This window comes from Morganella sp. HSTU-ASny43 (assembly GCF_022819185.1).
In the GTDB taxonomy this organism is placed as follows: Bacteria; Pseudomonadota; Gammaproteobacteria; order Enterobacterales; family Enterobacteriaceae; genus Morganella; species Morganella morganii.
The window spans coordinates 57,672-166,766 of the sequence record NZ_WSPG01000005.1; the positions used below are offsets into that span (position 1 = coordinate 57,672).

90 protein-coding genes, 2 tRNA genes, 1 pseudogene and 1 other annotated feature (1 of these 94 cut by a window edge) are annotated in these 109,095 nt (G+C 52.7%); of the genes and pseudogenes, 26 read left to right on the forward strand and 67 right to left on the reverse strand.

Going from position 1 to position 109,095, the window contains the following annotated elements:
* From hldE to GN208_RS04035, 3 genes are all read right to left on the reverse strand, one after another.
* On the reverse strand, nt 1-988 hold the 5' portion of the coding sequence (hldE, locus tag GN208_RS04025; protein WP_004237151.1) for a bifunctional D-glycero-beta-D-manno-heptose-7-phosphate kinase/D-glycero-beta-D-manno-heptose 1-phosphate adenylyltransferase HldE. The gene continues 440 nt to the left of window position 1, outside the view; 988 of the gene's 1,428 nt are visible here — the first part of the coding sequence; its start codon is at nt 986-988; its stop codon lies off the left edge, out of view.
* Between the two features lie 90 nt (nt 989-1,078).
* Entirely contained in the window at nt 1,079-3,907 is a 2,829-nt protein-coding gene (glnE, locus tag GN208_RS04030) for a bifunctional [glutamate--ammonia ligase]-adenylyl-L-tyrosine phosphorylase/[glutamate--ammonia-ligase] adenylyltransferase (RefSeq protein ID WP_243828297.1), read from the reverse strand.
* A gap of 46 nt (nt 3,908-3,953) precedes the next feature.
* A complete protein-coding gene (locus tag GN208_RS04035) occupies nt 3,954-4,922 on the reverse strand; it encodes a CYTH domain-containing protein (RefSeq protein ID WP_015422446.1) in 969 nt (322 codons plus the stop codon).
* A gap of 228 nt (nt 4,923-5,150) precedes the next feature.
* Between GN208_RS04035 and GN208_RS04040 the strand changes: the two genes are divergently transcribed.
* Together GN208_RS04040 and GN208_RS04045 are read left to right on the forward strand one after the other, a co-directional pair.
* Nucleotides 5,151-5,768, forward strand: a complete 618-nt coding sequence (locus tag GN208_RS04040) for a TIGR04211 family SH3 domain-containing protein (RefSeq protein ID WP_024474998.1) — start codon at nt 5,151-5,153, stop codon at nt 5,766-5,768.
* A 31-nt stretch (nt 5,769-5,799) separates the two neighbouring features.
* Nucleotides 5,800-6,981: a multifunctional CCA addition/repair protein gene (locus GN208_RS04045; RefSeq protein WP_015422445.1), complete on the forward strand. Its 1,182-nt coding sequence runs from the start codon at nt 5,800-5,802 to the stop codon at nt 6,979-6,981.
* A gap of 30 nt (nt 6,982-7,011) precedes the next feature.
* Here the strand turns inward: GN208_RS04045 and exbD are convergent, their stop codons facing one another.
* A complete protein-coding gene (exbD, locus tag GN208_RS04050) occupies nt 7,012-7,434 on the reverse strand; it encodes a TonB system transport protein ExbD (protein ID WP_004237145.1) in 423 nt (140 codons plus the stop codon).
* A 6-nt stretch (nt 7,435-7,440) separates the two neighbouring features.
* On the reverse strand, nt 7,441-8,349 hold the full coding sequence (gene exbB, locus GN208_RS04055; protein ID WP_015422444.1) for a tonB-system energizer ExbB: 909 nt from the start codon (nt 8,347-8,349) through the stop codon (nt 7,441-7,443).
* 377 nt (nt 8,350-8,726) lie between these two features.
* Here exbB and GN208_RS04060 point away from each other — a divergent pair, with 377 nt between their 5' ends.
* The 3 genes from GN208_RS04060 to dkgA all read left to right on the forward strand — a co-directional run bounded on the left by GN208_RS04060 (nt 8,727) and on the right by dkgA (nt 11,573).
* Complete coding sequence (locus tag GN208_RS04060) at nt 8,727-9,425, forward strand: DedA family protein (RefSeq protein ID WP_004237143.1); 699 nt, start codon at nt 8,727-8,729, stop codon at nt 9,423-9,425.
* A 137-nt stretch (nt 9,426-9,562) separates the two neighbouring features.
* Entirely contained in the window at nt 9,563-10,720 is a 1,158-nt protein-coding gene (gene yqhD / locus GN208_RS04065; protein WP_004237142.1) for an alcohol dehydrogenase, read from the forward strand.
* Between the two features lie 28 nt (nt 10,721-10,748).
* Complete coding sequence (gene dkgA, locus GN208_RS04070; RefSeq protein WP_004237141.1) at nt 10,749-11,573, forward strand: 2,5-didehydrogluconate reductase DkgA; 825 nt, start codon at nt 10,749-10,751, stop codon at nt 11,571-11,573.
* A gap of 295 nt (nt 11,574-11,868) precedes the next feature.
* On the opposite strand, the gene GN208_RS04075 is transcribed toward dkgA, so the two are convergent.
* The 9 genes from GN208_RS04075 to ribF all read right to left on the reverse strand — a co-directional run bounded on the left by GN208_RS04075 (nt 11,869) and on the right by ribF (nt 25,017).
* The gene (locus GN208_RS04075; RefSeq protein ID WP_004237140.1) at nt 11,869-13,143 is read right to left on the reverse strand and encodes a YadA C-terminal domain-containing protein; all 1,275 of its coding nucleotides are present in this window, start codon (nt 13,141-13,143) and stop codon (nt 11,869-11,871) included.
* A 198-nt stretch (nt 13,144-13,341) separates the two neighbouring features.
* A complete protein-coding gene (carB, locus tag GN208_RS04080; RefSeq protein ID WP_004237139.1) occupies nt 13,342-16,569 on the reverse strand; it encodes a carbamoyl-phosphate synthase large subunit in 3,228 nt (1,075 codons plus the stop codon).
* A 14-nt stretch (nt 16,570-16,583) separates the two neighbouring features.
* Nucleotides 16,584-17,723, reverse strand: coding sequence for a glutamine-hydrolyzing carbamoyl-phosphate synthase small subunit (gene carA, locus GN208_RS04085; RefSeq protein ID WP_004237138.1), 1,140 nt, complete (start codon nt 17,721-17,723; stop codon nt 16,584-16,586).
* 435 nt (nt 17,724-18,158) lie between these two features.
* Nucleotides 18,159-18,974: a 4-hydroxy-tetrahydrodipicolinate reductase gene (gene dapB, locus GN208_RS04090; RefSeq protein ID WP_004237137.1), complete on the reverse strand. Its 816-nt coding sequence runs from the start codon at nt 18,972-18,974 to the stop codon at nt 18,159-18,161.
* Nucleotides 18,975-19,151: 177 nt separating this feature from the next.
* On the reverse strand, nt 19,152-20,102 hold the full coding sequence (gene ispH / locus GN208_RS04095; RefSeq protein ID WP_015422443.1) for a 4-hydroxy-3-methylbut-2-enyl diphosphate reductase: 951 nt from the start codon (nt 20,100-20,102) through the stop codon (nt 19,152-19,154).
* A 112-nt stretch (nt 20,103-20,214) separates the two neighbouring features.
* Entirely contained in the window at nt 20,215-20,646 is a 432-nt protein-coding gene (gene fkpB / locus GN208_RS04100) for an FKBP-type peptidyl-prolyl cis-trans isomerase (RefSeq protein ID WP_004237134.1), read from the reverse strand.
* A 60-nt stretch (nt 20,647-20,706) separates the two neighbouring features.
* Nucleotides 20,707-21,228: a signal peptidase II gene (lspA, locus tag GN208_RS04105; protein ID WP_004237133.1), complete on the reverse strand. Its 522-nt coding sequence runs from the start codon at nt 21,226-21,228 to the stop codon at nt 20,707-20,709.
* A 3-nt stretch (nt 21,229-21,231) separates the two neighbouring features.
* Nucleotides 21,232-24,045, reverse strand: a complete 2,814-nt coding sequence (ileS, locus tag GN208_RS04110) for an isoleucine--tRNA ligase (protein WP_015422442.1) — start codon at nt 24,043-24,045, stop codon at nt 21,232-21,234.
* A gap of 27 nt (nt 24,046-24,072) precedes the next feature.
* Nucleotides 24,073-25,017 (reverse strand): bifunctional riboflavin kinase/FAD synthetase, encoded by a 945-nt coding sequence (gene ribF, locus GN208_RS04115; RefSeq protein ID WP_004237131.1) that lies wholly within the window; start codon nt 25,015-25,017, stop codon nt 24,073-24,075.
* 351 nt (nt 25,018-25,368) lie between these two features.
* Between ribF and rpsT the strand changes: the two genes are divergently transcribed.
* Complete coding sequence (gene rpsT / locus GN208_RS04120; RefSeq protein WP_015422441.1) at nt 25,369-25,629, forward strand: 30S ribosomal protein S20; 261 nt, start codon at nt 25,369-25,371, stop codon at nt 25,627-25,629.
* Between the two features lie 61 nt (nt 25,630-25,690).
* Here rpsT and nhaR read toward each other — a convergent pair whose 3' ends face one another.
* Together nhaR and nhaA are read right to left on the reverse strand one after the other, a co-directional pair.
* Complete coding sequence (gene nhaR, locus GN208_RS04125) at nt 25,691-26,620, reverse strand: transcriptional activator NhaR (protein ID WP_004237129.1); 930 nt, start codon at nt 26,618-26,620, stop codon at nt 25,691-25,693.
* A gap of 91 nt (nt 26,621-26,711) precedes the next feature.
* Nucleotides 26,712-27,890, reverse strand: a complete 1,179-nt coding sequence (gene nhaA / locus GN208_RS04130; RefSeq protein ID WP_004237128.1) for a Na+/H+ antiporter NhaA — start codon at nt 27,888-27,890, stop codon at nt 26,712-26,714.
* A 252-nt stretch (nt 27,891-28,142) separates the two neighbouring features.
* On the opposite strand from nhaA, the gene GN208_RS04135 reads away from it, so the two are divergent.
* Nucleotides 28,143-28,985, forward strand: coding sequence for a DMT family transporter (locus GN208_RS04135; protein ID WP_004237125.1), 843 nt, complete (start codon nt 28,143-28,145; stop codon nt 28,983-28,985).
* A 364-nt stretch (nt 28,986-29,349) separates the two neighbouring features.
* Here the strand turns inward: GN208_RS04135 and dnaJ are convergent, their stop codons facing one another.
* From dnaJ to tal, 5 genes are all read right to left on the reverse strand, one after another.
* Nucleotides 29,350-30,495, reverse strand: coding sequence for a molecular chaperone DnaJ (dnaJ, locus tag GN208_RS04140; RefSeq protein ID WP_004237124.1), 1,146 nt, complete (start codon nt 30,493-30,495; stop codon nt 29,350-29,352).
* Between the two features lie 102 nt (nt 30,496-30,597).
* The gene (gene dnaK, locus GN208_RS04145) at nt 30,598-32,520 is read right to left on the reverse strand and encodes a molecular chaperone DnaK (protein ID WP_004237123.1); all 1,923 of its coding nucleotides are present in this window, start codon (nt 32,518-32,520) and stop codon (nt 30,598-30,600) included.
* A gap of 314 nt (nt 32,521-32,834) precedes the next feature.
* The gene (locus GN208_RS04150; RefSeq protein ID WP_004237120.1) at nt 32,835-34,133 is read right to left on the reverse strand and encodes an MFS transporter; all 1,299 of its coding nucleotides are present in this window, start codon (nt 34,131-34,133) and stop codon (nt 32,835-32,837) included.
* Between the two features lie 121 nt (nt 34,134-34,254).
* Nucleotides 34,255-34,839: a molybdopterin adenylyltransferase gene (gene mog, locus GN208_RS04155; RefSeq protein ID WP_004237119.1), complete on the reverse strand. Its 585-nt coding sequence runs from the start codon at nt 34,837-34,839 to the stop codon at nt 34,255-34,257.
* A 106-nt stretch (nt 34,840-34,945) separates the two neighbouring features.
* Nucleotides 34,946-35,899: a transaldolase gene (tal, locus tag GN208_RS04160; RefSeq protein ID WP_004237118.1), complete on the reverse strand. Its 954-nt coding sequence runs from the start codon at nt 35,897-35,899 to the stop codon at nt 34,946-34,948.
* A 321-nt stretch (nt 35,900-36,220) separates the two neighbouring features.
* Here tal and yaaA point away from each other — a divergent pair, with 321 nt between their 5' ends.
* A complete protein-coding gene (gene yaaA / locus GN208_RS04165; protein ID WP_004237116.1) occupies nt 36,221-37,003 on the forward strand; it encodes a peroxide stress protein YaaA in 783 nt (260 codons plus the stop codon).
* 91 nt (nt 37,004-37,094) lie between these two features.
* Here yaaA and thrC read toward each other — a convergent pair whose 3' ends face one another.
* The 3 genes from thrC to thrA are packed head-to-tail and all read right to left on the reverse strand — an operon-like array spanning nt 37,095 to nt 41,792.
* Nucleotides 37,095-38,387, reverse strand: a complete 1,293-nt coding sequence (gene thrC, locus GN208_RS04170; RefSeq protein WP_004237115.1) for a threonine synthase — start codon at nt 38,385-38,387, stop codon at nt 37,095-37,097.
* A 9-nt stretch (nt 38,388-38,396) separates the two neighbouring features.
* Nucleotides 38,397-39,329 (reverse strand): homoserine kinase, encoded by a 933-nt coding sequence (gene thrB, locus GN208_RS04175; RefSeq protein WP_004242121.1) that lies wholly within the window; start codon nt 39,327-39,329, stop codon nt 38,397-38,399.
* A gap of 3 nt (nt 39,330-39,332) precedes the next feature.
* Entirely contained in the window at nt 39,333-41,792 is a 2,460-nt protein-coding gene (thrA, locus tag GN208_RS04180) for a bifunctional aspartate kinase/homoserine dehydrogenase I (protein ID WP_004237113.1), read from the reverse strand.
* A 29-nt stretch (nt 41,793-41,821) separates the two neighbouring features.
* Nucleotides 41,822-41,939 (reverse strand) — a sequence feature (Thr leader region).
* Between the two features lie 640 nt (nt 41,940-42,579).
* Between thrA and arcA the strand changes: the two genes are divergently transcribed.
* The gene (arcA, locus tag GN208_RS04185; protein ID WP_004237112.1) at nt 42,580-43,296 is read left to right on the forward strand and encodes a two-component system response regulator ArcA; all 717 of its coding nucleotides are present in this window, start codon (nt 42,580-42,582) and stop codon (nt 43,294-43,296) included.
* 79 nt (nt 43,297-43,375) lie between these two features.
* Here arcA and creA read toward each other — a convergent pair whose 3' ends face one another.
* Nucleotides 43,376-43,867, reverse strand: a complete 492-nt coding sequence (gene creA, locus GN208_RS04190; RefSeq protein WP_015422440.1) for a protein CreA — start codon at nt 43,865-43,867, stop codon at nt 43,376-43,378.
* Nucleotides 43,868-44,078: 211 nt separating this feature from the next.
* Between creA and robA the strand changes: the two genes are divergently transcribed.
* Entirely contained in the window at nt 44,079-44,999 is a 921-nt protein-coding gene (robA, locus tag GN208_RS04195) for an MDR efflux pump AcrAB transcriptional activator RobA (protein WP_004242113.1), read from the forward strand.
* 75 nt (nt 45,000-45,074) lie between these two features.
* On the opposite strand, the gene gpmB is transcribed toward robA, so the two are convergent.
* Nucleotides 45,075-45,722, reverse strand: coding sequence for a 2,3-diphosphoglycerate-dependent phosphoglycerate mutase GpmB (gpmB, locus tag GN208_RS04200; RefSeq protein WP_004237109.1), 648 nt, complete (start codon nt 45,720-45,722; stop codon nt 45,075-45,077).
* 189 nt (nt 45,723-45,911) lie between these two features.
* On the opposite strand from gpmB, the gene yjjX reads away from it, so the two are divergent.
* Complete coding sequence (gene yjjX / locus GN208_RS04205; protein ID WP_004237108.1) at nt 45,912-46,448, forward strand: inosine/xanthosine triphosphatase; 537 nt, start codon at nt 45,912-45,914, stop codon at nt 46,446-46,448.
* 50 nt (nt 46,449-46,498) lie between these two features.
* On the opposite strand, the gene GN208_RS04210 is transcribed toward yjjX, so the two are convergent.
* Nucleotides 46,499-47,041: a GNAT family N-acetyltransferase gene (locus GN208_RS04210; RefSeq protein WP_004237107.1), complete on the reverse strand. Its 543-nt coding sequence runs from the start codon at nt 47,039-47,041 to the stop codon at nt 46,499-46,501.
* Between the two features lie 169 nt (nt 47,042-47,210).
* On the opposite strand from GN208_RS04210, the gene GN208_RS04215 reads away from it, so the two are divergent.
* On the forward strand, nt 47,211-48,074 hold the full coding sequence (locus GN208_RS04215) for a helix-turn-helix domain-containing protein (protein ID WP_004237106.1): 864 nt from the start codon (nt 47,211-47,213) through the stop codon (nt 48,072-48,074).
* 1 nt (nt 48,075) lies between these two features.
* Here GN208_RS04215 and trpR read toward each other — a convergent pair whose 3' ends face one another.
* Nucleotides 48,076-48,381: a trp operon repressor gene (trpR, locus tag GN208_RS04220; RefSeq protein WP_004237105.1), complete on the reverse strand. Its 306-nt coding sequence runs from the start codon at nt 48,379-48,381 to the stop codon at nt 48,076-48,078.
* A 110-nt stretch (nt 48,382-48,491) separates the two neighbouring features.
* The gene (gene sltY, locus GN208_RS04225) at nt 48,492-50,417 is read right to left on the reverse strand and encodes a murein transglycosylase (RefSeq protein ID WP_015422439.1); all 1,926 of its coding nucleotides are present in this window, start codon (nt 50,415-50,417) and stop codon (nt 48,492-48,494) included.
* A 579-nt stretch (nt 50,418-50,996) separates the two neighbouring features.
* Between sltY and GN208_RS04230 the strand changes: the two genes are divergently transcribed.
* Complete coding sequence (locus GN208_RS04230; RefSeq protein ID WP_004237103.1) at nt 50,997-51,422, forward strand: Exc2 family lipoprotein; 426 nt, start codon at nt 50,997-50,999, stop codon at nt 51,420-51,422.
* A gap of 213 nt (nt 51,423-51,635) precedes the next feature.
* Nucleotides 51,636-53,303 (forward strand): energy-dependent translational throttle protein EttA, encoded by a 1,668-nt coding sequence (ettA, locus tag GN208_RS04235; protein WP_032099035.1) that lies wholly within the window; start codon nt 51,636-51,638, stop codon nt 53,301-53,303.
* 350 nt (nt 53,304-53,653) lie between these two features.
* On the opposite strand, the gene nadR is transcribed toward ettA, so the two are convergent.
* Genes nadR through serB form a run of 3 tightly spaced genes read right to left on the reverse strand, consistent with a single transcriptional unit; the run spans nt 53,654 to nt 57,320 of the window.
* On the reverse strand, nt 53,654-54,916 hold the full coding sequence (nadR, locus tag GN208_RS04240; RefSeq protein WP_004237101.1) for a multifunctional transcriptional regulator/nicotinamide-nucleotide adenylyltransferase/ribosylnicotinamide kinase NadR: 1,263 nt from the start codon (nt 54,914-54,916) through the stop codon (nt 53,654-53,656).
* Nucleotides 54,917-54,928: 12 nt separating this feature from the next.
* Nucleotides 54,929-56,317 carry a DNA repair protein RadA gene (radA, locus tag GN208_RS04245; RefSeq protein ID WP_015422438.1) on the reverse strand — a complete coding sequence of 463 codons (1,389 nt, stop codon included), beginning with the start codon at nt 56,315-56,317 and terminating at the stop codon, nt 54,929-54,931.
* A 25-nt stretch (nt 56,318-56,342) separates the two neighbouring features.
* Nucleotides 56,343-57,320 (reverse strand): phosphoserine phosphatase, encoded by a 978-nt coding sequence (serB, locus tag GN208_RS04250; RefSeq protein WP_004242106.1) that lies wholly within the window; start codon nt 57,318-57,320, stop codon nt 56,343-56,345.
* 101 nt (nt 57,321-57,421) lie between these two features.
* On the opposite strand from serB, the gene GN208_RS04255 reads away from it, so the two are divergent.
* Nucleotides 57,422-58,090 (forward strand): YtjB family periplasmic protein, encoded by a 669-nt coding sequence (locus GN208_RS04255; protein ID WP_004237098.1) that lies wholly within the window; start codon nt 57,422-57,424, stop codon nt 58,088-58,090.
* A 12-nt stretch (nt 58,091-58,102) separates the two neighbouring features.
* Here the strand turns inward: GN208_RS04255 and crcB are convergent, their stop codons facing one another.
* The 16 genes from crcB to GN208_RS04335 all read right to left on the reverse strand — a co-directional run bounded on the left by crcB (nt 58,103) and on the right by GN208_RS04335 (nt 73,535).
* The gene (gene crcB / locus GN208_RS04260) at nt 58,103-58,486 is read right to left on the reverse strand and encodes a fluoride efflux transporter CrcB (protein WP_004237097.1); all 384 of its coding nucleotides are present in this window, start codon (nt 58,484-58,486) and stop codon (nt 58,103-58,105) included.
* Nucleotides 58,487-58,526: 40 nt separating this feature from the next.
* The gene (locus GN208_RS04265) at nt 58,527-59,609 is read right to left on the reverse strand and encodes an FUSC family protein (protein ID WP_004242105.1); all 1,083 of its coding nucleotides are present in this window, start codon (nt 59,607-59,609) and stop codon (nt 58,527-58,529) included.
* A 12-nt stretch (nt 59,610-59,621) separates the two neighbouring features.
* Complete coding sequence (locus tag GN208_RS04270; RefSeq protein WP_004237093.1) at nt 59,622-60,788, reverse strand: NAD-binding protein; 1,167 nt, start codon at nt 60,786-60,788, stop codon at nt 59,622-59,624.
* Between the two features lie 12 nt (nt 60,789-60,800).
* Complete coding sequence (yut, locus tag GN208_RS04275; RefSeq protein WP_004237091.1) at nt 60,801-61,793, reverse strand: urea transporter; 993 nt, start codon at nt 61,791-61,793, stop codon at nt 60,801-60,803.
* 93 nt (nt 61,794-61,886) lie between these two features.
* On the reverse strand, nt 61,887-62,852 hold the full coding sequence (locus tag GN208_RS04280; protein WP_015422437.1) for an urease accessory protein UreD: 966 nt from the start codon (nt 62,850-62,852) through the stop codon (nt 61,887-61,889).
* Entirely contained in the window at nt 62,849-63,484 is a 636-nt protein-coding gene (gene ureG, locus GN208_RS04285) for an urease accessory protein UreG (protein WP_004237089.1), read from the reverse strand. Before ureG ends, GN208_RS04280 begins: the two co-directional genes overlap by 4 nt.
* 33 nt (nt 63,485-63,517) lie before the next feature.
* Complete coding sequence (locus tag GN208_RS04290; RefSeq protein ID WP_004237086.1) at nt 63,518-64,204, reverse strand: urease accessory protein UreF; 687 nt, start codon at nt 64,202-64,204, stop codon at nt 63,518-63,520.
* A gap of 24 nt (nt 64,205-64,228) precedes the next feature.
* Nucleotides 64,229-64,906, reverse strand: coding sequence for an urease accessory protein UreE (ureE, locus tag GN208_RS04295; RefSeq protein WP_004242099.1), 678 nt, complete (start codon nt 64,904-64,906; stop codon nt 64,229-64,231).
* A 56-nt stretch (nt 64,907-64,962) separates the two neighbouring features.
* Nucleotides 64,963-66,681: an urease subunit alpha gene (locus GN208_RS04300; RefSeq protein ID WP_004237084.1), complete on the reverse strand. Its 1,719-nt coding sequence runs from the start codon at nt 66,679-66,681 to the stop codon at nt 64,963-64,965.
* Nucleotides 66,682-66,748: 67 nt separating this feature from the next.
* Nucleotides 66,749-67,171 (reverse strand): urease subunit beta, encoded by a 423-nt coding sequence (locus tag GN208_RS04305; protein WP_004237083.1) that lies wholly within the window; start codon nt 67,169-67,171, stop codon nt 66,749-66,751.
* A gap of 29 nt (nt 67,172-67,200) precedes the next feature.
* Nucleotides 67,201-67,503, reverse strand: coding sequence for an urease subunit gamma (locus tag GN208_RS04310; protein ID WP_004242097.1), 303 nt, complete (start codon nt 67,501-67,503; stop codon nt 67,201-67,203).
* Nucleotides 67,504-67,925: 422 nt separating this feature from the next.
* Complete coding sequence (locus tag GN208_RS04315) at nt 67,926-68,723, reverse strand: ATP-binding cassette domain-containing protein (protein WP_004237080.1); 798 nt, start codon at nt 68,721-68,723, stop codon at nt 67,926-67,928.
* Nucleotides 68,723-69,529 carry an ABC transporter permease gene (locus GN208_RS04320; protein ID WP_004237079.1) on the reverse strand — a complete coding sequence of 269 codons (807 nt, stop codon included), beginning with the start codon at nt 69,527-69,529 and terminating at the stop codon, nt 68,723-68,725. The genes GN208_RS04315 and GN208_RS04320 overlap by 1 nt, the downstream gene beginning before the upstream one ends.
* Nucleotides 69,526-70,494 carry an ABC transporter permease gene (locus tag GN208_RS04325; protein WP_004237078.1) on the reverse strand — a complete coding sequence of 323 codons (969 nt, stop codon included), beginning with the start codon at nt 70,492-70,494 and terminating at the stop codon, nt 69,526-69,528. The genes GN208_RS04320 and GN208_RS04325 overlap by 4 nt, the downstream gene beginning before the upstream one ends.
* Entirely contained in the window at nt 70,494-72,089 is a 1,596-nt protein-coding gene (locus tag GN208_RS04330) for an ABC transporter substrate-binding protein (RefSeq protein ID WP_004237077.1), read from the reverse strand. Before GN208_RS04330 ends, GN208_RS04325 begins: the two co-directional genes overlap by 1 nt.
* 669 nt (nt 72,090-72,758) lie before the next feature.
* On the reverse strand, nt 72,759-73,535 hold the full coding sequence (locus tag GN208_RS04335) for an energy transducer TonB (RefSeq protein ID WP_243828298.1): 777 nt from the start codon (nt 73,533-73,535) through the stop codon (nt 72,759-72,761).
* 192 nt (nt 73,536-73,727) lie between these two features.
* Between GN208_RS04335 and GN208_RS04340 the strand changes: the two genes are divergently transcribed.
* The 5 genes from GN208_RS04340 (at nt 73,728) to GN208_RS04360 (ending at nt 82,600) form a co-directional block, all read left to right on the forward strand.
* Complete coding sequence (locus GN208_RS04340; RefSeq protein WP_004237075.1) at nt 73,728-74,270, forward strand: sigma-70 family RNA polymerase sigma factor; 543 nt, start codon at nt 73,728-73,730, stop codon at nt 74,268-74,270.
* The gene (locus GN208_RS04345; RefSeq protein ID WP_004237073.1) at nt 74,267-75,229 is read left to right on the forward strand and encodes a FecR domain-containing protein; all 963 of its coding nucleotides are present in this window, start codon (nt 74,267-74,269) and stop codon (nt 75,227-75,229) included. The genes GN208_RS04340 and GN208_RS04345 overlap by 4 nt, the downstream gene beginning before the upstream one ends.
* A 65-nt stretch (nt 75,230-75,294) precedes the next feature.
* On the forward strand, nt 75,295-78,081 hold the full coding sequence (locus tag GN208_RS04350) for a secretin and TonB N-terminal domain-containing protein (RefSeq protein WP_004237072.1): 2,787 nt from the start codon (nt 75,295-75,297) through the stop codon (nt 78,079-78,081).
* Nucleotides 78,082-78,123: 42 nt separating this feature from the next.
* Nucleotides 78,124-79,824: an ABC transporter ATP-binding protein/permease gene (locus GN208_RS04355; protein WP_004237071.1), complete on the forward strand. Its 1,701-nt coding sequence runs from the start codon at nt 78,124-78,126 to the stop codon at nt 79,822-79,824.
* Nucleotides 79,814-82,600 carry an insulinase family protein gene (locus GN208_RS04360; RefSeq protein ID WP_004237068.1) on the forward strand — a complete coding sequence of 929 codons (2,787 nt, stop codon included), beginning with the start codon at nt 79,814-79,816 and terminating at the stop codon, nt 82,598-82,600. The genes GN208_RS04355 and GN208_RS04360 overlap by 11 nt, the downstream gene beginning before the upstream one ends.
* 737 nt (nt 82,601-83,337) lie before the next feature.
* On the opposite strand, the gene deoD is transcribed toward GN208_RS04360, so the two are convergent.
* The 12 genes from deoD to GN208_RS04420 all read right to left on the reverse strand — a co-directional run bounded on the left by deoD (nt 83,338) and on the right by GN208_RS04420 (nt 95,973).
* Nucleotides 83,338-84,057, reverse strand: coding sequence for a purine-nucleoside phosphorylase (gene deoD / locus GN208_RS04365; RefSeq protein WP_004237065.1), 720 nt, complete (start codon nt 84,055-84,057; stop codon nt 83,338-83,340).
* Nucleotides 84,058-84,125: 68 nt separating this feature from the next.
* On the reverse strand, nt 84,126-85,349 hold the full coding sequence (deoB, locus tag GN208_RS04370) for a phosphopentomutase (protein WP_004237064.1): 1,224 nt from the start codon (nt 85,347-85,349) through the stop codon (nt 84,126-84,128).
* Between the two features lie 62 nt (nt 85,350-85,411).
* Nucleotides 85,412-86,734 carry a thymidine phosphorylase gene (deoA, locus tag GN208_RS04375; RefSeq protein ID WP_004242083.1) on the reverse strand — a complete coding sequence of 441 codons (1,323 nt, stop codon included), beginning with the start codon at nt 86,732-86,734 and terminating at the stop codon, nt 85,412-85,414.
* 92 nt (nt 86,735-86,826) lie between these two features.
* Nucleotides 86,827-87,606, reverse strand: coding sequence for a deoxyribose-phosphate aldolase (gene deoC, locus GN208_RS04380; protein WP_004237062.1), 780 nt, complete (start codon nt 87,604-87,606; stop codon nt 86,827-86,829).
* 446 nt (nt 87,607-88,052) lie between these two features.
* Complete coding sequence (locus tag GN208_RS04385; protein WP_004237061.1) at nt 88,053-89,318, reverse strand: NupC/NupG family nucleoside CNT transporter; 1,266 nt, start codon at nt 89,316-89,318, stop codon at nt 88,053-88,055.
* A 360-nt stretch (nt 89,319-89,678) separates the two neighbouring features.
* Nucleotides 89,679-90,473, reverse strand: coding sequence for a metal-dependent hydrolase (locus GN208_RS04390; protein WP_004237060.1), 795 nt, complete (start codon nt 90,471-90,473; stop codon nt 89,679-89,681).
* A 4-nt stretch (nt 90,474-90,477) separates the two neighbouring features.
* Entirely contained in the window at nt 90,478-91,542 is a 1,065-nt protein-coding gene (locus GN208_RS04395) for a patatin-like phospholipase family protein (RefSeq protein WP_004237059.1), read from the reverse strand.
* A 33-nt stretch (nt 91,543-91,575) separates the two neighbouring features.
* The gene (locus GN208_RS04400) at nt 91,576-91,980 is read right to left on the reverse strand and encodes a BON domain-containing protein (RefSeq protein ID WP_004242077.1); all 405 of its coding nucleotides are present in this window, start codon (nt 91,978-91,980) and stop codon (nt 91,576-91,578) included.
* A 100-nt stretch (nt 91,981-92,080) separates the two neighbouring features.
* A complete protein-coding gene (gene prfC, locus GN208_RS04405; RefSeq protein WP_004237057.1) occupies nt 92,081-93,670 on the reverse strand; it encodes a peptide chain release factor 3 in 1,590 nt (529 codons plus the stop codon).
* Nucleotides 93,671-93,794: 124 nt separating this feature from the next.
* Nucleotides 93,795-95,027, reverse strand: coding sequence for a flagellin lysine-N-methylase (gene fliB, locus GN208_RS04410; protein ID WP_243828299.1), 1,233 nt, complete (start codon nt 95,025-95,027; stop codon nt 93,795-93,797).
* A 111-nt stretch (nt 95,028-95,138) separates the two neighbouring features.
* Complete coding sequence (gene rimI / locus GN208_RS04415) at nt 95,139-95,594, reverse strand: ribosomal protein S18-alanine N-acetyltransferase (RefSeq protein ID WP_004237054.1); 456 nt, start codon at nt 95,592-95,594, stop codon at nt 95,139-95,141.
* On the reverse strand, nt 95,563-95,973 hold the full coding sequence (locus GN208_RS04420; protein ID WP_046024722.1) for a DNA polymerase III subunit psi: 411 nt from the start codon (nt 95,971-95,973) through the stop codon (nt 95,563-95,565). The genes rimI and GN208_RS04420 overlap by 32 nt, the downstream gene beginning before the upstream one ends.
* Nucleotides 95,974-96,064: 91 nt before the next feature.
* On the opposite strand from GN208_RS04420, the gene rsmC reads away from it, so the two are divergent.
* The 3 genes from rsmC (at nt 96,065) to GN208_RS04435 (ending at nt 97,402) form a co-directional block, all read left to right on the forward strand.
* On the forward strand, nt 96,065-97,078 hold the full coding sequence (gene rsmC / locus GN208_RS04425) for a 16S rRNA (guanine(1207)-N(2))-methyltransferase RsmC (RefSeq protein WP_004237052.1): 1,014 nt from the start codon (nt 96,065-96,067) through the stop codon (nt 97,076-97,078).
* Nucleotides 97,079-97,180: 102 nt separating this feature from the next.
* Nucleotides 97,181-97,267, forward strand: a tRNA-Leu gene (locus tag GN208_RS04430).
* Between the two features lie 48 nt (nt 97,268-97,315).
* Nucleotides 97,316-97,402: transfer RNA gene (locus tag GN208_RS04435), tRNA-Leu, on the forward strand.
* Nucleotides 97,403-97,438: 36 nt separating this feature from the next.
* Here GN208_RS04435 and GN208_RS04440 read toward each other — a convergent pair.
* The 7 genes and pseudogenes from GN208_RS04440 to GN208_RS04470 all read right to left on the reverse strand — a co-directional run bounded on the left by GN208_RS04440 (nt 97,439) and on the right by GN208_RS04470 (nt 104,743).
* A complete protein-coding gene (locus tag GN208_RS04440; protein ID WP_004237051.1) occupies nt 97,439-97,699 on the reverse strand; it encodes a DUF1435 family protein in 261 nt (86 codons plus the stop codon).
* 179 nt (nt 97,700-97,878) lie between these two features.
* A pseudogene (locus GN208_RS04445) lies at nt 97,879-97,992 on the reverse strand (GNAT family N-acetyltransferase); the annotation flags it as partial.
* 9 nt (nt 97,993-98,001) lie between these two features.
* Complete coding sequence (locus GN208_RS04450; RefSeq protein ID WP_004237049.1) at nt 98,002-99,657, reverse strand: Na/Pi cotransporter family protein; 1,656 nt, start codon at nt 99,655-99,657, stop codon at nt 98,002-98,004.
* A gap of 343 nt (nt 99,658-100,000) precedes the next feature.
* Nucleotides 100,001-101,437, reverse strand: coding sequence for an alkaline phosphatase (gene phoA / locus GN208_RS04455; RefSeq protein WP_015422431.1), 1,437 nt, complete (start codon nt 101,435-101,437; stop codon nt 100,001-100,003).
* An 81-nt stretch (nt 101,438-101,518) separates the two neighbouring features.
* Nucleotides 101,519-103,099, reverse strand: coding sequence for an alpha/beta hydrolase-fold protein (locus GN208_RS04460; RefSeq protein ID WP_061057624.1), 1,581 nt, complete (start codon nt 103,097-103,099; stop codon nt 101,519-101,521).
* Nucleotides 103,100-103,178: 79 nt separating this feature from the next.
* On the reverse strand, nt 103,179-103,805 hold the full coding sequence (locus GN208_RS04465; RefSeq protein ID WP_243828300.1) for an ATP-binding cassette domain-containing protein: 627 nt from the start codon (nt 103,803-103,805) through the stop codon (nt 103,179-103,181).
* Between the two features lie 41 nt (nt 103,806-103,846).
* A complete protein-coding gene (locus GN208_RS04470) occupies nt 103,847-104,743 on the reverse strand; it encodes a LysR family transcriptional regulator (protein WP_004237043.1) in 897 nt (298 codons plus the stop codon).
* Nucleotides 104,744-104,850: 107 nt separating this feature from the next.
* Between GN208_RS04470 and GN208_RS04475 the strand changes: the two genes are divergently transcribed.
* From GN208_RS04475 to GN208_RS04485, 3 genes are all read left to right on the forward strand, one after another.
* Nucleotides 104,851-105,294: a PACE efflux transporter gene (locus tag GN208_RS04475; protein WP_004242064.1), complete on the forward strand. Its 444-nt coding sequence runs from the start codon at nt 104,851-104,853 to the stop codon at nt 105,292-105,294.
* A 538-nt stretch (nt 105,295-105,832) separates the two neighbouring features.
* Nucleotides 105,833-107,710: a glycoside hydrolase family 3 protein gene (locus GN208_RS04480; RefSeq protein WP_004237037.1), complete on the forward strand. Its 1,878-nt coding sequence runs from the start codon at nt 105,833-105,835 to the stop codon at nt 107,708-107,710.
* Nucleotides 107,711-107,779: 69 nt separating this feature from the next.
* Complete coding sequence (locus tag GN208_RS04485) at nt 107,780-108,199, forward strand: lysozyme inhibitor LprI family protein (protein ID WP_004237036.1); 420 nt, start codon at nt 107,780-107,782, stop codon at nt 108,197-108,199.
* Nucleotides 108,200-109,095: the final 896 nt, after the last annotated feature.

Below are 109,095 nucleotides of genomic sequence, written 5' to 3' on the forward strand. Positions count from 1 at the left end.
GATGCAGCTCTGCTTCGGTCATCACACCAAAGCCGTTATCGCTGCGGCCGCGTACGGCATTTTCCAGTTCAACCGGCGATACGGTGGATGTCCCCAGCTTACCGACCACCACACCTGCAGCGGCATTGGCCAGCGCACAGGATTCGTCCAGGGTTTTCCCGGCGGCCAGCGAGGTTGCCAGCACACCGATTACCGTGTCCCCGGCACCGGTCACATCAAACACTTCCTGCGCCTGTGTCGGCAGATGCAGGGCAGGCTGTCCCGGACGCAGCAGGCTCATGCCCTGCTCGGAGCGGGTCACCAGCAGTGCCTGCAAATCGAAATCACGGATAACTTTCAGGCCTTTTTCTTCGATATCAGCATTATCGGTGCATTTCCCAGCCACAGCCTCAAACTCTGACATATTCGGCGTCAGCAGGGTCGCGCCGCGATAACGGGCAAAATCGGTGCCTTTCGGGTCGATCAGGATCGGTACACCGGATTTGCGGGCCAGCGCGATCATCTCTTCCACATGCGCCAGTGCGCCTTTGGCGTAATCCGACAGCACCAGCGCACCGATATGCGGCAGTGCCTGTGCGATACGCTCAAGCATCGGCTGCGGATCTACATCCGAAAAACCTTCTTCAAAATCCAGGCGGATCAGCTGCTGGCTGCGGGATAACACGCGCAGCTTGGTGATCGTCGGGTGTGTCGGCAGGCCGACAAAATCACAGCGGACTTTCACATCATTCAGGCGTTCGGTCAGTGCACGGGCGGCGTCATCAATACCGGTCAGCCCCACGAGGCGGGAATTTGCCCCCAGAGACGCGATATTCATGGCCACGTTTGCCGCGCCGCCGGGACGCTCTTCAATTTCAGTGACTTTCACCACCGGTACCGGGGCTTCCGGGGAGATCCGGCTGGTCGGCCCGTGCCAGTAACGGTCTAACATCACATCACCGACGACTAAAACTGCGGCATTCTGAAAATCCGGGAGTGTTACTTTCATTCCCTGCTCCACCTTATGAATAACGAAATTATTGCTGATAATATCACAAACCGGCCGCCGGACAGAAAATCCGCGTGCGGCAACCGGTGCTTATTCCCCGAGCCAGTGCTGCCAGCGGGCGCGGACAAATTCGCGCTCAGCGGCAAATTCAGTCAGCGGCACCACGCCGGATTTATCCTGCAAAGAAAGATGATGCAGCCTGTCGCGCATCATAATGTAGGCCGCAGTCAGCCGCAGTGACTCCTCTTCCGGCATCACATCATAATTAGCCATCAGCTCAAAAATCCGGACATTATCAGACCAGCGGATCAGCGCTTTATTCTCCGGTGCAAAACGCAGTACCAGATACTGAGCGATAAATTCAATGTCCGTGATCCCGCCCGGATCAGTTTTGATGTTAAACACGCTGTCATCACGGCTGCCGAGATGCTGATACATTTTTTCGCGCATCTCACGGACATCCAGTTTCAACTGTGCGTTATCACGCTGACGGCACAGAATATCGCGGCGGATGCTGTCAAAACGGGCAGCAATCGCCTCATCTCCGTACACCTGACGGGCACGGATCAGCGCCTGATGCTCCCAGGTCCAGGCGCTGTTCTGCTGGTAATCCGCAAATGCCTCCAGCGTGCTGACCAGCATCCCGGCTTCCCCGGATGGCCGCAGACGGGCATCCACCTCATACAGCACGCCGGATGATGTGCGGGTGCTGAACAGATGCATAATGCACTGCGCCAGCCGCAGATAGAACTGCCGCGCGTCGATTTCACGCGGGCCGGTGGTTTGTGTGCCTTCCGGGCAATCCAGCAAAAACACCAGGTCGAGATCAGAACTATAGCCCAGCTCCCAGCCGCCCAGCTTGCCGTAGCCGATCACCGCAAAGCCTTTGTCCCCGTCGCGGGTCAGATGTGCAGGTTCACCATAACGTCTGACCATCTGCCCCCACGCCTGCTGCACCACAGCACCGATCATCGCTTCTGCCAGCCAGGTAAGGTGATCACTCACTTTCATTACCGGCAGCACGCCGGTGATATCTTCCGCCGCGATCCGCAGTAACTGCGCCTGCTTAAACTGGCGCAGTGCTTCAAGCTGCTGCTCTTCATCGTCTTCCGGAACCCGCATCAGATACTGACGCAGCTCATCGCGGTACGCATTCAGTGGCAGCGGCTGGTAGAGTGAGGCCGGATCCAGCAGCTCATCAAGCAGCAGCGGATGGCGTGCCAGTTGCACGGCAATCATCGGGGATGCCGCACACAACCGCACCACATGGGTCAGTACCACATCGGATTCCAGCAGCAGCTCCAGATAGGTGGTCCGGCTGACAATGCTGAGCAGCAGCGGTGTCAGGCGCTGCAACACCCGCTGTGCATCCGGTTGTGATACCAGTTTCGCCAGCAGTTTGGGCAGCAGGTGGTCCAGCACATCCCGTCCGCGCGGCCCGATGGTCCGTTTGCCGAGATCCTGCCGGAACCCCTGTAAACCGGTAAGAAACTGTGCGGCATCTTCTTCATTCAGGGAAAACAGAGAGGTGATATCAGTCAGTTCCGGCTCACTCTCCCACAGCGAGATAAACGGCTGTAAGGCGGTTTCATCCTCACTTTCCTCATCATCCTCACCGATAAGATCGGTAAAAATCTGATGCACTGCCGCCATTTTATTGTTCAGCACCGTTTCCAGATCCGCCCACGAAGCGGTATCCATCCCCTGCGCCAGCCGCGCCTGATCCAGCGGTGAGTCCGGCAGCGTCTGTGTCTGACTGTCATTAATGGCCTGCAGCAGATTTTCCAGCCGCCGCAGATACGCGTAAGCATCCAGCAACTGCGCGACCTGCTCCTCACCGAGCAGCCCCAGACGGGCGATTTCCGCCAGCGCCGCATGCAGGGACTGGGTCTGTAATCCCGGCTCACGTCCGCCGCGGATCAACTGAAAGACCTGAGTGATAAATTCCACTTCCCGGATGCCACCGGCACCGAGTTTAATATTGTTGGTCAGCCCGCGCCGCCGGACTTCACGGCCAATCATACCTTTCATATTACGCAGAGACTGGATCACACTGAAATCAATATAGCGGCGGTAAACAAACGGGCGCAGCATCCGGCGCAGCGTCTCACTGTAAGCAGAATCATCACGACCGAGGATACGCGCTTTGACCATCGCATAACGCTCCCAGTCGCGTCCCTGCTCCTGATAATAATCTTCCAGGGCGGAGAAGCTGAACACCAGCGGCCCGCTGTCGCCGAACGGCCGCAGGCGCATATCCACGCGGTAGACGAAACCGTCCGCCGTGGCGTGATCCAGCATTCTGATAATTTTTTGTCCCAGGCGGGTAAAGAACTGCGCGTTTTCCAGCTCGCGGCGGCCACCTTGTGTGACACCGTTTTCCGGATAAGCAAAAATAAGATCGATATCGGAGGAGAAATTCAGCTCGCCGCCGCCCAGTTTCCCCATCCCGAGGATCAGAAGCGGCATTGCGCTGCCGTCTGCCGAGCAGGGTGTGCCCCAGTCCGCACAACAGCGCTGATAGAGCCAGTCACGGGCGGCGATAATCAGCACTTCCGCCAGTTCACTGAGCTGGCGCAGCGTCTCTTCTGTCGTGCTCCGGCGCAGGATCTGCATGACGGCAATGCGCATCAGCATCTGATAACGGAACAGGCGCAGCACCCGCATCACATCCTCTTCCTGTGCGGCATCCGCCATCATCTCCGTCAGGCGGGCGGCATAATCCTGCCATTCATCCGGCTGCGGTGGTGTATTGCGGAGGGCGGAGAGCCAGTCCGGGTGGCGGATACACTGCTCTGCCACAAAATCACTGCCGGCAAAAATCAGCGCTTCCTGTTCAGAGTAAGGCACCAGTCCGGTATCAAGCCGGGCGGTTACCCGCTCAGCAGCTTGCCGGAGTATCGGGGTCAGCGGCAGCATCAATGTTCCTTTTGTTATCAGATTCACATAACAGCTCAACACCCGGTTACGGCATGGCAGGCGCCGCCATCCACAGTGCGAAAACCCATTGCGTGAAAGCCAGTTTACACTGCAACCATACCGGACTGAAACAGACATCCGCAGATTTTGCATCCGCTTCCGCCAGTGACGATGCCACCTCCGGCAGCGGACAGTCACGGACGAAATCAGGCACCGCGCCGGGATAGTGGTCTGCCAGTGTCAGCAGCAGAGAAAGGGTTTGCTGCAATGCCGGTAATGCACCGTCCGCATCCAGCAGCCAGGCTTCTTCCAGGCTCTGCCACTGTTTGATCAGACGGACAACCACATCGGTCAGCGGGGTCTGCGGATCCCACGCTGTGAACAGTTCAGGCAGTTTCGGTACCGGTGCGCCCTGTGCCAGCCAGTAGCCGCGTGCCGCTTTGCTGCGCCCGGCAAGGCGCAGCCCCGGCAATTCCGCCAGAGCTTTGGCAGCTGTCAGCAAATCAGCGGCTGTACCTTCTTTCAGTTCCATCTCAAATTCGCAAATCGGACATTCTGCCTCACCGGCAACCACACTGCCCTGATCCAGCACCGCTTCCACCACACTGTGATTGACTGTCAGCAGCCACTTTTCACGGGCGAAATCCGTGGTAAAACGAGCCTGCAGTGATGATTGCAGCGCCGCGACATCCGTTTCCGGCGGCCAGACATCAGCAGGCAGTGCCGCTAAATCCAGTTCCGGGCGGGAGAGCGGAATATTATATTCAGGACGCTGATGTAAACCGCCGATATCATTTCCGGCCGTTTTCAGGGTCATTTCATATTCGGTATCACATCCCCGGATCCGCAACCCCATATCCCACTGCCGCAGTGTGTCGTCAGCTGTTTCAAAATAGCTGTTGGTCAGGCGGACAGCACGGAAATGCTGATGAGGAAAGGCGGTCAGCGCGGCGATCACCGCCGTGATGGCTTCCGGTTTTACCGCAAATTTCAGTTCTGTTTCGTAATCGCTCATAGACATTCCCGTAATCTTATACCGTTATTTATCGTCAGTCTGACCCTGCATTCGTGATAAAGATGACACTAATTTGTTATAAACAGCCGGATTTTTCGCTGTTTATCCACTTTATCCCGTCATTTATTCCGTTGTTAAGAGTAATCTCATGGCTGTTTAACGTTTGCACCCGCACACTTAACTCATTAGTATGCTATTCATAACCAACGATTGATAAAGCTTATGACGATGAAAAAACTCGCCTTACTCCCTTTGCTGTTTGCAGCAACCGTCAGCATTACCGCCCATGCTGAAGAAATCCGTTATGTCTCTGATGACCTCTCCACCTATGTTCACAGCGGCCCGAGCAACCGCTATCGCATTGCCGGTTCACTCAATTCCGGAGAAAAAGTCACCGTTCTTGATGTGAATAATGAGAGCGGTTTTGTCCGTGTCCGTGACAGCAAAAACCGTGATGTCTGGTTACCGAAAGAGCTGCTGAGCACCACGCCGAGCCTGAAAGAACGCGTACCGGCCATGGAAGAAGAAATTAAAACCCTGCGCGGCAAACTCGCCAATATCGACGGCACCTGGAACGACAAAACGGCGGACATGCAAAACCGTGTGGCCGCCAGTGATGATATCATCAATAACCTGAAAAAAGAGAATGACAGCCTGCGTAATCAGGTTGTGGTCGCAAAGAAAAAACTGGATGCCATCAGTGTGCAGCTGGATGACAAACAACGCGATATTATCCTGCAATGGTTTATGTACGGCGGCGGTGTAGCCGGTGCCGGTCTGCTGCTGGGTCTGCTGCTCCCGCATATGATCCCGCGCCGCAAGAAAAAAGATCGCTGGATGAACTGAGCCTCACAGTAACCGCAGTACGGAGAAAAGCGTGGATATTTATCTGGTCGGCGGCGCAGTCCGCGATGCCCTGCTGGGTCTGCCTGTCTCGGACAGAGACTGGGTGGTTGTCGGTGCCACCCCGGAAATGATGCTGGCGCGCGGCTATCAGCAGGTCGGGCGTGATTTCCCGGTATTTCTCCATCCGGATACCCGGGAGGAGTATGCGCTGGCCCGGACAGAGCGGAAAACCGGGGCCGGATATACCGGGTTTGCCTGTTACAGTGCGCCGGATGTCACGCTGGAAGATGATTTACAGCGCCGGGATCTGACCATCAATGCCATTGCCCAATCAGTTGATGGCACACTGCATGACCCGTATCACGGGGCGGATGACCTGAAAAACCGGGTGCTCCGCCATGTTTCTGCGGCGTTTACGGAAGATCCGCTGCGCGTGCTGCGCGTGGCACGCTTTGCTGCCCGTTTCGCCCCGCAGGGATTTGTTATTGCACCGGAAACCCTGGCGCTGATGTCTGCTATCACGCAGCAGGGAGAGCTTGCCCATCTGACGGCGGAGCGGGTCTGGAAAGAGACAGAAAAAGCCCTGAACAGCCCGTGCCCGGATATCTATTTTGCGGTACTGCGTGATTGCGGTGCGCTGGCAGTGCTGTTTCCGGAGCTGGAAGCCCTGTTCAGCGCCACTGACGGGCAGACAGGCTATGACATCCTGACCGCCGCACTCCTGCGCCGGACAGTGCTTCTGACTGACAGTACAGATATCCGCTTTGCTGCGCTGTGTCTTTACCTGAGCTGTCACAGTACCGCAGAGGAAACCGCCGCAATTCAGAAGATGTCTGAGCGCCTGCGGGTGCCGAACCCGGCACGGGATCTGGCTCTGCTTGCCACCCGTGATTACCGGACTGTTCATGACATCAGCCATCTGGCCGCAGACGATATCATTGCCCTGTTTGATTCACTGGATGCCTGGCGCAAGCCGGAGCGCATCACTCAGTTGGCTATCCTTTGTGAAGCGGATTACCGCAGCCGGATAGCACCGGATGCAGCAGATTATCCGCAGGGGCAGTTACTGGCTGAGGCCTTCTCGCTTGCACAGCTGGTTGCCGTCAAACCGGTGATTGAGGCCGGTTTTAAAGGCGCGGACATCAAAGCGGAACTCACCCGCCGCCGCGCTGAGGCCATCAGAGTGTGGCAACAAAAAAGCCGTTCATCATGAACGGCTTTTTTCATTTCAGGCTGCGGATGATTATTTCTCCGCCGACTCCATACCCACTAACCCGACTTTCAGATATCCCGCTTTGCGCAGAGCATCCATAATGCCCATCAGCGTTTCATAATCGACCGTTTTATCTGCCTGGAAGAAGATCGTGGTTTCCTTATTGGATTCCGTGGTCTGATCCAGGATCTGAGCCAGTGTTTCTTTTGTGACTTCCTGCTCGCCCACCAGCAGCTGGTTATCTGCTTTCACCGTCAGGAAGACCGGTTTTTCCGGACGCGGCTGTGGTTTTGCCGTTGAGGCCGGCAGATTCACTTTAATATCAACGGTCGCCAGCGGTGCGGCCACCATAAAGATGATCAGCAGAACCAACATCACATCAATAAAAGGTGTGACGTTAATTTCATGCAATTCGCCGCTGTCATCCGACTCTTCGTTAAGACGCATTGCCATCAGATATTACCCTGCTTTGCTGTCTGCCAGGTCGAGATCACGGCCCAGCCATAAAATAGTGTGTGCTGCGGTATCACCCAGGTCACCACGGTAAGCGGAAATCATACGGGCAAAGATGTTGTAGATAACGACCGCAGGAATTGCCGCGACCAGACCCAGTGCCGTTGCCAGCAGTGCTTCTGCAATCCCGGGCGCCACAACAGCGAGGTTGGTGGTCTGTGAGTGGGCGATGCCGATAAAGCTGTTCATGATACCCCATACCGTACCAAACAGACCGACAAACGGTGAGATAGCCCCGATAGTGGCCAGATAGCCGTTACCACGTCCCATATGACGGGCAACACCGGCAACGATACGCTCCTGACGGAATGTCACACGGTCTTTGATGCCGCTCAGATCACGGCTTTTTTCTGATGCAGTCCGCTCATTGACGGCATCAAGCACCAACATCCGGGTGACGCTCTTTTTCCCGAATTTATCGGCAATCGCAGCCGCTTCATCCAGCGAGCGGGCATCTTTGATTGCTGCCGCTTCACGGCGGATACGGCGGCGGGAAGCGATAAGATCCGCACCCTTGGCAAAGAAAATGGACCAGGTAATCACTGAGGCTATAATAAGGCCGATCATAACCGATTTAACGATAACATCCGCGCCCTGATACATGGAAATCACGGACAATTCCGCCGCAAAGCCACGGTTACCGTCTGCCGGTGCTGCGCTGATTTCCTGAACAGGAACCTCTGTCGCGGATACCGGGGCCGCCGGTTGTTCAGGCGTCTGAGCAGGCTGACCGGCGGTTGCTGCCGGCGCGGTGACAGGTGTTGTTGTCGCTGGTGTGACAGCTGCAGTGTTATCTGCGAATGCACTGCCGGTTAAACATAATGCCAATAGCACAGAAACGGTCAAATTACGCATCAGTTGGCCTTCAACTCTCTTTTGTTATGAACTCTTTCTCAGCAAAAAATAAATCGTGTTATTCATCGCTACCCAAAAAACGAAACCCGCTGATCATACCAAACCCTGAGCAATTTGATAGTAATTATCATTACCGTTTACCAAAAAAATGCGATTCCGGCGGAAAATTTCACACGGAATGCTAAGGGTTTTCAGTCATCCGTCCGGGATCACCACAGATAAAACGCACAAAAAATGCCCACAGAGACATGATTCACCAACCTCCCTTTATACCGTCAGTGAATCGGAAGAAAAACCCGATCAAATCAAACGGGTGAGCAATTTTTGCGATACACTGTCTGTACCGTTGTTCCGGATCTCGTTTTACAGGAAATCTAATGTCTAGTTTATCAGAGATTGTGAGTGCGCTCTGGTCTCACGATTTTGCCACACTCTCTAATCCCGAAGTCCTCTGGCTGGTTTACGCTATCCTCTTCACCGTTATTGTGCTGGAGAACGGCATTCTGCCCACCGCGTTTCTGCCCGGGGATACCCTGCTTATTTTGTCAGGCGCACTGATTGCGAAGGGCGTGATGGATTTCCTGCCGACACTGGCTATTCTGACCGCCGCCGCCGGTATCGGCAGCTGGCTGGGTTTTGTTCAGGGGCGCTGGCTGAGTGATACCAAAACCGTCAGGCGCTGGATGACGCAGATCCCGAAAAATTACCATCAGAAAGCCGAAGTGCTGTTTAACCGCCACGGCCTGTATGCCCTGCTGATCGGTCGTTTTCTCGGTTTTGTCCGTACTCTGCTGCCGATGCTGGCAGGTCTCTCCTCGCTGCCGAACCGCCGTTTCCAGTTCTTTAACTGGCTGAGCGGATTCCTCTGGGTGGCGATTATTACCACCTTCGGTTATGTGCTCAATCAGATCCCGTTTGTCAAAGCACACGAAAAAACGGTAATGACCGCACTGCTGCTGATCCCGGTCTTTTTCCTGATTGTCGGTATCGTGGCATCCCTGTATCTGCTCATCCGACACTACCGCAGACGCCGCGCCCTGCTTAACCGCAGACGCCACCGCGTCCATAAGAAATAAGATAAGGGCTCCTGCGGGAGCCTTTTTGCTGCCGGTGTGCCGGAAAGCACAATCCGGTTCGCCACCACGCCTGCCCTGATTTACACTACACTTAATGGTTATCCGCTTCATTTTTCCTAATCTTACCCGGAGAAATAATGAACAACTTCACTCTTTTCACCCCGACAAAAATTCGTTTCGGCAAAGGCCAAATCGCCAAACTCAGCAGTGAAATCCCGAAAGATGCCAAAGTACTGATGCTGTACGGCGGCGGCAGTATTAAGCGTAACGGTGTTTACGAGCAGGTACTGGCTGCCCTGGACGGTTATGATGTTCATGAATTTTCAGGTATCGAGCCGAACCCGGCCTATGAAACGCTGGTAAAAGCGATTGCGTATATCCGTGAGCATGACATCAGCTATCTGCTGGCGGTCGGCGGCGGGTCTGTTATCGACGGTACCAAGTTTATTGCCGCTGCGGTGGATTATCCGGGCGATCCGTGGGATATCATCACCACCGGAGGCCGCAATATCCGCAGTGCACTGCCGATTGCCTGTGTGCTGACACTTCCGGCCACCGGTTCTGAAACCAACTGTTTTTCTGTGGTCAGCCGCCGTGAAACCGGAGATAAGCAATCATTCGGTCACCCGCTGGTGCATCCGAAGTGTGCCATTCTTGATCCGCAGACCACTTACACCCTGCCGCCGCGCCAGACAGCCAACGGTGTGGTCGATGCCTTTATTCACACCCTCGAGCAGTATCTGACGTATCCGGTGAATGCCAAAATTCAGGACCGGTTTGCAGAAGGTATTCTGCTGACACTGATTGAGGAAGGCCCGAAAGTACTGGCAAACCCGGAGGATTATGACAGCCGTGCCAATGTGATGTGGGCCGCCACCCAGGCGCTGAGCGGGCTGATTGGTGCCGGTGTGCCGCAGGACTGGGCAACCCACGCACTGGGCCATGAAATTACTGCGCTGTACGGACTGGATCACGCGCAGACACTGGCGATTGTGTTACCGGCACTGCTGCGGGAAAAACGCAAAACCAAGCGCGAAAAATTATTACAGTACGCTGAGCGTGTCTGGCATCTGACAGACGGTTCTGAAGAGAGCCGGATTGAGTGCGCCATTGAAGCAACCCGCGTTTTCTTTGAAGAGCTGGGCATAAAAACCCGTTTCTCTGATTATCAGATTGATGACAGCGGCATTCCCAAACTGGTTGCCAAGCTTACTGAACACGGCCAGACTGCCCTGGGTGAACACCAGGACATCACACCGGAAGTCAGTGAACGGATCTACCGAGCTGCCGTCTGATACACCATAAACACTGATTGGAGGCCACATGAACAAACCTGCATTAGTTACCTTATCTGACGGACACTTAATGCCGCAACTGGGGCTGGGTGTCTGGAAAGCCGGGAACGACGTGGTCGGCTCTGCTGTGCAGACCGCACTCGAAACCGGTTACCGGCTGATTGATACTGCCGCGATTTATCAGAACGAGGAAGGTGTCGGTGAAGGACTGAAAGCGACCACCGTTCCCCGAGACGAGTTGTTTATCACCACCAAACTGTGGAACAGCGATCAGCAACATGCCGGTAAGGCGCTGGAAGCGAGCCTGAAAAAGTTACAGCTCGATTATGTGGATTTGTATCTGATCCACTGGCCCGCACCGGCAGAAGACCATTATGTCTCCGCCTGGGAGCAGTTGATTGAATTACAGAAATCCGGACTGACCCGCAGTATCGGTGTCTGTAATTTTGATATCGGCCATTTGCAGCGCATTATCCACAAAACCGGCGTGGCACCGGTACTCAATCAGATAGAACTGCATCCTCTGCTGCAACAGCGCGAGCTTCAGGCCTGGAATGCGACCCATTCCATTCACACTGAATCCTGGAGTCCGCTGGCACAGGGCGGCGAAGGCGTTTTTGATACTGATATCATTCAGGCATTAGCGGCGAAATACCAGAAAACACCAGCACAGATAGTGATTCGCTGGCATCTGGATCGCGGGCTGATTGTGATACCGAAATCAGTCACCCCTTCGCGGATTCATGAAAACTTTGATGTCTTTGATTTCCGTCTGGAGAAAGAAGAACTCTCACAGATTCAGTCTCTCGATTCAGGTACCCGCTTAGGGCCGGATCCAAAAGAATTTAATTAAGTTAGTTACTGTCTGAAAGCCATCTGTATAAATTATACAGGTGGTTTTTATTTATTTTATAACTGCTTTTCAAATGACCATTCAATAAACAAATAATTCATAAATAAAAAAGGGGAAATACACGAACGCAATATGTATTTCCCAAAGCATGGCAAATATAGCAGGATTAATTATCCAAATTTCAGCCTTGCTGTCATCAATATAATTAATTCACTATTTATTAAAAATAAATTCAAACGCCAATATGAAAGGAGGAGTATATGAAACATGACCTTTCAGTCACCATAACACAGCATTACCATTCAAGGTTAAAAGCCATGTTGTACATCACATCGTTCGAACCGGTGTATGCGACACCTGTCTTCACAGCGATGTTCTCGTTGAACCGGTAACCGGTTCCCACTGCTACTGCCTGAGTGGACTGGTATCCGCCCATCGCCGCAGTGATATTCAGTTTACCGACACCGTACGGCTGGAACAGACCGTTCAGTGCGGCACTGGCCGCCAGACCGTTATCAAGGCGCTCGTTGGTTTCACGTAAATCATTTTCCAGTGAACGCAGATCCTGGCGGTTCTTCAGGATATCGAGGGTATTTTTATCAATTTTGGTCGCATGTTTATCAATATCTCTTCTGTTAGCATTAGCCACATTGGTTGTCGTATTACTCTTTTTGCGAACATCTTTTAAATCTGTTGTCAGCTTGTCTGAATCGGCTTTCAGTTCAGAGATCATTTTTCCCTGTTGCTGAATTTCGTTACCCTGTGAAAAATTCACTTCATCTGTCAGTTCGATAGCTGATTCCAGATTATTAATTTCCTGCTCATTCTTCTTACTATCTTGTTTTAACTGATAAATTGCATTATCGGCAGGGATCGCTCGTTCAATCAGAGAATTGATATTATTTCTTATGTTTTTATTTTGCGAATGAAGTTCTTCGAGTTGATCATCCTGTTCTTTATTCACAGTCTGAACGGCTGAGATATCCGTATGCAGTTCACCCACAGATAAAATGACAGATTCACTCTGTATTTTGATACTGTCTGCATCCTGTTTTAACTGAGATATCTCATTGAATACCGGTGATATTGTCTCATTTATCTCATTAATTTTAACTTCAGCAGACAGGGCTGCCGCCCCCAGTTTCTCCAGCTTAGCACCCTGTTTTTCATTAGCATCCTGTATATTTTTCATGTCACTATTAAATTCATCAATAGTTTGAGATAATGACTGATTATAAACAGGGGAATTACTCTGTATCTCCGTAACACTGTTCAGTGTATGATTAATTTTGTCATTTAAGTAATTATATGTTTGAATAACTTCTGAAATACCCGCACTGCGGTCATACTCATTTTTAATTTCAGATGTAATCAATGGCTGATAATTATTTTCTACAAAATATAATTTAGTACTGGTTTCCGGTACTAATACCGGAATCTCGTCTTCAGTGACTTTTTTATATTCAGATAAATCAACAAGTGTTCTTGCATAATAGTAGTTGCTGTTATCATCAGCGTTCGCATATGAAAAAGGCAGCATGATAAGCAGGGAAATTAAATTTTTTTTCATTCATTAACTCTCAGTATAGATAAAACAGGATTTGAAAAAATATACCTGCATTACCGCAGAGAAAGAATAAACAAAACATAAACACAACAAAAAGCAAAAAATATAGTTAGGTAATTATTTTAACAGAAGGGAATCGGATCGTTTTTCCGGAGAAATAAAAAATCCGCCGCAGCGGATTTTTTATTTTAACAAACGTGATTATTTATCTTTAATCAGGCTGTGCATTTCCTGTACTGAAATCACTCTCTCTGTCGGATCCATATTCAGAGACAGTGTGGTGGCAAAGCCGCCGTTCATGGTGGTGTCGTAATGCACCTTATATTGCAGGGCGCTGCGGCGGATCACTTTGGAATCCTCAATCGCCTGACGACCGGCGGTGGTATTCACAATGTAATCGTATTCGCCGTTTTTAATTCTGTCCTGAATGTGAGGGCGACCTTCGTGCACCTTATTCACCAGGCGCGGGTTAATACCCGCCTCACCCAGTACAATCGCAGTACCGTGTGTCGCATCCAGCTCAAAACCCTGTTTCAGCAGTTTTGCCGCCAGATCCACCACCCGCGCTTTATCACCTTCGCGGACAGAGAGCAACGCACGGCCTTTCTTCTTCAGTGAGGAAGAGCTGCCGAGCATGGCTTTGGCAAAGGCTTCCGCAAAGGTGCGTCCCACGCCCATCACTTCCCCGGTAGAGCGCATTTCCGGCCCTAAAATCGGGTCAACGCCCGGGAATTTGTTGAATGGCAGCACCACTTCTTTCACCGAGTAGTACGGCGGGATGACTTCTTTTGTCACACCCTGCTGCGCCAGTGTCTGACCGGCCATCACGCGCGCTGCGACTTTCGCCAGCGGCACCCCGGTGGCTTTGGAGACAAACGGCACCGTACGCGCCGCACGCGGGTTAACTTCAATCAGATACACTTCGTTGTCTTTGACCGCAAACTGGGTGTTCATCAGACCGCGCACGCGCAGTTCCATCGCCAGTTTTCTCACCTGGTCGCGCATCACATCCTGGATTTCCTGACTCAGCGTGTAAGCCGGTAACGAGCAGGCAGAATCCCCGGAGTGAACCCCCGCCTGTTCGATGTGCTCCATAATGCCGCCAATCAGCACCTGTTCGCCGTCGCAGATAGCATCGACATCCACCTCAATCGCATCGTCGAGGAAGCGGTCCAGCAGTACCGGTGCGTCATTGGAGACACTGACTGCATTCTGGAAGTAACGGCGCAGGTCGGTTTCGTCGCAGACGATTTCCATCGCGCGGCCGCCCAGCACATAAGAAGGACGTACCACCAGCGGATAACCAATTTCTTTTGCCCGCTCAACCGCCTGCTCAATATTAGAGACGGTGGCGTTTGCCGGTTGTTTCAGACCGAGGCGGACGACCGCCTGCTGGAAACGCTCGCGGTCTTCCGCGCGGTCAATCGCATCCGGGCTGGTACCGATAACCGGCACACCGGCCGCTTCCAGGCTGCGCGCCAGTTTCAGCGGAGTCTGGCCGCCGTACTGAACAATCACACCCGCCGGTTTTTCGACACGCACGATTTCCAGCACATCTTCCAGCGTCACCGGCTCGAAATAGAGGCGGTCAGAAGTGTCGTAGTCAGTGGAAACCGTTTCCGGGTTGCAGTTGACCATGATGGTTTCGTAGCCGTCTTCACGCAGCGCCATCGCCGCGTGTACGCAGCAGTAGTCAAACTCAATGCCCTGGCCGATACGGTTCGGCCCGCCGCCGAGTACCATAATTTTCGGTTTGTCGTTGTTCGGCTGCGCTTCACACTCTTCTTCATAGGTGGAGTAGAGATAGGCGGTGTCAGTGGCAAATTCCGCCGCGCAGGTATCCACACGCTTATAAACCGGCCACAGCTGATAGCTGTCACGCAGTTTGCGGATTTCAGCTTCCGCCACACCGACCAGTTTTGCCAGCCGCGCATCCGCAAAACCTTTGCGTTTCAGGTGACGCAGGAATTCGGGGGTCAGGCCGTTAATCCCGACTTCTGCCACCTGCTCTTCCAGACGCACCAGCTCTTCAATCTGTACCAGGAACCAGCGGTCAACGTTGGTCAGGTTAAATACGCCGTCAACTGACAGTCCGGCGCGGAATGCGTCCGCGATATACCAGATCCGCTCGCCGCCCGCTTCTTTCAGCTCACGGCGGATGCGGGTCAGTGCATCCGGGTCGTCCAGGTTCACTTTCGGATCAAAACCGGTCGCGCCCACTTCGAGGCCACGCAGCGCTTTTTGCAGGGATTCCTGCTGAGTGCGGCCGATAGCCATCACTTCACCGACGGATTTCATCTGTGTGGTCAGACGGTCATTGGTGCCGGCAAATTTTTCAAAGTTAAAGCGCGGGATTTTTGTCACAACATAGTCGATGGACGGCTCAAAGGAGGCCGGTGTCAGGCCGCCGGTGATGTCGTTTGACAGTTCATCCAGCGTGTAGCCGACTGCCAGTTTGGCCGCGATTTTGGCAATCGGGAAGCCGGTCGCTTTGGAGGCCAGCGCGGAGGAGCGCGATACACGCGGGTTCATCTCGATAACAATCAGACGACCGGTTTTCGGGTTCACCGAGAACTGCACGTTGGAGCCGCCGGTTTCCACGCCGATTTCACGCAGCACCGCCATCGAGGCGTTACGCATGATTTGGTATTCTTTGTCGGTCAGGGTCTGTGCAGGGGCAACAGTGATAGAGTCACCGGTGTGGATCCCCATCGCGTCGAAGTTTTCGATGGAGCAGACAATGATGCAGTTATCATTTTTGTCCCGCACCACTTCCATTTCATACTCTTTCCAGCCAATCAGTGATTCATCAATCAGCAGTTCGTTGGTCGGGGAGAGATCCAGGCCGCGGGTACAGATTTCCTCGAATTCTTCACGGTTATACGCAATACCGCCGCCGGTGCCGCCCATGGTGAATGACGGGCGGATAATGCACGGGAAACCGACATCATCGGCGACCGCAAACGCTTCTTCCATGGTGTGTGCGATACCGGAACGCGCTGTATCCAGACCGATTTTTTTCATCGCGATATCGAAACGGCGGCGATCTTCGGCTTTATCAATCGCATCTGCTGTCGCGCCAATCATTTCGACGCCGAACTCTGCCAGCACGCCGTGACGTTCCAGATCCAGCGCACAGTTCAGCGCGGTTTGTCCGCCCATGGTCGGCAGAACGGCATCCGGGCGCTCTTTTTCGATGATTTTGCGCACCACTTCCCAGTGAATCGGCTCGATGTAAGTCGCATCCGCCATTTCCGGGTCGGTCATAATGGTTGCCGGGTTCGAGTTAACGAGGATAACGCGGTAGCCCTCTTCGCGCAGGGCTTTACACGCCTGGGCGCCGGAGTAGTCAAATTCACAGGCCTGGCCGATAACAATCGGACCGGCGCCTAAAATCAGGATGCTGCTGATATCTGTACGTTTTGCCATTTTTCTGCTCCTGATCAGTGACGGGCGTTTTTCATCAGTTCAATAAAGTGGTCGAACAGCGGGGCGGCGTCGTGCGGGCCCGGGCTGGCTTCAGGGTGACCCTGGAAGCTGAATGCAGGCTTATCATTACGGTGAATACCCTGCAGTGTGCCGTCAAACAATGATTTATGCGTGACGCGCAGTGTCGCGGGCAGCGTCGCCTCATCCACCGCAAAACCGTGGTTCTGCGCGGTAATCATCACCACATTATTTTCAATGTCTTTAACCGGGTGGTTGCCGCCGTGGTGACCAAATTTCATTTTGATGGTCTTTGCACCGCTGGCGAGTGCCAGTAACTGGTGCCCCAGGCAGATGCCGAACAACGGAATATCGGTTTCCAGGAAACGGGTGATAGCCTCAATCGCATAATCACACGGTGCCGGATCACCCGGGCCGTTGGAGAGGAAAATACCGTCCGGTGCCATTTTCAGCACCTCTTCCGCCGGGGTCTGTGCCGGTACGACGGTCAGGCGGCAGCCGCGATCCACCAGCATACGCAGAATATTGCGTTTAGCACCGAAGTCATACGCCACCACATGAAACGGCAGCTCTTCCGCTGTTTTATCCGCCGGTAAGCCGCTGTCCAGTGTCCAGGAGCCCTGTGTCCAGCTGTATGGCTGCGCGGTGGTGACTTCTTTCGCCAGATCCAGCCCGTTAAGCCCGCTGAAGCTCTGTGCATTTTTCAGCGCCAGTGCCGCATCCGGGTGTTCACCGGCGATGATGCAGCCGTTCTGAGCGCCTTTCTCGCGCAGTAAGCGGGTCAGTTTGCGGGTATCAATATCGGCGATAGCCACGACGTTGCGGTGTTTCAGGTATTCGGAGAGGCTTTCTTCACTGCGGAAATTACTGGTGGTCAGCGGCAGGTCGCGGATAACGAGGCCTTGTGCATAAACATCCGGGGATTCTTCATCAGCACTGTTAGTGCCGGTATTACCAATATGGGGATAAGTGAGAGTGACTATCTGGCGGGAATAAGAGGGGTCGGTGAGAATTTCCTGATACCCCGTCATCGAGGTATTAAAAACAACTTCGCCGGTAACGGCACCCTCTGCGCCGATGGCGCGTCCGTGAAATGTGGTTCCGTCTTGCAGAACCAGGATTGCTGACTTAAACAAAACACCCTCCGGAGGAATAATAAATCACAATTAGTGCATATTAATTCAGATTTGGGGCTATAAAGCAATGCCAAAATAGAAATTTAACCAAATTTTGACAAATTGCGGCGCATTCTAAAGATCGAACGGGCAGTTGTCCAGAGAAAATCGACTTTTTTATATTTTTTTACTAATCATGATCAAAACAGGCTGGCTGACAGAGATAAAACCGTATCATTATCAGCTTTATGCTGAATTTTTGATGAGATGACTGAAAAAAAGGCTCACGACCGGAAAAAGGGGTGAGAAAGGCAAAAAAAGCGATAAAAAAGAGAGCAACAACGATGATAATGATAAAAAACAGAGGCCAGATACAGAATTATAAAAAAAGAATAGTTAAAGCAGTGATAAATCAAAATACCACTGCTTTATCAATCTGTTGTAATTTATACTTTATTATAAATTTTCCAGATCAAGCACATCCTTCATGGTGAATAGACCGTTCTTTTTATCACTCAGCCAGGCTGCTGCCTTAACCGCGCCATTTGCAAATGTCATCCGGCTTGAAGCCTTGTGGCTGATTTCAACACGCTCGCCGATATCCGCAAACATCGCTGTGTGCTCGCCCACAATGTCCCCGGCCCGCACAGTGGCAAACCCGATAGTGTTCCGCTCCCGCTCGCCGGTATAGCCTTCACGGCAATACACCGCGCAATCCTTCAGGTCACGCCCCAGCGCCCCGGCAATAGATTCTCCCATCGCCAGCGCTGTTCCGGACGGCGCATCCACTTTGTGGCGGTGATGCGCTTCAATAATTTCGATATCGGTATAGTCGCCCATGACTTTGGCCGCCTTTTCCAGCAGTTTCAGCACCAGATTGACGCCAACACTGAAATTCGCCGCAAAAACCACAGGAATTTGCTGCGCAGCCTGTGCAATAGCGGCCTTTCCCGCATCATCAAATCCGGTGGTGCCGATAATCATCCCTCTGCCGTTCGCGGTACAGAACGCCAGATGTGCCAGGGTGCCTTCCGGGCGGGTAAAATCAATCAGGATGTCGAAATTGTCTTTCTGGCTGTTCAGATCAGCCGTCAGGATCACTCCATTGCGGCCGGTACCGGCCAGTTCACCGGCATCAGTCCCGGTGAGTGAGGAGCCTTCGCGCTCAAATGCCGCACCCAGCACCATATCATCATTCTGTGCAATCGCCTGAATCAGCTGGCGTCCCATGCGGCCACCGGCACCCGCAACCGCGAGCCGTAACTTACCCATATTTGTTATCCTCAGTTTTCTGTCTGTATGTCAGCAGATTAACGGCAGTCCGGCCGGATTACCAGTTACCCGCCGCTATCATCAGAAAATCACAATACAGCCCGCCGATTATCAGTAAAACTGTATTCACCGGACTGCAGACAAAAAAAAGCAGAACCTGCGTTCTGCTTTGCTATGTCAGACTTCTTTGATATCCACCCGTAACTCTTTCGGGACTTCAAAGATAATATTTTCCTCACGCCCTTCCAGCTGACTGATTTCATCCGCCCCCAGTTCCTGAAGACGGCTGATTACCTGCTGTACCAGCACATCCGGCGCGGATGCGCCGGCAGTCAGGCCGATAGTATCCACATCACGCAGCCAGTCGGGGTTAATGTCATCGGCAGAATCAATCAGATAAGAGGGTTTTCCGACCCGCTGCGCCAGTTCCGCCAGCCGGTTGGAGTTTGATGAGTTTTTGGAGCCTACCACCAGCACCAGATCCGCCTGACCCGCCAGATCCCGTACCGCTTCCTGACGGTTGGTGGTGGCATAGCAGATATCGTCTTTACGCGGCCCGATAATTTTAGGGAAACGGGCATTCAGCGCATCAATAACTTCGGAGGTATCATCGACAGACAGTGTGGTCTGCGTCATAAAGCTGAGATTTTCCTCATCTTTGACGTTCAGCTTCCACACATCTTCCGGGGATTCCACCAGATACATACCGCCTTCCGGGTTGTTGTACTGCCCCATCGTCCCTTCCACTTCCGGATGCCCGGCGTGGCCGATCAGAATCGCTTCTTTGCCTTTGCGGCTGGCGCGGGCCACTTCCATATGCACTTTGGTAACCAGCGGACAGGTGGCATCAAACAGCATGGTGAGATTACGGGAACGCGCTTCCTGGCGGATCGCCTGTGAGACACCGTGAGCGGAGAAGATCAGAATGGCGTTATCCGGTACTTCAGCGATTTCCTCAATAAAAATCGCACCGCGCTCACGCAGATCATTGACCACATAGCGGTTGTGCACAACTTCATGACGGACGTAAATAGGCGCACCGTATAACTCCAGTGCCCGCTCCACAATACTGATTGCCCGGTCAACACCTGCACAGAACCCCCGCGGGTTAGCCAGTAAAATACGCACGTTCAGCCTCCAAACCATCGCCCGGACGGGCAGTAAAACAAAAATTCAACATTTGCGCGCTACTATACCAGAGCCGTCCCCCGGACCGTAATGCTAATTATTGCTCTGTGTCTTATGCAGTGACGTCACGGACACTGATATCAAATGTCACATCCTGTCCGCACAGCGGATGGTTGAAATCCACCTCGACAGAATCTTCAGTAACGGATTTGATAATTCCCGGCATTTCGCTGCCGTTCATCGCGGTAAACAGCATGATCGTGCCGGTTTCCGGCAGACCCGCTTCCAGGAAATCGGCGGCGGAGAAAAACTGAATCAGATCCGGGCTCGGCTTGCCGAACACCGCCTCACCGGGCAGTGTGAAGGTTTTTTTATCCCCGGCGGATAAGCCCAGCAATTGCTGCTCCAGTGCGTCAGACAAACTGCCGTCACCAAGGCGGAACAGCGCCGGTTTGCCTTGTGCTTCTGTGGAATCCGCCACCGAGCCGTCAGACAGTTTCAGGGTGTAATCCAGTAATACGCTGTGATGTTCTGCAACCTGCATATAATTATTACTCTCTGTATCAGATAAAAAATATCCGCCTGGCGGCGGATATTCGGGTCATCAGTCTGATGATGTCTTGTTCTCTGGTTTGTCGCTTTTCTTACCGTCAGGGATAAAGCTTTCAATAATGATAAGCCCCGCCCCGATGATGATCCAGCTGTCCGCCAGGTTGAACGTCGGCCAGTGCCAGTCACCGACATAGAAGTCGATGTAATCCACCACAAAGCCGTGCATCAGGCGATCGAGCAGATTGCCGATCGCCCCGCCGATAATCAGCGCATAGGCAATATTACTGAGTTTATTGCGTGCACTGGTACGGTACATCATCACTAATAATGTCACGGAGATACCGATAGCCACCGCTGTGAAGAACCAGCGCTGCCAGCCGCCCTGAGATGCGAGGAAGCTGAATGCGGCACCGTAATTCCGCACATAGGTCAGATTAAAGTACGGCATCAGAGATGTGGATTCATGCAGCCCGTAATTGGCTAAAATCAGCTGCTTTGAAATCGCATCCAGTACCAGTACCAGGACCGCCAGCCACAGCCAGCGTAATCCGGTCGAACACAGTGGTTTTTTCATTTATCAGGCAAACTTACGTTCTTCACCGTTTCCGGCTACGTTAGTCACACAGCGGCCGCACAGTTCAGGATGTTCACTATCCTGACCGATGTCGGTCGCGTAATGCCAGCAACGCGGGCACTTACTGCCTTCCGCTTTGCCGAAGCCGATGCGCAGGCCGTCCAGCTCACTGTTTACCGCACTTTCCGGTGCCGCAGACAGCGGTTTCACATCTGCCTGAGAGGTCAGCAGCACGAAACGCAGTTCATTACCCAGGCGGTTCAGCTGTGCCGCCAGGGCATCATCCGCATACAGAGTCACCGCTGCTTCCAGCGAGCCGCCAATCAGTTTGTCGGCACGTGCCTGCTCCAGCACTTTGTTGACTTCACCACGCACCGCCAGCAGCGTTGCCCAGTAATCATCGTTCATGCTGTCCTGTGCATTCAGCCCGAACAGGCCGTCATACCACTCTTCAGTGAAGACGTACTGCGGACGTTTGCCCGGCATCACATTCCAGATTTCATCGGCAGTGAAGGACATGATCGGCGCCATCCAGCGAACCAGAGCTTCCGCGATGTGGAACAGTGCGGTCTGACAGCTGCGGCGCGCCAGGCCATCGCTTTTCGCGGTGTACTGACGATCTTTGATGATATCCAGGTAGAAAGAACCCATTTCCACCGAGCAGAACTGCATCAGACGCTGTACCACTTCATGGAAATCATAGGCTTCATAGGATTTCAGGATATCAGCCTGTGCCGCCAGCGCGCGGCCGACAGCCCAGCGGTCTGCCACAATCATCTCTTCCGGTTTCACCATATCGGTTTCCGGGTTGAAACCATTGAGGTTCGCCAGCAGGAAACGCGCGGTGTTACGGATACGACGGTAAGAATCTGCAGAACGTTTCAGGATTTCATCCGAAACCGCAATTTCACCGGAGTAGTCAGTAGAAGCAACCCACAGACGCAGGATATCCGCGCCGAGTTTGTTCATCACATCCTGCGGGCTGATGGTGTTGCCCAGCGATTTGGACATTTTGCGTCCCTGACCATCGACGGTAAAGCCGTGAGTCAGTACTTCGCGGTAAGGCGCTTTGCCTTTCATCGCGGTGGACAGCATCAGTGAGGACATAAACCAGCCGCGGTGCTGGTCAGAACCTTCCAGATACATGTCCGCAGAATTGCCATGGAACTCCGGACGGGCATCGACAACAGCAAAGTGGGTGGATCCGGAGTCAAACCAGACATCCAGGGTATCCGGTACTTTTTCATAGATATCGGCATCATCACCCAGCAGGTCGCGCGGATCGAGATCCCACCATGCCTGAATACCGTGCTCTTCCACACGTTTGGCGACGTCTTCCATCAGTTCCAGGGTACGCGGATGCAGTTCCTGGGTCTCTTTATGGACAAACAGAGACATCGGTGTGCCCCAGGTGCGCTGACGGGAGATACACCAGTCCGGACGGTTTTCCACCATCGCGGTGATACGCGCTTCGCCCCAGCCCGGGATCCACTTCACGCCTTTGATTTCATTCAGAGACTGCGGACGCAGACCGTTCACATCCATCCCGATAAACCACTGTGGTGTGGCACGGAAAATGACCGGCGTTTTGTGACGCCAGCAGCACGGATAGCTGTGCGAAATATTTTCACTGTGCAGCAGTGCGCCTTTCTCTTTCAGCAGTTCCAGAATGATGTCATTGGCTTTCAGCACAAACACACCATCCAGTGACGGATAGGTACCGCTGACATAACAGCCGTTCGGCCCGACCGGGTTGGCGGTTTCCAGACCGTATTTCTGACCGATCACATAGTCGTCAGGACCGTGGCCCGGCGCAGTATGCACAGCACCGGTACCCGCATCCAGGGTGACGTGATCGCCGAGGATAGCCGGAACATCAAAGCCCATAAACGGATGATTAAACCGCAGCAGTTCCAGGTCGCTGCCTTTGCAGCCCGCTTCAACAGTCCAGCTGGTGATACCGGCGCGTTTCATCACGCTTTCCACCAGGTCAGCGGCCAGAATCAGGCGTTCGTCGTTCACGCGGACTAACTGATAATCAAATTCCGGGTTCAGGGAAATCGCGCGGTTCGCCGGTAAAGTCCACGGGGTGGTGGTCCAGATAACCAGAGAAACCGGCAGCCCGTCATTTTTCACGCCGAATTTGCTGTAAACCGCATCCGCGTCCGCAGCGGTGAAACGCACGTCAATGGACGGGGAGGTTTTGTCGTAATATTCCACTTCCGCTTCCGCCAGGGAAGAGGCACAGGAGGTACACCAGTGAACCGGTTTTGCCCCTTTGACCAGATGGCCGTTGGCAATCACTTTTGCCAGTGCGCGGATAATATGAGCTTCGGTTTTGAAGTCCATGGTCAGGTACGGATGATCCCAGTCACCCAGCACGCCCAGACGGATAAAGTCTTCCTTCTGGCCTTCAATCTGCTCTTTTGCGTATTCACGGCAGGCGGCACGGAACTCAGCCGGTGTGACTTTATCACCCGGCTTGCCAATCACCTGTTCGACTTTGTGTTCAATCGGTAAGCCGTGGCAGTCCCAGCCCGGAATATACGGGGAGTCGAAACCGGCCATGCCTTTGGATTTAATAATAATATCTTTGAGAATTTTATTGACTGAGTGACCAATGTGAATGCTGCCGTTTGCATACGGAGGGCCGTCATGCAGGATAAATGTTTTTTTACCGGTTTTGGCTTTACGGATCGCCTGGTACAGACCTTCTTTGTACCAGCGTTTCAGCATATCAGGTTCGCGCTTTGCTAAGTCCCCGCGCATAGGGAACCCTGTTTCCGGGAGATTCAGGGTATTTTTATAGTCACTCATTCGATTCTCAGTTCCAATATTATTCCGTTAAACACATAACGAGGGGTTGGATTGTAAAAATTCCCTTGCCGCAATCTCATCCCGCGCGATTTGCGCTTTCAGCTCATCGAGCGAGGCAAACCGCTGTTCATTTCGCAATTTCTTGCGCAGTACCACATCCGGATGCTGCCCGTATAAATCCATTGCCGCATCAATCAGATGAACTTCCAGTTGCTGGCCCTTGCCCTGTACAGTCGGGCGGGAGCCGATATTGGCCACACCCGGCAGCGGATGCGGCCCGAGGCCGTATACGTCCACAGCGTACACACCGTTTACCGGTGCGGCCAGACGTTTCAGGGGGATATTGGCAGTCGGGAAACCGATCGTGCGCCCGAGTTCGTTGCCGTGCACCACGCGCCCGCTGATGCGGTAAGGGTGCCCGAGCAGTGCCTCAGCCAGTGCCAGATCGTCATTTTCCAGCGCACGGCGGATGGCCGTGCTGCTGATCCGTTTGCCGTTATCACAAAAACTTTCCGTGCTGCGGACCGTGAAACCATACTGTTTCCCTGCCTCACACAGCCCGTTAAAATCGCCCTGACGATTTTTTCCGAAACGAAAATCATCCCCGACCACCAGAAATTTCACCCCGAGCTGTTCAACCAGCAGGTGTGAGATAAAGGCATCCGGTGTCAGTGATGCAAATTGTTTGCTGAATTTAACACACAATAAGTAGTCCACACCGTACTGCGCAAGATATTTTACCTTATCGCGCAGCCGGGTCAGGCGTGCCGGCGCTTTATCCGGGGCAAAAAATTCCAGCGGCTGCGGCTCGAAGATCATGACGACCGACGGCAGCCCCAGGCGTTTTCCTTCCTGCGCCAGATGTGACAGTAATGCCTGATGTCCGCGATGAACGCCATCAAAATTACCGATAGTCAGCACGCAACCATGGTGACGCGCACGAATATTGTGAGTACCGCGAATTAGCTCCATAGCCGGCTCAATACAGTCAAAATTAGTCCGATTATACCTTGTCCGCCGCGTCAGGTTAACCCACTAATGCGGCTGAATCGCGAATTCTCTGTACAAAAAGCGGGGCATCCCCCTCTGCGGAAAGTGAAAAATAATTTTTTTCGTCAGAATCTTACCATTCCGGTGACTTTTTTCCGTGTAAGGGCTGTATTCCCGCTGCGTAAACTGATAAAATCCCCGCCCATCACAACGTACATTTGCGTCGCTGTACAACGACGCATATTTGCACAAATCCATTGACAAAATAAAGCGGAGCAGGCATATTCCTCCACCTTTGTATTGTCCTCGAAGAATATATTTGGGAGTTGGACCTTGGCTAATATCAAATCAGCTAAGAAACGCGCCATTCAGTCTGAAAAACGTCGTCAGCATAACGCTAGCCGTCGTTCTATGGTGCGCACCTTTATCAAGAAGGTTTACGCTGCTATCGCTGCCGGCGACAAAGAAGCTGCTCAGAACGCATTTAATGACATGCAACCACTTGTGGATCGTCACGCTGCTAAAGGCCTGATCCATAAGAACAAGGCTGCCCGTCATAAGGCGAACCTGGCTGCTCAGATCAAAGCAATGTAATCTGATTGTGCAGACATAAAAAAACCGGCTGATGCCGGTTTTTTTATGTCCTTTTTCTGCCTCAGTCCGGTAAACCGGCATCCGCAGCCGACTGCGAACCGCTGAACAACGCAGAGAAATCCTTGTTACACACCCGCTGAACCGCCGGATGCTGGATCATACGCTCGGCAAAAATCACATAATACTCTTCTTTGATGGTATCCACTGTTCCCAGCTCGACAACATCACTGTCCGCAAAAATGCCTTTGGTGTAGAGCGACGGCGCCACAAAAATCGCATTGTGATACATACCAAATGCTTTCATCAGTGCCGCATCATCAAATTCACCCAGGATTTCCACCTCCAGGTTTTTATTGCGGATCCAGGTCAGCAACTGACGGCCGAGCATCGAGCGGCGGCCGGGCACCAGAAGGCGGCGCTCTTCCAGGCATTCCGGGAACGGCTTCTGCGGCGCGGGCTGGCGGCAGTAGAAACTCATACTGCATTCCCCGAGCTTCACGGAAAACAGCCCTTCCTGCTGGGTGGAATCCACCGGGCAGTCAGAGAGGATCATATCCAGTTTGTGCTGGCTGAGCTGCTCCAGCAGCATTTCGTGAGTGGATTCAAAACAGCGCAGATGGATTTGCTCATGCTCCATCACCGCCGTTTCCAGCACTTTGCTGACCAGACGTTTTGACAGTGCGTCCGCAACCCCGACATCAAACAACAGATTGGATTCGCGGCTGTAAGTGACAATATCCAGCATTTCCTGGCTCAGCATAAACATTTTGTCCGCATAGCGGAACACCAGCTGACCCAGCTCTGACGGCACCAGGCCGCGTCCCTGACGTTTGAACAGCTTACCGTCCAGACGCTCTTCCAGCGCCTTGATTTGGCCGGTAATGGTTTGCGGGGTGAGATAGAGCGCTTCTGCCGCCCCCACCACCGAACCTTCTTTGCAGACGTGCCAGAAATAATAGAGGTGATTGTAGTTTAAATGGGAGACTCGCATAGTTTTTCCCGGTACATACCTTATCTTTTTTTGATGATTAACTCGGAAATTCTGTTGTATTCACCGGCCGCGGAGGCCGGTGAATAACGGATTACTGCCGGACTGTTTTCTTCGGTAACACGGAATGGAGCAGGAACAACCCGGTAACTGCCGCCATGGTGGAACCAATCAGAATTCCCAGCTTGGAGTAGGTGTTAAATGCTTCCGGAAGCCCGGTAAATGCCAGTCCCGCGATAAAGATAGACATTGTAAAACCGATCCCGCATAACACCGATACAGCGAATATCTGGTTAAGAGTAATCCTCTCCGGCAGTTTTGCAAAGCCCAGTTTTACCGAAATCAGACATGCGGTGAAAATCCCCAGCGGTTTACCGACAAACAGACCGAGCAGGATCCCCAGCGGCAGTGTGCCCATCAGTGCATCAAAGGAAATTCCCTGAACACTGACACCGGCATTGGCAAAGGCAAACAGCGGCAGGATCAGAAACGCCACCCACGGATGCAGCACATGCTCCAGCTCCTCTGACGGTGAGTGCTCACCATCTTTACTGCGCAGCGGGATCAGGAACCCGACGATCACTCCGGCCAGAGTTGCGTGCACGCCGGATTTCAGAATACACACCCACAATATCAGCCCCGCAATCATATACGCAGCGGTGTTGCTGACATTACGCCAGTTCATCACACACAATACCACCACCATCAGTGCCGCCAGCAGCAGCGCTGTCAGTGAAACGGTTTTGGTGTAAAACAGCGCGATAATCACGATAACCCCGAGGTCATCAATAATCGCCAGTGCCAGCAGAAAGACTTTCAGCTCTGTCGGTACTCTTTTACCCAGCAGTGCCATTACGCCGAGGGCAAAGGCAATATCGGTTGCGGCCGGAATCGCCCAGCCCTGTGCAGCAGCGGCATCCCCGCCGTTAAACAGCAGATAGACCAGCGCCGGGGCTATCATACCGCCGAGTGCGGCAATTGCCGGAAACATCGCTTTGTCGCGCCCGGCCAGAGAGCCGGTCATCAGCTCCCTTTTTACTTCAAGCCCGACGACCAGGAAAAATATCGCCATCAGAGCGTCATTAATCCATAATAACAAGGGCTTATCAATTTCCAGTGCCGCAAATTTTACAGCAACAGGAATATCAAGAAACGACTGATACAACGCCGACAACGGCGTATTCGCCATTACCAGCGCGATCAGCGCGGCGATAATCAGCAGTATGCCGCCTGCGGCTTCGAGTTTTAAGAACTGTCGGATAATTGCGGTCATGGGTTAACTCCTTTAAGACTGTCGGCGTTAATAATATGCAAACAATTAACTCGAAAAAAGCAGATTATTCAGCAATAATAACTCGATAATTCCTGATCAATAAGGGTTTTAATCACAGAATTTCCTGATAAACACTCTGAAATTAACTATATATTAACATTTTAGTTTCTGTGAAGTGTATCGTATGATCCCTCATACCGGCGGATATTCTGTTGCCGTTGCCACCGCTCACTGAATAAAACAGGTTATCCCATGTCCGCCACGCTGTTTATTGCTGTACTGTTTGCTGCCTTCTTCCATGCATCCTGGAATGCGGTGATTAAATTCGGACAGGATCGCTTTCTGGGTATCGCGGTGATGACCATCTGGTCCGGCGTGGTCTCTGTTCCCGCCCTGTTTTGGCTCGGCTTACCGGATGCAGCAGCGGTAAAGTGGCTGCTGCTGTCTGCCCTCTTTCACATCGGTTATGCCATTTGTCTGAGTAAAGCGTATTCAAAGGGCGATCTCAGCCAGATTTACCCGGTTTCCCGGGGTTGTGCCCCGCTGCTGACGACCCTGTTTGCGGTACTTCTGTTTGGTGAGCACCTGCCGTGGCTCTCTTTAGCCGGTATTCTGCTGATCATCACCGGGGTTATCCTTCCCGCGCTGAAACACGGAGCCTCCGGGCACGCCCGCAGCGGGCTGATCTATGCGGTGATCACCGCCTTTTTTACCGCCTGTTACACACTCTCCGACGGCTTCGGTGCCCGCAGCAGCACAGACTCACTGACTTATATTTTCTGGTTGTTCGCCCTGAACGGACTGGTGATGGTGGTGATGGGTTTTGCCCGTTACCGCCACCATTTCACCCGTGACTTTCTGCGTTACAGCAAGCCCGGGCTGACCGGCGGTATTCTGCAAATCTTCAGCTACGGCATTGTGATATGGGCCATGGGACAGGCGCCGATAATGATTGTCGCAGCGTTACGGGAGACCAGTGTGCTGTTCGCACTGCTGCTCTCCGCGTATTTCCTGAAAGAAAAGCTGACTCCCGCCCGGATTCTGGCCGCCTGTATTATTGTGGCCGGGGTGATTGTGACGAAGATGGGGGGATAGTTTCAGCCCTGATGTTATACAGCGTGTTCAGCATCAGCAGATTTATTTCACCTGACTTCACATTCACTTTTACCGCGTCAGGTGCAGTCATCTCCTGCCGGGCAAACTCGGCCCGGGTATTGCAGACCTGTGTCACGGGTATGCTTTTCGCAACACCGGCGCTGTGTCCGGTAGATACTGAAGGCTGAACTGCAACCAGTCCGGCGTGAATAATGGCGGATCCGATAGTATTCATCGCGTTAATCCCTGTTGATAATCAGAGCAAAAACAATAACGCGTTCAGATAAAACAACTTTTACAAAACACACAAAAAAACCGGCCGGGAAAATTATCCCGGCCGGTTATATACATATCTGACAATGGCTTATTTGGTCAGGTCATCAAAGAATTTTTTCACACCGTCAAAGAAGCGTTTTGCTTTCGGGGTGTTGTTGTGACCGCTCTGGCCATCCACAGATTCACCGAACTCACGTAACAGTTCTTTCTGTTTTTCGCTCAGTTTCACCGGGGTTTCCACCACCACACGGCACATCAGGTCACCCTGCATTCCGCCGCGCGCCGGTCTGACACCTTTGCCTTTCATGCGGAACAGCTTGCCGGTCTGGGTTTCTGCCGGGATTTTCAGCTTAACGCGCCCGTCCAGTGTCGGTACTTCAATTTCACCGCCCAGCGCCGCAACCGTAAAGCCAATCGGCACTTCACAGTAGAGATTGCTGCCGTCACGCTCGAAGATATTGTGCTGGCGGACATGAACCTCGACATACAGATCGCCTGCCGGAGCCCCCATTTCGCCTGCTTCACCTTCGCCGGTCAGACGGATACGGTCACCGCTGTCCATCCCCGCAGGGATTTTGACTGACAGGGTCTTATAGCGTTCAACACGCCCGTGACCATGACATTTGCTGCACGGATCTTTGATGATTTTGCCGCGGCCGTGACAGGTCGGACACGCCTGCTGCACTGCAAAGAAGCCCTGGCGCATCTGCACCTGGCCCATACCGTGACAGGTCGGACACTCCTGCGGCTCTGTACCTTCTTTCGCCCCGCTGCCGTGACATTTATCACAGGTTTCCAGGGTCGGAATACGGATCTCTTTGGTCACACCACGAACCGCTTCTTCAAGGGTCAGTTCGATGTTGTAACGCAGGTCTGCTCCGCGTGCCGCGCGTTGCTGACGGCGACCACCACCAAAAATATCACCGAAGACGTCACCAAAGATATCACCGAAATCAGCACCGCCGAAACCGCCGCCGCCAAATCCGCCGCCACCGCCCATACCGCCCTGCTCAAATGCCGCGTGGCCGTACTGGTCATAAGCCGCACGTTTCTGTGCGTCGGTGAGGATCTCGTATGCTTCTTTTACTTCTTTGAATTTATCTTCCGCGTCTTTATCGCCCTGATTACGGTCAGGGTGATATTTCATCGCAAGGCGTTTGTAGGCTTTTTTAATCTCTTTGTCATCCGCAGATTTCGAGACGCCCAACACCTCGTAGTAATCTTTTTTTGCCATCCGTTTTGTCCCTTAACACAAGCACACGGGCGCAGAGTTTCCTCAACGCCCGTGCCGGTTTTCAGTGATTAATAACAGTCATCACCGCGCCCGCTAAGGGCCTTATTTTTTGTCTTTGCTGTCGTCAACTTCTTCAAATTCAGCATCGACAACATCATCATTTTTACCTGCATCCTGCGCGGCATCAGCACCTGCTGTACCTGCCTGCGCCTGCTGCTGGGCAATTTCCATCAGTTTGGCAGAAGCGTCGATCAGCGCTTTCGTTTTCTCTTCGATAGCGGCTTTATCTTCGCCTTTCGCTGCGATTTCCAGCTCACTCACCGCCTGCTCGATTTTCACTTTATCGTCGCCCGGCAGTTTGTCGCCCGCTTCTTCGATCTGTTTACGGGTAGCGTGAACCAGCTGATCTGCCTGGTTACGGACCTGTACCAGCTCTTCGAACTTACGGTCAGCTTCAGCGTTGGCTTCCGCATCACGTACCATTTTCTGGATCTCTTCCTCGTTCAGACCGGAAGATGCCTTGATGGTGATGTTCTGCTCACGGCCGCTGTTTTTGTCTTTCGCGGACACATGCAGGATACCGTCGGCATCGATGTCAAAAGTAACTTCGATCTGCGGCATACCGCGCGGAGCAGCCTGAATACCATCCAGGTTAAACTGACCCAGTGATTTGTTGTCACCGGAACGTTTACGCTCACCCTGCAGAACATGGATAGTTACCGCAGACTGGTTGTCTTCCGCTGTGGAGAACACCTGGCTGTGTTTGGTCGGGATAGTGGTGTTCTTCGCAATCAGCGGAGTCATCACGCCGCCCATGGTTTCGATACCCAGAGACAGCGGGGTAACGTCCAGCAGCAGCACGTCTTTAACATCACCACCTAACACACCGCCCTGAACCGCAGCACCAACAGCCACAGCTTCGTCCGGGTTCACATCTTTACGCGGCTCTTTACCGAAGAAATCAGCAACGGTTTTCTGAACCAGCGGCATACGGGTCTGACCACCTACCAGGATGACATCATTGATATCATTCACTGACAGACCGGCATCCTGTAATGCAACTTTAACCGGATCCATAGAGCGTTTAACCAGATCTTCAACCAGTGATTCCAGTTTCGCACGGGTCACTTTGATGTTCATATGTTTAGGACCGGTCGCGTCCGCCGTGATGTACGGCAGGTTAACGTCAGTCTGCTGTGCAGAAGAAAGCTCAATTTTCGCTTTCTCGGCAGCTTCTTTCAGACGCTGCATTGCCAGCGGGTCGTTACGCAGATCGATACCCTGTTCTTTCTTAAATTCTTCAACCAGATAGTTGATCATGCGGCTGTCGAAGTCTTCACCACCTAAGTGGGTGTCGCCGTTCGTTGCCAGCACTTCATAGGTTTTTTCGCCGTCAACTTCATCGATTTCGATGATGGAGATATCGAAAGTACCACCACCGAGGTCGAAGACCGCGATAGTACGGTTACCCACTTCGCGATCCAGGCCGTAAGCCAGTGCCGCTGCAGTCGGTTCGTTGATAATACGTTTTACATCCAGACCTGCGATACGGCCGGCGTCTTTGGTTGCCTGACGCTGAGCATCGTTAAAGTAAGCAGGTACGGTGATAACCGCTTCGGTTACCGGCTCGCCGAGATAATCTTCAGCGGTTTTCTTCATTTTTTTCAGGACTTCAGCAGAAACCTGTGGTGGTGCCATTTTCTGGCCTTTTGCTTCCACCCATGCGTCGCCGTTATCAGAGCTGACAATTTTGTACGGCATGATGTTCATATCGCGGCGCACTTCTTCATCGTCAAAACGACGACCAATCAGACGTTTGATTGCAAACAGTGTGTTCTGCGGGTTGGTAACAGCCTGACGTTTTGCCGGCTGACCGACCAGGATTTCACCATCCTGTGTATACGCAATGATTGACGGCGTTGTGCGGTCGCCTTCTGCGTTCTCCAGGACACGTGCCTGATTACCATCCATTACAGCAACACAAGAGTTGGTTGTACCTAAGTCGATACCAATAATTTTACCCATCTAAAGGCCTCCGAATAATTCTGTTCGTCTTACGCTACCGATGTATATGAGGTTCAATTTTCACTTTTCAAGAAAAAATTTTTCGCTCACCCGTCACCCGGAATATTTCCTGACGGTACCGGACATCCGCAGCGTTAAAGGGGATTCAACTGAGTTTCAGTTTCCGATGACAAGTAGATGGGGCCATAAATGCATTCATCAAGGGGAAAATGAAAAAAAAACAGATTATTTAAAAGAAAATGATGAAACACTGAAAAATGCCGCGCTGACAGTCATATCAGCACGGCATTCACACAACACAATGCAGGGGGTTATCAGGAGCTGAACACCATCATCCGCTGACGCACCGCCGCTTTCCCCATATACAGTCCCAGCAGCAGGCCGATCAGTGAAAGCCCCAGCATGTAATACGCCGGTGCCAGCGGGGTCCATTTCAGGAACAGCGTGACCACCACCGGCGTCAGTCCGCCGAAAATGGCATAAGAAAGGTTGTAGGAGAACGAAATACCGCTGAAGCGGATCTCCGCCGGATAACTGTTCACCATCACAAACGGTACCGCGCCCACCACGCCGACACTGAATCCGGCCAGTCCGTAGGTCAGCGACAGCGGCGTACCCGGCTCACCGGCGGTCAGGTAAAAATAGCCGGTGCAGACCGCCAGCAGCAGGCTGCCGAAGGTAAAGACCACAGAGGCGCCCAGTTTGTCACACAGATAACCCGCCACCAGACACCCCGCGCACAGCGCCAGAATCGCGGTCATATTGGCGACTGAAACCACCGCTTTTGCCAGGCCGAACTCTGTCTGCAAATACGCCGGTGTCAGCAGGATCACCACCACAACCCCGGCGGAGAGCAGCCAGGTCAGCAGCATGGAGATCACAATCGCTTCTTTGTGATTCACCACCACGGTTTTCAGCGGCAACTCTTTCGCCAGTGCTTTTTGCTGTTTCATCTCCTGAAAGATTGGCGTTTCCGCCAGCCAGCGGCGCAGATACAGTGCCACAAACCCGAAAATCCCCCCGAGGAAGAACGGCACACGCCAGCCCCAGGCAAGCTGCTGCGCTTCAGTAAAGAGTGTCGCCATCATCATGGCCACCAGCGAGCCGAGCAGGATACCAACCGTCAGCCCTGCTGTCAGTGTGCCGCAGGCAATGCCGATACGATGCTTCGGCACATGCTCGGAGACAAATACCCAGGCACCAGGCACTTCCCCGCCGATAGCCGCCCCCTGCATTACCCGCATTAATAAAAGCAGTAACGGCGCGGCAATGCCGATAGATTCATAAGTCGGCAGCAGGCCGATACAGAGTGTCGGCACCGCCATCAGCAGAATACTGAGGGAAAACATTTTCTTGCGCCCGACCAGGTCACCGAAGTGTGCCATCACAATACCGCCCAGCGGGCGTACCAGATAACCGGCAGCAAAGATCCCGAAAGTCTGCATCTGCACCAGCCACGCAGGGATGTCAGGCGGGAAAAACAGTTTGCCGATAGTGACGGCAAAAAAGATGAAAATAATAAAATCGTAGAATTCGAGTGCGCCGCCCAGAGCCGCGAGAGAGAGTGTTTTATAGTCCTGCCGGTTGAGTGTCCGGGGAATGGTCTGTGCCATGGGTTCACCTTTCCTGTCTTTACATTGCTGTTATCTTTACTTTACATAAGTGGATAACCGCATCATAGGACAAGAAAGGTGTCCGGGGGAATGTTTTTTATTTTATGCTGAAAACGCAGCATTACTGCGGCTTTATTGCTGATTTAGGGCGAAACGCCGCGACAATTTCAGGGTCAGTTTCGATGTAAGGCCCGTCGAGCAACTGTATACAATACGGTACACTTGCAAAAATACCGGAAACCATTACTTTGCCGTTTTCATCTTTCAGCCCTTCCAGGGTCTCAGCGATAGCTTTCGGCTGCCCCGGCAGATTGAGGATCAGTGACTGATTGCGGATCACGCCCACCTGGCGGGATAAGATTGCCGTCGGCACAAATTTCAGGCTGATCTGACGCATCTGCTCGCCGAAACCCGGCATTTCGCGATCCGCCACCGCCAGTGTTGCGTCCGGAGTCACATCACGCCGCGCCGGGCCGGTTCCGCCGGTTGTCAGCACCAGATGGCAGCCGAATTCATCCACCAGCTCACACAGCGTCTGGCTGATCATCGCTTCTTCATCCGGGATCAGGCGGGTTTCTGTCTGAAAAGGCGTGGTGATAGTTTTTTCCAGCCATGCCTGTAAGGCCGGAATGCCTTTATCTTCATAAATACCACCGGATGCGCGGTCAGAAACCGAGACAAGACCGATGCGCAACACATTGTTCATAGTCACCTCAACGTCATTTTGACTCCGGGGCACAGCATAGCATTGCCGCCGGAAACAAAAAAGGCAGCCTGCCGGCTGCCTTTTATATCTGACTGTATTATAACGATTACAGCAGATCGGCGATCATTTTTTCCAGTTTGCCCTGGTCTACCGCAAACTTACGGATACCGTCCGCCAGTTTCTCGGTTGCCATAGCGTCACTGTGGTGGCCCCAGTAGAACTCAGCTTCTGTCAGCGGTGCAGGACGCGCTTTCACTTCGCCTTTGTATTCCAGTTTGCGTTCAACCGCACCGGTCGCTTCTGACAGCTCTTTCAGCAGTGCAGGGGCGATAGTCAGGCGGTCACAACCGGCCAGTTCCAGGATTTCACCTGAGTTACGGAAGCTTGCGCCCATAACCACGGTTTTGTAGCCGTGCTCTTTGTAGTAGTTGTAGATTTCAGTCACTGAAATCACGCCCGGATCTTCTGCCGGTGCGAACTCTTTCTTGTCACTGTTTGCTTTGTACCAGTCGAGGATACGGCCAACGAACGGAGAAATCAGATATACACCTGCTTCCGCACAGGCACGCGCCTGAGCAAAGGAGAACAGCAGTGTCAGGTTACAGTTGATGCCTTCTTTTTCCAGCTGTTCCGCCGCGCGGATACCCTGCCAGGTGGAAGCCAGTTTGATCAGGATACGATCGTTGCTGATGCCGGCATCGTTATACAGTTTGATGAGACGTTTTGCTTTCGCGATACTCGCCTGAGTGTCATAAGAGAGACGGGCATCCACTTCTGTGGAAATGCGACCCGGAATCAGTTTCAGGATCTCCAGACCGATATTCACCGCCAGTTTGTCACCGGCATCGATAATCTGCTGTTCACGTGAATCGCTCTGTGCACGCGCCCAGGTCACCGCATCATCAATTAACTTACGGTACTCCGGAATCTGCGCCGCATTGAGGATCAGAGAAGGGTTGGTGGTGGCATCCTGTGGTTTGTAAAGCTTCATCGCTTCGATGTCACCGGTATCGGCCACAACCGTGGTCAGATTACGCAGGGAAGTTAACTTATCGGTCATTTTCGTCTCTCATCTTATGTCAGAAGATACTCTGAATAATCCAGCATGCCTGCAGGCGGGCTTTGCGTAGTCAACACCCCGGCATTCTGAAGTATGGCGAGTACAGATGGCAATATGCCGCAACTGCACCTGATAATATCACGGACAGCCCGCCGCGCAAGCAGGGAAAATCCGGTGCCGCACCGGTGATCCGCCGTTATTCCGCTGTAATCCGGAACGCCTCCTGTTTTGTATGTATTACCGATTACAGTGATTTGCCCGCTCTGTGCTTTTTTTTGGTAGAGTACCGTTAATAATGACAATATCAGACCGGAGCCGACCATGCTGCTGACTATTTCCCCTGCCAAAACCCTCGACTATGACAGCCCGTTAGCCACTGAACGCCATACTCAGCCTGAGCTGCTGGCACAATCAGAAGCCCTGATGGAAACCTGCCGCAAACTGACCCCGGCGGATATCGGCTCGCTGATGCATATCAGTGATAAACTGGCGGGTCTGAATGCCGCCCGTTTCGGGGAGTGGCAGCCGGATTTCACGCCGGACAATGCCCGTCAGGCTATTCTGGCATTTAAAGGGGATGTGTATACCGGGATGCAGGCGGAAACCTTCAGTGAAGCCGATTTTGATTTCGCCCAGCAGCATCTGCGTATGCTTTCCGGCCTGTACGGCGTGCTGCGCCCGCTGGATCTGATGCAGCCTTACCGTCTGGAGATGGGGACGAAACTCGCCAATCCGCGCGGCAAAGATCTGTATGCGTTCTGGGGGGATATTATTACGGACAATCTCAATCAGGCACTGGCCGCACAGGGTGATAATGTACTGGTCAATCTGGCCTCTGATGAATACTTTAAAGCGGTGAAGCCGGAGAAACTGAATGCGGTGATTATCAAACCGGTTTTCCTCGATGAGAAAAACGGCAAATATAAAGTGATCAGTTTCTATGCTAAGAAAGCACGCGGCCTGATGAGCCGGTTTATTATTCAGAACCGCCTGACACAGCCGTCTCAGCTGACCGGCTTTAACCTCGACGGTTACCGTTTTGATGAGAGTCAGTCCGGTGAGCGGGAACTGGTGTTTACACGTTCAGAACACCACGCAGCATAACCGCCGGATAATTCAGCTGCGCCATCCATGGCGCAGTATGCTTTTTGTTCTCTTACCCGTTATCATCTCGCTATCGCTGATTGATAAGAAATTACGGCTTCACCGTCTTCAGCATATAGTCCCGCAGCGCCGCGAAATCCGCTGGTAACACGGCTGACAGCAGTGGTAAATCAGCCCGCTCCGCCAGTTCAGCCGGTAACGGCAGTTTACTGCCCAGAATCGCTTCCACACTCTCCAGGAATTTTGCCGGATGCGCCGTGCCGAGGAAAATACCGTACTCACCGGGCTGCAAGTCACTGCGCAGCTGGCGATAAGCAATCGCGGCATGCGGCTCGGAAATATAACCTTTCGCAGCCAGATCGCGCATCGTTTCGCGGGTTTCGTCATCACTTACCGCACCGGAACGCAGATCCTTCAGAGACCAGCCTTCGCGCGCAAACAGCGCCTCAATACGCGGCCAGTTATTCGGCTGGCTGACATCCATGGCATTGGATAACGTTGCCACCGTCGCCGCCGGTTTCCACTGTCCGTCCGCCAGATAGCGCGGTACCGTGTCGTTGGCATTGGTCGCGGCGATAAAGCGTTTCACCGGCAGCCCCATCGCTTTCGCCAGCACCCCGGCGGTCAGGTCACCGAAGTTGCCGCTCGGCACCGAGAACACCAGTTCACCGCGTTTTTCCGCCGGAACCTGTGCCACCGCTTCAAAGTAATAACAGATTTGTGCCAGCAGACGGCTGATATTAATAGAGTTTGCCGAGTTCAGATGCAGCGTCTGCTTCAGTTCCTCATCGTCAAATGCCTGTTTCACCAGCGCCTGACAGGCATCGAAATCATCCTGCACCGCCACGGTGTGAATATTACCGCCGAGGGTACAGAACAGTTTTTCCTGTAACGGACTGATTTTTCCCTGCGGATAGAGGATCACCACCTGCACATTTTTCAGGCCGTAAAAGGCGTGTGCGACGGCAGCACCGGTATCCCCGGAAGTCGCGGTCAGAATAGTGACGGGTTTGTCACCGGCAACCGCGGCCAGCGCCTGTGCCATAAAACGTCCGCCGAAATCTTTGAATGCCAGGGTCGGGCCGTGAAACAACTCCAGACAGGCCACATCCGGCTCCACCGGGTTCAGCGGTGCCGGGAAGGCAAAGGCGGCACGGACACGCGCTGCCAGCTCAGCTTCCGGGAGCTCATCACCAATCAGGGCATGCAGAATGGCGGTGCTGCGGCTGACAAAATCCATCGCCAGCAGCTTATCCATTTCCGCCTGCTCAAAAAACGGAATCTCACGCGGGAAGAACAGCCCCTGTCCGCGTCCCAGCCCCTGTTTTACCGCCTGTGCAAAACTGACTTTTTCACTCTCATCTTTTAAATTGTACAGTTCCATTTTTTACCTTTATGCACTTATCTGACGTGCGCCTTTGAGATCGAGACGGCACAGATGGACAAACCCTTCGCTGTTCTGCAAATACTGTGTGTTAAAGACATCCGCCACCTGATCTGCCGCTGATTTGCTGTCACAGACCGCAAACAGGGTCGGACCCGAGCCGGAGATGCCGCATGCCTTCGCGCCGCGTGCAAGCACCTGCTCACGGACCGCATCAAAATTCGGTAATAATTCACGGCGGTACGGCTCTGCCACCACATCACGGATCATCGCCGCCGCCAGGTCAGCCTGTCCGGTGTGACAGGCGTGGATGAATCCGGCCAGGTTGCGGCCGTGGCTGACAATATCCGCCCGTGAGTAGGTCGCCGGTAAAATCGCCCGTGCCTGCGCCGTGGAGACTTTGATGCCCGGATACGCCATTACCCAGTACCAGTGTTCAAACCCAGGTACTGCCTGGCTGACGCTGTCGCCGGTTTCAATATTGAGCTGCAATCCGCCAAGGAAGCAGGGGGCGACATTGTCATAATGCACACTGCCGGAGATGCGCCCTTCCATCTCCCCCATCAGGCGCAGCAGCGTCATTTCATCCAGCGGCCTGCCGGTGTACTCATTCAGCGCCACCAGCGCAGCCACCACCGAGCAGGCGCTGGAGCCCAGCCCCGAGCCCACCGGCATATTTTTTTCCAGCACCATGGCGACCGGCAGATCATCATGAATGATCTCACTGAACCGTTCACGGCACTGATACACAATATTGTGCTTCGGATTCACCGGCAGTTTCCCGGCAAAACGCCCGCGGTTTCTGAGTGAAAACGTCTCTGCCTTCGCGATGGACACACAGTCGCCGAGCAGTGCCCCGCTGACCGGAGACACTGCCGCACCCAGCACATCAAACCCCACACTCACATTCCCGATTGACGCCGGTGCATAAATTTTTATCACGTTTTACACTCCCAGTTTCCATGACATTGTCCGCAGCACATCCGCAAACACCCCTGCCGCTGTCACATCATTCCCCGCGCCGTAACCGCGCAGTACCAGCGGGATAGGCTGATAGTAGCGGGTATAAAACGCCAGGGCGTTCTCGCCGTTTTTCACTTTATACAGCGGATCGTTACCGTCTGCCTCTGTGATTTTCACCTGACAGCGGCCGTGATCAATGATGCCAACATAACGCAAAACGCGGCCTGCTTCTGCGGCTTTCGCCACACGCGCGGCAAAGGCCGCATCCAGTGACGGCAGATTCGCCATAAAGGTATTCACATCGCCGGAAGCATCGAAATCCGGCGGCAGCACGGAATCCACCTCAATATCGGATAATTCAAGGGAAAGCCCCGCTTCACGGGCCAGGATCAGCAGCTTACGCGCCACATCCATCCCGGAGAGATCATCACGCGGATCCGGCTCGGTAAAGCCTTTGGCTTTCGCCGCAGCTGTTGCCTCAGACAGCGACATCCCTTCATCCAGCATACCGAAAATAAAGGAGAGCGAACCGGACAGAATACCGCTGAACTGCACCAGTTCATCCCCCGCATTGAGCAGGTTTTGCAGGTTTTCGATCACCGGCAGTCCGGCACCGACGTTGGTGTCATAACGGAACTGACGTTTTGATGCCGCCGCCGCACTGCGCAGTTCATGGTAATAATCCATCGACAGGGTGTTGGCTTTTTTGTTCGGCGTCACCACGTTGAAACCGTCCTTCAGGAAATCCGCATATTGCAGGGCGATTTCCTCATTCGACGTACAGTCCACAATCACCGGATTAAGGAAGTGATATTCTTTTTCCAGGCGGATCAGACGGCTGAGGCTGAACGGCTCTTTGGCCTGCGCCAGCGACTGACGCCAGTCCTGTAAATCAATGCCGCGCATATTAGTCAGCATCGCTTTTGAGTTGGCGATACCGCACACGCGCAGATCGATACTCCGGGCTTTCAGCCACGCCTGCTGGCGGCGGATTTGCTCCAGCAGCGCACTGCCGACCCCGCCGGTACCCACCACAAACACCTCCACAATGCGGTCAGTGTTAAACAGCATCTGGTGACACAGACGCACACCGGTGGCCGCGAGATCATTATCCACCACCGCAGAAATGGAACGTTCGGATGAGCCCTGCGCGATCGCGATAATATTGATGTTGGCGCGCGTCAGTGCCGAGAAGAACCGCGCGGAAATGCCTTTGAGTGTCCGCATACCGTCCCCGACCACGGAGACAATCGCCAGGTTATCCAGCACATCCAGCGGGTCGAGCACGCCCTCTTTCAGCTCCAGATAGAACTCTTCTTCCAGTGCCTGCTGAGTGCGGGCCTTATCTTTCTGCGCCACACAAAAACTGATGCTGTATTCGGAAGATGACTGTGTAATCAGCACGACAGAGATATTACGCCGTGACATCACCGTAAACACCCGCGCCGCCATCCCGACCATCCCTTTCATGCCCGGGCCGGAGACGTTGAACATCGCCATATTATTCAGATTGGTGATCCCTTTCACCGGCAGGCTGTCATCACGCTGGCCGTCGCCGATCAGCGTGCCCGGCGCGTCCGGATTGAGGGTGTTTTTAATCAGACACGGGATCTGAAACTGGGCAATCGGCGCGATAGTACGCGGGTGCAGGACTTTTGCCCCGAAATAGGAGAGTTCCATCGCCTCCTGATACGACATGCCTTTCAGCAGACGGGCATCCGGCACCAAACGCGGGTCACAGGTATACACGCCGTCCACGTCAGTCCAGATCTCACAGCAGGAGGCACGCAGACACGCTGCCAGTACCGCCGCAGAATAGTCAGAACCGTTACGCCCCAGCACCACCAGCTCACCGTTTTCATTACCGGCGGTGAATCCCGCCATCAGAATGATGTGGTCAGACGGAATATTCAGCGCTGCAATACGTTTTGTTGACTCATTAATATCAACGGTGGATTCCAGATAACCACCAAACGCCAGCAGACTGGCCACCGGGTCAATCACTGTCACTTTATGGCCGCGGGCTTTCAGCAGTGATGCCATCACCGCAATGGAAAAACGCTCGCCGCAGCTGATCATATTGGCGTTGATGCCGTCCGGACACTGCCCCAGCAGTGACACACCGTGCAGTACCCGGCGGATCCGGCTGATTTCCTGCTCTGTTTCATGCTTCAGCCGGTCATATTCAAAGCCCGGTACCGCATCGCGCAGCCCGTCCAGAATCGCCCCGAGAATCGCGGCGGCATCGTGTACCAGGGTGTTTGCTTCCTGCCCGCTGACGGTCTGCTCCACCATCGCCACTAAGTAATTAGTGATTTTCGCCGGTGCGGAAAGCACCATGGCGAGCTGTCCCTGCGCGAGTTTTTTCTCCGCGATTCCTGCGATGTTCAGTATACGATCCGCGTTTGCCACGGATGTGCCGCCAAATTTAAGTACACGCATGTGTCACCTGCTCCTGCCGTTTTTAGTCCAAAAAAAAAGCCCGCACAGTCATTGTGCGGGCTTTTTTCGTGATTTCAGATATGCGTCAGCCCGCACCGCCGGTGGTAATGGTGGTGGTGGTAATAATAATCATGGTCAGGCTGTGATTACGCATGGGGTTCCTGTCTGTCATTTGTCTGGTTAACCCTATTACGGTTAAAGGAAAGGCAGGTTGATGTCAAATTATTCTTCAGATTTGCCCGCAGAATCAGACAATTTGAATCTGATCACATATCAGAATAAAAAGAAATTACGGCAAATTAACGCGGTTATCATCTCATCAACCGGCATTTAATTTTACAGAACCAGGAGTTTCTGTATTTTTTCACTTTTATCATGCAGGTTGCGTTTTTCGCTGTTTACCCGGCAGAAAAATGTACAATAATCAGACAAGTCAGATATAATGCTTAACATTGTATTTCTATTTATTTGACAATCATTAAAACCGGCAATTAACAATTGAAAATTGTGTTAACGTGCTACAATTGATTTTGATATGTATCAACAAAGGTTAGATTTCCGGATGGTAAATGATTGGGTTGCTGTTATATTGGTGTTAATAGACTAATATTGGTACGAATCGTTTCAATTCCTTACGTTCTGAGTTGAGTGATTGTTAAAATGCGGTCTGAACAAGATTTTTTTCTGTCTGTGGTGATGTGCCGGACATAACCACAACGATACCGGCACAGGTTACACGGGCAGATAATCAGATTTCTTATTATTCTAAGTAATTTAGGTAGCGACTATGCAAACCCCGCATATTTTAATTGTTGAAGATGAGATCGTCACCCGTAACACCCTGAAAAGTATTTTTGAAGCAGAGGGTTACGTGGTACATGAAGCCACTGACGGTGCAGAGATGCACAATGTGCTGTCAGACCATGATATCAATTTGGTTATCATGGACATCAACCTCCCGGGAAAAAATGGTCTGTTGCTGGCGCGTGAGCTCCGCGAACAGGCAAACGTGGCACTGATGTTCTTAACCGGCCGTGATAATGAAGTGGATAAAATCCTCGGTCTGGAAATCGGTGCTGATGACTACATCACCAAGCCGTTTAACCCGCGTGAACTGACTATCCGCGCACGCAACTTACTGTCACGGACCATGAATCTGGCCGGTGGCAGCGAAGAGCGCCGCAGTGTGGAAAGTTACAAGTTCAACGGCTGGGAACTGGATATCAACAGCCGCTCATTAATCGGACCAACCGGCGAGCAGTACAAGCTGCCGCGCAGTGAGTTCCGTGCAATGCTGCACTTCTGTGAGAATCCGGGCAAGATTCAGACCCGCGCTGAACTGCTGAAGAAAATGACCGGCCGTGAACTGAAACCGCATGACCGTACAGTGGATGTCACCATCCGCCGTATCCGCAAGCATTTCGAGTCCACACCGGATACTCCGGAAATCATCGCCACCATTCACGGCGAAGGTTACCGGTTCTGCGGCGATCTCGAAGAGTAATCTTCCGCTGCGGTAACATATATACGAAATCCCCGGTGATGCCTGGCACCACCGGGGATTTGTTGTTGCTGTTATCCGGTTATTTGTTCCACGGAATGATCGGCACCGCGCTCAGCGCATTCTTCGGCGAGCCGTCGACCACTTTATCCGAATAGGTCAGATAAATCAGCGCGTGACGCTTCTCATCATAGAAACGAACCACCTGTAACTTCTTGAATACCATGGATGTCCGCTTCTGGAACACCACCTGGCCTTTATCTTTGCGGCCTTTTTTCACTTTATCACTGACTGTGACCGGCCCGACCTGCTGACAGGAAATCGCGGCATCAGATGTATCCTCCGCCAGACCCAGCCCACCCGAGATCCCGCCGGTTTTTGCCCGGCTCAGGTAACAGGTGATATTTTCCACATCCGGATCATCAAAGGCTTCCACCACAATCTTGTGGTCCGGCCCCAGAATTTTGAACACGGTGTCCACAGAGCCGATTTCTTCACCATGGCTCAAAAAGGATAACGAACTCAATGAAATAGCTGTGATAATTCCCAGTATAGACCGGCGAGTCTGATTCATAATCTTAATAGCCCAAGAAAATCATTTGAAAATTGTATGATTTTAAAGATAATCCATGTTACCAGTTTATGATAGTCGCCCTGTTCTTAAAACATTTTTTCCGGCCAAAAGTAAGAATTGGTAAATGATTATCCCGTTGATAATCACTCAGGTTAGAATATAAATTCGTTATATCTCTTTCAGAACTTCATCAATCCAATAAGGGAGATGTATGGATCAGACCAGCATCATTCGCGATTTACTCCGTTGGTTAGATGAGCATTTAGATCAGCCACTTTCCCTCGATAACGTCGCTGCGAAGGCAGGCTACTCCAAGTGGCATTTACAACGTATGTTCAAGGACGTTACCGGTGAGGCCATCGGCGCTTACATCCGCGCCCGCCGTTTGTCACGCGCAGCCATTGCACTGCGGCTGACTGCCCGTCCTATTTTAGATATCGCATTACAGTATCGTTTCGATTCACAGCAAACCTTTACCCGCGCATTCAAGAAACAGTTTAATAAAACACCTGCGCTGTACCGCCGTCTTGACGAATGGTGCTCTGACGGAATCTGCTCCGCCATTCTGCTTGATGATGTGCCGATGCCGGAGCACGAGTTTGTCACGCTGCCGCCGCGCACAGTCACCGGTATAGAGAACAGCTGTTCACATCGTCTGGAAGACTGGGCAACCGCGTGTACCCACATGCGCCAGGAGTTCTGGCTGCATCATATTTCTGTGGCGAAAACTATCCCGGACTATGTTTACGGGCTTTACAGCACTACCCGTAATCCGGACAAAGAAGATGAGCAGACAGTCCATTACACCACTGCCGTGGCGAAGGAATTTGCTGCCTTTACCACTGAGGAAAATGTTCACGAGGTGGAAATGCCCGGTGGCGAATATCTCTGCTTCACCTTCAGCGGCATTCCTTACCGCGGTGCGATGCAGGAATTCCTGTTCACGATTTACGGCCAGTGTGTGCCGCGACTGGGGATCACCCGCCGCCGTGGTTACGATATTGAGAGCTATAAACTGAGAAAGGGAACCGACATCCGCTATCCGGATGCGGCTGATGTGGATGAGACTGATCCGCGCCATCACATCGAGGAATTTAAATACTACATTCCTGTCAGACGTGACGCGCAGTAACAGCCTTCCCGCAGAACAAACACCGCCGCCGGTGGTGTCTTGTTCACCCGGGCGGTGTCTGATTCACCGGTTTACTCAGCGCTGCACTTCATCCAGCGCCGGAAGACTCAGATGTGTGGTGTCACCGGCCGTTTCAACTACCCAGCCATCCGCCAGCCACGGGCTTTCCTGATACTCCAGAACGGATAACGAACAGTTGCGCAGACGCAGACGGCGCTCCGCATACGCCGGCAGCCCCAGCACAGAGCCAATCAGGCATCCCAGCGCAATACCGTGACTGACCAGCAGAACTTTGCTGCCCTCCGGCAGATCCAGCGTGCTCTCCAGCGCCGCCCGCATCCGGCTTTCCAGCTCCGCGAGAGATTCCCCTTCCGGGATACGCCCGTCTTCCGCGCCGTTAAGCAGACTTTTACGCCAGCCCTCTTCTTCTGCGGTCAGGGTATGGATCTGACGTTTTTCCAGCACGCCCATATTGAGCTCACGCAGACGCGGATCCGCAATAATCTCACAACCGCAGGCTTCTGCGATCAGTTTCGCGGTCTGCTGTGTGCGGCCCAGATCACTGGCAATAATATGGGTGATCCCTTCATTTTTCAGACGCGCGGCAACCTGCTTCGCCTGATCGATACCACTTTGTGTTAACGGGCTGTCAGAATGACCCTGGATACGGCGCTGAACGTTCCATTCAGTTTCGCCGTGACGGACAAGAAATACCTGTGACATAACTATCAATCTCTGCTTTTACTGTGTGAAAGTCTGATTACCCCGCTACCATACCGTAAAAACATTCCCGGGATCACGCTTTATCCCTGAAACTCTTTCACCGCACGGCACCGTCTAAAAAAATCTGCGGAAAGCCGTCAATATTCGCTATACTGCGGCAAACATAATTACGTGGATAGTTTAATTATCATGTTTCATATTATCGCAGCAACGACTAATCCGGCCAAAATTCAGGCTATCCGTTCCGCTTTTGAAGTGGTACTGGGTAACGGCAATTTTGATATTGAAGATGTCAATGTGGACAGCAGTGTGCCGCAGCAGCCTATCGGGAACACAGAAACCCGTACCGGTGCCCGCCAGCGCGTCAATGCGGCCCGTCAGGTCAGACCGGAAGCGGATTTTTGGGTTGGTGTTGAGGCGGGTATTGAAGGCGATATGACCTTTGCCTGGATTGTTATCGAGCACCGTCAGCTGCGCGGGGAATCCCGTTCTGCCAGCCTGATGCTGCCGGAAAAAATTCTCGCGGGGATCCGCGAAGGCCGCGAACTGGGTGATGAAATGGCCGACCTGACCGGGGTGGAAGATATCAAACAGAAAGGCGGAGCGATCGGTTTCTTCACCGGCGGCGCGCTGACCCGCACCAGTGTCTATGAGCAGGCAATTATCCTGGCGCTGGTGCCTATCCAGCATGAAATTTATAAATCCCTGAACACCAAAGAATCCTGATCTGAAAAACCGGACCGGTACTCACCGGCCCGGTGACCTTCCCGGCACATTTACTGCTGTGCCAGCCACTCTTCCCGCGTAATGCGGCTGATATGTTCAGTCCGGTAATCATTCAGGAACTGATTGAATTTATTCTCTTCGGTATGATGATGACGGAATCCGCATTTGGCCTGGGCGCGGTGTGACTGTTCATTGTTTTCAAAATAGCCGCACCACAGTGCATCCAGCTCCAGTGTTTCAAATGCATGGCGCATCACTTCCCTGACCGCTTCCGGGATCAGACCCTGTCCCTGGTACGGCACACCAATCCAGTAGGCGATTTCCCCTTCCCGCTGACTGATGTCAAAGTTGCTGTTTTCACCGATCAGGATCCCGATACAGCCCACAGCCCGTCCGTTCGCTTTCAGTTCAGTGGCATAGACCTCATCAAGGTTAAAAACGGTGCGGATAATATCGGCACTTTCCTCAGCGCAACTGTGCGGCGGCCAGCCGGCAATCGGGCCGACGCGGTCATCTTTCGCCACTTCATATAAATCGGCGGCATCGGTTTCTGCCCACGGGCGCAGAATCATACGTTCTGTTTCTAATTTCATACTGCTTACCTTACTTCAGTTATACATTCAGCCTCAGCGGCTCTCTCTGTGATGACGGGAAGTGTAGCCTGACGGCAGACCGGCGGTAAGCAACAAACCTCCGCACTTTCGGTACTTTTGAAAACTATTGTGATAAATTTCCTCTGATATCTGCTTCAGGACGGCAAAAATGGCAACTCACGATATTACACTGACAGATCAGATTCCGGTGCTGACGGAAGAAACAGACACATTACTGACAGGGGAAAGCACACTGGCCGATCACAACGGCGTACCGCTGACCTTCGGAAATGCGTATCTCACCCTGATGATCTGCCGGGCGGGATACGCGCATATGTCACTGAACTTTAAATCTCAGCCTGTACGGGCGGGGGATATTCTGGTGCTGGCGGAAGATACGATCGCGCTGCTGAAAAAGCGCTCACGGGGATTCCGTGTGTTTTTTTGTCTGATCCCGGCCTCCTTCTCTGCCGAAATCGCCTATGTCCTGCCGAACCCGCTGTTTCTGTTTCTGCATGAATATCCCCGCTGCATTCCGCTGCCGGAAGAAAAATCGCTGCTGACAATGTGGCTGGCACAAATGCAGGATATCACCCGCAACAGCCCGGTTTACCGGCATATCATGCAGCGTAATCATTTACAGAATCTGTTTTTGCGGATAGCGGAAAGAATGCCGCCGGATGCCCCGGCCGCCATACAGAAGTACAGCCGGAAAGAGACGCTGTGCTGGCAGTTCTGGGAACTTATCTGCCGCCACAGCCGGGAACACAGGGATGTGCAGTACTATGCACGGCGGTTAAATATCACGCCGTTTTATCTGTCACAGCTGACCGGAACGTTTTTCAATCACTCGCCCAAGTCACTGATCAACCGCCGGGTTATCCCTGAAATCAAGACACTCCTGCGTTACAGCACGCTGTCAGTGGAGCAGATCGCAGATAAACTGCACTTTGATGACCCGTCCTACCTGTGCCGCTATTTCAGACGGGAAACAGGTATTTCTCTGACAACATACCGGCGGCAGAACAGCTGAGTTATTTTTTGCCGCTGAGGAGTTCCTGCTCCAGCCATGCTTTCACCTCTTCCGGGGCATATTTCAGGCTGTTGGAGCCGCGGGTGATGGTCGCAATGCCGACCCCCAGCTCACTTTTCAGCTCACGCTGACTCATCTTACCGCGCAGCAGTTCCTCGACGATCCGCACGCGTGTGCCCAGCGCTGTGCGCTCATCCGGGGTAAAAAGCAGCTGAAAAAGGTGGGATTCAATATCCTGTGAATAGGCATTGCGCAGCAGGCTGACAAAGCGCTGCCAGTCGCTGTCCTGAAGTTGGTCTGTCGTCATATGTCACCCCATAGGATCGGGAGTACAAAAAGTACCCGTTAACTAGTACACCTAGGATAACACAAGCCCGGTACAGCTGTCTTCTGCTGAACCGGGCCGGAGGGGGATGATCAGTAACGCATTGATTGTTCGGAAGGTGTCAGCACATCCGCCGGGCGCTGCCCTTTCAGGAAGTTCTGATAAAAGACATCAAACGCCAGCACATTCTTCACATAACCCCGGGTTTCCGCAAACGGAATAGTTTCCACGAAGGCAACCGCATCGAGCCGTCCGCCGCTGTTGCTCAGCCAGCGGGTCACACGGTTCGGGCCTGCGTTATACGCGGCACTCGCCAGGATCCGGTTCTGACCGAACTGGTTATACACGCCGTTGAGATACGCGGTGCCTATCTCAATATTTTTGCGCGGATTAACCAGCTGCGCACTATTGCTGTAATCCGCAATACCATTGTCGCGGACCGTCTGGGTTGCCGTTGCCGGCATCAGCTGCATCAGCCCCGTTGCGCCGACCGGCGAACGCGCCTGCGGGTTCCAGGCACTTTCCTGACGGGCTATCGCCATCGCATAGCTTTTGCTGATATTTTTATTCTGAGTGAACTCATCAAACTCACTCTGCCAGGCCAGCGGGAAGCGCTCTTCCAGATGATCCCACAGCTTGCCGTTGATCGTCGCCTGCACACTCAGATCCGCCCAGCCCTGCTCCAGCGCATAACGCGCCAGCTGTGCTTTGCGCGCCGGTGTCTGGCTGTCCACCAGATTCAGCCACTCGGTGCGGGCCAGCCCTTCCATCTGCCAGTACAGCAGCTCACGGATACGCTGAATTTCCGGCAGATTGCTGATGCTGTTGTCCGGTTTATCCGCCGCATTGATCATCATGATATACGGTTTACCCAGACGCTGTGCCGCCACCATCGGATAGAACCCGCGACCCTGAGTGATTTTTTCCAGAATGGCATCTGCTGCCGCTTTATTGCCGCCTTTTTCCAGCAATACGGCGCGCCAGTACTGCCATTCCTCTTTCTGCTGAGCATCCGCCGGTAACCGGGTCAGCCAGCGATCCAGATCACGGTCATCCGCGTTACTCAGCGCCAGACGCACACGGCGCTCGCGCAGGGTGACAGAATCGGTTTCCTGAATCACCTCATCACGCCAGGCAGCCTGCTCATCTGTCACGTCGCTCCCCATATACTGCCACGCGACAGCATCTTTCAGTTGCTGACGCTCGCTGTCATTCATTTTCTGGGCGCGCGCCACACTGTTCAGGTCAGCCCGTGCCGCATCCGGTGATTTGCGGGCATAAGCGGAGAAAGCGGAAATTGTGGCCTGACGGGTGAAATCCGTCGGGCTCAATTGGGCAAATGTCACCACCGATGCCGGGTTTTTCTGTAAGTTAATCACACCATTGCTGATGGTCTGATAAGAGGCAGGCAGGCGTTTTGCCAGATAACTGACCAGAGAGGTGTTGCCGTTTTTCAGCGCCAGGCTGATGCGTTCAAGAACACGTTCCGGTGTCAGTCCGCCGGACTGATCCCAGACATCAAATAACTTATCGCAGGAGGACGGCAGGGAATTTCCCGCCAGCCAGACTGATTTCGCCCCGTCCAGCGCCACCTGACGGTTTCCGGTCTGCCAGTTGGCATAGTAATAGTCACACTTCGCACTGACCGGTTTTGGTACAGTCGTGCTGTAGCTGACCAGCCCCTGCCAGTCATTACGTTTGGCCAGCTCACTGATAAATTTATTTTTCAGACTTGCCGCTGACGGCAGATTCAGATGGGTATCCGTAAAATTTTTCACCTGACCTGCTGTCAGCAGGCTCATGTCCTGTGTCAGCTCACGGTATTCCAGATAAGGATAGAGCGGATAGTCCCGCAGTGACGGCATCAGGCGTTCCACTTCCGCCATATTATTGGCATCCCAGGCAGATTTGACATCCTGATAGCGCTGACGCTGCTCACTCAGTGAATCCGCTGACGCCAGTGCTGAAAACATCAGCATGCTGAGGGCTGCCACGCCCGGCCATATACATTTCCTCATGATCTGCTCCTGTCTCCTTCATTACCGTTTATCTGCACAATACCTCAGACCCTGATACACAGTGTAAGTGCCCTGTCACGCAGACACAAATCATACCGTTGTACCGCATAACCAGATACCGGAAATTATATTATTCAGAATATATGTCTGATTATTCTTATTGTGCATTCCCTTTACCGTAAATGATGGTTTATTAAACAGGATGCAGTGATATCGTCTGGTGCACTCATCATTCTTACTATATAGTAAAGTTAAATTTAAAATTATAATGATAACACTTCAGGAAACCGGCTACCGCCGTAAGCGGGATCCTGAGCACTACCAATAACTCTATAAGTAGTGAACACATTTCAGACGACTCCGGTCGTCTTTTTTTTACCCCTTGCTCCGGGATAAACACGCTATTTTAATTAATCAGATAGTTATATTTTTGAAGTATTTTTATTTTCCAGATTACAGACAGAAATCATAAAATATATGATGTACATCACTTGCTGTATTTCCGGTTTCCATTAAAAATATTCTCATATTTTTACACCACATCCGGTTTACTGATAACCGTAAAGGACGTAATACATTATGAATAATATAAAAAACATAATAATCATCTCTGCATTATTTGCTCTGACAGCATGTGCATCACAGCAGACCGCCTATGAGAAAATCACCCGACACTATGTCTACCAGCAGGCCGCGCAGGATTCTGACCCTAACTTTCAGACTCATATAAATGGCTCCGTTAAACTTATGACGCCGTTTTTTAAACAATTCTATGATGCCGGTATAAAAGATAAAAAAGACGGAATAACACCGCAACAATATAAAGAGCGAATTAGTTATTTCAGAAGTAACGAATTTTTGAGCCGTATGACCGGGACAACACAGTTTATTTCACCAAAAGTACATACTGAGAAAGTAAATGAAAGTGACCGCACGGACCGGCAGAAAAAAATGCTGACAGACAATATTATTGCTGCTTATGAGGCCGGTTACAGCGGCCGTTAGCACACCGGCCCCGGGTTCATCATGATACGGATCCCGGCGACGGCACGATCACCGTGAGAATAACGCAGGCCGGTGTTAGAATGGGGAATCTGCTGTACCCGCCGGTCACTGCCGGCAACCGGGCAATACTGACACCGGAGTGGCTTTAACTAAACGTAAAACTTAGTCATAATGCCCCGCAGATGCCCCATCAACGAAAAAAGGTAGACTACATTGGCTCAATACGTTTATTCGATGCACCGTGTCGGCAAAATTGTGCCGCCGAAGCGTCATATACTGAAAGATATCTCTCTGAGTTTCTTCCCGGGCGCCAAAATCGGTGTTCTCGGCCTGAATGGTGCCGGTAAATCAACCCTGCTGCGCATCATGGCAGGTGTGGATACCGATATTGAGGGCGAAGCACGTCCGCAGCCCGGCCTGAACATCGGCTATCTGCCGCAGGAACCGAAACTGAATCCGGAACACACTGTCCGTGAAGCGGTTGAAGAAGCGGTTGCGGAAGTGAAAAATGCCCTGACCCGTCTGGATGAAGTGTACGCGCTGTACGCCGATCCGGATGCGGATTTTGACAAACTCGCCAAAGAGCAGGGTGAGCTGGAAGCGATTATCCAGTCTCATGACGGTCATAATCTGGATAACCAGCTGGAACGTGCGGCAGATGCCCTGCGTTTACCGGCCTGGGATGCCAAAATCGGTAATCTGTCCGGGGGTGAGCGCCGCCGTGTGGCTATCTGCCGCCTGCTGCTGGAAAAACCGGATATGCTGCTGCTCGACGAACCGACCAACCACCTGGATGCGGAATCTGTCGCCTGGCTGGAACGCTTCCTGCACGACTACGAAGGTACCGTTGTGGCAATCACCCACGACCGTTACTTCCTTGATAACGTCGCCGGCTGGATCCTCGAACTTGACCGCGGTGAAGGTATTCCGTGGGAAGGAAACTACTCCAGCTGGCTGGAGCAGAAAGATGCCCGTCTGGCACAGGAAGCGTCTTCTGAAGCTGCCCGCCGCAAGTCTATCGAGAAAGAGCTGGAGTGGATCCGTCAGAATCCGAAGGGTCGTCAATCCAAAGGCAAGGCCCGTCTGGCCCGCTTTGAGGAACTGAACAGCGTCGAGTACCAGAAACGTAATGAGACCAACGAACTCTTTATTCCGCCTGGCCCGCGTCTGGGTGACAAAGTTCTGGAAGTGGAAAACCTGACCAAATCCTATGATGGCCGTACCCTGATCGATAACCTGAGTTTCTCGCTGCCGAAAGGGGCGATTGTCGGGATTATCGGGCCGAACGGCGCGGGTAAATCCACCCTGTTCCGTATGATCAGCGGCAAAGAACAGCCGGATTCCGGTACTATCACTCTCGGTGATACCGTGACTATCGCGTCTGTTGATCAGTTCCGTGATGCCATGGATGATAAGAAAACCGTCTGGGAAGAAGTGTCCGGCGGGCAGGATATCATGCGTATCGGCACCACTGAGATCCCGAGCCGTGCTTATGTCGGACGCTTTAACTTCAAAGGCGTTGACCAGGGCAAACGTGTCGGTGAGTTATCCGGTGGTGAGCGCGGCCGTCTGCATCTGGCCAAACTGCTGCAGGTCGGCGGCAACATGCTGCTGCTCGATGAACCAACCAACGACCTGGATATCGAAACCCTGCGTGCACTGGAAAACGCCCTGCTGGAATTCCCGGGCTGCGCCATGGTCATTTCCCATGACCGCTGGTTCCTTGACCGTATCGCCACCCATATCATCGACTATCAGGATGAGGGCAAAGTGGAGTTCTTCGAAGGTAACTTCAGTGAATATGAAGATTACAAGAAACGGACTCTCGGCGAGGCCGCACTGGAGCCGCACCGCATCAAGTACAAACGTATGACCAAATAGGCCATATAACGGAAAATGCCGCGTGGTGAGGGACCGCGCGGCATTTTTTGGTTGGATGGATGGATAAAAGAGTGTCTTTTGTTACGGGTATTACATTGAACCTGGTACTTAAGGTACAACCGAAGCTGACTTACTACTTCATACTTACCGCTTTCATAACACTTGAAACTGACAAATAAATCAATCAGTTAACACCATCAGTAAAGGGATCCTTTACTCTTCATCTTTCCTCCCTTTGTTGCCCTGAATTCTGTCGGACGCTGTGTGTTGTCCTTGTTCTTTCAGTATAGAAGAGAAAAATAATTTCTCACGGAAATTACCTGATTATTTTTCGATTCTCACAACATTCTTTATTTTTGCTGATCCCCGTCACGAATTTCAGGGGTATCCAGCATCAGCAGACGCTGAACCAGCTCGACGCACTCGAGAAAACGGGTATCGTAATCCGCCGATGTCACATGGACAAACTTAATGCCGTTTTCCCGCAGCATATCGATCAGCAGATCCTGAAACGCTTTGCGGTCATTGTCACTGCCGAGGCTGCGCAGTCCGTCAGCCACCCACGGCGTGTTATTTTCCAGCAGGATCACCAGGTCAAAGCGGTACTCCGCAATCAGTGCCTGCACAAACGGATGCTCTTTACCCTCATACCGTTTGCAGAAAGCCTGGGTCGTGACAAAATCCGTATCCACAAACGCAACTTTATTGGCATATTTTACTGCAAAATCAATATACTGAGCATGACCCAGCGCGATTTTGTCATAGTCGGAATATTGCAGCGCCATTTCATCACCGCCCAGGTGGGAAAACACATAATCGCGTCCGTATTCCCAGGCACTGGTGGTATTGAACATATTCGCCAGTTTATTGACGAGGGTGGATTTACCGCTGGATTCCCCGCCGAGCACCGCCACAGTGCGCACAAAGAAGGGTTTGACCTCTGTCGGAATGTAGTCCCAGTAGCGGAACGGCGCCTGACGGATCTGCCGCCCGCTGATATTCATAAAGGTACGTTCCGGGTCGATAAGCACTGTTTCAATGCCGAACGATTCACGGTAACGCGGCACATCCGCTTTTTCGCCTGAATAGATAAAATCCGGCGTGATCCCTTTTTCCCGCATAAACTGACACACCCCCTGACTCCAGTGTTCCCAGCCGTGCGGATACGGATCATAAGCGTGCTCATCAAATGAGTGAATGCGGATATTTTTCTGATATTTAAACGTTTGCAGAAGCCAGCGCAGGCGATCACTGACGGTCGGCTGCTGAGACATCGAACTGTTGATAAACAACGCTTTATCACGCGGTTCGTCGTGACAGAGGATCACATGCAGCTCATCCACCTGGCTGCACGCCCGCTGGATCAGGTAAATATGGCCGGTGTGCAGCGGGTAAAATTTCCCGAACACCACCCCGGTAATTTTCTGCTTCAGCGGGTAATCGAGCCCCAGCGCACTGTGCAGTCCGGCCAGCTTCTGGCCGCCGGGACTTTTGATTTTGTTGTTAATCAGCTGGCTGAGATACCCTTTGGTCACCCCGCATTGATCCGCCAGTTGCTGGAGTGTGACACCCGCCTGTTTAATGGCTTGTTTCAGATAGGAAAAATCGGTCATTCTCTGCCTCACTTATTCCAGTTCATCCAGCACAGACAGGGCATCCGACAGTTTTTTCACCCCGAACACCTGCATACCCGGTGGCGGGTTTTTCGGGCGGTTGGCATTCGGCACAATCGCCCGTTTAAAACCGTGTTTGGCCGCTTCCGAGATCCGCTCCTGGCCGCTCGGCACCGGACGGATCTCCCCCGCCAGCCCGACTTCACCGAAGATCACCACATCACGCGGGATCGGCCGGTCACGGAAACTGGAGACCAGCGAGAGCAGCAGCGCCAGATCCGCACTGGTTTCGGTGACTTTCACCCCGCCGACCACGTTGACGAACACATCCTGATCCGACATCTGCAATCCGCCGTGACGATGCAGTACCGCCAGCAGGATAGCCAGCCGGTTCTGCTCCAGCCCGACCGCCACACGGCGCGGATTCGACATCATGGAGTGATCCACCAGCGCCTGGATTTCCACCAGCAGCGGACGTGTGCCTTCCCAGACCACCATCACCGAACTGCCGGACGTGATTTCATCCCCGCGGCTCAGGAAAATGGCGGACGGGTTGCTCACCTCGCGCAGCCCCTGCTCCGTCATGGCAAACACACCCAGCTCATTCACCGCACCAAAGCGGTTTTTATGGCTGCGCAGTGTGCGGAAACGGGAATCGGCCTCGCCGTCGAGCATGACCGAGCAGTCAATACAGTGCTCGAGTACCTTCGGTCCTGCCAGAGAGCCGTCTTTGGTGACGTGGCCGACCATAATGATCGCCACACCCCGGGTTTTGGCAAAGCGGGTCAGATAGGCAGCTGTTTCGCGTACCTGTGCCACACTGCCCGGCGAAGACTGAATATCCGCCATGTGCATCACCTGGATGGAGTCAATCACCATCAGCTTCGGCTGTTCCTGCTCTGCGATCAGGCAAATCTGCTCAATCGCCGTTTCCGACAGCATATTGAGATTGTCCATCGGCAGCCCGAGGCGGTGCGCCCGCATCGCCACCTGCTGTAAGGATTCCTCCCCCGTGACATACAGGGTTTTCATCTGTGCGGCGAGCTGGCACATGGTCTGTAACAGCAGGGTACTTTTCCCGGCGCCCGGGTTACCGCCGATCAGAATGGCACTGCCCGGTACCACGCCGCCGCCCAGCACACGGTCAAATTCTTTGAAACCGGTGGAGAAACGCGGCAGTTCCTCAAGACTGATTTCCGACAGCTTCTGTACTTTGCTGACACCGCTCTGCCCCGCATAGCCGCTGAGGCGATCATTGCGTGCCGCAGACGATGAGACAGAAGCCAGCCGGACTTCCGTGATGGTATTCCACGCCTGACACGCGGTGCACTGCCCCTGCCAGCGGGGATAATCCGCCCCGCACTCGTTACAGACAAAGGCGCGTTTTGCTGGTTTTGCCACTCGTGACCCCGTAATAACTGATAAATTAACGTTCTTCGTGTTTCAGACCACCACTGAGGGTGCACATCACCCCCATCAGGTCGGCATGGCGGATAGCCACTTTTGCCCGTGCATACACTTTCGGTTTGGCGTGGAAGGCAATGCCGAGACCGGCTTTTTTCAGCATTTTCAGGTCATTGGCACCATCACCGATCGCCACGGTCTGCTCTAAAGGAATATTGAGAAATTCCGCCAGTTTCACCAGCGCCTGCGCTTTGTATTTGGCATCCACCACCGGACCTTTGACTTTGCCGGTCAGTTTGCCGTCTTTGATTTCCAGCTGATTGGCATAGACGGCAATCAGGCGCAGAGAATCTTTTAAATGATTGGCGTAGAAAGTAAATCCGCCGGAAGCAATCGCGACATGCCAGTCCATCGCCTGGAGTTTACGCACCAGGCTGGTCAGCCCCGGCATCAGCGGCAGCGTATCCAGCACCTGCTGTAAAATGGCGGCATCCGCCCCGGCCAGCAGGCCGACACGCGCTTTCAGGCTTTCGCTGAAATCCAGTTCGCCCTGCATCGCTCTTTCCGTCACCTCCGCGACTTCATCACCGACGCCGGCTAATCTGGCGATTTCATCGATACATTCGATTTGGATCGCAGTGGAATCCATATCCATCATCAGTAATCCGGGGGAGCGCAGTTTCGGGATATTACCCAGCGGCACGACATCCATCTGAAACTCATCCGCCACCCGCTTGATGCGCCCGGTCAGACTGCCCGCAATCCGCACCACCTGATAGTCATCAATCCGCCATGACGAGACCACCACAATTGCCGCACCCAGACGGTGCTGGAAATCGCTGATCCGCGCCTTATCCAGCCCGCGTCCGTACAGCAGCCAGCCGCTGTCACCCGCCCGGTAGTCCAGCGGCATCACTTCATCACCGCTCAGGGAAAGAGGAAGGCCCGGCCACTTATGGATTTCATTCGGCAAATAACAGTAGGTCAGACTCGTCGACATCAACAGATACTCCTATAATCCCTGATAATATTCATGATGGTAGCAGATAAAAATTTCCGCTTCTGGCAATATGGTGGCGACAACGGAAAAACGGATAAACAATGGCCAAAACGAAGTTAACATTCCGGCTGCATAAAACAGCCATTATTCTGATTTGTCTCGCCCTGATGGTGTGTCTGTTACAGGGTGTGTCTTATTTCAGCCGCGTCCACCAGCAGTCGTCAATGGATCAGTTTAATGAACTGGCCTATTCGCTGGCACAACAGGTGGCGTTTAACCTTTCCGATGCTATAGACGATAACGGGAAAGTGCTCAATAAGAAACAAATTACGGCAAATTTAGCGCAGCTGACCACCAACAGCCGTATTCTCGATGCCACAGTATATCAGGATGACGGGGTACAGATAGCCGGCAGCGGCGAGAGTATCACTGTCCGCGACCGGCTGGCGCTGGACGGACAAAAAGCCGGCAGTTATTTTAATCATCAGATTGTCGCCGCCATCCCCGGAAAAAAAGGCCCGAAAGGCTTTCTGCGCCTGACCATCGATACCCACCGTCTGGCCACGGAATCCACCCAGGTGGATAACACCACCAACCTGCTGCGGGTGATGTTACTTCTCGCCCTCGGTATCGGCTTTGTGCTCGCCAACAATCTGCTGCAGCTGACCCCTAGCCGCTGGCAGCAATCCCTGTATCTGCTGACCGCCAATCTGAAAAATGAAGATGAAAAGCCGGGGAAGAAAACGGAAGAGAAAGAAAAAGGGGAATAATTTCCCCTTTTTCTACCGGTGCTGCAAAACCTGCCAGGTCAGCAGGCCGAGCCAGGTCATCAGCAGGGAGCTGAGTACATGCAGGGCGATTTCTGCCATACCGTGGTGGATGCGCCCGGCCTGGAAAGCCTGCACAATCTCGAGTGAAAAAGTCGAGAATGTCGATAACGCGCCGCAGAAACCGGTGACAATAAACAGCCGCCATTCCGCCGGAAGTGTCGGGTGAGAAGAGAAAAACGCCACCGCCAGCCCGATAATATAACCGGCAATAATATTAGCGAGATACGTCCCCAGCGGCATCATTGCCAGCACCGGGTTGAATTTATTACTCAACACCCAGCGGCCGAGGCCGCCGAGTACTGATCCTGCGGAAATGCTGAGGATCACATTTAACATAGAAAAACCTTACGTCATTTTTGTTTCAATATTTCTGTGTTTATGCGCATTTCTTTAAAATGTCAATCTGAACCAGCCCGCACACTTCATCCAGCAGCTTGATTACTTCCACACTCATCCCGACCATCATGGCATCCGCCGAGTTACTTTCCGGCTGTGCATTGATCTTCTGATGCAGCTCATGTGTGCTGGCACGCAGTGCCTGGAGCTTATCCATGGTGTCATCGTCTTTCCCCTGCACAAAGATATCAGAGAGCAGTTTCATGATCTCACTGTTGCTTTTCTGCAACTGCACAATGTAGGGATTTTCGGTGTTCAGCGCATGAGCGAAGTAGTTTTTACTGAAGGTATCGGTCAGCAGTTCCAGTATCGCCACCAGCCGCCGGATGCGCCCGTGAATGGCCGTAAAGGTGGCAGCCGGAACATGGGTTTCTTTGACAGCCGGTGCAATGTAGGTATTACAGGTCAGCAGTGTGGATAACGTGTCTTTCAGCTGATTATCCCATCGCTCCGGGTCGGTACTGCTCAGTTTCATGATGTGCTCATCATATAATCTGGCAATATCGCGCAGAATAGTGCTGATATTCATCCGCCAGAACACAAACCCTTTCAGCGGCAGAATCGCCGAGAACACCAGTGCCAGAATCGAGCCGCCCACCGTCTGCGCCGAACGGATCAGCGCAGAGTCCATATCCCCGACCGGTGCGGTGGCAACGATACTGATGGTCATCCCGATCAGCATCCCGACATACATGTTTTTACCCAGCGCGATCAGGCCGCAGACAAACATCGCAATAGTCGCCAGCGCCAGCATCAGCGGGAAAGAGTGGGTTTCCGTGTACAGCAGCAACATCCCGATCAGTGAGCCGATAACGGTGCCGAGGGTGCGCTGCATAGAGCGGATCAGCACATTTCCCCAGTACGGCATCGGCATCAGGATAGAGATAAGTGTCATAATGATATAATCGAGCTTATCGCTGTGTAATTCCCGGAATACCAGAAACGTCAGTGTAAACGCCAGCGCAATGCGGATGCCGTGCAGCTGTTTAAACCGGGAATAGAAGAATGACTGAGCCCGAGAGATCCCGTGGCTCAGATTTATTTTTTTTTCTTTATGCTTCACAACCGGCCCTGCTTATGGCGCTTTGGCTAATAAGATGTCAGCCATAACACTGTTATTGATGTTCTCGCCGCACAGCATTTTCATCAGCACTTCACTGCCGAGCTGTGACAGGGAGAAGGTCATATCCGCATGCAGCAGGCGCATTTTGTCGCTGTTCTCTTCCTGATTCACCACAGTCACGGTTTTCACGCCTTCACCGGCCAGCTGTTTCACCGCCAGCAGCGCAAAGGTGTTGTCCGCGTCGTTATCACCGATGGCCATCACGCAACGGGCATCTTTGACATTAGCTTCATTCAGGGTCACGGCATCGGCACTGTCACCGGCCACGGTCACGGTGCCGTCAGGGAAGTGCTTTTTGTCCTCATCAGAACAGATCACCACCACCTGCAAACCGCGTTTTTTCAGTCCTTTATAGATATTGACCGCCAGCGGATTCGCGCCGATAACAACATAATGCTCTTTCATGTGTAACAACCTCTTTTTGACAATCTCGCGTGTGCCGCGCAGGACGACACCCACAATGTACACAATGGATGTGGTGAAAATCGTGATACCGAACACCACCACCGTCAGGGTAAACATCCGCGCTTCCACGCTGATCGGGATGATGTCCCCGAAGCCGACCGTGGTCATACAGACCAGGGCAAAGTAGAAGGCAGCTGAGATATCCGTGACATGCGGCTGGAACTCATTGCCGAGATACAGGGTGCCGAAGACGGAATAGACCACCAGCAGGATAATACTGCTGACCGCCACCACGCCGGCACTGGTCAGGCTGTGATGCGGGAACTGCCGCCACAGGCAGCCGGACGCAATCAGCAGCGCCAGCGAGAACAACCCCTGCAGTGAGTATTCCCGGGCCAGCCCCAGATCCATCAGTACCATCGTGAGCAGGATAAACAGGGAGAACAGCCAGGCGATGCGTGCGCCGGTCAGCATCAGCAGCGCCAGCAGTGCCAGCAGTAACCCCAGCATAAAGCGGGGAATATCCAGCAGTTTTATAAACCCGAGCGACTGTAACCACGCGGTGAAACCGCCGTCCTGCCAGGCAATATCCCCGGTATAGGAAAACAGCACCGGCGACAGGATCATCACCCCGTCAATAAACAGCAGCACCGACAGGATCACCCGCAGACTCAGTAATTTATGTAACCCTGTCTTCAGTAGATTACTCTGCATATTTCTCCCCTTTTACTGACGGTGTTCCGGCATGATGTCCTGATTCGGCACCAGGAACAGCCAGGAGGCCAGAACGAACGGCATGGTCAGTGTCGGAATACCGAACGGCGAGACCACCACATCCAGCGCGCCCTGGACAAACACCGTAAAAATCACACCCACTACGGTATACACCAGCACTTTGAAGCTCGGTTTATTAAATGTGGAACCCAGCGCGATCGCAGTTAACACGGCGCTGAATGAATACAGCCCGGTATGCACACTACCGAAGTCTGCTTTCAGGAAAGATGCCACACCAAAAGCCAGCAGTGAGCCAAAGACCGCAAAGACCGCCGCCCACACAGAACTGACTGCCAGACCGATCACAAACAGGATCCCCACGGTAATGCTGCTCAGCAGAAAGACCTCTGACACACCACGAAAAATATCCGGGATCAGATCGGAATACGGGATCCCGGCGATCGGTGCCACATACTGATCCGGCAGTGCCGGCCCCGGCAGACTGACGCCTTTGATACCGAAGAAACTGTAACTGGCCAGCAGGATAGTCCAGGTCACCAGCACGAAAGGCGCGGTCAGCGCAGCAACTTTCCAGTTTTTCAGGAAATCGGTCAGTGAGATGGTGGCGATCACCGCCACGATACTGCCGAGCACAATGGCCGCCCACATAAACGGTGTGTTATCCAGGAAGGTCGGCAGCGCCACACCGACCAGGCAGCCGTTATAGCCGTACAGCCCGGCACGCAGTGAAGTGACATCCATTTTGCTGACATACGCCGTCAGCGTGGACACCACGGTACCGAGCAGACAGCCCCAGCCGACCGCCGGAATGCCTTCACTGTATGCACCGATAAAAATAGCGGCGAAAAAGAACAGCCCGGTCAGCGGGTTGTTCTGAAACATCACCTGCGCACAACCACGCAGCGTGATATCAATAAAATGTATGACAGGATTGGATCCGGCCAGTTTATTCCAGCCGTTCTGACTGACTGTTGAAGTTGCCATCGTCTTTCCCCTGAAGGTAAACCGGACAAAGGGACTGATTATGCTGATAATAACCAGTCCCCTGAGTAACCACCGGTGTCATCCTGCAGCGCATCAGCGCCACAGGAACGGTTTCTGCAATGTGATGCCGAGGATCTCTTCCCGGGCGATTTGCCAGAAATAACGGACAGCCTCTTTGGTTTTCGGGCTGTCGATTCCCAGCACTTTGAAGACCAGACCGCACTCGTTCGGCAACTGCGTCGCCCCGAATGCAACCTCTTCATCCGTGTCATAACGGGCTTCCAGACGCTCCAGGATACGGGCATGATGCTCTTTCGGTGTCAGTAAAATCACGTTACCGAAAACATCAAAACCCCCCATCACGCCGACCACATTCAGTGCTTCTTTTTTCGGTTCCAGAATGTATTTTTCAACAAATAATTCTTTTCCCTCATTGTCCTGCGCCCGGATCTTTGAGGAAAAAATATCAAACCCGAACTGTTCGTCCGGATGGTGATATTTCCGCCCCGACATCAGGATCTCGGAATAGATCACCGTTGCTGTCGGATCAACCGTGATCTGAGTGTCCGTTAAAAAACGGGCATTACGGTGCGGGATAATCGGATCCGGCATAAACTCCAGATAACCACCGGCTTCCACCACCACATTCTGGTACTGTGTGGCGTAGTTCGCCTCCATCATGTGAATTTTGGTGGCGGACTGTGTGGTGACATGGGCGCACGCCCCCTCTTCCACAATCAGATCCAGCGCCTGGCGGTCGCCCTGTAACAGGCAGCCGGAGGTGGAAATCATAGTGACACACGGCATCTGCGGCATCATTTCATCCCAGTACAGCGCGCGCTGCACCAGAGAAGGCACACGGCGCTCCATTTCCACCATTTCACTGCGGTATTCCCGTTTGGCAAACCGCAGTTTCAGATAGCCGCTTTTCCCGATGGCACCACTTTGCATCTGCTTTGGCTCATCCTGGTAAGGCGCCATTTCCGGCGCCTTTTCCCCTAAGAGATGAGCCCGGAGACGTGTCGGCGTCCCCGCGATCTCAGCCCTCAGTTGTGTCATGCTTTTGCTCCCGCCTGGTGGGTGAACAGGAATTTATCCATGATCATATCCACCAGCTCCACCACGCCTTCGCCGGTTTTGCAGTTGGTCATGACATACGGACGGTTGCCACGCACTACTTTGGTGTCACTTTCCATCACTTCCAGGCTGGCACCGACGTACGGTGCGAGGTCGATTTTGTTGATCACCAGGATATCCGCCTGCACCAGGCCCGGGCCGTTTTTACGCGGGATTTTTTCCCCTTCCGCCACATCGATAACATAGATGTAGAAGTCAGCGAGTGCCGGGCTGAAGGTCAGCGTCAGGTTATCGCCGCCGCTTTCAATCATGATGACGTCGCTGTCCGGGAAACGCTCTTCCATATCTTCCACGGCTGCAATGTTCATACTCGGGTCTTCGCGTACGGCAGTGTGCGGGCAGGCACCGGTTTCAACGCCGAGGATTTTCTCTTCGTCGAGGATCCCTTTCAGGGTGCGTTTGACCTGCTTCGCATCTTCGGTGGTCACGATGTCATTGGTGATGATTAACGGCTTGATCCCGCGTTCGATCAGGATCGGGGTGATCACTTCAATAATCGCCGTTTTACCTGAACCAACAGGGCCGCCGATGCCGATCCGTGTCATTTTTTTCATCAATATACTCCCGGAAAATAAGTCAGCCGCCTGTCAGTTCATAAACAGGCGGACAAAAGATTTGGTATGAACTGCCGCAAGGACGTCGATCACCGGCACATAGGAAGACATCTGTTCAATGTCGCCGCAGGCTGCAATATCGCAGAAGGTTTCAATGTCGTTGTTCAGCTCAAATAAAATGTGCTGTGTTTCAAAGTGCGTGATCCGCATCAGGCGCATGGCGGCGCTGAGGATCGTCATTGCGATCCCGTACTGATGCATAACCACCACTTCGCGTTCGCCGATACCCTGTACCGCCATCACAATAGCCTGAGTGACAGGCTGGGTGCCCGGGGTGTCCCCGCTTTTAATCTGTGCCAGCCACCATGCCACGAGCGGATCGTCAAAAATATGGACAGAAATTTCCGCCAGTTTTTTCCCCATCCGCGTTGCCATCAGGCGGGCTTCTTCATTCAGTTTGCGGTTATTCACCGCCCGGTCGACCCGCAGAATGGCGTCGTTATCACCGGCAAGCACTGCGCGGTGTGCCGCGACAACAGCAATACCGTCACCGCTCGCCGCCTGTTTCAGCGCGGTGCGGACAAAGCCTTTCAGGGTTTCGGCATCATGTACCACACCCGTCTGAATCGCCGATTCCACACCGTTTGAGAAAGTAAAGGCGCCGACGGGAAGTGCCGAATCACCAAACTGCATGATCCGGATAAGATCAGCCGCTTTCATCACACGTTCTCCCGTTCCGGTCTGTCAGTGTTTGTGGTCATGGTCGTGATCGTGGTGATGATCATGGCCGTGGTCGTGACTGTGGTCATGATCATGGCTGTGCCCGTGATCGTGGCCGTGTGAATGTGAGTGCCCGTGGTTATGTGCCACATGCACGTGAGTATCTGTCTCTTCCGCGCCGCCGAACAGCAGACGGGATTCTGAGTTGGTCAGGATCGGCAGAATGGTTTCGCCTTTGACGAAGGCAAACGTATCATTGCCGAAGCCGTGGGTGCGCATCACCGATTCCATCACTTTTTCACTGACGGTCAGCGGGACATACACCTTGTTTTCTTTGATAACGGCTTTCCAGTGCTGGTTACCGAGCGCATGGCCCAGTTCAAAACTGATGCGGATCTGCTCTTCCGGCGTGCTGCCCTGAAGACGTTTAAGATCAACAACCATGACATCACGCAGATCGATCTGGACAACAACCATCGTATTGGTGGCGTCGTCGGTGTGGATCACATCTCCGTCAGACAACAGCACGTTGCGATCCAGCGCGATCCCGATATCCAGCCCGTTTTGGGTGTGTTTACGGCAGCGGCTTTTCTGGGCTTCACGCTGATCGAGGATCAGCATATCCACCGTCATTTCGTTCGCTTTATCAGCCCACGCCTGATCTTTTCTGACGTTGCCGAGAATGTGCTCAATGAGGATCATGGAATTACCTTTTTGTTATGCCCGGCGGGCAGAACAACACCCGCCGGGGAAGTCAATCAGCCGAAGAAATAACGCTGGTTCATCGCCGCCACCGAGATTGGCTGGCAGGTCGCGTGTTCCCCGTTAACTTTCACCGCGAAGGTTTCCGGATCCACTTCGATATCCGGGGTTTCGCCGTTACGGACCAGGTCGCGTTTGGTGGTGGTGCGCATGCCCTGAACCGCGACAACTTCACGCTCCAGACCGGCTTTCTCTTTCACACCATCTTCCAGTGCTGCCTGGGAAACGAAAGTCACACAGGTATCCTGCAGGGTTTTACCCATCGCACCAAACATCGGACGATAGAAGACCGGCTGCGGCGTCGGCAGGGAGGCGTTAGGGTCACCCATCGCTGCCCAGTTGATCATGCCGCCTTTGATAACCAGTTTTGGTTTCGCGCCGAAGAAACGCGGATCCCACAGGACCAGGTCCGCCATTTTGCCGACTTCGACTGAGCCGAGCACATGGCTGATACCCTGGGCAATCGCCGGGTTGATGGTGATTTTTGCCACGTAACGCAGAACACGGAAGTTATCGTTACCCGCCGCATCTTCCGGCAGCTTGCCGCGTGCCGCTTTCATCGCGTTAGCGGTCTGGATCACACGCAGCCAGTTCTCACCGACACGGCCCATCGCCTGGGAGTCACTGGAGAACATGGAGATAGCACCCATATCATGCAGCACGTTTTCCGCTGCGATGGTTTCCGGACGCACGCGGCTTTCCGCGAAGGAAACGTCAGCCGGGACATTCGGGTTCAGGTTGTGACATACCATGATCATGTCGAACAGTTCTGCCTGGCTGTTGATGCCGTACGGCAGTGTCGGGTTAGTGGAGCTCGGCAGCACGTTCGGCTGGCTGACCACTTTGATGATGTCCGGCGCATGACCACCGCCCGCACCTTCGGTGTGGTAAGTATGGATAGTACGGCCTTCAAAGGCTTCGATGGTATCTTCCACATACCCGCCTTCGTTCAGACTGTCAGTATGTACCGCAACCTGGATATCATAATCATCTGCCACACGCAGGGCATGACGGATGGCGTTGGAGGTTGCACCCCAGTCTTCGTGGACTTTCAGACCGGCAACACCGGCAATGATCTGTTCAACCAGCGGATCGCGGGCAAAAGAGTTACCTTTCCCGAGCATACCGACGTTAACCGGTAAACCTTCCAGTGAACGCAGCATCGCGCGGATGTTCCACGGACCGGCGGTAACCGTTGTCCCGTTGGTGCCGTCTGTCGGCCCGATACCGCCGCCGAAGAAGGTGGTGACACCGTTGGACAGCGCCGCATAAGCCTGCTGTGGTGAGATCAGGTGAATGTGGGTATCGATACCCGCCGCTGTCAGGATCAGATGCTCACCGGAGATAGCATCAGTCGATACCCCGGCAACCATTCCCGGGGTGATACCGTCCTGCAGGTTCGGGTTACCGCTCTTGCCGATACCGACAATTTTACCGTCCTTCACACCCACGTCCGCTTTGATGACGCCTAATTTGGCATCCAGGATAGTGACGTTGGTGATAACCAGGTCGAGCACGCCGTTGTCGCTGGTCAGCGTGTTGTTCGCGCCCATCCCGTCACGGAGGGATTTCCCGCCGCCGTAAACAGATTCTTCGCCGTAACCGCGTAAGTCTTTTTCAATTTCGATATAGAGATCGGTATCACCAAGACGGATTTTGTCTCCGGTGGTCGGCCCGAACAGGCCGCAATATTCTTGTCTGGAAATCTGTGGCATAACGTGTTCCTTATTTCGTTCAGGATGCCTGTGCATCACTGCCGGAAAATCGTGTCAGGACGGAGAATTACTTCTTCGCTTCTGCTTTATGGCTGAAACCGCGGGCAATCGCTTCGTTCAGAGCAATCGCTTTTGCCGGACGTTCGCTGGTGGCCACATTATTACCGGCCCAGCCGTCCACCAGGTTGTTAAACCCGTAAACTGTCTGTTTGCCGCCGTAAGGAATAAGAGAAACTTCAGTTTCATCACCCGGCTCAAAACGGATTGCGGTGGTGGATGAAATATTCAGGCGTTTGCCGTAAGCCGCTTCGCGATCAAATTCCAGGGCATGGTTCACTTCAAAGAAATGAAAATGCGAACCGACCTGAATCGGGCGATCCCCGGTGTTACGGACTTTAATTTTGGTTTCCGGCTTACCGGTATTAAATTCAATCGGGGTATCCGCAAAAATGACTCCGCCTAACGGCGTGGGTTGTTTTGTATTGCTCATAATCAGAACCTCACCTTTTTGCTGTACGTTTATTTGATTGGGTTATGAACCGTCACCAGACGGCTGCCGTCTGTGAAAATCGCCTCAACCTGCACATTCGGGATTAAATCATCCACCCCTTCCATCACGTCGGCTTTGGTCAGTACGGTGGCAGCTTCTTTCATCACATCTTCCACTGTTTTGCCGTCACGGGCGCCTTCCAGTGCTGTCACGGTAATAATCGCGACCGCTTCCGGGTAATTCAGTTTTACCCCTCTGTCGCGACGTCGCTGCGCGACATCCGCCAGGGTATATACCATCAGCTTTTCAACTTCTCTCGGGGTTAATTGCATAACGCCTCCACAATTGAATGAAAACAGAGTCATCAGACAGCAATCCGGATATCAGTATTCCGGGATACCGTGATTTCAGTTTTTATTTCAGTGACGCATCCGCTGAATGCAGACACAATCCGCCACTGACCGCCGGACATGCGCAGGCGCACACCCGGAAATACTAAAGCGTGAAAAATGTAAGCTGTTAATCAGCCATAAAAAAATAAATCATGCACCGCTGTTCTCCTGATAAGAAAACGAGGTTCAGATCCCTTTCAGACTATGCGGAGTTTCCGTTACCGCATATAAATGAATTAATATCCGCTACTGTGTTTAAATATAAAATAAATAACCCTGCTGATTTTCAGCAAATAAATAAAAAATACTCATATACGGACGAATTAAAGCGGATTATCACCTGTATTCATCCGTCATTCTTATTACCGCCTCATCCCGGTATATTTCCGCCCCGCCAGAAAACGGTGTTCCGGCAGTGCGTCCCACAGTGACTGCAGCCACGGGCTGCCTTCCCCGTTCAGTAATGCCTGCGATGTCAGTGTTTCCTGTAAAACCCCGTGACGCAGCACGGCAATCCGGTCAGCAAAGCGGGCGGCCATCGCCAGATCATGCGTGACCCACAACACACCGCGCCCGTCCGCACACAGCACTTTCAGATGCGCGAGTATCTGCCCCGCATGTTCGTCATCCAGCCAGGATGTAATTTCATCCGCCAGAATATACTGCGCCCCGGTCAGCGTTGCGCCGCAGGTCAGCACCCGTTTTGCCATTCCGCCGGAGAGCCGGTTCGGAAACGCATCCGTCAGCTCAGGCCGGAGGTTATAACGTTGCAGCTGGCGCGCCACGTCGTGCATCTTCACATGCATACCGCTGAGTGTGGCCGCGCGTTCCAGCTGCGGGCCGACCCGCACCAGCGGATTCAGCGCACTCACCCCCTGCGGTACGTAACACAGGGTGTTGCCGCGGTGCAGCTGTTTGCTCTCTTCCGTCAGGGTTTCCCCCGCCAGCGAGATAGCGCCACGGCAGCGCATATTATCCGGCAGAAGCCCCAGTGCACTTTGCAGCAGCAGGCTTTTGCCTTCCCCGCTGCTGCCGACCAGCGCCACCAGCTCACCGGGCTGAACTACCAGGGAGATATCTGTCAGCAGCGGCTGCCAGCGTTTTTTCCGCAGCCAGCTGAACTGTGCGACATCAATGGCAAGCCGGTCAAATTTCAGCATTATGCGATCCTCAGCCAGAGCTGTTGTAAGGCTTTCGCAAACTGATCAAACAGTAACACCAGTCCGACCAGCACCAGTCCTGGGAAAAATGCCAGCCACCAGGCACCGGTACTGAGATAGCGCAGTGCATCTGACAGCAGGATCCCCAGTGATGCCTCATGCGGCGCAAGCCCGAAGCCCAGAAAACTGAGCGCCGCACTGTGCAGTACCGAATGCGGGAACATCAGCAGTGTGCCGACAATCCACTGCGGTAATAACATTGGCAGATAATGATGACGCCAGCAATACAATCGCGAATTTCCCATGCGTTGTGCCAGCATCACATAATCCGTTTCCCGCACCCGCAGGATTTCCGAGCGCAGGATCAGCGTCAGTTTCGGCCAGTGTGTCAGGGCTATCGCCCAGATCACGCCGGATTTTCCGCCGCCCAGGGTGAAACAGATTAAAATCAGCAGCAGCAGATGCGGCAGCGCCAGCAGTGCATCAATCACCCCGCGCACCAGATAATCTGTTCCTTTGTTAACCGTTGATAACCCGGCCATTGTCAGCGCCACCAGCCCGCTGGTCAGGGCGGAAATCAGTCCGATCTGCAGACTGGTTGCCATGCCCTGAAAAGTGCGATCCCACAGATCACGCCCCAGGCTGTCAGTGCCGAACCAGTGCGTGACAGACGGTGCCTGCCGCCGCGCCAGGAAATCCATATCAATATCAGTGTGTGTGATCCATATGGCATAGACGCCCAGCAGGATCAGCATCAGTAATGTGCCCGTCAGTTTTAACAGCGCACGGTTCGGGTTATACGTCATGATTCGCGGATCACTCCCTGATTCACGCGGCGCAGTAAAATATCCGCCGTGCTGTTACCGATAAAAATCAGGATCGCGCAAAACATCACAATACCCATCAGCAGCGGGATATCCCCCCGCAGCCCCGCGTCTATCGTCGCCTGTCCCAGTCCGGGATAGGCGAACACTTTCTCCGCCAGCAGTGAACCGCTCAGCAGTTCCCCCACAGAGGCAAACTGTAAACAGAGTGCCGGGGTAATGGCGTGACGCAGCACATGAAATTTAATCATCGGCCAGCCTTTATCCCCCTGCGCTTTCGCATAACGGATAAATTCGGTCCCCATCACTTCCGCCACTTTTGCCCGTGTGTGCAGGGCAATGTTACCGACACCGAGTAAGCCCAGCGCCAGCACCGGCAGAATCAGGTGATGAATTTTCTGCCCGAAGGTTGCTGTATCCGCATCCTCGCCCATCGGCCAGGCACAGCAGATTGGTGCCCAGTTCAGGGTGACCGCAAACAGCGACAGCAGCAGCAACCCTATCCAGAACGTCGGTATCGAAGCCAGCAGATACGACAGTGCCGAAATAATTTTGTCCGGCCAGCGGTTCAGATAACGCCCGGCCACCAGCCCCAGCAGCAGCCCGGCAATGCCCGAGAGCAGCCAGGCGCTGATAAGGAGTGCCAGTGACGGCCCGAGCCGCGCCGAAATCACCTCTGACACCGGCGCGTTATACAGCATAGAGTAACCGAGATCGCCCCGCAGCATCTGTGAGAACCAGATCCAGAACCGCTGCCACAGCGGCTGATCCAGTCCCCAGCGGGCGGCAATCGCCGGATACTGCTCCGGCGGCACATGCAGCAGATCATTTCCGATATAGGCTCTGATCGGGTCAATTGGCGAATAGCTCAGGAGGATAAATACCCCCGCCGCCGTGACCGTCAGCAGACAAACAAACCGCACGAAAAGGAGCAGGGCACTGCGCATTATTTACAGGTCCAGGCCCAGTCATCCACACTGTTGAGCAGTGACCATGACCCGTGGATCTCCGGTGCCCCCTTGCCCAAATCAACACAATCACTCACCACATAGGTATGCTGTACATTCAGCAGCCACGCCCAGGCGGCATCCCCTTTAATCCCGGTACCGGTTTTGCCGTTCCAGTCCACCTGCTGCCAGACAGGAATGGCGGCTTCCTGATCCGGCGCACTCATGGCTTTCTCAAGAATGGCATCCACCTGCGGATTTTTGTAATAGCCCGGGTTGTAGAATTCCACACCCGCCGCTTTGCTGCTGTAGTGATGGACTAACTCCATCGGATCCAGGCTGCCCCAGCCGAACAGCGTCGGGTTGGCGTGCATATGGCGTTCGACGGTTTCCCAGCTGCCGGACTGTAAATCCAGTTCAATGCCGATTGGTTTCAGGAAGGCGCGGATAGCCTGTGCCAGGTCACGGCGGGTGGTATCCCCGCTGGTGTACCACAGCGTCAGTTTGGCGACTTTGCCGTCTTTCTCACGCAGCCCGTCTTTATTGAGTTTCCAGCCGGCTTCTTCCAGAATCTGTTTTGCTTTTTCCGCATCACCATCTTTAAAGGCGGCTTCCGGGTTGTTCCACGGCAGGCCGTGAACACCGGTAAAGGCCGGTACGGCGTACCCTTCCATCACCTGCTCAGACAGCAGTTTGCGGTCAATCGCATAGTTGATGGCTTTACGGATGGCAACATCAGAGGTGATATCGTTACCGATCGGGTAACCCTGTGCATCTTTTTCACCGGCTTTCGGGATAGGGAAAACAATACCGCGGTTTTCCACGCTGGCGCGTTCCACCAGTTTCATCCCTTTGACATCACCGGCAGTTGCGGCAATCACCGGCGGAATGCGGACAACCTCAAGCTGGCGGCTCTGTGCGGCAGCAAAGGCGGCATCCTCATCCAGGAAGACAAACACCAGCTTGTTAAAGTCATTTTTCGGCCCGGCGTAGTACGGGTTAGCCTCAACAATCAGCTGCTGGCCCGGCTGGAAAGCTACCAGGCGGTACGGCCCGGCACCCACCGGTTTTTGGGCATACTGTCTGGCATCATATTTATCGGCGGATACAATGCCGAGAGAGCCGAGCACGTTGATAAACGTACTCTGAGGTTCGGACAGGGTGATTTTCACTGTCAGCGGATCAATTTCCTCTGCTTTGGCAAAGTTACCCATATCGATTTTACCGCCGCCGGCGGCCGCATTGTTATAGGTGAACGCCACATCTTTGGCGGTCAGCGGGGAGCCGTCAGAGAATTTCAGGTCTTTTTTCAGCTTCAGTGTCCACTCTTTGCCGTCGGCATTGTGGTCGTAGCTGTCCAGCAGGTAGCTGTGCCAGGAAAGATCGGCCTTTTGTTTGAGCAGCGGGCTGTGCAGTAACAGATAACTGCCGTGGCTCCAGCCGAGCATCGGGTCAAACCCTTCTGTCGGTTCTGCGCCGATGGCCAGCCGCAATGTATGACCGGTATTTTCTGCCGCAGCCAGCGCTGAAGCACTGATTGCTGTACCTAACAGCAGAGAGACGAGTGTTCTTGCAAAAACTGACTTTTTAGTCATTACTTGTCCTTACCTAACTAAAATTTACAATGTTTAATTTTGAGTTAATCCGGCGTTACGCAAAATCACCTATAAAAAATTAATCTACCAAAGAAAACAGAGTTTATACCACTAAAATCACGTCCGAAAATGATGCATATTAATGAATCGTGGTAAAAATCGGATTTCTCATATATTAAATTCTTTTATTCAATCCTGCTGCTGAATAATAACATCATTACATATTTCTCTGATAATTTCAGAATGAAATATTTTGTAACAACCTACCCGTAAACAGACTAAAAATGATTATTTGCCAAAGCATTATGATGTTTACACACGGGCTCGCAGGTGATGTTATCAGCATGACAGTTACACATTTCTTAACAGCTTAACACACTCTTTTTGATTATAACGGTTGAATTCTCTTTAGTATTATATATTAATAATATTAATTATTTTCTTTCGGAAAATATAATCATAACACGTCATCACAGGATTTTATCCAGGTCTGAACCCGCTTTACTGCGCCTGTTGCAATATGAGTAACTGAAACTCATTCAGATAAATTAAGAAAACCACAGAAAAACCGAAATATTAAGCAGAGAAAAGATAACAAGGGAAACAAAAATGCGGAAAATACAGACAATTCCTGGTAATAAAAACGTAACTTCGGGAATTGTCTGCTGGTTACAGGTAAAAACCGATGGGAGTGACTATCTCAATATGACCGTTTCTGCCGCGTTCCTGTGGCGGCAGCGGGAAAGGTGATGCCCGTTGTACGGTGGCAAGCGCTTCTTTATCGAGCATTTTTGTGCCGGATGAATTAACCAGCTCCGCAGAGACAACATTTCCCTGCATGTTCAGAGTCACTTTCACATGAGAAACGCCGGTGGATTTATAGCGCAGCAGTGCGCGCGGATAGCGTTTATATTTCGCCAGATGCGAATGTACCGAGCTTTCCCAGCCGGTACTGCCGCTGACCGGCTGCGGTGCATGGCTGGTAAAATCCGCACGGCTCGCGGAACTGTCGCCCTGACGCGGCGCGGAAGTGCTTTCTGCCAGTACCGGAGACGGATTATCCGTTTCCGGCATTTTGATCTCTGTTACCGGTTTTTTGTCCGCTTTTTTCTTTGGTTTTTCCGCTTTCCGTGTCCAGGTGCCCTGGTCAGAAACCGCCAGTTTATCGACAGCAGACTCCCGCTCCGGCTCAGCCACCGGCTGTGGTGCCGGTTGTGACATCACCTGTCTGACACCTTCCGCCTTTTCCGGCGGTGCACTTTCCAGCTGATAAACTCCCGGCATCAGTACAAACGCCGGGGGCAGCATGCCTTTCGGCTCATCCGCTGAAAAACCCAGCCAGCCCAGAAACAGTGCCAGCAGCAGCGCGTGAGCACCCACACTGGCAGCTGTGCCGCCGACTGAATATCGCCTGTTCTGATAACAGGCCGCAGCCACATTCAACATCACTCAACTCACTTTTTTAATCGTTATTCACGTATTTCAATTTGTAAAATTACAGGCATAATGATAACGCAAATGATATTGCTTTTTATTATTAAATAATAATTCAAATAACAACAATGAGATTTTTTGGATTTTTCTAAGCAATGCGTAATGACTCCTTCAATTACGATGACTTCGATACACACCAGAAAAATGACGACTGAGAAATCGGTAAGCAGGCTTATCGCCGGGGCTTATCACTCAACCTACCATCAGCTTGTCCGCTTCTTCCATAAGCGGCTGGGCAACAGTCAGGATGCACGGGATTTGTCGCAGGATGTGTTTGCCCGCTGGCTCAAAGGCGGCAACGAGACATCTGTGCAGGAAACCCGCGCGTTCCTGTTTAAGATCGCCAACAATGTGCTGACCGACCACTGGCGTCACAGCCGGCGGAAGGGCCGTGACCGGGTCAGTGAGTGGGATGATTCACTGACAGAGGAAGTGGCACAGGCACACGCCGATCCTCAGGTACAGCTCGAACACCGGCAGCGGCTGGACAGGCTGTATCAGGTGCTGAATGAACTGCCGCCCCGTCAGCGGGAAGCCTTTGTGCTTTACCGGTTTGACGGACTTTCGCAAAGTGACATTGCCGAACGGATGGATATTTCTGTCAGTATGGTGGAAAAGCATATTGCCCGTGCCCTGCTGCAATGTAAACGCGCCATGAATGCCGCAGAGCAGAAGGACGGGGAATGACAGACCGGCGGGAGCAGGACGAACGGGAAGACGCCGCCGCACTGTGGTTTACGCGCTGGCACAGCCAGAGCATGACGGCACAGCAGCAGCGGGAATTACAGGCATGGCTGGCGGCTTCCCCGGAAAACCGGCAGGCGTTTGATGATATGGCGCTGCTGTGGCGGGAGATGTCGGCCCTGCCGCGCCCGGAAATCACAGAGCAGGCACCCGCCCGGGCTTTTCCGCTTCTGCGCCCGCTGCGCCATACCCTCGCCGGACTGTTTATCCTGGTGATGCTGTTTCTGCCCTACAGCCAGTTACCCGCCCTGCTGATGGATAACCTGACGCTCGCCACCGCCGCGGAAAGCAAATCCATGATCCTGCCGGACGGCAGCCGCATTTTTCTCAGCCGTGACAGCGAAGCGGATATTACCTATGAACAGACACACCGCCGTATTTCCCTGGTGCGCGGTACCGCCTTTTTTCAGGTGAAATCCAACCCGTGGCGGCCGTTTGTTATCCGCGCGGACGGCAGAGAGATAACGGTTGTCGGCACGGAATTTGATGTCAGCCGCCGGGGAACGGAAGTGGCAGTCTCTGTGGCAAACGGGATTGTCGCCCTGCGGGATGCGCCGGATGAAAAACCGGTGTATCTGCGTGCCGGGGATAAAGCTGTCAGCCCCGCGCAGGGCGCTGCACTGCTGCTCAGCCATATCCCGCCGGAACAGGCCGGGGAGTGGCGCAACGGACAGATCACCCTCACCGATACCCCGCTGCGTGATGTTGTTGACCGCCTCGCACCTTACAGCAACCACCCCGTCTCACTTGCCGCGAATGCGGCGGATCTGACCGTCTCCGGCCGGGTCACCCTTTCCGAAACCGATGCCTTTTTCACGGCATTGCCGCTGCTGTTACCGGTTGAAGTCACCGAACTGCATGACGGCAGCCTGTTGATTGTGAAGAAAAATAAAAATAAATGAAAAAAAGAATAATTATCAGGTGAGGATAATTCTCATTTCCGCGTCTTCTGATACAGGGGATAACTATGACACTTCCGGAAATGATAAAAATGACAATAAAACCATCACCATTCAGCATCAGGGCGGCCAGTTCTGCCATTGTGCTGGCACTCGGGCTGACAGCGGCACCGGCCGGAGCCGCAGATCTCACGCTTGATCTGCCCGAACAGGCACTGAGCCGTTCACTGAACACCATCGCACAGAAGGGACAAATCCAGTTACTGTATGATGCCGGACAACTCGGCGCACTGCGGGCACCGGCTCTGCACGGCAGCTATTCCGCACAGACCGCCATCCGGACACTGCTGGCAGGCTCCGGCCTGACGCTGGTGCAGCAGGGCAGCAGCTATGTTATCCGCCCGCTGACAACCGAAGCGGAAACCATTTTAATCCCGGAAACCCGGGTTCAGGGCGAACTGGCTTACCATCCGGCCACGGATGTCATGTCTGCCCCGCAATACATTACTGCGGAGGAGATCCGCCAGCGCAATACCGGCGACGGCAACGTCACGGAACTGCTGCGCACCAACCCGGCGGTACAGTTCGCCGGTAATGACAGCTCGTCCCTCAACCAGGGCGAAATCAAACCATCACGGATTTCCATTCACGGCGCATCCAGTTTCCAGAACGCCTATAAACTCGACGGCATCAGTTTTAACAACGATTTCGACCCGGCAAAAGATACCCTGGGTGAAACCTCCACCCGTCTGGACAGCGGCGACCAGGGCATGTATATAGACAGCCGTCTGATCGACAGCGTGACGGTTTACGATAACAACATCCCGGTGGAATTCGGCGGCTTTACCGGCGGCAGTGTGGATGTCACCAGCCGCCGCTGGAACGGCGAAAACAGCGGCCATATGTATTACCGCACCACCCGCTCCTCCTGGAATCATCTGTTTGAGGATTCCTCACAGCCGATTGATTCATCAAAAAATGATATCAGTCACCCGGCCCGTTTCCAGAATGAATATAACAAACACGATTTCGGCGGCTGGTTTGAAGTCGGTGTAACAGAAAACAGCGGCCTGACGGTATCCGCCTCCCGCCGTACCTCCACCATCCCGGCCAATACCTCGGTACTGATGGCAGTGATGGAAGGTGAAGAACTGGTCGGTTATGAGTTTGATAAGCGCAAACGCAACCAGAAACGTACCTCAGACAACCTGTTTGTGAAGTATGCAATGGATCTCTCGCCGGTCACCACGGCGGATATTTCCCTGAATTATTCTGACTACAAGGCGCGTTTATTCGCCTCCAATATTGCCAACTCCGGTTATGACAATAACCACAAAGGGTTAGGTGTGACCGGTGTTCTGAAACACCAGACCAGCCTGGCTGATCTGGAATTCACCCTGGGTTATCAGAAACTGAAAGATAACCGCGTGAATGACGAGCAGAATTTCTATGAAATGAAGAACCGGTCACCGGACGGAAAAACGATTGTTAACACCAAAATGGGCGGACTGGGTGATCTGCGGACCGAGCAGGACAATGTCACCACCAAAGCCGTCGCCCGTTTCCTGCCGTCAGAAGGCTTCGGGATCACACACCGCCCGACACTCGGGATGGAATCCACCCATACCAAAGGCCGCTATATCCGCGATAAGTCGCACTATCACACCAGCGAGGACTATGTCAGCTATGCGGAATGGGGGTTTGAGGATCCGGTAGTCAACAAGCACCGCTTCCTGCCGGGAACCGCCTCTGTCAGTTATAACAACTACTCCCTGTTTGCCGATGACAATATTGAAATCGGCCGCCTGACACTGCGTCCGGGTGTCCGTGTTGACCGGGATGATTTTGTCCGGCAAACCAATATCGCGCCGCGCCTGGCCGCCACTTACGACCTGTTCGGTAATAAAGAAACATTGCTGATCGCCGGTGCCAACCGTTATTACGGCCGCTCCATGCTGACTTATGCCCTGTACGGCGCGCAGAATGCCGGGCTGGAAAAATGCTATATGTGCGGCTTTATGGGCATGGATCCGACCTGGGATAAAACCAATGATTATGAAGGCCTGGATTCACTGAAAACCCCGTATAACGATGAGATTTCCCTCGGCCTGCAACAGGAAATCCTCAGCACCACCTGGCGTCTGACCTATGTCCACCGTGAAGGTTACGATGAAGTCCGCAGCCGCACCAAATACAACAACCTGACCGGGTCAGATAAATACTCCGATAAAGGAAAAATCCGTACCTTTGATAATGCCGGACGCAGCAAACATGACTCCGTTACCCTGGCTGTCAGCAACAGTCAGCCGTGGGAATGGGGACAGGCAACCCATGTCTTTACCTCCTCAATCGTCTGGCAGGATACCAAAACCAACTTCCCGTCTGACCAGGGCTATGCCTTCTTTGAACCGGGCACTGCCATTAACTCCGACAAAGTGATGTACGGCGGCAAAGTGATCGATGTCAGTGATCTGCCTGCCAGCAACTTTAACTCGCCACTGAAGCTGAACGTTGAGCTGACCAGTGACTGGGATAACTACAACATTTCCTGGTACAACCGCCTGCAATGGTGGGGGGCGCGTAATCAGGCTGTCCGTCATGACAACGAAGTGGTCCGTGATCCGCAGTACGGCGAGTTACGTGTCTATCAGAAAGAGCATTTCGCATCCAAATTCACCTGGGATACCCGCGTGAACTGGAAACCGGAGTTTGCTTACGGCGCGTCTGTCTCGCTGGAAGTGAATAACGTCCTGAATAACAAAAATGTCGCGGATACCTTTATCTACGCCGGTAACAAGGTGATTGCCTATGATCCGGGCCGTCAGTTCTGGTTACAGCTGAATTACGATTTTTAATCTGAGCATGTGAGCAATGACTCTTAACGTTATGAATAATCAATGAAAACAATAAAACAATTTTTCTGGCTGGTGAAGCCGTTCTGGGGGCGGCGTGCCGCCCTGTTTTGCTGGTTCTTACTGTTGTTGTCTCTCGGGCTGACACTCTCCTCCGTCTGGTTCAATATCCGCATGAACCAGTGGAACGGGGATTTTTATAATGCACTGCAAAAGCTGGACGGCGCGGCGCTGTATCAGCTGATCAAATTTTTCGTCGTGCTGGTCAGCGGGCTGATTCTGGTGGTGGTGCTCGGCACGTATTTCCGGCAGAAACTGGCTATCCGCTGGCGGGAGGGGATGACAGAACAGATCCTCAGCCGCTGGCTGTCGCCGCAGAGCCGCCATTACCTGCTGCGCCTGACCGCCCGCGAGCCGGATAACCCGGATCAGCGGATTGCCGAGGATGTCCGCCTGCTGGTGGAATCTACCCTCAGTCTGCTGATCACCTTCCTGCATTCACTGCTGACCCTGATTTCCTTTGCCGCCATCCTCTGGCAGCTTTCCGGCAGTATTCTGCTCTCTGTCGCCGGTACTGACTGGCGCATCGACGGCTATATGTTCTGGGCCTGTATCGCCTACACCTTAGTGGGTATCGCGCTGACACAGCTTATCGGCGGGCCGCTGCGCAAACTGAATATGGAAAAACAGCAGCGTGAGGCGGATTACCGTGCGGCACTGATCACCCGCAGACAGCACGGCGATGCCATTGCCGGACAGCGGGGGGAGTTACAGGATAAACAGCAATTGCTGGCCCGCTTTGCCCGGGTGGCGGCCAACTGGAATCAGCTGATCCGCTGCGAGCGGAATTTATCCTTTTATACCGTGGGTTATCAGCAGGTGACCGCACTGGCACCGATCCTGTTTGCTCTGCCGAAATTCCTCGCCGGGGAACTGATGCTGGGCGGATTAATGCAGCTGCGTCAGGCCTTTAGCAGTGTCGCGACGTCACTCGGCTGGTTTATTTTTGCCTATAAAGAGATAGCGGCCTGGCAGGCGACGGTAACCCGTCTGTACCATTTCGTCCGTCTGCTGGAAAATGACGCGGTGTCTGATGTCACCGAAACCCGTCAGTCGGCAGTGCGCCTGGATGTTTGCGCCGATATTCTGCTGCCGGATAATCGTCCTCTGCTGGAGAATGTCTCACTCTCTCTGCACGCCGGAGAATTTGCCATTATCAGCGGCCGCTCCGGACTGGGTAAATCCACTCTGCTGCGCACACTCAGCGGTCACTGGCCTTATTACCGGGGCAATATCAGCCGTGAACAGGATGTAATGTGGGTGCCGCAGTCACTTTATCTGCCGTCCGGGACACTGAAATCCCTGCTCGCCTATCCGCATACCGCCGCACAGTTCACGCCGGAGGCTTACCGCGAAGTGCTGGACGCCACCGGGCTTGCTGCACTGACACCACAACTGGATACCGATGCCGACTGGCGTCAGCGCCTGTCCGGCGGTGAACAGCAGCGGTTGCTGATCGCCCGTCTGCTGCTCAGTCAGCCAAAGCTGATGCTGCTCGATGAAATTACCTCCGCACTGGATGATGACAATGCGGTCCGCATGATCCGTCTGCTCCGTCAGCGTCTGCCGGACAGCACGCTTCTGCTGGTCAGCCACCAGCGTTTTCTTCAGCAGGAGGCAGATCGCGTGATCGCCCTGTCCGCCCCTGCCGCCACCTGCACATCAGGAGTCCGATATGCATTATAAACTGACCTTTGCCGGTGTGGTGCTGATCCTCACCGGCTGTACCGCTGTCAGCACAACCGGCACAGATAACCGTCCGCTGCCGCAGCGCAGTGATTTACAGCACATCCGCCTGGCAAACGGTATGAATGTGTATCTTCTGTCACGCCCGCAGCCCGGCGCAGAGCTGCGGCTGCTGGTGGAAAGCGGTTCATTACAGGAAACAGAAGAGCAGCGCGGTCTCGCGCATTTCACCGAACATATGGCCTTTAAAGGCACCACGCATTTCCCGGACACACAGAGTTTTAAACAGCTGGAAAAACAGGGGCTGAATCTCGGCAGCCATGTGAATGCCGCCACCAGCCTCAATTCCACTGTCTATAAACTGTCGCTGCCGCAGGCCACCCCGGAACAGATTCAGACCGGTTTGCAGGTACTCGCCGACTGGGCACAGGGCATGACCTTTGACCCTGTTGCGTTTGATAAAGAACGTTCCGTGATTATTGAGGAGTGGCGGCTGCGTCAGGGCATCGGCTTCCGCATCAATAATGCCCTTGAGCAACTGCGCTATGCGGGCAGTCTCTATGCGGAGCGTGACCCGATCGGGTTATTGGATGTGATCCGCCATGCACCGGTCAGCACAGCAAAAGACTATTATCAGACCTGGTATCAGCCGCAGCGGATGAGTCTGGTGGTTATCGGACAGTTTAACCGCCACGACGTCAGCAATCTGGCGGAGGCGTATTTTAATCAGCCCGCCAAAGAAGATGCCGCACAGGATGATCCGGCCCGTCAGCGCTTTGCCCCGCACCCAGGACTGCTGGTAAAACCCGTCTTCGATAAAGAGCAGGGACAGCGCATTATGCAGTTCGCGCTGCAGCGGGATATCCGCGCGCCGCTCAATACCCGTGACGGGCAGTATGATGACCTGCTGGATAATCTCTGGGTGACTATCCTCAACCAGCGCCTGACCGCGCTGGTGGATAACGGACAGCTACCGGCTGCCAGTATCAACCCGCAGGGCGCCATGCTGGACAGCCGCCGTCTTCAGCAACTGATGATAGTGCATCCGCAGGGCGGGGATTACCTCGGCAGTATCACCTTATTGTGGACAGAAATTCAGCGCCTGGCGACACAACCCGTCACACAGGCAGAGCTGGACGATGCCCGGCAGAGCCTGCTGGCGAAACTCAGTCAGCAGGCCGCCGGTGAATCCCGCTACGGTAATGATTATCTCGCCGATACCATCACCACCGCACTGGAATACAGAATGCCGGTTCAGGACAAACGTCAGCAGCTCACCACAGCATGGGAACTGCTCAAACCGGTCACACCGGATACGCTGAAAACCCATGTGAGCGGATTCCTGAATCAGGCATCACCACGGCTGGCGCTGCTCGGGCCGGACAGCGAACAGGCCCGTTTTGATGAGAAAGCGTTCACTGACCGCTGGCAGCAGATCCGGCAGTCCGCCCCCGGGCCGTTTTCCCTGACCGTGCGGCAGGTCGCGCTGAATGTCACCCCGGCGGCGGCCGGCAGCATTGTTCAGGAGCAGGCACTGCCGTTACCGTCCACGGAATCGTGGCAGTTATCCAACGGTCTGCGGGTCATTGTGCATCAGGATAAAAGCCTGAAAGATAATATTCAGATCAATCTGCGCATTCCGGGCGGCCGCTCACTGGAGCCGGCCGGACAGGAAGGACTGACCGACTGGGCACTGAAACTGCCGGAAAGCAGCGGTTACGGTGAGCTGAGTGCCCGTGAGCTGACCTTATTCAGCAAACAGCACAGTCTCAGCCTGCGGCCGTACAGTGAGCTGCTGAATCACGGATTCCGGGGTGAAGCCCCGCCGGAAGAACTGGATACCCTGCTGAAACTGCTGCATCTGAAGATCACACAGCCGCAGTTCAGCGGCGAAAAATTACTCCGCAATCAGCAGCTGACACTGGAAAGCCTGAACAGCACTCCGGTGGAGCGCCGCTTCCTGGATGCCATTAACCGTGAAAGTCATACTCACGGCGAACGTCTGGTGATAAATGAAAACGGCGGCTGGCGTCAGTTTACTGCCGCGCAGTTACAGCAGAACCACCGTCTCCTGCTCAGCCCGGTACAGGACATGACACTGGTGATCAGCGGTGCGGCAGATAAAAAACAGATAAAACAGGCTGTTGAGAAATGGATCGCCACCCTTCCCGCTTCCGGGCAGCGCCTGCAGTGGCGGGATCCGGCTATCGCACCCAAAATGCAATCCTTCAGCCGGACTTACCCGATAGCCAGCTCTGATAAAACCATGGTGAGTATTCAGTATGCCGCCCCGGCACAGTGGTCACTGAAAGAAAGCCTGACACTGCAACTGGCCGACAGCATCATCAGCAAACAGTTGCGCAGCGCATTGCGGGAACAGGCGGGCGGTATTTACGCCCTGAGTTTATCCTCTATGCTGGCAAAACTGCCGTCACCGTACTACAGCGCCCGGCTGAATTTCACCACCGATCCTCAGCGCGCCGCAGAGATGACAGCACTGAGCCGGAATGTGCTGAAAACCCTGAAAACAGACGGTGTGAGTGACAATGCCCTGAAAGAAGCCAGAGCCAACTGGTTACTGGAAAAACAGCAGGTTTACCAGAGTGCGGCTTTCTGGACAGAATCACTGGCTCAGATTGCCGGGGACGATAATGAGTTTACGCGGATAACCGCAGAAGAGGCGTTAGTTAATCAGATAACCGCAGAGGATATAAACCGGGCATTATCCCGCTACAGCGGTGAGAATGAAAAATTATTTATGCTCACACCGCCATAATAATATAAAGCCGCTTAACAGCGGCTTTATTATTTCCGTTAACTGACAGAAATAACAATCATTGTATTAACGAATAATGAGAATATATTTTGTGATATATCTCCGTATTATCCCCCGAATGAGGCAGAGATAAAGAGAAACACAGTTGTTATATTTTCTGCGGGTGCCTGATTCTGTCCGGATCAGGCTATGTTTTCCCTGTTCCGGATAGAAGAAAGCCCCGATTACGTTTTTCAACATAAACCGGGGCTGAATCTCTACCAAACAATAGGGATTTTGCCTCCTTAAATTAAAGGAGTCAAGAGAAATGACCGGAAGATCAATAACAACATTAGCTATAGTTGCAGTGGTATTAATAACTGCTCTTACAATTTCTGATGTTGTAAATTCGTTACTCAATAATCATCGGGTATCCGATTTTTCATTGAAAGGCGGAGATATGCTGGTTGACGCAACATTGTCCTGTAACGATAAATGATGCTGAGGGGGGAGAAATCCCCCCGTTTCTCTCTGTTGCAGGTAACGGTTAATCAGGCACCTTATTTTACTTTATTATTAACATTAATTTTATCCATAACCTACGCTAAAATTCTCAATAAAACCTGTGACTTTAGTTTTAAAATTACGATAGGAAATGGTGTTTCAGAAATTCATACCAGACCTGATAACAGTAAAAAATAAAAAAACCGCTGCAGGGAAATAATACCGGCAGCGGTTTTTATAATGACTGAAATAAATTACTTCTTATCGCCCAGTAAAACAGATTCCAGCGCGATAGTGATCATTTCATTAAAAGTAGTCTGGCGCTCTTCTGCCGGTAAATTTTCACCGGTACGGATATGGTCAGAAACGGTGCAGATAGTCAGTGCTTTTGCACCGAATTCAGCAGCCACACCATAAATACCGGCAGCTTCCATTTCCACGCCCAGAATGCCGTATTTTTCCATCACGTCAAACATTTGCGGATCCGGTGTATAGAATAAATCCGTAGAGAAGATATTACCGACACGCGCCGGGATCCCGGCGGTTTCTGCCGCTTCAACCGCATTACGTACCAGCCCGAAGTCCGCGATAGCCGCGAAATCGTTATCCTTGAAACGCAGACGGTTCACTTTGGAATCCGTGCTCGCGCCCATGCCGATAACCACATCACGCAGTTTGACATCACGGCTGATAGCCCCGCAGGAACCGACGCGGATAATGGTTTTCACGTCAAATTCAGTGATCAGCTCTTTGGCATAAATAGAGCAGGACGGGATCCCCATACCGTGGCCCATCACGGAGATACGGCGGCCTTTATAGGTTCCGGTAAAACCCAGCATGCCACGCACATTGTTGACTTGTTTAATATCTTCCAGAAAATTTTCTGCAATGTATTTCGCGCGCAGCGGGTCGCCGGGCATCAGAACAACATCAGCAAAATCACCGCGTTCGGCATTAATGTGAGGGGTAGCCATAAAAAAATCCTTTCAGTCAATCCAAAGGGAAAGGGCAGACTGAAAGCCTGCCCGAAAAAAAAGACACATTACAGCATGTTTTTGCCGTAATCCATCGGGGATAAATTAAAATAGGATGCAACAGTCTGCCCGATGTCCGCGAAGGTTTCACGGTAACCCAGAGAGCCCGGTTTGACTTTCGGCCCGTACACCAGCACAGGGATATGTTCGCGGGTGTGATCGGTACCCGGCCAGGTCGGGTCACAACCGTGGTCTGCGGTCAGGATCAGAATATCGTCCTCTTTCACCAGCTTCAGCATTTCCGGCAGACGGCGGTCAAACAGCTCCAGCGCAGCAGCATAACCTGCCACATCACGGCGGTGACCGTACGAGGAATCGAAATCAACGAAGTTGGTAAACACGATGGTGTTATCACCCGCCAGTTTTATCTCTTCCAGTGATGCATCAAACAGCGCATCAATACCGGTCGCTTTCACTTTTTTGGTGATACCGACATGGGCATAAATATCCGCGATTTTACCGATAGATACCACTTCGCCCTGCTTCTCTTCCACCAGCTTCTGCAGCATGGTCGCTGACGGCGGCTCGACCGCGTAGTCGTGACGGTTACCGGTACGTTCAAATGAACCGGCTTTTTCACCGGTAAACGGACGCGCAATCACACGCCCGATGTTGTAACCGCCTTTGGTCAGTTCTTCGCGGGCAATTTCGCACAGCTCATACAGTTTTTCCAGGCCATACGTTTCTTCGTGACAGGCAATCTGGAAAACGGAATCCGCAGAGGTATAGAAAATTGGTTTGCCGGTTTTCATATGCTCTTCGCCGAGCTGATCCAGAATCACAGTACCGGATGAGTGGCAGTTGCCGAGGTATCCCGGCAGATTGGCGCGTTTAACGAGGATATCCAGTAATTCCTGCGGGAAGCTGTTTTCATGATCGCTGAAATAGCCCCAGTCAAACAGAACCGGCACCCCGGCAATTTCCCAGTGGCCGGACGGGGTATCTTTACCGGAAGATAATTCCCCGGCATAGCCGTATGCGCCGATAATTTCCGCATTCTTATCCAGACCTTCCGGGAAGTGTCCGGTGGATTCCTCAGCTGCTTTACCCAGCCCCAGACGGGACAGATTAGGCAGATGCAGCGGGCCTTTACGGCCTTTATCTGCTTCACCGCGGGCACAGGCCTGTGCGATATGACCTAACGTGTCAGCGCCGGTGTCGCCGAAATCAGCGGCATCATGTGCTGCGCCGATACCGAATGAATCCAGCACCATAATAAATGTACGTTTCATACTTCTCTCCTGTGTCAGATCACGTCAGGATGCAGGGCTCCGCGTGAATAACAAAATTGTTCTTATTCGCTGATCCGGCGGTAAATCAGCGGGGTATCTGTAACCGGGCTCTCACTGAGTGTGACTGCCCGGCGCACGGCCTGAGCTGCTTCATTCCACGCATCTTCATTATTGGCGTGGATCATCGCCAGCGGCATCTGTCCGTCAGCAACACTGTTGATCGGCGCGATATCACTTAACCCGACACTGTAGTCAATCGGGTCGCTGGCCTTACGGCGTCCGCCGCCCAGCGAAACAACCGCCATACCCAGTGCGCGGGTATCCATGGCGGTCACAATCCCTTCTGTCTCAGCATAGACCGGTTTACTGAGCACTGCCGATGGCAGATAGTGCGAATAGCGTTCGATAAAATCAGCCGGTCCGCGCTGCGCGGCAACCATCCGGCCGAAGATTTCCGCCGCTTTGCCATTATCCAGCACCTGCTGTAATTTTGCTTCCGCCTCTGTGCGGTCAGCCGCCAGCCCGCCGGAAACCAGCATCTCTTTGCACAGCGCCATAGTGACTTCATACAGGCGCGGATTGCGGTACTCACCGGTCAGGAAACGCACCGCTTCACGCACTTCCACCGCATTACCGGCGCTGGATGCCAGCACCTGGTTCATGTCGGTCAGCAGTGCAGTGGTCCGGCAGCCCGCGCCGTTGGCAACCTGTACGATCGCCTGCGCCAGCTGCTCTGATAATTCATAGGTCGGCATAAATGCCCCGGAACCGACTTTCACATCCATCACCAGTGCATCCAGTCCTTCGGCCAGTTTTTTGCCGAGGATAGAGGCGGTGATCAGCGGAATGGAATCCACGGTTGCCGTAATATCGCGGGTCGCATAGAAACGCTTGTCCGCCGGTGCCAGTGAGTTGGTCTGGCCGATAATCGCCACACCGGTCTCTTTGATGATACGGCGGAAGGTTTCATCATCCGGGAAAATATCAAAGCCCGGAATCGCTTCCAGTTTGTCGAGCGTGCCGCCGGTATGTCCCAGGCCGCGGCCGGAGATCATCGGGATATAGCCGCCGCAGGCAGCCACCATCGGCCCGAGCATCAGGGAGGTCACATCCCCCACGCCGCCGGTGGAGTGTTTATCCACAACGGGGCCCGGTAAATCAAGGTTTTTCCAGTCCAGCACCGAGCCGGAATCCCGCATCGCCAGTGTCAGTGAGACGCGTTCCTGCGGGTTCATATCATGGAAATATATGGTCATCGCCAGCGCGGCAATTTGTCCCTCAGAGACTGAGTTATCACGCACGCCGTTAATAAAGAAACGGATTTCTTCATCAGAGAGCGGGTGTCCGTCCCGTTTTTTGCGAATGATTTCCTGAGCCAGAAACACAGAGATCTCCTTAAAATACCGGATCCGCCCCGGTACCACAGATACCGGGTTAATCAGAAAGCCGGGCGGCAAAAGCGGCCCGGAAAGCGTGATTAATACTTACTGTCAGATTTGGCGTCTGCGTAGCCCAGTGCATTGAGCAGGCTGGCTAACAGGCTGGATGCGCCAAAGCGGAAGTGACGGGAGTCAGCCCAGCCTTCGCCCATGATACGGTCAGCCATCGCCAGATACTGCGCGGCTTCTTCCGCAGTGCGGACACCACCGGCCGGTTTGAAACCAACGGTTTTACCGACGCCCATATCACGGATCACAGTCATCATGATTTCCGCAGTTTCCGGCGTGGCGTTGACCGGCACTTTACCGGTGGAGGTTTTAATAAAGTCAGCACCGGCTTTGATGGAGATTTCAGATGCCTGACGAATTAACGCAGGATCTTTCAGCTCACCGCTTTCGATAATCACTTTCAGCAGCACATTGTGTTTCGCACAGACTTCTTTGCAGGCTTTCACCATATCAAAACCAACCTGGGTATTACCGGCCATCAGTGCGCGGTACGGGAACACCACATCCACATCATCTGCGCCGTAAGCAATCGCAGCATTGGTTTCAGCCAGTGCAATCTCAATGTCATCATTACCGTGCGGGAAGTTGGTGACAGTCGCGATACGCACTTCCGGCGTACCCTGCTCACGCAGAACTTTACGGGCCAGCGGGATAAAACGCGGGTAAATGCAGATGGCCGCAGTCTGGCCGGCCGGGCTTTTCGCCTGATGACACAGCGCAGTGACTTTCGCGTCAGTATCATCATCATTCAGGGTGGTTAAATCCATTAAGGACAGCGCGCGCTGCGCTGCGGCGGTTAAATCGGTCATAAAACTCTCCAACGTATGTCTGCGCCGTTGCCGGGCAGACGCAATATCTGAACGATGCAAAATGTGTTGGCGAGCGGGACTTGGTTCCGTGAAGACGTTGTCTCTCTTGAGATAAGAGCTAACGCTGAGATCCTTCTCACCGCGCTGTAATACAGGTGACTGATAAACAGAATCACCGAATCCGTTACATGGTATCCATGCCGTATTTGAGCATGTCCTGGCGCTATAATACGTGCCTTTCATCACGTTTATATAACAGCATTTACATCAATACATATAATTATGTGATAAAAATCACGCTAATGGCCTGATATGCGCAAAATGACAGCACATATTCACGGCATAGTATAGCGCAGGAAAGGGATAAACAGGGAGAGACAGAAAGACAAGTACACTGAATCAGTGAAATGCACAGGTGAACCGGGTTCACCTGTGCAGGAAGAGCATTACAGTGCCAGGAAGAAACCGGCGATGGTTGCACTCATCAGGTTGGAGAGAGTACCGGCCATCACAGCTTTCATACCCAGACGTGCCACGTCTTTACGGCGGTTAGGTGCCATACCGCCCAGGCCACCCAGCAGGATAGCAACAGAAGAGAGGTTGGCAAAACCGCACAGTGCAAAGGAGATAATCGCTTTGGTGTGATCAGACAACGGTTGTAAACCGGCAGCAATCACCTGTGCATCCGGCTTCATGTATTCACCGAAGTTCATGAAGGCAACGAATTCGTTGACCACAATTTTTTGTCCGATGAACGAACCGGCGGTCATAGCTTCACTCCACGGCACACCAATCAGGAAGGCGATTGGCGAGAAGACCCAGCCGAGGATCAGTTCCAGTGACAGCTGCGGATAGTCAAACCAGCCACCGACGCCGCCCAGGATACCGTTGATTAAGGCGATCAGCGCGATAAACGCCAGCAGCATCGCACCCACGTTCAGTGCCAGCTGCATACCGGAAGATGCACCGCTTGCCGCCGCATCAATGATGTTGGCAGGGCGCTCTTCTTCCGCCATACCGGCCATTGCTTCGGTACGGTCATCAAAGTGTTCGGTTTCAGGCACCATCAGTTTCGCAAACAGCAGGCCACCCGGTGCCGCCATAAAGGATGCCGCGATCAGGTACTCCAGCGGTACCCCCATCTGCGCATACCCGGCGAGAACTGAACCGGCCACGGATGCCAGACCACCACACATCACCGCAAACAGTTCAGAGTTGGTCATCCCGGAGATATACGGACGCACCACCAGCGGGGCTTCAGTTTGTCCGACAAAGATGTTGGCTGTCGCGGACAGGGATTCGGTACGGGAGGTGCCCAGCAGCTTCTGTAAACCGCCGCCGAGGATTTTAATCACAAGCTGCATAATGCCGAGGTAATACAGAACGGCAATCAGCGAGGAGAAGAAAACGATAACCGGCAGAACACGCAGGGCAAAGACGAAACCGCCACCGCCGAATACCTCGAACATTTTGTCGGATACCAGGCCGCCGAAAATAAAGTCCATCCCTTTCTGGCCATAGCCGATAACACTGGCGACACCGTCAGACATTGCCAGGAGGATTTTACGTCCCACCGGGACATAGAGAACCAGCGCACCGATCAGTACCTGAATAATGAAGGCACCGACAACAGTCCGCAGTTTGATTGCCCGGCGATCACTTGAAAACAGCACTGCGATAAAGATCAGCGCTGCCATCCCGACCAGACTCATAAGGAGTTGCATGGAAGTATCCCTGTTCACGATAATGTAGATTAATAGTCCTGCTCCGCATGCAGCTCTGAGCAGGACCCTGTGGCGCTGATTATACCCGGTCAGTCCGGCCAACAATCAACTTGCGTCACAAATAACGACTGAAAAAAGTAACAAAAAATACAAAAATATGATGATAATCACATTATTCAACTATTTTACCCTGAAAAGTCTCCCGCAAAGCCGGGAATTGGCGGGTATTTAACCAGATGACGAACATGAAATAACATCTGCTTACAATTGTAAGTGATTTCAGGTGATTTGGCACACAAAATGCAGGCTTTAACAGGACAAAATCGCGGGAAAATCGATTCAGGAATCTTAATCAGATGATTGCAGCGAAAAAAGTGTACAGCTGTTGCGATAAATCTGAGCAGCAATCTCTTCCGGAGACTCACTGCGCAGTGAACAGAGCACTTCAAATGTACGGACAATCCGCTCCGGCCGGTTCGGTTCACCCTGAAAACCGCTGAGCGGCATATCCGGGGCATCCGTTTCCAGCAGTAACGCAGAGAGCGGGAGCTGCGCGATTGCCCGCCGGGTCTTCTGAGCCCGGTCGTAAGTAATCGTCCCGCCGACCCCGATGTAATAACCCAGCTTCACAAAGGCATCCGCCTGGGCAAAACTTCCTGAAAATCCGTGAATCACACCACGGCGGGGCACCGGGTGACGGCGCAGAACAGCAGCGAGCGTGTCATGGGTTTTGCGGGAGTGCAGAATAACCGGTTTATCTGTCCGTGCGGCCAGTTTCAGTTGAGCAATAAAAAAATCCAGCTGCTTATCCCACTGCGGCTCCGCCATATAGCGATCCAACCCGATTTCCCCCACCGCCACGCATTCTGTCCCGCTTGCGGTGATAAACGACTCAAGCTGTTCCAGATGTTCAGGGGTGTGTTCGGCAATATAAAGCGGATGCAGACCAAATGCCGCGTGCAGGCGGGGAAATGCATCGCCGGATGACCGGCACAGCCCGGCCACCGTGCTGAGGTTCCGATTGCTGACCGCCGGGATAATAATATCGGTCAGCCCGGCCTGTGCCGCTGCGGCTTTATGGCGGGTAAGATCATCCGTAAAAAACGGGAAATCGAAATGGCAGTGGGTATCAATAAATTGCATTTATTCAGTCCGCCGGCTTTTCCGGTGAGCGTTCCGGTGAATGTAATACCGCCGCTGTACCGTCCGTGACCGGCAGTTGTGAGTCGTTGTCGTTGGATGCGGGCGGAACCCTCAGTACGGAACTTCGTACCGGCTCATATGACGCCCAGCGCTCACCGAGTGTTGCCAGAAAATAACGTCCGCTGCGGCGGCCCAGCCGGTAATCCTGCATCAGCGTTTTAACCCGGCTGCCGAGCGCATTGCTTGCCAGCGGTGCATTCGGATAAATTTCAGCAATTTCAACCCCGGGCGGCGGTGACTGAATAAATTTTTGTGTCCGGTAATAGCTTTTGGCATGCTGTTTCATCATGGCAACCATCCGTTTCAGATGGCTTTTTTCCAGCCAGCGTTCCATCCTTTTCACCCATTCCGGGGTGTAATAGAGCTGTGACGGCACAGTCCGGATCACCACAATCCGGGTCGCGCCCCGCCGCCATGCCTCAATAACCGGCACCGCATCACTGATGCCGCCGTCGTGATACGTGATGCCGTCAATTTCCACCCCTTCACGGTAGAATCCGGGGATAGCGCTGGAGGCTTTGATATATTCCAGCCAGTCTTCGGCCTGCGGGCTGAAATACGCGGCATCCAGATTATCCGCCCTGCTGGCACACATATAAAACTCCTGCCCCTGATCAAAGCGCCGCAGTGCATGCGCAATATTCAGCGGACATTCCGCAGAGGTTGAAGAAATAAGCCAGTCGAGATCGATAAGATTGCCGCCGCGGATAAAACGCAGCGGATTAAAGAATTGTTTGTCGGTGGTGTAGCGGGTAATGACATGACGGGCGTAGCCGCGCTGACCGCACAGATACGCAGACAGGTTCTGCGCACCGGCAGAGGTGCCTATCAGCAAATCAAACGGGTTAAACCCAGCTTTGAGAAACTCATCCAGCACACCGGCCGTAAAAATCCCGCGCTGGCCGCCGCCTTCACAGACCAGCGCCAGTTTACCGGTCGCCTGAAGCGGATCAGGCAACCAGGCCAGCGGTGCGATTTTCCCGGGCGTTACCGGGATATACGTTCCCATCCTGCTCTTCCCCCGGCGCAGATTACCTGCCGGTTATTTATACTGCCCGATACTGACTTCCACGGCACGGACACCGGGAACGCCTTTGGCAATATCGATGATTTTTGTACGCTGCGCATCTGTGGTAACAAATCCGGAGAGATACACAGTACCGTTAATGGTTTTCACGGCGATATCATTGCTGTCAATATCATCCGCACTCAGCAGCTGACCACGGATTTTGGCGGTGATCGTGCTGTCATCCACCAGCAGTGAGGCATCTTTTACCGCGCCGTCAAATTTTTGCTCCGCCTGCTTACCCAAATCTTCCGCAGACTGAGAAGCACTGTCCCACGCCTGGCCGGCTTTCTGACTCAGAGATTCCCCCGCCATGGCGGATGCGCTGAACAGCGCGCCGCTGACCAGCAGGACGGCCAGTGATTTCATGGTATTGCGCATTATCGTATCCTTCTTCATTTTCATGATGAACATCATCTGTCTGTCAGTGTATCTTAACTCCGCCATAAAAAAAACGCGCCGGAGGCGCGTTCTCATTCTGTCAGTGTTCGCGGGTTTTGTGGAAACTCACATCCGGATAACGTTCTGCGGTGAGGTTCAGGTTCACCATAGTCGGTGCGATATAAGAGAGGTTATCGCCGCCGTCAAGTGCCAGATGCAGTTCGTTTTTACGTTTGAACTCTTCCAGTTTCTTCACATCGTCACACTCCACCCAGCGGGCGGTGGAGACGTTAACCGCCTCATAAATAGCTTCGACGTTGTACTCGCTTTTCAGACGGGCAACCACCACATCAAACTGAAGCACACCCACCGCCCCGACAATCAGGTCGTTGTTGGCCAGCGGACGGAAGACCTGCACCGCGCCCTCTTCGGACAGCTGAACCAGTCCTTTCAGCAATTGTTTCTGTTTCAGCGGATCACGCAGACGGATACGGCGGAACAGTTCCGGTGCAAAGTTCGGGATACCGGTGAATTTCAGAATCTCACCCTGAGTGAAGGTATCACCAATCTGAATGGTGCCGTGGTTATGCAGACCGATAATATCACCGGGATAGGCGCAATCCACATGCGCACGGTCGCCGGCCATAAAGGTCAGCGCATCAGAAATCACCACGTCTTTTTTGAGACGCACCTGATGCAGTTTCATGCCTTTTTCATACACACCGGAGACAATGCGCAGGAACGCCACGCGGTCACGATGTTTAGGATCCATATTCGCCTGAATTTTAAAGACAAACCCGGTGAATTTATCTTCTTTTGCAGTCACTTCACGGACATCCGTCTGACGCGGCATCGGTGCCGGTGCCCAGGAAACCAGGCCGTCCAGCATATGATCCACCCCGAAGTTCCCCAGCGCGGTACCGAAGAAGACCGGTGTCAGTTCACCAGCGAGGAACAGTTCCTCATCAAACTCATGGGATGCGCCCTGCACCAGTTCCAGCTCATCACGCAGCTGTTTTGCCAGCTCTTCGCCGACAGCTGCATCCAGATCCGGGTTATTCAGCCCTTTTACGGTACGGACTTCCTGAATGGTATGCCCCTGGCCGGTCTGATACAGATAAGTTTCATCGCGGTACAGGTGATAAACCCCTTTGAACAGCTTACCGCAGCCGATAGGCCAGGTGATTGGCGAACAGGCAATCTTCAGCTCGTTTTCTACTTCATCCAGTAACTCCATCGGGTCACGGATATCGCGGTCAAGTTTGTTCATAAAGGTCAGGATCGGCGTGTCACGCAGACGGGTAACTTCCATCAGCTTACGGGTACGATCCTCAACCCCTTTTGCCGCATCGATCACCATCAGGCAGCAGTCCACCGCCGTCAGGGTGCGGTAGGTATCTTCGGAGAAGTCTTCGTGTCCCGGGGTGTCCAGCAGGTTCACCAGGGCATCGTGATACGGGAATTGCATCACGGATGTGGTGATTGAGATCCCGCGCTGTTTTTCCATCTCCATCCAGTCAGATTTGGCGTGCTGATTAGAGCCGCGGCCTTTGACGGTACCGGCTTTCTGGATAGCCTGTCCGAACAGCAGGACTTTTTCGGTAATGGTGGTTTTACCGGCATCGGGGTGGGAAATGATCGCAAAGGTGCGGCGTTTGGCCACTTCCTGTAAAAATGCATTATTTGACATCTGGGCGTTCTTCTGGGGCTGCGAGGCAGAAACACACGGTTTCCGCCTCTGATTTCTCATTAATGGTGCTTATTTTCGCCCGGTTTGCCCCGTGAAACAACAAAAGCTTGAAAATCCGGCTCCGTCAGTTATCCAGCAGGCAGATACAGGCGATTGCATCGCTCATCTGACAACGTTCTATCAGTGCCAGTAAATCTGCATTAATATCACCCACATGCATTTTCAGTGAGAAATAGGCGCCCAGCAAAAGCTGAACATCACTCTCTTTCAGTACCCGTTCTTCCGTTACCGCCAGCGCCGTCAGATTGGTCCGCAAATAGAAATAATCCATGACCAGCAGACTGAAGTGAGACAAGGCATTGCGGGAACCGGTAACACCACCGGCGAAATTAGCCGCATGCGGAAACTGGCTGTGATACAGCAGATAGGAAAACAGATTACGCAGTGTGTATGGTTGATTCAGACAACTGTTCTGCTGCTGTACTTTCCATTCTGACCGCAGACGCGCCATGTTTTCTTCCGTGCGTACTGCGGTCTGTTGCTCATCCATTCCGAGTTGCTTCAGCGTATTGATATAAGTGGAGAATAAAAAAGTACCACTGCGGGATAACCTGGGAATAAATTTACCGTAAACACTTAATACTGCGGTCTGAAAACTGACCGGGTGCGGCAGTGCTCTGCGCTCTGCCGTCAGTTCTCCGTTTTCTGTTGCATTGAGCAGAAATTCATACACGCCCTGAATACGATCAAAATTCGCTTCAATGTCATAATTGAGCTTACTGATAAACGTCAGCAGCTGCATAACGGCATAGAGGTTATCCTCAAACTCCGGTGACGGTACCTGCACCAGATTCAGACACCAGAGGTACATCAGGTATTGCGGATCAGTCAGCGCCGCATCCTGCGGTACTTTTTTCAGATACTGCTCTTCTTCCGTTAACTGCATGGCATCGGCGGAAAACAGCAACTGACGAACAACCTCCGGGCAGGAAAGTGACAAACGTTTGAACGTCGCATTCTGATATTTTATTTCACTGCGCGGATATTCACGGCAGGTATCACTCATTGCCGAAGGCCCGAGCTTGCTGTAAACACCACACAGCCGCTTTTCTGTCAGAAACGGACACTGTTTTTCTTCTGTCAGCCGGATATACGCATATGTACCGGCACGCTCCGATTTAAGAACATGTTCCTGAGAAATCTGTTTAATTTCAATACTGTCCGCACTGTGATATTTTTTATAGGTTTTCTTATCAATACTGATAAACCAGTCCTGGCAGCAGTGCGACAGGCATTCAGAACCGACGCATTCAAAGCGCCGGATAAACATCGGTGTGATAATTTTATGGATAAACATGACAAGGCGCGCCTGTGATAAATGTATACCATCACAGTAACACGCAGAAAATTGCCGAAAGGGATAAAAAACCGCCGTTTTATCTGACTTATCGCTCTATTACATTTCGCGCTATGACATTCCGAAACTCAGGTAAAGCGCCATAATCACTGCATCCTCTTTACCCTGTGCCGCCGGATAATAGTTCTTCCGCACAGTGACCTCATTAAAACCAAGCGATTCATACAGCGCAATCGCCGGGCTGTTTGATGCCCGGACTTCCAGCCAGAGTGTCGCAATCCCTTTTGCTGTCAGGTCTTCAATCACTTTTTCCAGTAACTGACGGCCATAACCTTTTCCCTGATGCTCAGGTGAAACCGCAATATTAAACAGGGTCGCTTCATCCAGTACCGTCTGGTTGATGGCGAATCCGGCCAGTTCCCCGTCTGCTTCCAGTTTCAGGTTATGGTAACGTTCGCCGTGATTGCTGCGGAATGTGGCTTCACTCCAGGGATAAGCGTGAGCGGCCTGTTCAATACGGAATGCGGCGGAAAAATCAGCGGGAAGCAGCGGTGACAGTCTGATCATAATGATAAATTTGTGTCCATAATCCGCGTTTTGCCTGCGCGTCCTGATACAGGTCGGCAAGACGGGGAGAGCGTAATGAAGGCAGTGAATCCGGCAGTTCAGCTTCCGTTCCCGGCAGCCAGCACAGGCAGTTTGTCTGCGCCGGGATACTCTGTACATTATCCGGTGTGATGCAGTAAACATCATCCGCCGTGATATTCAGGCTGCGGAATATATCGCTGAGTAAATCGCAGGTGAGATCTGCCTGCTCATCGGTTATGATCAGCAGACGTGCCGAAGCCGGGATCTGTACAGACAGTTCCCCTTTCAGGCGCTGCGGCTGACGCAGCGTCCATTGGGTGATCCCCATCTGAGCCAGCATTCTGTCTCGTCGCGTCATAATGTATCCCTGAAATAACAAACGACACTATCTTAGCAAAGCGCGCTGCCCGCGCCAATGCTGCCGAATTATGATTTACAGGAGTTAACGGATGTCCATGCTTACCCCGGCCAGTGAAGTGATTTTACGTCATGCAGACGAATTTACCGGGAGCCGTGTCCTGCTTGCCGGGGACATTCAGGATCCCCTCGCTGCACAGCTTTCCGCGCAGTCAGTGTATGTCAGCACCAGCCAGTATCATCAGTGGCAGGCCCTGCGTGTCCCGCTGGGTGATCGCGCCGCATTTGCGCTGACCGTCAGCCCGGAAGCCGCCGCACAATGCGACACACTGATCTATTTCTGGCCGAAGAGTAAACAGGAAGCGCTGTTCCAGCTGACACAGATTTTTTCCTGCCTGCCGGTCGGCAGTAATATTTTTATTGTCGGTGAAAACCGCAGTGGTGTCCGCAGCGCGGAAAAAATGACAGAGCCATTCACAGCACTCCGTAAAATTGACAGCGCACGCCGCTGCGGCCTTTATTACGGCGAACTGACCACGCCGGCACACTTTGCCCTGAAAGAGTGGATCGGCAGTTATACCGCTGAAGGGACGCAAATCGTGACGCTGCCGGGTGTATTCAGCCAGGACAATATTGATGTCGGCAGCGCACTGCTGCTGGAATCACTGAACCAGGCGGTGACCGGCTCTCTGCTGGATATTGCCTGCGGCAGTGGTGTTATCGCGACCGTACTGGCAAAACGTAACCCGGGGCTGACCCTGACGCTCAGTGATGTCTCAGCGGCCGCCCTTGAAGCCGGACGAGAAACTCTGGCACGCAACCAGCTGGAAGGCCGTGTAATCGCCAGTGATGTGTATTCGGATATCAGTGACCGCTATGACTGGATTGTTGCCAACCCGCCGTTCCATGACGGTCTGAACACCAGCTACAGTGCCGCACAGCGCCTTATTTCCGGTGCCAAAGCCCGTCTGAACCGCGGCGGAAAACTGTGCATCGTGGCCAACGCCTTTTTACCGTATCCCGATCTGCTGGACAGCACATTTGGTCAGCATAAGGTTCTGGCGCAAACCGGTAAATTTAAGGTCTACCTGGCTACAAATGCCTAATAAGTAAGCGAAGTCACCAATTTTGATAAAAAAATATTGACGGCGCGGATAAAACCGCTAAAATCCGCCTCCATGCTATCAGTTACAAGATAGTTCTGAATTGCGAGGGTGGCGGAATTGGTAGACGCGCTAGCTTCAGGTGTTAGTGTCCTTACGGACGTGGGGGTTCAAGTCCCCCCCTTCGCACCAATCAGATCTTATCACACACAACTGACAGCAGATTGAATGACAGTACCTGCGAGGGTGGCGGAATTGGTAGACGCGCTAGCTTCAGGTGTTAGTGTTCTTACGGACGTGGGGGTTCAAGTCCCCCCCTTCGCACCACTGTTATGACAATCTTCTGACATCACTTCCCGGATATCACATCCTCAGATGCTCGAACCAGAGCAGACTTCCCAAAACGAATGCAATCCCTGCCGGAATCAGCAGGAAATGACGCAATACGCGGTTATACAGCATCGGCATTGTCAGCAGAATCACCACTGCTAATGCAATACGGGCAGCATCCTGTTCATGCCCCTGTGATAAAAACAACACGACCGGTATCAGCGCCAGCATCATGCCACCGACCCCGGTTAACTGCTGCCAGAAAAACGATGAAAGCGGGTGTTTGATTTGCATCACAGCCACTCCTTACAATAACGAAATGAGAATCATTACTGTTATCATAAATAATCTGCCGCCTGTTGCAACCGCTTTTTCGCATAAAATGCAAAAAAGGCGCATGATTATATACCTGAAAATCATACACCTATAATTAATGCGTCTATAAATTGAACAGATATTAATGTGTTAAATGATCAGTTCCGGAAAAGAGACACAAAATGAATGTCTTCCGGTTCCAGGGCAAACAGCGCCGGATCCGGCTTTGCGATCAGTTCACATCCCAGATGCTGATAAAAATGCACGGTATTTCCTGCCGTTCAAGCTGTCTCGTGAGAAGTGTCATCATTTGTTGTCTCTGTTTTTATATCTGCGACACCTTCTAACACATGATAGGCCACAGAGCAAAACAGCGAGTTCAGACGCTTCATATCCCCCAGCAGCCCGATATGTAACCGGCTGCTGCCGATGCTCTGCAGATTATTGACATGCAGCCGCTCCACATGAGCAAAAGAGTAACGCTGATTCAGCAGACGGAACCGGTGTTTTGCCCGGCGCAGCCGCCGTGCATTATCCACATCCCCGGAAACAAATACCGACATCGCCAGATTCAGGTTATTCTGCAGCCGTGACATCATGGTGGTCAGTTCACTGTAGCCGTCTTTCGAGAAAACACGCTGCGGATCCGCCGTCTGATTCGCCACATCGTGGGACATCCGCCCGATAATCAGGGAGGACTGCTGAAGTGACATCGCGGTATCAATCACCTCCGCCCAGCGCCGGGAATCACTTTCCCCCAGTTCGGTTTGCTGTAACTGCGCCAGATAGAGTTTGATACTGCTGTGCAGCATCTCTGCTTCTTCTTCCAGGTGGCTGATCAGCCGTTTCTGCTCACCTTTACCCGCCAGCTGACTGTCAAAACGCTGAAGCATCTGCTCAATCACATCCCCCAGCCGCAGGGTTTCCCGTACCGCATTAGCCAGCGCAAGAGAAGGAGTATCCAGCGCGCTCTGATCCAGATAACGGGGCGCTGCGCTGTCCTCTTCCGCCTCCGGTTCGGCGATAAGACGCTGACACAGCCGTGCCATCGGCTTCACCAGTGCCAGCATCAGCACACAGCGGACCAGGTTATAGACCACATGGAAATAAATAACGACTTCCGCCGCCGGCAGATTGTACTGGCCGACCCAGAGCGCCAGCGGTTTCACCCACGGCAGCACCAGCACACAGCCAATCAGTTTGAACAGCATACTGCCGAGCACCACCTGACGCGCAACCGCATTCTGACCGCGGCTGCTCAGCATGGCCAGGAAGCCGCTGCCGAGGTTAGAGCCGATGACGATCGCCAGACTGATATGCAGCGGCACCAGGCCGGTGGCACTCAGTGTGGCCGTCAGCAGCACCGCCGCCAGGCTGGAGTAGCTGACCATGGCGAACAGTGCGCCCACCAGTAGCGCCAGCACCGCATCCCCGCTCAGTGAGGTGAAAATAGCCTGAACAGCGGACGCCTGTGTGATCGGTTCTGCGGAAGCCACAATCAGCTGAAGCGCCAGGATAATCAGACCCAGCCCGATACCGACCCTCCCCAGTTGCCCGGTCCGGCTCTTTTTCTGACTGAGAAACGTAGTAACCCCCGCCAGGATCAGCAGAGGTGAGAGCCAGGAGAGATCAAACGTCAGCACCCGTGCCATCAGCGCCGTCCCGACATCCGCCCCCAGCATAATCACCAGGGCGGGCGGCAGCGCTATCATGCCCTGTGCCACAAACGAAATCACCAGCAATGCGGTGGCATTACTGCTCTGCACCAGCGCAGTCACCCCCAGACCGGCGAGAAACGCCCGTGATGTTTTCCGGATGCTCTTTCCGAGCAGTCGCCGCAGATCCGCACCGAAAACACGCATAATTCCTGTCCGGACAATGTGTGTCCCCCAGACCAGCAGCGCAACCGATGAAAGAAGATGGAGTAATGTCAGCATAGTGTTTTCGTCAGCATAAGGTCCCGTTAAAACGATCAGATCAACGGTATATCACACAGGCACTGTGTCACAATGTGATAATGGTAATAAACACCGCCGCCATCAGAATAAAAAATCGCATAAAACACACAGTCTTACGGAATACAGGATGTCTGCCCCGGAGCCGGGACATCGGATAAGTATACCTTATGGTAAATATATTTCAAAAATCATCATGTTACAAAAAATAATAAAAAACCGCCGGCACAGAGTACCGGCGGCAGCCACTGCTGAAATCAGCAAAATGATGCAATCAACATGAAGAAAAGCACTTCAGAACAGTGTGAATATCAGGTACCGCAGATTACTTCAGCTCCATCGCGTCCCGCATGGTGAAGAACAAATCTGTCTGATCCGTCAGACCCACCACATTCGCCGCCCCCGGACCGTATGCCGCCACACGCAGCTGGGCACCGGTATGCTCCTGCGAATCTGATTCCGAGTTACCGTAGTTAACTGCCATCACGCTGCCGTCTTTGGTCAGCAGTGCCTGAGTCAGACCCGGTGAGACTACATCCGCTTCAATAATCTGGCTGGAATGAGCATGATCAGCGGTCACAATCACCAGCGTATCACCATGTTTTTTCGCGTATTCCATACCGATTTGTACCGCTTCATCCAGTGCAACGGTTTCGCCGATCTGGCCGCAGGCGTTTGCCGCGTGATCCTGTTTATCGATAGAGGCGCTTTCCACCTGTAAGAAGAAGCCGTTTTCATGATCTTTAAGCAGATCAATGGCTTTTTCAGTCATCTGAGCCAGTGTCGGAGCATTCGGATCCAGTTTTGAACTTGGCTTACACTCCACGACAGGTTTGTCGAGGTTGCCGCGGTAGGAGGCTTTCGGACCTTCCCACGCCACTTCCATATTGCCGTCACTGAATAATCCGAGCACCGGTTTATCCTGATTTGCCGCTTTCACATCCGCCAGCGATTTGGCATCTTTCACAACCAGATAACCGCGTGCCGCTGCCTGCTCTTCCAGGGTTTTACCTGCATAGTCCCCGGCTTTGGCTGTCTGGCGGAAACTCTTCGCACCGCCGCCGAGCGTGACATCCGCACGGGCATTCAGCAGTTGTTCACTGATGGAGCCCAATCCGCCGTTTTCCAGCGCATCTGCACTGCAGCGCTCTGCGGTTTCTTCCGGGCCGTAGCATTTACGCTGGCTGATATGTGAGATCAGTGCAGCGGGTGTGGCATCCTGAATTTCAGATGTGGTGACATTCCCGGTCGCTTTGCCGTTTTTCTTTGCCAGCTCGAGAATGGTGGTGTGCGGTTTGCCGGTAACATCGATGCCCAGCGCACCGTTATAGGTTTTCACCCCGGAAGCCCAGGCAGTCGCAGAGGCAGCAGAATCAGTAACATAATTCGGTTTCTGTGTTTTCTTATCGAGCGCATACGTGGTGTACTGGCCGGTCAGCGGCAGGGAATCAATTCCTTTAAACACGCCACCCGCGCCTTCTGCATAGTTACGCGCCACGGTAATTTCGGAATCCCCCATACCGTCGCCGATAAACAGAATCACATTTTTTGCTTTGGTCTGACCGATAGCCGCTTTCAGCGCCTCAGTCTGATCGGATGACAGACGTCGCGCACCGCCGAACTCCGTGATATTGCCTTTGGCGGCGCGATCCTGTGCCAGAATGGCATCTGCATTCCCCGCTGCAACTGCCGGTAATGCAGAGCCTGTCAGCAGTGCCAGAACGGCAGCTGCAACCCGTGTTTTCATCGTCGCATGAAGCATGAGCAGAATCCTTGTCATTAATAAAATAGTCAGTTATCAACGCAGGACAGCCTAATCCGCTCTTATGACATCAGCGTGACACTATTGTGACCTCTTTGTGTCAGTCAGATGCATCAGCCCGGAATGCAGGGTTTCGCACCATGAGACATAGTCATGCCCACCCGGGCGCTCCTCACGGGTAACCTCGTAACCTTTTTCCTGTAAAACCTGATACAGCGCCCGGTTGTTATGCAAAATCCCGCCGGCACCGGCACGGGTTTCAAACACACCGGCCTCAAGAAAAAACCGCAGCGGAAGTTTGTGAGTACCTGCAAACTCGCGAATCAGCCATTCCGGCGGCTCTCCCTCCGGTGACCACCAGTAAGAACCGGACATACTCAGCACATTGCCGAAACGGTGAGGTAATTTCATCGCATTCCAGGAAGACGCAAGGCCACCGTAACTGCTGCCGGAAACAATGGTCCGCCCCGCCGGGATATTAATACCCTGCTGTGCCAGCCACGGCATCAACTCTTTGTCCAGAAACTGCGGGAATTGCTCATTCGGCGGCAACTCTTTGCCGCGCTGCTCACTGCTGATACTGTCCACCATCACCACATACAGCGGCGGAATTTCCCCGCGCTTCACCCACTGATCAATAAATGTGACGATATGATAGTTTTTGCGGTATATCTGCCCGTCAAACAGCACCAGCAACCAGGGCTCCGCACCCGGCTCCGGCGGGGTATACACCGCAATTTCCCGCTGATTATTCAGGATATCGCTGTGCAGCTGATGCAGCGTCACCGTACCAAAAACCGGTTGTTGTCCGGGCGCCCGGAAATCACACACTCTGTTGTTATCTAACGCAATAATGGCATGGCGATTAAATTCATCTGCCCCGTCGGCACCCGCACTCAGCGGGTTACGCGGATCCGCCTGTGCCGTGCTCAGCAGCGCTTTACGGCGGGCACCTTCAACGGAACTGTCAAGCTGCGGAATATCCGGGGCAATTTTATACTGACTGACAGTCTCTGCGGGAACAATGTAGGAGCGATACCAGATATCGGTATCATTCAGTCTGGCCATCGGATCATGCTGTCCGGAAGGCGCACCAAGTATGTAAGCATTCACTTTCGCACCACGCCAGAGAAATGTGATCCGCTTGTGGTGCTCGTCATACTCCTCAACCAACGGGGTTTCTGTCACCGCCTGCCAGAAAGCCGAGGTATCGCCCCCGTTAACCAGCGTTATCAGCTGTTGCAGGCGCACACTGTCCACCGGCAGGGAGATGTTTTCAGCTACCGGCTGATACGGATAGTTAGTAAGCGCCAACTTCCATTCAGAGCCCGGTATCCCCTGTGAGGTCAGTGTCCAGGTGTCATCAAACGGTAATGTGAATGTCACAGATTGCATTTCTGTGACAGGATTGTCGGTAAGCAGCGTCCGGCGGGGTGTCATCTGACTGTCATAGAGTGACAAATCACGGATATTCTCACTTTCCGCAATCACTACCTGTTTTTCTGACAACGGCAACTGCACACAGGCCTGTCCGTTGTGATCAAATGTGCCGGTAATCGTCATCGTCTGTTTTTCATCCGGAACGGAAAGTGACTGACAGGAAGAAGAGGCCTGCGCGGAAAATGCAGAAAATGCCGCGCAGCAAAGCAGAGTTTTTTTCACGTCGCTGATCCTTCAAAATCAGTAATAATTATCATTATTATTTATCAGCTTCGTATTTTTATGCCACCGGACGGAAAAGTCAAACTGCCACATCAGACAGCAGGCTCTCTTCCGGCTCTCCGGCAATCCATACCGATGTGCAGACCTTTTCCAGCAGCGCCTTATTGTGACTGAATACCACCAGCCCGAGCGGCCGTTTCTCTGATTCTTCAATCAGCACCTGCCAGATCTGTGCCTGAATATGTGCATCCAGCTGCGCCGTCACCTCATCGGCGATCAGGAAACGGGTACGCGGATCTAACGCCCGCAGCAGTGCGATTCTCGCCAGTTCCCCGCCGGACAACTCATCCGGACGACGTTCCAGCCAGTGAGGCTCAATGCTGAGCTTTTCCAGCCATTCCGCATCCGGTTTCCAGGCATCATATAACCCGACACCGGTCGTACGGTACGGATTAAAACACTTCTCAGGATGCTGCGGTACCAGCTGTACCGGACAATAGCCGGCTTTCGGTAGCGGTTTGCCGTCGAGCAGCAGTTCCCCGGCATGCGGTTGCTGCCACTGTGCCAGGACCCGCCCCAGCGTTGTTTTCCCGAACCCGCTGAGTGCGGAGATCCCCAGACGCTCACCGGCATTCAGCCGGAAAGAAAGGCCGTCCCACAATGTTTTTCCGCCCTGGATAACCTGTAAATCGCGGATTTCAAACATACGCTTTTCCTCTCTGCTGATTTATCCCGTTATCATAACAACTAATTTCCCGCAGACACACGGCTTTCCGTCAGCAGCCCGATGCACTCCTGAGCACCACGTTTAAGCACATCCCCTTTCCGGCTGACAATATGCACCGGCAGAACCAGACCGTTGCGGGTATTGCGGAATGACAGGACTTTCAGTGTTCCGGACGCCACTTCCGCCCGGATCATGGATTCCGGCAGATTCCCCCAGCCGATACCCGCTTTAACCAGTCCCAGTGCCACCGAAAAATTATCAGTCTGCCAGGTTTTCGTCGCCATCTGTGAACGCACATCAGTGAGAGAATGGTGAAGACTGGCAATAACGATTTGTTTTGCCTGTACCAAATCCTCAATATAAACAGATTGTTGTTGTGATAAAGAAGGATGCGTGGCTGAAATGGTGGCCACCAGGGCTTCATGACCGATACAGTGAAACTGCTCGCGCGGATCCACATACAGCCCGCCGAAAACCAGTGCCAGCTGGATCCGCCCCTGATGCAGCAATGGCAGAATGTCATCCTGTGACCCGGATAAAATTTCCGTTTTCAGCAGCGGATAACGCTGATTCAGTATCTGCAGTGCAGAAAACAGATCCTGCGGATTCACACAGGTTGCAACCCCCACCGCCAGTGTGCTCTCCACGTCCTGCGTCAGTTCACGGGTAAACACATTCAGCTGATGAATTTTATCCGTTATCTCTCTGGCATACGGTGCCAGCGCCAGGGCTCTTTCTGTCGGTACCGGTGCCCTGCCTGAACGTTCAAACAGTGCAAAACCCAGTTCAGCTTCCAGATTACTGACCGCCATACTGACCGCTGACGGCACGCGGTACAGCGCTCTTGCGGCGGCTGAAAATGATCCTTTCTCCAGCACCGTCAGAAAAAGCTGCAAGTTATCACTGTTAAACGGCATATACCCTCCGGCCTGTCAGAAAATCTGATAGTAGCTGACTTTTATTATCATCTCTATTGATTTACTTTCCCTGCATTCTTCACAGTAAACAGCAGCAGGATATCAATATGCAGGGTTTAAAACGAAAACTGGTCTTTATCACCGCTTACGAGCTCATCGGCTGGGTCATTTCATCAGTTGCGCTGGCCATACTCTCCGGTAATTCAGCCGGTGTAACCGGGCCGCTTGCGCTGGCAATTACCACCATCGCCGTCAGCTGGAATTTTATCTTTAATACATTGTTTGAATTCTGGGAATCCCGCCAGATTTCCCGTATCCGGACATTCCGCCGCAGATTCGTACACGCCGTTCTGTTTCAGCTGACACTGGTGGTTTTCCTTATTCCGCTGATTGCATGGTGGTTATCGGTCAGTTTAATACAGGCTTTCCTGCTGGATTTTGCCCTGATTATTTTTATCCCGATCTACACATTTTTCTTTAACTGGGCGTTTGACAAACTATTCGGAGTTCCGGCTTCCGCATTGCCCCGGAAAGAGACAGCCACACATTAATAATAATATTAAAAATAGCCATACCGGTGAAACGGCATGGCTTTTTACCTGATAAAAACAAAATTTAAAAACTAATATTTAATCCCCAAACCAGTCATACCTCTATTTCCTGTTAGTTTAAATTCAGCATTACCTTTATTAATTTCAATTCACTCAACAGTTTCATCAGGATCAACAACATCCCGCCCTGACCGGGAATTTGCTTCCCGTCATCACCTGCGCCCGGCTTAATACCGGCCCGGTTATCAGTCACAGTCAGGTCAGTAACATTCTTTTCATGCTAATAGGTTATCGCCGCTGACGCTGTCATTGAATTCACTAAAAGTACGCCGCAGATGACATTTGCAGTGCTGTTTTTTGCATCATTTTTTGATTTCCTTATCTGACCGTTATATCCTGCTGACAAACAGAAATCAGAGTAAAAATTCGCCGGATGGAGCTATCAGGATGAAAAGAACTATCAGCAATCTGATAGCTCAGAAAATAAAAATAACCGGCCACAATAAACAGCTGAAAACATCATGAAAAGGATGTCATTATGAAAAAGGTATTGCTGTTATTTATATTATTCAGTTTTCAAATTATCGCAGCACCACTGACTCCTTCAGATATCGATGCACTGAAAAAAGAACCGGAAAGGGCAGCAGAAAACATTGTTGCATCCATGAGTCAGACAGAAAAAATTGGTCAGCTGATGATGCTTGATTTTCGCTATTGGGATATATTCCGGAGTCCGGTTCCTGTTCCCGTGATCAATATAAATAACGATATCAAAGATATTATCTATCGTTACCGGTTAGGTGGCATTGTATTATTCAGGGAAAATTTAATTAACACCCCCCAGACAGTAAAACTGATCAATGATATTCAGTCTTCCCGTTACCGTCTTCCGTTATTTATCAGCACTGATCAGGAAGGTGGTTATATAACCCGGCTGCGGGTTGGTACAGAAATGCCCGGAAATATGGCTCTCGGAGCTACACGTGACCCGGATTCAGCAAGACTAACCGGTGAAATTCATGGCAGTGAGTTATCTGCACTGGGATTTAATATGAATTTTGGCCCGGTTGTGGATATCAATAATAATCAAAATAACCCGGTTATTGGTGTACGGGCGTATTCTGACAGAAAAGAGCTGACAGAAATCCTGTCAGCCGCCTATATCCGTGGTATTCATCAATACGGACTTATCACTGCTCTGAAACATTTCCCCGGACACGGCAATGTCTCTGCAGATTCACATGTCGCCCTTCCGGTTGTCACATCAGATGAAAAAACCTGGCGGCAAACAGAATTACCGCCATTTATTTATGCGCTGCAACATGGTGCAGATGCGGTTATGACTGCACATATTATTGTTCCGGCACTGGATGACACAAAAATAAAAACCCGTGACGGTTCAGAAGCAGGTACACCAGCCACATTATCAAAACCTATCCTGACCGGCATATTACGCAAAGAACTTCATTTTCAGGGGCTGATAATTACGGATGCCATGGATATGAAAGCCATCACTGATAACTTTGATCTCAATTTTGCCGTTGAGCACGCCCTGTCTGCAGGCGCCGATATTATCCTGATGCCGGTAAAAATGTGGGATGAAGAAGCAGTTAAGCGCCTTGATAATTTATATCGCTATCTGGATGAACAGGCACAGAAAAACCCGGAACTGCAGCAACGTATTGATGAATCCGCAAAACGGGTGGTTCTGATGAAGCTGAATAAAGCCATCAGCGGAGCACCTGCGGATCCGGTGAAAGCACAGCAAATTGTCGCCTCAGTACAGCATAAAAATCAGGAAAATAAGGTATCTGAACAGGCCGTTACCATAATAACAAATGACGGTATCCTGCCTTACCAACTGAAACCGGAAAATAAAATTCTGGTAATCTCCGATGAATATCCCCGTAATCAGTTAATTAAAAAGCATCTGAATGATATTGCACGGGAAACGGAAACCCGTATTCATGTCACTGCACAAAAAATAAAAACAGATAAGAAAACGCTCTCTGAAAAGAAAATCAGCACCATGATCAGCGGGCAGGATATTATTTTACTGGTCACTTACAACCTGCGGGAACGTGATACAAATGCACAATTTATCATCAACTCCGCTAATGATGCAGGCATTCCCTTAGTCGTGATATCTTCACGGGATCCATACGATATTGCGAGTCTGAGTAATGTAAAAGCCAATATTGCTATCTATGGTATTATCGGATTTGATATTACAAATGGTCAGCGTAATGCACTGGAAACGAATATCCGGAGCGGCTTGCGGACGTTATTCTCCGGTAAAAACGCCCGCCCGCTTAATTATCCCGCCGGACGGTTACCCGCAGACATTAAAGACCCGGAAAGTGGTATTATTTTATACCCTTATGGCACAGGGGAAACCTATGATAAGCAGGATTAGAAATACATCTGCCGGAATCTTCATCTGTCAGCCGGACAGTAACGAACAGGATTGAAATAAGGAATAAGCATGAATTTATCCCGCACTGCTGTAATACTGGGTATCGTCGGTCTGAGCATCAGCTTTCCCGCTGTAACGATGGCGGAAGAGAAAGGATTAAGTCCGCTGGAACAATGCTATCAGTCTGTCGGGGATTCACCACGGACAAAAATTGCAGGCTGCCTGGGTGCAAAACTGAATGCCGCAAATACCCGGCTGAATACGATTCTGGCACAGCAAAAACAGGAAATTGCATCACTCCATTCAGCCGGAAGTGAAAAAGCCATTCAGTCACTGAATTTGTCACATTCCGCCTTTATCACTTTCCGCGATGCTGAGTGCCGGTATCGCTATGATGCAACTCTCGGTGGTAGTGGTGCCGGCGATATCATGAAAGCCTGCCAGATTGACCTGACAAATTGGCGGATAAAACAGTTACAGGAAAATTAATTCACAGAAAAAACAGCAGATAACGCTATTCCGGCACAGAAATACCGGCCAATGCATTTCCACCACAGAGCATCCCGGTCAATTCATTATCTGCTGTTTTTTTTCACTGATTTCACACAGCCTATCCTGCAGATGTCATCCCCGGCAATATTTATTACTCTTGTGTAGCCGTACCCTCTGTCTTTTCCTGAAACAACTAAGATAAGTATCTATATTATCTGCAGACTACCATTATTAACCTGATTATCAGGATGATGATGAAAATATCATCATGATGACAGATAAAATACAAACGGAATTATTTTTCTGGTCACAGTCAGATTCCGGGAAGGCGATTAATTATCTGATTTTTTGTATTCAGAGGGATAAAGGGATGGCAAAGATGTCTTTATAAATACCACTCTGGTCTGCCCGGCCTGTTCGCCGGGAAACCATATCGATGAGCAGGCTGCGGACAGTTCATCAGCCCGGGCGCTTTCATGAGTCTGCTATCCAATACTGAAACTTCTTTCGATGACTAATATTATGAAGTTCCTGTATCTGACGGCGTAATATAACCCGCCAGCCATCCGGCTTATCAGGCCAGCTTTTCCGGTATTTGTAGCTGCTGCATGAACCCAGGACTCCCGGCAGAGTTTGCCCACAAGATAGTGCGTTCTGAATTTCCCGGTTACCGGGAATTGTTCGGGGAGTCTGGTATCTGGCACGTGGTGACTTTTTTAATAAAAGGATATCCGGAGAGAAGTGGATTCAGAATAATTTTTCTTTTCGCCCAAACGCAAAAAAGCCACCCAAAGGGTGGCTTCTTCACTTAATAATAACCTGGCGGTTCCCTACTCTCACATGGGGAGACCCCACACTACCATCGGCGCTACGGCGTTTCACTTCTGAGTTCG

What these genes read in the sequence shown, in the direction of transcription:
- exbB (WP_015422444.1), bottom strand. Translation starts at nt 8,349, where the DNA reads ATGCGTAATTTGACCGTTTCTGTGCTATTGGCATTATGTTTAACCGGC.
- GN208_RS04290 (WP_004237086.1), bottom strand. Translation starts at nt 64,204, where the DNA reads ATGAAAGCGGCTGATCTTATCCGGATCATGCAGTTTGGTGATTCGGCA.
- glnE (WP_243828297.1), bottom strand. Translation starts at nt 3,907, where the DNA reads ATGCTGCCGCTGACCCCGATACTCCGGCAAGCTGCTGAGCGGGTAACC.
- GN208_RS04035 (WP_015422446.1), bottom strand. Translation starts at nt 4,922, where the DNA reads ATGAGCGATTACGAAACAGAACTGAAATTTGCGGTAAAACCGGAAGCC.
- GN208_RS04075 (WP_004237140.1), bottom strand. Translation starts at nt 13,143, where the DNA reads ATGAAAAAAAATTTAATTTCCCTGCTTATCATGCTGCCTTTTTCATAT.
- carB (WP_004237139.1), bottom strand. Translation starts at nt 16,569, where the DNA reads ATGGCAAAACGTACAGATATCAGCAGCATCCTGATTTTAGGCGCCGGT.
- GN208_RS04280 (WP_015422437.1), bottom strand. Translation starts at nt 62,852, where the DNA reads ATGACACAACTGAGGGCTGAGATCGCGGGGACGCCGACACGTCTCCGG.
- fkpB (WP_004237134.1), bottom strand. Translation starts at nt 20,646, where the DNA reads ATGCAGGTTGCAGAACATCACAGCGTATTACTGGATTACACCCTGAAA.
- dnaK (WP_004237123.1), bottom strand. Translation starts at nt 32,520, where the DNA reads ATGGGTAAAATTATTGGTATCGACTTAGGTACAACCAACTCTTGTGTT.
- fliB (WP_243828299.1), bottom strand. Translation starts at nt 95,027, where the DNA reads ATGTTTATCCATAAAATTATCACACCGATGTTTATCCGGCGCTTTGAA.
- gpmB (WP_004237109.1), bottom strand. Translation starts at nt 45,722, where the DNA reads ATGTCACAGGTATTTCTTGTCCGTCACGGCGAAACTGAATGGAACGTT.
- deoD (WP_004237065.1), bottom strand. Translation starts at nt 84,057, where the DNA reads ATGGCTACCCCTCACATTAATGCCGAACGCGGTGATTTTGCTGATGTT.
- GN208_RS04440 (WP_004237051.1), bottom strand. Translation starts at nt 97,699, where the DNA reads ATGCAAATCAAACACCCGCTTTCATCGTTTTTCTGGCAGCAGTTAACC.
- GN208_RS04485 (WP_004237036.1), top strand. Translation starts at nt 107,780, where the DNA reads ATGAATTTATCCCGCACTGCTGTAATACTGGGTATCGTCGGTCTGAGC.
- GN208_RS04310 (WP_004242097.1), bottom strand. Translation starts at nt 67,503, where the DNA reads ATGCAATTAACCCCGAGAGAAGTTGAAAAGCTGATGGTATATACCCTG.
- GN208_RS04450 (WP_004237049.1), bottom strand. Translation starts at nt 99,657, where the DNA reads ATGCTGACATTACTCCATCTTCTTTCATCGGTTGCGCTGCTGGTCTGG.
- robA (WP_004242113.1), top strand. Translation starts at nt 44,079, where the DNA reads ATGGATCAGACCAGCATCATTCGCGATTTACTCCGTTGGTTAGATGAG.
- GN208_RS04475 (WP_004242064.1), top strand. Translation starts at nt 104,851, where the DNA reads ATGCAGGGTTTAAAACGAAAACTGGTCTTTATCACCGCTTACGAGCTC.
- mog (WP_004237119.1), bottom strand. Translation starts at nt 34,839, where the DNA reads ATGAACAATGTGTTGCGCATCGGTCTTGTCTCGGTTTCTGACCGCGCA.
- lspA (WP_004237133.1), bottom strand. Translation starts at nt 21,228, where the DNA reads ATGAAAAAACCACTGTGTTCGACCGGATTACGCTGGCTGTGGCTGGCG.
- ureG (WP_004237089.1), bottom strand. Translation starts at nt 63,484, where the DNA reads ATGAAAAAAATGACACGGATCGGCATCGGCGGCCCTGTTGGTTCAGGT.
- GN208_RS04255 (WP_004237098.1), top strand. Translation starts at nt 57,422, where the DNA reads ATGGCCAAAACGAAGTTAACATTCCGGCTGCATAAAACAGCCATTATT.
- yut (WP_004237091.1), bottom strand. Translation starts at nt 61,793, where the DNA reads ATGGCAACTTCAACAGTCAGTCAGAACGGCTGGAATAAACTGGCCGGA.
- GN208_RS04335 (WP_243828298.1), bottom strand. Translation starts at nt 73,535, where the DNA reads ATGTTGAATGTGGCTGCGGCCTGTTATCAGAACAGGCGATATTCAGTC.
- GN208_RS04390 (WP_004237060.1), bottom strand. Translation starts at nt 90,473, where the DNA reads ATGCAATTTATTGATACCCACTGCCATTTCGATTTCCCGTTTTTTACG.
- GN208_RS04215 (WP_004237106.1), top strand. Translation starts at nt 47,211, where the DNA reads ATGGCAACTCACGATATTACACTGACAGATCAGATTCCGGTGCTGACG.
- GN208_RS04360 (WP_004237068.1), top strand. Translation starts at nt 79,814, where the DNA reads ATGCATTATAAACTGACCTTTGCCGGTGTGGTGCTGATCCTCACCGGC.
- rsmC (WP_004237052.1), top strand. Translation starts at nt 96,065, where the DNA reads ATGTCCATGCTTACCCCGGCCAGTGAAGTGATTTTACGTCATGCAGAC.
- GN208_RS04350 (WP_004237072.1), top strand. Translation starts at nt 75,295, where the DNA reads ATGACACTTCCGGAAATGATAAAAATGACAATAAAACCATCACCATTC.
- ileS (WP_015422442.1), bottom strand. Translation starts at nt 24,045, where the DNA reads ATGAGTGACTATAAAAATACCCTGAATCTCCCGGAAACAGGGTTCCCT.
- GN208_RS04330 (WP_004237077.1), bottom strand. Translation starts at nt 72,089, where the DNA reads ATGACTAAAAAGTCAGTTTTTGCAAGAACACTCGTCTCTCTGCTGTTA.
- sltY (WP_015422439.1), bottom strand. Translation starts at nt 50,417, where the DNA reads ATGAGGAAATGTATATGGCCGGGCGTGGCAGCCCTCAGCATGCTGATG.
- thrC (WP_004237115.1), bottom strand. Translation starts at nt 38,387, where the DNA reads ATGGAACTGTACAATTTAAAAGATGAGAGTGAAAAAGTCAGTTTTGCA.
- GN208_RS04325 (WP_004237078.1), bottom strand. Translation starts at nt 70,494, where the DNA reads ATGCGCAGTGCCCTGCTCCTTTTCGTGCGGTTTGTTTGTCTGCTGACG.
- deoB (WP_004237064.1), bottom strand. Translation starts at nt 85,349, where the DNA reads ATGAAACGTACATTTATTATGGTGCTGGATTCATTCGGTATCGGCGCA.
- creA (WP_015422440.1), bottom strand. Translation starts at nt 43,867, where the DNA reads ATGAATCAGACTCGCCGGTCTATACTGGGAATTATCACAGCTATTTCA.
- GN208_RS04040 (WP_024474998.1), top strand. Translation starts at nt 5,151, where the DNA reads ATGAAAAAACTCGCCTTACTCCCTTTGCTGTTTGCAGCAACCGTCAGC.
- GN208_RS04480 (WP_004237037.1), top strand. Translation starts at nt 105,833, where the DNA reads ATGAAAAAGGTATTGCTGTTATTTATATTATTCAGTTTTCAAATTATC.
- GN208_RS04345 (WP_004237073.1), top strand. Translation starts at nt 74,267, where the DNA reads ATGACAGACCGGCGGGAGCAGGACGAACGGGAAGACGCCGCCGCACTG.
- dnaJ (WP_004237124.1), bottom strand. Translation starts at nt 30,495, where the DNA reads ATGGCAAAAAAAGATTACTACGAGGTGTTGGGCGTCTCGAAATCTGCG.
- trpR (WP_004237105.1), bottom strand. Translation starts at nt 48,381, where the DNA reads ATGACGACAGACCAACTTCAGGACAGCGACTGGCAGCGCTTTGTCAGC.
- yjjX (WP_004237108.1), top strand. Translation starts at nt 45,912, where the DNA reads ATGTTTCATATTATCGCAGCAACGACTAATCCGGCCAAAATTCAGGCT.
- yqhD (WP_004237142.1), top strand. Translation starts at nt 9,563, where the DNA reads ATGAACAACTTCACTCTTTTCACCCCGACAAAAATTCGTTTCGGCAAA.
- serB (WP_004242106.1), bottom strand. Translation starts at nt 57,320, where the DNA reads ATGTCGACGAGTCTGACCTACTGTTATTTGCCGAATGAAATCCATAAG.
- GN208_RS04230 (WP_004237103.1), top strand. Translation starts at nt 50,997, where the DNA reads ATGAATAATATAAAAAACATAATAATCATCTCTGCATTATTTGCTCTG.
- GN208_RS04340 (WP_004237075.1), top strand. Translation starts at nt 73,728, where the DNA reads ATGACGACTGAGAAATCGGTAAGCAGGCTTATCGCCGGGGCTTATCAC.
- GN208_RS04320 (WP_004237079.1), bottom strand. Translation starts at nt 69,529, where the DNA reads ATGACGTATAACCCGAACCGTGCGCTGTTAAAACTGACGGGCACATTA.
- dkgA (WP_004237141.1), top strand. Translation starts at nt 10,749, where the DNA reads ATGAACAAACCTGCATTAGTTACCTTATCTGACGGACACTTAATGCCG.
- GN208_RS04315 (WP_004237080.1), bottom strand. Translation starts at nt 68,723, where the DNA reads ATGCTGAAATTTGACCGGCTTGCCATTGATGTCGCACAGTTCAGCTGG.
- GN208_RS04135 (WP_004237125.1), top strand. Translation starts at nt 28,143, where the DNA reads ATGTCCGCCACGCTGTTTATTGCTGTACTGTTTGCTGCCTTCTTCCAT.
- tal (WP_004237118.1), bottom strand. Translation starts at nt 35,899, where the DNA reads ATGACCGATAAGTTAACTTCCCTGCGTAATCTGACCACGGTTGTGGCC.
- nadR (WP_004237101.1), bottom strand. Translation starts at nt 54,916, where the DNA reads ATGACCGATTTTTCCTATCTGAAACAAGCCATTAAACAGGCGGGTGTC.
- GN208_RS04385 (WP_004237061.1), bottom strand. Translation starts at nt 89,318, where the DNA reads ATGAGTCTGGTCGGGATGGCAGCGCTGATCTTTATCGCAGTGCTGTTT.
- prfC (WP_004237057.1), bottom strand. Translation starts at nt 93,670, where the DNA reads ATGTCAAATAATGCATTTTTACAGGAAGTGGCCAAACGCCGCACCTTT.
- arcA (WP_004237112.1), top strand. Translation starts at nt 42,580, where the DNA reads ATGCAAACCCCGCATATTTTAATTGTTGAAGATGAGATCGTCACCCGT.
- GN208_RS04470 (WP_004237043.1), bottom strand. Translation starts at nt 104,743, where the DNA reads ATGCCGTTTAACAGTGATAACTTGCAGCTTTTTCTGACGGTGCTGGAG.
- thrA (WP_004237113.1), bottom strand. Translation starts at nt 41,792, where the DNA reads ATGCGTGTACTTAAATTTGGCGGCACATCCGTGGCAAACGCGGATCGT.
- yaaA (WP_004237116.1), top strand. Translation starts at nt 36,221, where the DNA reads ATGCTGCTGACTATTTCCCCTGCCAAAACCCTCGACTATGACAGCCCG.
- ribF (WP_004237131.1), bottom strand. Translation starts at nt 25,017, where the DNA reads ATGGAGCTAATTCGCGGTACTCACAATATTCGTGCGCGTCACCATGGT.
- GN208_RS04465 (WP_243828300.1), bottom strand. Translation starts at nt 103,805, where the DNA reads ATGTTTGAAATCCGCGATTTACAGGTTATCCAGGGCGGAAAAACATTG.
- GN208_RS04355 (WP_004237071.1), top strand. Translation starts at nt 78,124, where the DNA reads ATGAAAACAATAAAACAATTTTTCTGGCTGGTGAAGCCGTTCTGGGGG.
- rimI (WP_004237054.1), bottom strand. Translation starts at nt 95,594, where the DNA reads ATGATCAGACTGTCACCGCTGCTTCCCGCTGATTTTTCCGCCGCATTC.
- GN208_RS04060 (WP_004237143.1), top strand. Translation starts at nt 8,727, where the DNA reads ATGTCTAGTTTATCAGAGATTGTGAGTGCGCTCTGGTCTCACGATTTT.
- phoA (WP_015422431.1), bottom strand. Translation starts at nt 101,437, where the DNA reads ATGCTTCATGCGACGATGAAAACACGGGTTGCAGCTGCCGTTCTGGCA.
- GN208_RS04150 (WP_004237120.1), bottom strand. Translation starts at nt 34,133, where the DNA reads ATGGCACAGACCATTCCCCGGACACTCAACCGGCAGGACTATAAAACA.
- deoC (WP_004237062.1), bottom strand. Translation starts at nt 87,606, where the DNA reads ATGACCGATTTAACCGCCGCAGCGCAGCGCGCGCTGTCCTTAATGGAT.
- GN208_RS04305 (WP_004237083.1), bottom strand. Translation starts at nt 67,171, where the DNA reads ATGAGCAATACAAAACAACCCACGCCGTTAGGCGGAGTCATTTTTGCG.
- ureE (WP_004242099.1), bottom strand. Translation starts at nt 64,906, where the DNA reads ATGATCCTCATTGAGCACATTCTCGGCAACGTCAGAAAAGATCAGGCG.
- crcB (WP_004237097.1), bottom strand. Translation starts at nt 58,486, where the DNA reads ATGTTAAATGTGATCCTCAGCATTTCCGCAGGATCAGTACTCGGCGGC.
- nhaA (WP_004237128.1), bottom strand. Translation starts at nt 27,890, where the DNA reads ATGACCGCAATTATCCGACAGTTCTTAAAACTCGAAGCCGCAGGCGGC.
- GN208_RS04395 (WP_004237059.1), bottom strand. Translation starts at nt 91,542, where the DNA reads ATGGGAACGTATATCCCGGTAACGCCCGGGAAAATCGCACCGCTGGCC.
- GN208_RS04400 (WP_004242077.1), bottom strand. Translation starts at nt 91,980, where the DNA reads ATGCGCAATACCATGAAATCACTGGCCGTCCTGCTGGTCAGCGGCGCG.
- GN208_RS04210 (WP_004237107.1), bottom strand. Translation starts at nt 47,041, where the DNA reads ATGAAATTAGAAACAGAACGTATGATTCTGCGCCCGTGGGCAGAAACC.
- GN208_RS04420 (WP_046024722.1), bottom strand. Translation starts at nt 95,973, where the DNA reads ATGACGCGACGAGACAGAATGCTGGCTCAGATGGGGATCACCCAATGG.
- exbD (WP_004237145.1), bottom strand. Translation starts at nt 7,434, where the DNA reads ATGGCAATGCGTCTTAACGAAGAGTCGGATGACAGCGGCGAATTGCAT.
- GN208_RS04270 (WP_004237093.1), bottom strand. Translation starts at nt 60,788, where the DNA reads ATGCAGAGTAATCTACTGAAGACAGGGTTACATAAATTACTGAGTCTG.
- nhaR (WP_004237129.1), bottom strand. Translation starts at nt 26,620, where the DNA reads ATGCGAGTCTCCCATTTAAACTACAATCACCTCTATTATTTCTGGCAC.
- dapB (WP_004237137.1), bottom strand. Translation starts at nt 18,974, where the DNA reads ATGGGTAAGTTACGGCTCGCGGTTGCGGGTGCCGGTGGCCGCATGGGA.
- GN208_RS04300 (WP_004237084.1), bottom strand. Translation starts at nt 66,681, where the DNA reads ATGCCACAGATTTCCAGACAAGAATATTGCGGCCTGTTCGGGCCGACC.